Source organism: Paenisporosarcina sp. FSL H8-0542 (assembly GCF_038632915.1).
Lineage (GTDB): Bacteria > Bacillota > Bacilli > Bacillales_A > Planococcaceae > Paenisporosarcina.
Window position 1 is genome coordinate 410,515 of record NZ_CP152050.1, and the last position, 114,730, is coordinate 525,244.

Consider the following 114,730-nt stretch of genomic DNA (forward strand, 5'->3'; position numbering starts at 1 on the left):
ATATGCGGCAACAAAAGGTGGAATCGTCGCTATCACTCATGCCCTCGCGGCATCTCTTGCGGAGCATCATATAACGGTGAATGCAATATCTCCAGGCTGGATAGAGACAGGGGATTACAACGAACTTCGAGATGTTGACCACAAACAGCATCTCTCTGGGAGAGTGGGCAAGCCATCAGATATTGCCAAAGCATGTCTGTATTTAACCGATCCTCAAAACGATTTTGTCACAGGCATTAATTTGGTTGTGGACGGTGGCATGACGCGCAAAATGATTTACGAACATTAAGTTGGATGTAAGAGGAGGTTTATTATGTTTCATTGGAAAGGTGCCGCGGGTGTGTGCATCAATGAAAACAATCAAATATTGATGGTGTTGCAAGCTGCACCAGATGAAGAGCCGAAATGGACGATTCCTTCAGGCGGAATCGAAGGTAGGGAGACGTATGAGGAAGCTTGCCTACGAGAGTTCGAAGAAGAAACTGGTTTGACTGTTGAAATTGTGTCGAAACTTCAGGACAAAAACGGAGTGAATGCACAGTATGGGATTTATTATGATTTGCAATACTTTTTGGTGGAGCAAATAAGTGGGGAGTTGACCTTGCAGGACCCTGATGATTTTATTTTAGAGATAGCCTGGAAATCTGCCGATGAATTGGATTCGTTAGAAATGAGTTATCCCGAGGACGTGGCGTTCTTGAAGGGACTGCTGGTTAAGGCGACTGAAAGTTGAATTAGGAGATAATTGGTTAGTTGCCCCTATAAGGTGGAAAGTTGCCCCTATATGACCAAGAGTTGCCCCAATAACACCAAAATTTGCCCCAATAACTTCAAATGATGACATGAAAAAAGCCTACCCAACCTAGCAGGGAAGGCTTTTCACTACTTTTAATATGCTTTTGCCCAGTAAACCATCTTGTCAGCTGGTTTTTCGCAGCAAACGCATGTATCGCTTAACTTTTCTTGTTCAAATGGGATGCAACGTGACGTCGCGGAAGTATCTTCTTTAATGAACTCTTCACATGCTACATCTCCACACCACATGGCTTTGATGAAGCCTGGTTTTTCAACCAGCACACTCTTGAAATCTTCAAATGATTTCGCGACAGACGTATGTTCTTCCCTGTGAGACAAGGCTTTGTTGAACAAATTATTCTGTATGTCTTCAAGTAATCCAGTCAGTTTAGCTTCAAGCTCATCCGCAGACACCACAATTTTCTCACCAGTGTCACGTCTAACCAGCACGACTTGACCTTGCTCAATATCTTTTGGTCCAACTTCCAGGCGAATTGGAATTCCTTTCATTTCATACTCATTGAATTTCCAACCTGGTTTTTTGTCCGATGCGTCTATGCCGACTCGCACACTGCCAGATAAGCGCTCTTTTAGGTCGTACGCATAATCCAATACACCTTCTTTATGTTGTGCAATCGGCACAATCATCACTTGTGTAGGTGCAATTTTTGGAGGCATGACAAGGCCGCGATCGTCACCGTGCACCATAATCATGGCCCCGATAATACGAGTAGTGAATCCCCATGATGTTTGGTGGACATATTGTTGCTTGCCTTCTTTATCTAGATATTTGATATCGAATGCTCGGGCAAAGCCATCTCCGAAATGATGTGAAGTGCCGGATTGCAAAGCTTTTCCGTCATGCATCAATGTTTCAATCGTATACGTGGATTTCGCTCCGGAAAATTTCTCTTTTTCTGTTTTCTGCCCTTTAACGACTGGAATGGCAAGCCACTCTTCACATAACTGTGCGTATTCATCTAACATTCGGATGGTTTCAACTTGTGCATCCTCATCTGTCGCGTGCGCAGTATGTCCTTCTTGCCATAAGAACTCTAGCGTGCGTAAAAACGGGCGTGTCGTTTTCTCCCAACGGACAACGTTTGACCATTGGTTATATAGCTTAGGCAAATCACGGTAAGAATGAATGATATTGCTGAAATGCTCACAAAATAATACTTCTGAAGTTGGACGTACACATAAACGTTCAGCTAATTTCTCGTCTCCACCATGCGTCACCCATGCGACTTCAGGTGCAAATCCTTCTATATGATCTTTTTCTTTTTGTAATAAAGATTCTGGAATGAACAGTGGCATATAGACATTTTCATGGCCGGTTGCTTTAATACGTGCATCCAATGCTTCTTTTACATTGTCCCAAATTGCGTAACCATAAGGACGGATAATCATCGAACCGCGCACGCTTGAATAATCGGCCAGTTCCGCTTTCGTCACAACATCCGTAAACCACTGAGCGAAGTCTTCATCCATCGCCGTCACACTTTGCACAAACTCTTTTTTCATTGAAAACACCCCTTTATTGTTGTTTATCGTACATTTGCGCTAGCTGCATATTCCACAAGAGCCAACAAGAAAATCATTATTAAAAGTTGCCTAATAAACAAAAAAGCTCTGCAACAAACGAGGGACCATGTCTCCATGGCGGTACCACCCTCATTTGAAGCAAAGCTTCACACTCATACATGTTAACGACTGTCGCCGCGAATATCTTTCGAGATCGAACTCAAAGGTAGGTTCAAGAAGTGGTCTTTAGGAGTCTTTCACCGTACAACTCCCTCTCTAAAAAAACACACGTTTCTTTACTGGTCCTTCTCAACGTTGTTTAACTATTTCTGTGATTATATCGGGTAAAGTTTTAAAGTGTCAACAAATTTATTTTGGGCTCATGTGATATAATGAGCCAATGAAACATTATGAAAAGAGGCGCACTATGCTAACATTTGAACAAAAACAAGAAATCATTGAATCGTACCCTGAGCTGACAAAAAAAGAAGTATCATTAAAACGTTTGAACTATCATTTCGAAGACAGCCTATATGACAAAAAAACGGTCGTATATCACTTGCACCCAAACGGCAACGGCTTTGTTTTTGTTGGGGATTTAAAAAAATATGATTCAGATAGTAAAGGCATGATCAACATTCGTGAAGCGACGGAAGCTGAGTTACGCGAAATGATTACAGATTCCATTGGGATTTTATCTGAAGAAGAACATTATGAAGAAGAAGTACTCAACGTAGAGCAAGTATGGAAAAATCGCGAAGGACAGGAATTGAAGCTTGTTCAGGAAGATACATTGTGGAATATTTATCACACGCACAACCTGGAAGAAAGCTACGGTTCATTTGAAGAAGCAGAAGAGTATTTATTGAGTGAAGGATTCCGCACATCGACTAAATGATGATTATCCGAAAAATAACAAAAGGGGAAACGCCGCCGTGGGCATTATTGCTTTTGGCGGATCCTTCCCGTGCAGTTGTAGAAGAATACGTAAAGAGTGGAAATGTTTATGTTGGCGAAGAGTCAGGCAAAGCCATCGCTGTATATGTTCTGAAAGAGACGGGGAAAATTGTCGTTGAAATTATGAATGTTGCTGTCCATGAAGACTTCCAAGGAAGAGGACACGGCAAACAACTAATTTCTCACGCAATAAGTGAAGCTTCTAAACGAGGATACGCTCAAGTTGAAATCGGGACTGGCAATTCTAGTATTCTCCAATTGAAGCTATATCAGCAATGTGGATTTCGTATAATCGGCATCGATTTCGATTATTTTACACGTAATTATGATGAACCGATAGTTGAAAATGGTTTGTTGTGTCGCGATATGATTCGCCTATGTTACACATTTGAGGACTAGGATTTTATTTCCTGGTTCTTTTTGCTTTGGAAGTATTTATTTTTTATCGATATACTAGTAGAAACAATTATCGATAGGTGGTGTACGAGGTTGAATATTGAATATAAAGACAAGGTGACGAACAAGCTGTATCGGGAAGTTATCGCATTTGCCAATGGAACCGGTGGTACGCTGAAAATAGGAATGGAAGACGAAATGAGCATCATGGGATTGGAAAATCCTTTAGCAGAGGAAAATGCCTTATATGATCAGTTAAGTAAAATGGTCGAACCTTTGCCGTTGATTGATGTCAAACACGTAATTATAGATGGAAAAGTAATTTTAGAGGTAACAGTGAAAGCAACTGAACATGTGTATCGTAAACGATCTACATTGTTCGAGGAGCTTTATGTTCGGTATGGTTCGAAAAAACGCTTATTGAGAACAGCAGAAGAAGTGCAACGTTTTATACTCTTGCGCCAACTTGATGAAACTGAAAATGCGCTGACTACTATCAAGTTCCAACGTGAAGATTTTTTGGGATTTGTCGATTTTGTACAAACCTTAAATAGTGAAATGTTAAGATTTTCAAATGTGGAAGAAAACCTAGAAGATGTATTGGCATCGTACAATGCAATTCGTTGGAATAATGGTGAATTTGTTTTAACACGATTGGGTACGTGGTTGTCAGATTCTTCTCAAACCCGTGGCGTCTTGTTACAATACAGTGGAGACCGATCTACTTCTTTTTGCCAGCAAGCGAGTGATTTTTCAGGGTCGATTGTAACCCAATTCAGTCGAATTATGGCCGGGTTGAGGGAAATTCAATCATCTTATCCAGATGCATTACTTCAGGATAGTGTAGTGAATGCATTCGTTCATCGAGATTACTCGATGGAGGGTGACGTATCGATTGTTCGGTTTGCTAACCGCATTGAAGTAGCTTCACCAGGAACGCTAGTGGAGGGCTTGTCGATAGAGTCTATAAAAAAAGGATCTCGAATTGTTCGCAGAAATCCGCGTTTGCATGCAATGTTTGTCGATTTGGGTTTAACGGATGGACGTGGTAACGGAATCCGTCGTATTTTCGATACTTATCACGATGGAGACGAGAAGCCAAAAGTTTCTGTCCAAAAAGATAGTGTAATCGTTAAGCTTCCTCGTATAGAACAAATAGAAAAAGTAAACAACCGAACAAAGTTACATTTTGAGTTGACTCATGAAGAAGCAATCATGAATTACTTGCTGGAAAACAACCAAGCGAAAAATGTAGATTTTCAACAAATCTTAGGCGTTTCCCCATCTCGTGTGACACAAATCGTGCGTGACATGGTGACAAAGAATTTACTGGTAGCTGAAGGGGAACGTAAAGGGCGTATTTATACCTTGGCCATTAATAAACAGGAGGAATAAAGTTATGAAAGGCAAGAAAGCCGTCATATTAATTAGCACGACAGCGGTCGTAGCTATAGCTGCCGTCGTATTATCGATTTCCATGTTTTTCCAAAGTAATCAAACGCAAAACAAAAATGCTATTTGGATAGAAGGAACAGTAGCTAAAAAAGAAGCTGCACGTATTTTGGTCGTCAGCGGAAAAGATGAAACTGAGTTAAAAGGTTTAACTGAGGAAGAAATGGTGGAAGGTGCAAGTGATGCCATTTGGTTTTCATTATCGATTGATCAAGTGAAAAACGTGAGTGAGTTCGACAAAGTTCGAATTTCATATAGCCATGTGTCGGAATCTTATCCTGGAAAAGCAAGTGCTAATAGTGTTCGAATCCTGGATGAAGAGTCTCAACATTAAAGCATAAAAATTAAATGTTAAGCCTGATGAAAGGTGGAGCAAGAATGAAAATTGATAAGCCAAAAATACCTGAACAACTCGAACAACAATTAGACATTGCAACTTTAATTGAAGTCGAAGAAGAACGATTTATTTCCCGGGGAATGGTTTCGTCTTGGAATGTAGTGGAATTACCTGAGAGCAAAGTTAGTTTTGATCAAGTGCATTTCAAGGATGTTTCATTTGAAGGGGTATGTTTCGATCAAGTGGAATTCATTGATTGTAAGTTCGAGAGATGTGATTTATCCAATGTTGATTTTGGAGATTCGGTATTTCATCGAGTGGAATTTCATCATTCAAAACTAGTCGGTGTGCAGTGCACGGAAAGCCGCTTCGGACATACTGTGATCAATAACTGTGTAGCCAACTACACAGTATTTAGTTTTAGTAAAATGAAGCGAGTGAAGTTCCAACAAACCGCATTGAATAAAGCGGACTTTTTTAATTGTACATTTGATAAGGTTTTGTTCAATGATTGTCAATTGGACGGTGCTAATTTTACTGATACAAGTTTAGCGGATGTGGATCTCAGCACGTGTACATACGAACAAGTAACAGTAAGTGTTGATAAATTATCGGGCTGTACCGTTTCAACTGAACAAGCGCTCGGTTTTGCAAAATCTCTAGGTCTTATCGTTAAACACTAAAAGCTGTCCACTCGTAACTTGAGTGGACAGCTTTTTAAGTTTAAAAGAATAAGTTAAGAATTTGGTAAAAGATACCGGCAAGGACTGCGCAAATTGGAAGTGTAATAACCCAAGTTAATACAATTTTTCGTGCAACGCCCCATTTAACGCCTTTTACACGCTGAGCAGAACCAACACCCATAATCGCAGAAGAAATAACGTGAGTTGTTGAAACTGGCAAATGAATCGTCGTCGCTCCGAAAATAATTAATGCGGATGATAAATCAGCTGCCGCCCCGTTAACTGGACGAATCTTCATGATTTTACCACCAACAGTTTTGATGATTTTGTATCCACCGATAGATGTTCCAAGTCCCATTGCAAGTGCAGCACAAACACGTACCCACATTTGGATATCGTCTGTTGTTTGTAAATCAGCAGCGATTAAAGCCATCGTAATGATACCCATTGCTTTTTGTGCATCATTTGTACCGTGAGTAAATGATTGTAATGCCGCTGTACCGATTTGGAAAATACGGAAGCCTTTGTTCGTTTTGTAGAGAGTGTTTTTCTTGAATAATACTTTAAACAACGACATCATCAAGAATCCGACAGCAAGAGCTAAGAATGGTGAGATTAGTAGTGCTTGCAGAATTTTTATGAATCCTTCGTAATTTAATACACCTAAACCAGCAGCCGAAACAGCCGCACCCGCAATCGAACCAATCAATGCATGTGATGAGCTGGAAGGAATACCAAAATACCATGTAATTAAGTTCCAAGCAATTGCGGACAATAGTGCTGCTAGAATAATGAGTGAGCCGTTTTGAAGCGTGAACGGATCTACGATATCTTTCGAGATCGTCTTAGCAACTCCAGTGAAAGTTAATGCGCCGATAAAGTTCATGGTAGCTGCTAGTATTACTGCAACTCGTGGCGAAAGTGCCCGTGTAGAAACTGAAGTTGCAATCGCATTTGCTGTATCATGAAAACCATTTATAAAATCAAATCCCAGTGCGAAAATGACGACTAGTATTGTTAATATGAGTACTGCATCCATGTATTTTTCAGCTCCTATGCATTACGCATGATGATTGTCTCAATCGTGTTTGCCACGTTTTGAGAGTAATCTGCGATGTCTTCAAGCTGCTCGTAAATATCCTTGAACTGAATAATACGTATCGGATCTTTTTCGTTTATGAAAAGTTGTTTGATTGAAGTACGTAATACTTCATCACATTTGCGTTCATAGTCTTTGATCAAGATTGCATGCTCACGCATTTGAAGCAGTTTCTTGTTTGCCAATAACTCCATTGCTTTAACGATTTCATCAGTACTTTTCACAATGTAATGTAGGAAAGTACGCATTGAATCGTCGATGTCAATCAAAGAATACATCTCCAAATAAGCTGCGAAAGCTTCCACGCCATCTAAAATATCATCCATTTTATTAGCTAAATAAAGAATGTCCTCTCGCTCAATTGGAGTCATGAAAGATTTATTCAACTTGAGAATCAAATCATGTATTAATTTATCGCCTTCTGTTTCATAGTTTTTCAACTTGATGCTAAGCTCTTTCAAATCCGAAACACTGACAATTTTAAAATCATCCGCGTAATGAGTAGCTTCTCTTACTGTTTCTGCGATTCCGAGTAAAGCAGCGAAGAATGGGTCTTGTTTTTTTGGACTAAACATAGAAAGCCTCCTGGACTTTAAATAAGATAGGTTATATAAATAACCTCAAACATCATATCAAAATCTATACTAAATCTAAACACTTTTTACTCAAGATTGAGAATCTTTACATTCCCGTAACATAAAAATTTTAAGTGAACATTCAGCTTTGATTGTCGTAAACCTTATTATTCATTACAATTCAAGAATTATACAACTTGCATTCTGTGTAAACAATAAGTATTATTGTCTATAATAAATAAAACAAAACAAGGAAGTGTTTATATGCATTCGTTGATTGATGCAAATTTATATGAAATGAAAAATGGATTTACAGAAACTGAAGAATCATATAAGTGTCTAATGTGTCACAAATCTATTGAGAAAGGTCTGATATACCCTGTAGGTGAACAGTTTTACGAGGCTTCAAAGTATATGCAATTACATATTAGAGAAAAGCATGTATCAGTATTTTCCTATTTAATGGAACAAAATAAAGAAATTACAGGGTTATCCGATCAGCAGAAGGCCGTGCTTCACCTTCTGTTTGAAGGGAAATCAGACCGTGATATACAAGATTCTTTGAAAATCGGGAGTGCATCTACAGTTAGGAATCACCGTTTTTCTTTAAAAAAGAAAGAACGGCAAGCGAAAGTATATTTAACCTTAATGAGCTTGATGGAAGAGGGACACAAACTTAGCGCTCAAAATAAAGAAGATTCCCTATTATTTGAGGAACCATTCGAAATAACAGAAAAAGAATACGAGGAAGTATTGAAGAAGAACTGGTCGAATGGAAAGTTACGAACATTTAAATTACAGGAAAAGCATCGATTCATTGTCTTATGTGAAATCGTAAAGAAGTTTGAAATAGGAAAAATCTATACGGAAAGAGAAGTAAACGCACTTATTAAAGAAGTGTTTGATGACCATACATTTGTAAGAAGATATTTAGTGATGTATCACTTTTTGGCAAGAAAAACGGATGGATCCGCTTATTGGAGAAAAGAAAAAGAAGGGGCGGATATTGACCGGAAGAAAGAATTAAAGCAGCAAGTGAAGGAAGAGAAGACAATTGCGGGTGTGTATTGTGTAACGAACAAACAAAATGGCAAAATGTTCATTGCTGCAGCGCCTAACTTGAAAAGACAAAATGGTTTGAAGTTCGAATTGAATGGCGGTACTTTATTGAATAAGGACTTGCAGAAAGATTGGGAACAATTCGGTGAAGAGTCATTTCAGTTTGAAGTGTTAGAGTCCATTGAAACGGAAGGGAAATCTGCTGTGCAGTTAAAAGAAGAACTAGCAGATGCAAAAGAAAAATGGTGTGTTGAAAAACAGCCTTATGGTGAACGTGGATATAATTGAAAGTAGCACATGTGCGGACTCAAGATTGAGTAGCACATGTGCTTTTATTTTTGGCTAGAAGTGCGGTTGTAATCTGCTTCACACAAGTAGAGATATCTTCAATACTCGTATCAACTTCCACATCATGCAGAATTTGGTCGACAACCAGATTCACTCCATTATCGAGAAACATTTGAATGGTACTATGAAAAAAATTCTGTAGGCATATGGCAGTTCCTGTATTCATTCAATTCATCTCAGCTAATAGTATCAAAAAAATATTTGGAAAAATGAAACTTTTCTTTTTGTCCTCCGTAGTAATAGGTGCGACTAAAGAATTCATTAAATGGGAGTGATTGGATGTCCATTGAACAAATCTACATGTATGTGCTCCTCATTACGGGGGCAGTGACTGTTCTGTATGTATTTTTTGGAGATGTTGCTGAAGGGATTGGGGAAGGCATTCCTTTTTTAAACCCTACCGTTATAATGGCATTCGTCACTTTTGTTTCAGCCAGCGGGTATGTGCTTGAAGTCTCCACCAACTGGAATAGCTGGATTGTCTTGTTTGCGAGTCTCGCAGTGGGAGTGGTTCTCGATATTTTACTGTACTTTTTTATTTTACTACCCATGGCATCAGCCGAAGTGTCAATCGCCTATACGGATGAGTCGTTAGCAGGTTTAGTTGGCAAAGTCATTACGCCCATACCATCTGACGGTTATGGTGAGATTGTGATTGAAACCGTTGGCGGGCTTCTATCCAAGAGAGCAGTAGGCTATGACAATGAAGAGATTGCCTATGGCAAAGAAGTGTTAGTAATTGAGATAGAGGAAGGAACGTTTCTTGTCAGGGAATACGAACCTTTCGTTTTTAATAAAAAATAGATGGGGGAAATGAACATGGATATGAGTATGTTAGTTGTAGTGGGGATAGTGGCGTTTGTGTTGGTTGCTATTATTGGTGTGTATGTAACGAAATACAAGACTGTTGGTCCTGATGAAGCATTGATTGTAACAGGTAGTTATTTAGGGGCGAAAACGGTTCATACAGATGAATCAGGCAATCGTATAAAAATCATTCGTGGTGGCGGTACATTTGTATTTCCAGTTTTTCAGCAAGCACAGCCATTAAGTTTACTATCAAGTAAGCTGGAAGTTACGACTCCTGAAGTTTATACAGAGCAAGGTGTGCCGGTAATGGCAGACGGAACGGCCATCATTAAAATTGGTGGATCCATTTCCGAAATTGCAACGGCTGCTGAACAATTTTTAGGGAAGTCAAAAGAAGATCGTGAAAATGAAGCAAAAGAAGTACTGGAAGGTCATTTGCGCTCCATTTTGGGATCGATGACAGTGGAGGAAATCTACAAAAATCGCGACAAATTCTCGCAAGAAGTACAACGTGTCGCTTCTCAGGATTTAGCGAAAATGGGTCTAATCATTGTTTCATTTACCATCAAAGATGTACGTGACAAAAATGGCTACTTGGATTCACTTGGTAAACCACGTATTGCACAGGTCAAACGTGATGCTGATATTGCAACAGCAGAAGCAGATAAAGAAACACGAATCAAGCGTGCTGAAGCTGCAAAAGAGGCACAGCAATCCGAAATTGAACGTGCGACTGAAATTGCTTTGGCTGAAAAAGAGAATTTGCTGAAAGTCGCTGAGTATCGTCGCGAGCAAGATATCGCGAAGGCGCGTGCTGACCAAGCTTACGAACTCCAGACTGCAGTCTCGAAACAAGAAGTTATGGAACAGGAAATGCAAATCCGCATCATTGAACGTCAAAAGCAAATCGAACTTGAAGAAAAAGAAATTTTACGTCGCGAGAAACAATACGACTCTGAAGTTAAAAAGAAAGCGGACGCGGATCGTTATGCTATCGAGCAAAACGCGGCAGCTGCAAAATCCCGTGAAATGGCTGAAGCGGATGCGGAAAAATACCGTATCGAGGCAAGAGCGAAAGCGGATTCTGAAAAAGTACGACTTGATGGATTGGCGAAAGCTGACTCCGAACGTGCACAGGGTGAAACAGAAGCTGATATTATTCGCTTGAAAGGTCTTGCAGAAGCGGAAGCGAAACGAAAAATTGCGGAAGCATTCGAACATTACGGTCAAGCTGCAGTGTTGGATATGATTGTACGCATGATGCCGGAATATGCGAAACAAATTGCAAGCCCATTAGCAAATATCGACAAGATTACAGTGGTGGATACTGGCGGTGGAGAAGGTGGCGGCGCAAATAAAGTTACGTCGTATGCCACGAATTTAATGTCTACCCTTCAGGAAACATTGAAAGCTTCTTCTGGTATCGATGTGAAAGAAATGCTTGAAAACTACTCGGGCAAAGGAACATTGCGTCCAAGTTTAGACCGGATTTCCTATGAGATGCAAGACAAGAAAACGCAAGAAAAAGTGGAAGATCACGTATCAATTTAAAATCTTGAGCTCTCCGATTTTTGGGGAGCTTTTTTAGTAGAAAAAAGATATAAATGAACGTAATAATTAGATAATTTTGCCGAGTTTTAATGACAAATTAAGGTGGTAAAGGTAAAGTGAATAAAAGTATAAGTACGGTGGGGAGGTACCTATGGCATTAACAAGCGAACAAATCATTGATATAAAAGAAAAAACTTCCCTTGATCGAATTAATGTAGGACATGCAATTTCAACGTGCATAGGTAAATCTGAAGAAATAGGCTACAGTCTTTTCTCTTTGTTTCCCCGTCGTTCGTTCTGGGTGCGCTATACCACTGAAGACGTTCATTCAGCGATTGAAAAATATACAGTTGTTCAAGGAGTGCTTGAAGTCCAATATGAAGGAGACACCTTCTTTTTGCATGCAGGTGAGACCTTGGATGCATCCGAATATCCAGAGCTATTATCTTTTTATGGGGAAGAAGCTGTAGAAATCCTCGTCGAAATGACAGCGAGCATATTTGAAAGGAATTTTAGTAACACCGAAATCGTGCAACGTGACGCTGCTGCAATAGAGCATGTGGATGGTTACACTTTTCATCATTGCTCGCGAATCAAAGATTATTCCATTGAATTATGGAAGAAACTGGGTCAACCCGTTGAGCGCGTGAGATTGCTCAGATGGGGTGCTTATTTTCATGACATAGGAAAGCTAGCGATTCCCCTTGAAATTTTAAATAAAAAAGGGAAATTCACCCCTGAAGAGTGGGTAATTATGAAATCTCACACAACATTAGGTGCTAAGATGATGCGTGAACATGAAATTGAATGGTTGAGAGATTCAGCATTTATTGTTGAAGAACATCACGAACGTTACGATGGAAAAGGATATCCTTTCGGTTTAAAAGGAGATGAGATTTCATTGGAAGCGGCGATTGTTTCCGTTGTTGATTCATTCGATGCGATGACCACTGATCGTGTTTATCGTGATTCATTGACAATTGAAGAAGCAATACAGGAGATTATTCGTGGTAGGGGAACTCAGTTCCATCCAGTCGTGGTTGATGCTTTTTTAAAACTGTTGCATGAGCAGCAATTTAAATGGAGATAGAAGGTCTGGTATGACTTTCCAAGCCTTTTGCATTTGCACAACGCCTAATTGAAAGGAAGTAATTTGGTGAATTACATACAGACAATGAGAAAGATGATTGGACATGAACCACTCCTGACTGTTGGATGTGGTGTCATCATTGAAAGAGGGAATCAAATTCTACTACAACATCGAACAGATGCGGATGTGTGGTGTATTCCTGGAGGAGTAATGGAATTAGGCGAGAAAGTTGAAGAAGCAGCTCGAAGAGAGACGGAAGAAGAAACAGGCTTGAAAATTGGTGACCTGGAATTTTTCGGCATCTATTCAGGACAGGAAGGTTTTACTAGATATGCTAGCGGGGATCAGGTGTATAGCATTCAAATTATTTTTAAAGCATCCTGTTTTTCAGGAAATCTAATTCAAAAAAGCGATGAAACACGTGCCCATGCCTTTTTTGATAAACAAAATTTGCCTGCCAATTTAAATTCTCACCAATCCCGATTCATTATGGATTGGGTTCAACAAATGCCTTTACCTATCATTAAATAAGCCAAAACACATTAAACGTGTTTTGGCTTTTCTTTTTGAATACCCATTCCCGTTGAATAACAAAAACCGACCAATAACAACACGCTATCCACAATGACCTTGATGATCATTTCACCTCTTCATGTTAAGAAAAAGAGACCGTGAACCATACCGGCAAATAGTGCCATGATGAGTCCGGCAAGAATCATCTACTTTAGAAACGACTTTTCGTCGCCTTCTTCAAACACTTTCTTTCGGTTGATTGAGTAGTTGAAACTAGCTGAAATGACCCTTGCTATAATGGTGGCCAGAAAAATATACATTTGGGGTGCATCATCTCTCCATGTCCAGATAAATAAAGCAAATAACCCCATATCTAAGCCAAAGGAAGCGGTAAATTTCAGAAACACTTTATAAATCTGCAGGGAGGATCGAATAGGTTGAAAATGCGAAGATTTATTGCCGTTTAAATATACAGTATCAATTTCCACTTCATGAATCGTCAAGCCTGCCTTTTTTGATTCAGCTAGCATATCCCGAATTTTTTCTCATTCATGCAAAATGGAAGGAAACTAGATGACTTTGTCGAATTTAAACAGTAAGTCTATTCAGTAGTAGGGAGAAGTATTTCTTATGTCATTTCAGGATTCGATGATGTACAAAGTGAGAATCAATAATGAAATGATGAGTGTATTCATCAAATAGTATGTATTTCGGGAAATTTGTCTGTCGAAAAATGTAGAGCGGTCGACAAGTTTATAACTTAAAACCATGATACCGATCAGAATGATCACTGACACAAAAATAGGCATATCGTAAATTTTTTAATCGATAAATCGCACAAAAATAAGTGAAGCAGTCATAATTACTCCATAAGCAACGCGTTTTAATTCCATGGATTAACTCCTTTACTTTTTTATCAAGTATAGCAAATAGCTAAAAAGATAGATAAGAACTGCAGAGTAGGGAGTTGCATGAAAAATAACCAGTAAGGGGGAGTTAACATGATTCAATTTGTAGGACTAGACGAACAGTATTACCCGGCAATGGCTTCGCTATTGTCAAAACGACACCAAGTAGAACGAATTCGATATTCATTCCTCCCAAAACGTTTTGAGGAGGCAGCGGAAACTGAGAACCTGCTTCGTGAAATTGCCAAAAACCCTTTCGTTAATGGTATTGTGGCTCTCCGTGATCAGCAAGTAATTGGGTATATGCTGTATGAATTCAAGGAAGATGCAAAAAAAGGCCGCCACATTATTATTGATTATCCATGCTTGGCCATTTCAGAAGATGCACATCCACGTTTGATACGTCTATTGTATGCAGAGGCAGGTGCGGAATGGATTGCCGGGGGATATTTCCAACATATCATTTACGTTCCGATTGGCTACGATCGCTTAGTTTATGAATGGCTGGAGCAAGGTTTCCGTTTTGAACAAAAATATGCAATGCTCGACATAAAAAACTATGAACCGAAAGCAAAACATACAGATACTAGCGCAATTAACATACGCCGATTGGCAGAAAACGACACGGAAATGCTTAAAAGTATGTCGCGTTGGAACAGCATTCATCAAGCTTCCGCGCCATCATGGAATCCGATTACAAAAGAATCACTCCAGGATGTGAAAAGTGGCTATGCAGCTCTCGCAAAAGATGCAGAGGCAATTGTCATGATTGGTGAACAGGAAGGAATTCCAGTTGGTTTCCATGTTTACTACGAAGCGGATACTTCATCCAATATGTATACACCTAATCAAACAGTGGATCTTCCGGCGGCTTCTACCAACCCGCAGTACCGGGGACGCGGAGTAGGGAAAGCCCTTGCAGATGCGAGTCATGCTCAGTTAAAAGAAATGGGTTATGATTATGCATTGGCTGACTGGCATACGCCCAATCACTTGGCATCCTATTTCTGGCCGAAACTCGGGTACCAGCCGTTTATGATTCGCATGGTTCGAACAGTCGATAACCGGATTGCCTGGGCGCATGGCAAATAAAATACGTATTGTTGGATCAGTTGGCAGCGGAAAAACGACACTTGCAAGGAAGCTGGCTGTGCAAAAAGGAATTGAGATGCATTCATTGGATGATGTGGTATGGTCGAGATGTGCTGGAGGAGATATTCGCAATTCTGAGGAAAAACGGGATTCCCAATTAGCTGATATCATTAGCCAGCCAACCTGGATTATCGAAGGTACACACCTTGGTTGGTCAATGAAGACATTCGAGGAAGCGGACCAAATTATTTTCCTGCATCCTCGTCTTTCTGTGCGTCTGTATCGGATTTCACGGAGGTTCTACAAACAAAAAAGAGGCACTGAAAATGCTAGTTATACACCTACTTGGAGAATGTATGGTCGTATGTTCAAGTGGACGTATCACTATGAAACCATCTTTAAAAAACAAGTTCGAGGAATCATAAACAACGCCCCTGAAAAGGCAGTGGAGATTCGCGATGGAAGAGAGTTAGGAGTTTAAACAATGGAAAACAAACCGTTTGTTGCATCATGGAGTGGCGGCAAGGATTCAGCTATGGCCTATTACCGCGCAATCCAATCAGGGATGATCCCCAAGAGATTACTGACCATGTTTCAGGAAGATGAAGAAATCTCGAAGTCACATGCTCTGCCATTAAAGGTAATAAAGGCTCAGGCAGATCGCCTGAACGTGCCATTAATGATTCGTGGCGCAGGATGGGAAGACTATGAAATGAAGTTTATCGATGCCATGGACGAGTGTCGCTCAGTGAGCATTACTCACGGCGTCTTTGGTGATATCGATCTTGAAGGACATTTGGAATGGGTACAAAAAACATGTGCAAAATCAGATATCATTCCTATTCATCCATTATGGCAAGAACAGAGACGTTCGATACTGGAGGAACTTTTGGAGGTTGGATTTGAAGCGGTTATTGTCGTAATAAACACAAAGATGATGCCAAGGGACTACATTGGCCGCACATTCACGAGAGAGCTGATGGATGAATTAGAAGCACTGGGAATCGATTCGTGTGGAGAAAACGGGGAGTTCCATACGGTCGTCATTGATGGTCCGATTTTTTCATCACGTGTACCAGTTAAGTTTGGCGAAGTAAGAGAAAACGAAGGATATGTTTTCTTGAGTGTTGAATTGTAGTATTGTGCAAAGGTTAATTTATTGGTAATTTTATACATCATCTGATTTCCTTGTTATAATGTTAAGTACTAACTTTCAATGGGGGATGACCATGAAAAAATACTATGTAGCCATATTAATTTGTATATTTTTCATTTCAGGTTGTCAGCAAAATCAGGTGACTCCCAAAATCACTTATGTAAGTGGTTCTGTTCAGGAAGATTATCAACCTTCACCAGAGGATATTGTCAATAAACATGGAGACATTACAAATCTAGAGACGTTCCAAACCTTTAAGGACAATATCGATCATGGGGAAAGTGACGAAATTCGAATTATCACTTATACCGAAGAAGGTGACCCAATGATTCATGAACTACTTTACGACGGAAAGTTAATCCATTCAACAGAGGATACGACAAGGGATCATTTCGGATCGGGGAGTATTAACAGCATAAGTTGCGAATCATTAGAAGCGAAAGATAAAGCTGAAAGAACAGATTATTATTTAAGTGACTGTACAAATCAATCTAACGGACCATTAGTTCTGGTTATTTGGAAATAAAGAAAAAGGCATTGTCTTTTAAAACAATGCCTTTTTGTATATCGATTTATAGATAATCTTTCAGTTCATTCTCAAGAAATGGTTTTGCTTGCAGGAAATCTACAAATGCACGGTATTTTTTCTGTTCCTCTGTTGTCGATTTATTTCCATTGAAATAAGCTCGAATCAGAATGTTTTTTGGTGTATTTTCCATATCGATAAATTCGAGTAATTGCGCATCGTAGCCGACAAGTTTCAGCAACTCCGCCCGAATCGAATCAGTAGCTAGAGCGGCAAACCGTTCTTTCACAAGTCCATGCTGAAGCATAACTTCTAGAGCGGGGCTGTTCAGTTGAGTGTTCAGCTCATGCTGACAACATGGCACACTCAGAATCACTTTTGCCCCCCATTTTACAGCACGGGCAAGCGCCATATCCGTTGCAACATCACAAGCATGAAGTGTTACGACCATATCCACCGATGTTTCCTCATTATAGTCATTGATATCCCCAACCAGGAATTCAAGGTGATCATAGTTCAAATCATCCGCGATTTGCTGACAATCTTCAATTACTTCCTTTTTCAAATCCAGACCGGTAACACGAATGTCGAGACCTTTTTCAATTCTTAAATAGTGATACAGAGCAAAAGTTAAATAGGATTTCCCGGACCCAAAATCTAAAATTCGTACCGGTCGATCTTTCGGAAGGTAGTCCAGTGCATCGTCGATAAATTCGACAAAACGATTGATTTGTCGGAACTTATCATGCTTTTGCTTTTTGACTTTGCCATCAGGTGTCTGAACACCTAGACGTACCAGAAACGGGTAGGATGTATCTTCGTCCAGTAAATAATTTTTCTTTCGGTTATGAGAAAGGTTGACCACTTTTTTCGAAGCAATCTGTTCCGACTTCCACAATACTTTAAACTTTTTGGAAAGCTGAATATGCACTTTTTCTTCCTGAAAATCAGCTTGCACTTGTCTGTATTGCTGGAGTAAGGCATGCAACTTTTCATTTGCTGCATCAAGTTCTAGGTTTTCATGCTTTAGTACACGTTCATACTGGTATTCAAACTGAATATGATAAATGCCCTTTAATTCAAGTGGCTTTAGCTTCACTCGTTTTACTTCTTCGGATTTGGCACGGGGTTGGCTAATCGTCGCAGCAATCAGCTGTTTTTGATGAATCAAATCACTTAATTGATCGAGCATTTGTTGATATTCCATACAGACCGCCTTCTCTTCATGTTTATTAACGATAGTTTATCACATTCGTCAGGATTACTTTTCTTCCAGTCGGGAAAAGGGGGAGATAATTGAGTGAACTCTTCATTGTGATGATGAATGGCCGAAATTCCAAATCGAATGGACAAAAACCAAAAATCCGCAAAAAGGAAAGCCTCTCCCAATCCACTTGAAGTGAACAGGAGGGGCTTCATCAATCTTTCCATAATTGCTTAATGCTACTCTTATTATTATCAATGATAAGAGTATATACATCTGGATTACGAAGTGATTTCCACTCCTCAAAACCAATGGAATCATCAAAGTGTTTCAAAATGAGACTCATTAAATTACCGTGTGTAACGAGTACGGTATTGTTTTGTGCCTCTTCAATGACTTCAATAGCGCGAGCGGTCGCCTCTCGACTGGATTCGCCACCCACCAGCTTCAAATCGAGGTCAAGAAATGTCTTCTCTAAAAGCTCGAGCCAATTAGGTAAATCAGACGTGCTTAACGTGCGTTCTGCCAAGCGAGCATCAATAGTAAGCGGTAGATCTTTTGCTTTGGCTGTCGGTTCAATTGAATGTTGAGCCCTTATAAATGGACTTGAAATGATATTTTCAATCGAAATTCCACTAAAAAATGCAGCCAACTTTTGAGCTTGTTCAAATCCTGTATCAGATAATTGGGCTTCCGCAGCTTGTCCGGTTGCAGAACAATGTCGAACGAGGTATAGCGTCTTCATTTCGTGAACACCCCTTTTAATCATTTGTAAAATTATACAATAAAACCCCGAAGCAAAGAGCTTCGAGGTTAATGATTAACTTAATTTTTTCATCAAATTTGCCATTTCGATAGCGGCTGTTGCAGATTCCCAACCTTTATTTCCGGCTTTCGTTCCAGCGCGTTCAATTGCCTGTTCGATTGTATCTGTCGTTAGAACACCGAAGATGACAGGAATATTGTGTTGATATCCAGCGTTGGCAACTCCTTTAGCTGCTTCGTTGCAAACAAAATCGAAGTGTGGGGTAGAGCCACGTATCACAGTACCAAGCGTGATGACGGCATCGTATTTTTTTGAAGCAGCCATTTGTTTTGCGACCAGTGGAATTTCAAAAGCACCGGGAACCCAGGCAATCGTCACATTTGCTTCATCCACACCATGACGCTTCAGTGCGTCTTCAGCGCCCCCCAATAGTTTACTCGTAATAAATTCATTGAAACGTCCAACGACGATGCCAATTTTTAAATCGGACCCAACTAAATATCCTTCTAAATGTGTTGTCATATATAAGCTCCTCTATAAACTCAGAAAATGCCCGAGTTTTGATTTTTTGGTTTTCATATAGCCTTCATTGTCTGTATGAGATGGGATCTCGATTGCCACACGCTCGGTTACTTCCAAGCCGTATCCATCTATTCCCGAAATTTTTCTAGGATTGTTTGTCATGAGCTTCATTTTACGAACGCCAAGGTCACGTAAAATTTGGGCACCAATTCCATACTCTCTTAAATCATCTGCAAAACCAAGTTTTTGATTGGCTTCGACAGTATCCAATCCTTCGTCCTGCAGTGCATATGCTTTTAATTTGTTGATTAATCCGATGCCACGGCCTTCTTGTCTCATATATAACAATATGCCGGAGCCTGCTGCTTCAATTTGTTTGAGTGAGGCATGGAGCTGTGAACCGCAATCACATTTGCGAGAAGCGAAGACATCCCCTGTCAAACATTCAGAGTGTACACGGGTCAAAATAGGTGTATCCTCAGAGACCGGGCCTTTTACAAGGGCAATATGCTCTTTACCTGTCAAAGTTTCGGTATACCCAAACACCTGGAAATCACCGTACTCAGTTGGCAAAATAGTTTCTACTTCACGGGTAATCAGCTTTTCATGCTTTTGTTTGTAAGCAATCAACTCAGCGATCGTTAAAATGCCGATATTTAATCGTTTTCCTATGATAACTAAGTCATCGAGTCTGGCCATTGTGCCATCTTCATTCATAATTTCACAAATCACACCCGCAGGCGCTGACCCTGCAAGCAAGGCTAAATCAACTGCTGCTTCTGTATGTCCGGCACGCTTAAGGACGCCACCTTTTTTCGCAATCAAGGGAAAGACGTGACCTGGTCGTTTAAAATCGGTTGCAGTCGATTGATTGTTTATCATTTGCAGAATGGTGTGAGAGCGTTCGAATGCGCTGATACCTGTCGTCGTGTCGATATGATCGACACTGATTGTAAAAGCCGTACTATAAGGGTCTGTATTATGATCCGTCATTAACCCGATATCCAGTTGACGTGCAATTTCTTCCGCCACTGGTACGCAAATAAGACCTTTGCCTTCAGAAGCCATTAAATTTATGATTTGAGGGGTTGCAAATTCCGCAAGCGCAACAAAGTCTCCTTCATTTTCACGATCTTCGTCATCAACGACAATGATGGCTTGTCCTTTGGATAATGCTTCAACTGCTTCTTCTACTGTATAAAACATAAGAAACCTCCTTTAAAATCCTTTATCCTGTAGCCATTCTTTTGATATGCCAGTTTTAGATGTAAGTATACGTTCGGTATATTTTGCGAGCATGTCACATTCAATATTCACTTTTTCACCAATGCCTTTTTCACCAATCAATGAATCATATTGCGTTGTTGGAATTAAGGAAATGGTGATTGAAGTTCGTTCTACATCAAAAATAGTAAGTGAAGTGCCGTCTATTGCTACAGAGCCTTTTCGCATCATGTATTTCATGAGGCTGGAATCCAATTCAATCTTCTTTGTAATGGCATTGGATTCTTTTTTTATCGAGCGAATGACACCGATGCCATCCACGTGCCCACTGACAAAATGACCACCAAACCGTCCAACTGCTGACATGGCACGTTCCAGATTGACGCGACCGTTTGACGATAAGTTAGCTAAAGTGGTCGAGTTAAAGGTTTCTGGAATAACATCCACAACAAACGTATCATGTGTAAAAGATGAAACCGTCAAACAAACACCATTTACGGCGATACTATCTCCTCTTTTCACATCTTCTAGTACCACTTTTGCACGAATGGACAATTCGAGCGCATGTGATTTACGTTTGATGGAAGTGACAATGCCAATTTCTTCAATGATTCCTGTGAACAAGTAATCAACCTCCTACTGAAAAGAGAATTGATGCGAACATCAAAGCCTTATTTGTTATCCATTATTCAATTAGTGGTACCAATTATATACGCCTGTAGAGACATATTTTGTATAGCTTTTAGTAATAAGGATTAGAATTTTTTCCACCAAGGGGCAGGTAGGTGGTGGGGAAAGGGATATGATGATGAATCCAATTGACGAAATTCAAAAGCGCTTTTAAACGATCACGCGTCAAAAGAAAGTTCTCGCGTAATTTCGGGGGTCGAAGCTCGTTTTTAGCAGCAGTTGATTTGAATGTGTCAGATGGATAATTTGTATCGGAATGAAAATATACTCGTGTATGTTGCTTCGCTTCTTGTGTGAATTTTCCTGCACATACTTCAAATTGGGTTGCTTTAAGAAGCTTATCCATAATGATAAGTGCTTTTGGAATTCTAGCCGCATGGAAGTTGGAATCAGTACCTTCTGATCGAGTGCTCTTCAAGCACGGAATTGATAAGCTGGACTGCATGCGAAGTTTAAACGAATTCAAATGTTGTTTAATGATACAAGCTCCTCCTTTCGAGTTTCAAAATCGAAAAGAAGCGACGCGCGAGCATGACAAATAAACCTCTCTATACTCTTCTCCCATCCAGACTATACTGTCGGTGTTGGATTCGCACCAACTCCACCGCTACTTTTTCAAGCACCGGGTCACGGACTTACAAATCTACATTTGTTCACCGCCGGTAAGGAATTTCACCTTGCCCCGAAGAATATAAAGCGACTACTTATCTTTTTTATAGTAGCACAATATACTGGTTTTGATAAAATCATCAAGCACTTTACGCAGGTGGATAAAGATGGATTTTGCATTTACAATTCGTCTGAATTTTGTGATAACATAATAACCAAGACATCACAAAGGGGGAAGCAACAACATGTTGAAACATCAAACGGTGGGGGAAGTAGTTCGAGAAATGGCGAAACGATATCCCGCTACAGAAGCGTACGTATATCCAGAAAAGCAATTACGCAAAACATATAAAGAATTTGATGAAGAGACAGACCGCTTGGCAAAGGCTTTCATGGGGATGGGCATTGCTAAAGGAGAACATATCGCCATTTGGTCAGATAACAAGAGAGAGTGGTTATTGAGCCAATACGCTACTGGCAAAATGGGAGCCGTTCTTGTGACAGTCAATACCAATTATCAGGAAAAGGAACTCGAATATTTATTGAATCAATCCGATTCCACCACACTTATTTTAGGTGAAGAATTTAAAGGAACTTCTTACATAGAGATTATCAATGCAGTTTGTCCAGAATTGAAGTCATCTATTAAAGGGGATATTCACTGTGCGAGGCTGCCTCATTTCAAACGAGTCATCGTCATGAGTGAAAATGAATATGCCGGAATTTATTCTTGGAGTGAGTTCGAAGCGCATGCAGCAAACATCACTGATATGGAACTGGACGAACGTCTGGAATCGTTGGACACAGAAGATGTGATCAATATTCAATATACTTCAGGGACTACCGGGTTTCCAAAAGGTGTCATGCTGACACATATGAACATTGTGAATAATGGCCAAATTATTGGGGATTATATGAAGTTAACACCAGAGGACCGCTTATGTATTCCAGTGCCATTCTTTCATTGTTTCGGCTGTGTTTTGGGAACGCTTGCGGCTGTCACACATGGGACTACGATGGTACTGGTAGAGCAATTTGACGCAAAACGTGTACTGCAGGCTGTACAGGATGAAAAGTGTACAGGTCTTCACGGTGTTCCGACGATGTTTATTGCTGAGTTGAATCATCCAGAATATAAACAATTTGATACATCCTCATTGCGAACAGGCATTATGGCGGGTTCACCTTGTCCGATTGAAGTAATGAAAAAAGTAATTGATGATATGGGGGCAAGCGAAATAACCATTTGTTATGGACTTACTGAATGTTCGCCTGTCATTTCACAAACGAAAGCGGATGATGCGATTGAAAAACGTGTAAAAACAGTTGGAAAACCTCATCCTCACGTGGAAGTGAAAATTATAGATCCTGTAACCAATGAAGAATTGCCTGCAGGAGTGCCTGGTGAATTATGTGCTCGGGGATATCTTGTAATGAAAGGTTATTACAAAAATGAAGAAGCGACACGTGAAGCAATAGACGAAGAAGGTTGGCTGCACACAGGGGATATTGCCATTTTAGACGATGAAGGCTATCTAGAAATTACAGGTCGGATCAAAGATATGGTGATTCGTGGTGGGGAAAATATTTACCCTCGTGAAATTGAGGAGTTTTTATATCAACATCAAAGTGTTCAGGACGTACAAGTGGTGGGAGTGCCAGATCCGAAATACGGTGAAGAATTAATGGCTTGGATTATTGCTAAAGATGGGGAAACGATTGATGCCGAAGAAATACGTTCGTATTGCAAAGGGAAAATTTCGCATCATAAAATTCCGCGTTATATTGAGTTTACGGAATCGTATCCAATGACCGCTTCTGGCAAAATTCAAAAGTATCTCTTGCGTGAAATGTCGAAAGAGAAAAGTATTAGCGTGTAATATGACATATTTCCTGGGAAATACAAAAAATGCTGTAAAACGTTGGTAATTCTATGTTTAGTGACAATTCTTACTAAAAAAATATTCTCGTTCTTCTGCAAGTTGCGTGTTATGATGAATTTTGAAATACTCATAACAATCTCAAAGGAGGAAAAAGTATGTCTGATTATGTATATCAATTAATTGCGATAATTATCTATATGGCTGCAATGCTTTATATCGGTTATTATTCATACCGAAAAACAGCTAACTTAACGGATTACATGTTAGGTGGACGTTCTTTAGGTCCCGCGGTTACAGCGTTAAGTGCTGGAGCAGCAGACATGTCAGGTTGGTTATTGATGGGTTTACCAGGAGCAATCTATGCAACAGGTTTAGTAGAAGCTTGGATAGCTGTTGGTTTAACAGTAGGAGCTTATTTAAACTGGTTACTAGTTGCACCACGTTTACGTGTTTATTCACAAGTTTCGAATGATTCCATTACAATTCCAAGTTTCTTGGAAAACCGCTTGAAAGATACTTCACGTTTATTGCGTGTCGTTTCTGGTATTATCATTTTGATATTCTTTACGTTCTATGTATCATCAGGAATGGTAGCGGGTGGCGTCTTCTTTGACGAGTCATTCGGTTTAGACTATCATACAGGTCTTTTGATTGTATCGGCAGTAGTTATAGCCTATACACTGTTTGGTGGATTCCTTGCAGTAAGTTACACAGACGTTGTACAGGGACTAATTATGTTCTTGGCGTTGATTTTGGTACCTACTATCGGATTATTTATGGTGGGCGGCTTCGACGGCGCAGCAGAAAGCATTCGTTCTGTTGATCCATCACGTTTGAGCTTGCTTGAAGGAGCAACAGGCTTAGGTGTAATTTCTGCTATTGCTTGGGGTCTTGGCTACTTTGGCCAGCCACATATCATTGTTCGCTTTATGGCAATCAGTTCTGTAAAAGAAACAAAACAAGCACGTCGTATCGGGATTGGTTGGATGGCATTAAGTTTGGCTGGAGCCATTGCAACAGGTTTAATTGGAATCGCTTACTATCAGCAAAATGCTGGTGAAACATTGGGTGACCCTGAGGCAGTCTTTATTGCATTAGGACAAGTTATTTTCCATCCATTTATCGCAGGTATTATGTTGGCAGCTGTACTTGCTGCAGTTATGAGCACGATTTCTTCTCAATTAATCGTTACTTCTTCAGCCTTGATTGAAGATTTGTACAAAGCTGTTATTAACAAAGATGGTTCAGATAAGCATTTTGTGTTGCTAGGACGTCTTGCAGTACTGTTTGTATCAGTTGTTGCTATTTTTATTGCATGGGAACAAAACACGACCATCCTAGATTTAGTTGCGTATGCTTGGGCTGGTTTTGGTGCTGCTTTCGGGCCTGTTATTTTGCTATCACTATTCTGGAGAAAGCTTACTACTTGGGGCGCTTTAGCAGGTATGGTCGTTGGAGCAACTACAGTGGTTATTTGGGGGAATAATGAAACCCTTAAAGGCTTAATTTATGAAATTGTTCCAGGATTTATCCTATGTTTAATCGTAGCTGTTATTGTAAGTTTGATCACGTACCGTAAGAATGAAGAAATTGAACGTGAGTTTGATGAAACACTTGTACTATTGAAACAAGATAAATAAATCTCAATCCCACAACATATGTTGTGGGATTTTTTTGACCCTTTAAACCTTTTGAGGTAATGAAGTTATTATATTTCTTGTCTATAATATGAAATAGTATAGAAAGGAGCTCAGAAAATGATTGAACTGGACCATGTCGTATTTTTTAGCAAGCAAAGCCCAAAAGAGCATGTTCGAAATAACAAAGGAACTTCTATCGGGGGACGACACAAAAGTTGGGGAACAGTAAATGCCTTAACCTATACAAGAAATGGTTACATAGAATATTTGTCAGTGGAACAGATGGACATTGCCAAACAGGCGAATCACCCTCTTACAAAACTACTACTGCACGATTTAGAGAATGGTGAAGGATGGGGAACGATTTGTTTCCGTACTGAAAATATAGAAGCACTCAATAGAAGGTTGAAAAATGAAGGATGGACTACATCTGGCGTATTGAATGCTGAACGTGAGACATCTACAGGGTTTATACGGAAATGGAGAATGCTTTTTATTGAACAGACCGTTTCGGATGAATTGCCCCTTCCATTTTTTATCGAGTGGAATGAATCTTTTGAAGAGCGTATGCAAAGTTTGAGGGAAGATGGGACGCTGAAAGATTACAATGAACAGTTGCAAATTTCACGATGTGAATTCTTGGTAAAACATCCCCAAAACCAAGTGAAAAAGTGGGGAAGCCTTCTGGGGATTGAAACGTCAAATGACACAATAACTTTAGTTAACACCGATTTAGTTTTCCTGAAAAGCACTCAGGAGAAAGAGCGTCTCTCGCATGTAGAAATTAATTAATATTTCTTCCGAAACACATGCTTTCAGTGCATGTGTTTTTTTCTGCAATCTCAATCTCTCGTACTCTTCGAAATCCGAATGAAATAGATTGACATTCTATTCTAATATTGTTTTAATTTTAATTGTATTCTGAAAATTAAAACAAAGAAAAGGGGTGTTTCAATTGGTAGTAGCATCAAAGCGAAATTCAACGAAAATTAAGCGCAAATCATTACCCGATTTTGAAAAAATTGAAGAGTCTCCCGGTTTTCGTAATCTCTTAAAAAAGAAAAAAGCATTTCTGATTCCTAGTACACTATTATTTTTAGGCCTTTATATTTTATTTCCTATTATTATTTCGTATTCTGATGTTTTAAATGCCTCATTTATTGGTGATATTTCATGGAGTTGGATATATGCTCTTGGATTATTCATCATGACGTGGACTCTTGTAACCGTTTACATGAAAAAATCGGCTGAATTTGACCGAATGGCTAATGAAACACTAAAAGAATTTAATTACGAGGAGGAGGATAACCAATGAATCCGATCGTAGTTATCTTATTTTTAATTATCGTGGGGATGACGTTGGTGGTTACATACTTCGCAGCCAAGAAAACAAATACAACAAGTGAATTTTATACAGCTGGTGGAGGTTTGTCAGGTTGGCAGAACGGTCTTGCGATTGCAGGAGATTACCTATCCGCAGCATCCTTTTTAGGAATAGCCGGGGCAATCGCATTATACGGTTTTGACGGCTTCCTGTTCTCCATCGGTTACTTGGTGGCTTATTTAGTGGTTCTGTTTATCGTTGCGGAACCGTTGCGTAATCTTGGAAAGTATACGCTTGCCGATATGATCAATTCGAGATTTAACGCGAAGAAAGTTCGTGCTGGTGCGGCAATCAGCTCCATTACCATTGTTATTTTCTATATGATTGCCCAACTGGTGGGTGCAGGGGCACTGATTCAATTGCTTTTTGATATACCGTATTGGATTGCTGTTCTACTAGTAGGAATCATGATGACGGTTTACGTATTATTTGGAGGTATGACTGCGACCAGTTGGGTACAGATTATTAAGGCTGTTCTCCTCATGGCAGGTACTATCATAATTTCGTTCCTTGTATTGAAGGAATTCAATTTCAATATTTTTGAAATGTTTACATCAATGAAAACCGCAACTCCTCATGGAGCAGATTATTTGAATCCGGGAGTTAAATACAAAATGCCACTGGATACACTATCCCTGATGATTGCGCTTGTATTTGGAACAGCGGGATTGCCTCATATCCTAATGCGCTTCTTTACAGTGCGTGACGCAAAAACGGCGCGCAGTTCGGTTATGTGGGGCAACTTGGATTGTCGGTATTTTCTATGTCATGACCATCTTCTTAGGATTTGGTGCAGCTGCGTTTGTTGGACAAGATCTCATCGTGTCAACCAATCCTGCAGGAAATATGGCTGCTCCTCTTTTAGCTCAAGAATTAGGTGGAGATTTCCTGATGTCCTTTGTCTCGGCAGTTGCATTTGCGACGATTTTAGCAGTGGTTGCAGGGCTTGTATTATCAGGTGCCTCCGCATTTGCACATGATATTTATGGGCAAATCATTAAAAAAGGTAAAGCTACAGACAGACAACAGATGATGGCTGCTCGGTTCGCTTCATTGGGTGTGGCTGTATTCTCCATCATTTTGGCATTGTTCGCTCAAAGCTTGAATGTGGCGTTTCTTGTGTCGCTCGCCTTTTGTATTGCTGCCAGTGCCAACTTACCAGTTATCGTCTATACGATTTTCTGGAAAAAATTCAATACAGCAGGTGCAATTTCCGCCATGGCAACAGGACTAATATCTGCTTTAGTACTTGTTTCCATTAGTCCAAGTGTAATGAACCCGGTTGAAGGTGTAGCCATCATTACAGGAAACCCGATTTTCCCATTGACGAACCCGGCACTTGTATCAGTACCACTTGGATTTATTGGTGGATGGATCGGAACGCTTCTGACGAAAGAGTCGGACGTGAAGAAATTTGCAGAAGTTACAGTGAAAGCAAACACAGGTGGCTTCCGACAATTGTAAGAAGTTGTATCTATTTAAACGAGTATGATACGATATAAGTACTTTAAGGAACGGAGGTTTTCCAAATGATTGACTACAAATTCCGATGGAACACTTTGCGATGAAACTAAATAATGCAAAGAACTGCTACTGTGCAGGTTAATCGGGATAGGTCTATCCATTTTGAAAACCAATATACTTTTCAGAAAAAGAGAGCGACTCGTATGCTCTCTTTTTCTGTCTACTATTACTGGCAAAAAAAGGATTATTTCGATTTTCTCTCGGTAGGATATTGAGGAGGAATTCACAAATGGAAGAATTAATGGAACGTGCTATTGTCGTTGGCGTCAATTTAAACAAAGATGAACATTTTGAATATGGCTTAGAAGAATTACACAACTTAGCAGAAGCATTAAATGTAGAAGTTGTTGGAGAAGTGACGCAAAACTTGGATCGGGTAAATCCGGCGCACTATGTTGGAAAAGGAAAAATCGATGAAATCAAAGCCTTCTTTGAAGAAGCGGATGCTAATCTTGTCATTTTCAATGACGAGTTATCACCATCACAAATCCGTAACTTGGAATCCGCATTGGAATGTAAAGTTATTGACCGCACCATGTTGATTTTGGATATTTTTGCTCGACGGGCTAAATCTAAAGAAGCACAAATGCAGGTAGAGTTAGCGCAGCTTCAATATATGCTTCCACGTTTAGTTGGATTGCGGGCATCACTCGGTCGTCAAGGTGGCGGCACTGGTGGGGGCTTTAAAAACCGTGGGGCCGGGGAAACAAAACTTGAACTCGACCGCCGAAAAATCGAAGACCAGATTGCGAAACTTCGTCGCGACTTAGATCATGTAAAAGACCAACGCGAAACGCAAAGAAAACAACGTAAGAAAAATGAAGTCCCTGTAGTATCAATTGTGGGCTATACGAATGCCGGGAAATCCACGATCATGAATCGCCTACTTGCAAAAACAGGGCAAATCGATGACAAACAAGTTTTTGAAAAAGATATGTTATTTGCAACACTTGAAACGTCAGTCCGTCAAATCCGTTTACCTGATCAAAAAGAGTTTTTACTTACTGATACAGTAGGATTTGTCAGCAAGTTGCCAACACATTTAGTAAAAGCATTCCGTTCTACTTTGGAAGAAGCGCGAGAAGCTGATTTGCTCCTTCACGTAGTCGATGTGTCCAATGATGAGTATCGATACATGATGGACGTTACAAATGAAACGTTGCAAGCGGTTGGAGTTGAAAATGTTCAGACGCTTGAGGTATACAACAAGTCCGACTTAGCAGGTGTGAATTATCCACATGTGAGTGGAAATAACATCTGGATTTCTGCCAAAGAAAATGCAGGACTGGATGAATTGATTGAACTGATTCGCACGCATATTTTTGCGGACTACAAGATGTGCCGAATGCTCATACCATATGACCGCGGAGACGTGGTGTCCTATTTAAACGAACAAGCCTCTGTTCAAGGGTCTGAGTATGAAGAAGAGGGTACGTTATTGAAAGTTGAACTAAAACAAGCAGATTATGAACGGTACCATGATTTTGTGCTGGATAAGTAAAAAAACGCATTCCCGATTTCCCGGGAATGCGTTTTTGCTTTTCTATTTATTGATATTGGATATTGTGTAATCTTGCAAATAGACCATCTGCTTCTACTAATTCCGTATACGAACCTTCTTCGGCAATACCTTCTTTCGTTACGACTATTACACGATCTGCATCACGTATAGTTGCAAAGCGATGAGCAATAATAAGCGTTGTGCGATTTTCAGCCAGTTCACTTAAAGCTGCCTGGATAATTTTTTCCGTCTCCGTATCAAGTGCCGATGTTGCTTCATCTAATATGAGAATCGGTGGGTTTTTCAGGAACATACGAGCGATGGCTAAACGTTGTTTTTGTCCACCTGATAGTTTCAAGCCTCGTTCCCCGATTTGGGTCTCGTAACCATCTGGCAACTCGGAAATGAATTCTTGTAAATGAGCTTTCTTTGCTGCCTCCATTATTTCTTCCTCTGAGGCATCTTTTTTTCCATAGGCAATGTTTTCTCGGACCGTCCCAGTAAACAGAAACACATCCTGTTGTACGATTCCAATTTGTGAGCGCAATGATTGCTTACTCATATCACGAATATCAAGTCCATCGATTGTGATGGAACCTTCCGTGACCTCGTAAAAACGGGGGATCAATGAACAAATCGTCGTTTTACCTGCCCCAGAAGGACCGACAAATGCCACGGTTTCTCCAGCTTTAACTGTTAGGTTGATATCTGAAAGTACTTGTTGATGTTGATCGTAGTTGAAATGGACATGATTAAACGAAATATTGCCCTGCAAATGATTCACATGTTTTGCATTTGGACGATCATTAATTTCCGGTTCCTGTTCGATTAAATCCAGGAAACGTCTGAATCCGGCCATTCCTTTTGGATAAAGCTCAAGCAATGCACTGATTTTATCCACAGGTTTAATTAGTACATTTATAAAGAGGACAAAGCTGACAAGTTCTCCATATGATAATTTTCCATTGACTGTGAACCATGCACCTACGACCAATACGATCAAAGTCATTAGACGCGTCATCATGTAAATGCTGGAATGCGTTCCAGCCATTACTTTGTAAGCGACAAGTTTAGCTAGTCTAAATTGCCCATTATCATGTTTGAATCTGTTAATTTCAAATTCTTCATTTGTGAAAGATTGAACCACCCTAACACCTGAAACACTGTCTTCAACACGACCATTTACATCGGCAATTTTGATGTACATGTTCTTCCATGCTTGATTCATTTTGATATTGCTGAATGTAACCAAAACAATCAAGAATGGAATCATAATAATAGCGATGATTGCAAGCTCAGGATTGATGTTGTACATAATGAGAAATGCACCGATAAACGTCATGATGGCGATAAAGAAATCTTCAGGTCCATGATGGGCCAGTTCGCCAATATCGAATAAATCATTTGTGATACGACTCATTACATGTCCCGTTTTGGTATTATCGAAAAAGCGAAAGGATTGGCGTTGTACATGGGTAAACAGTTGTTCACGCATGTCCGTTTCAATATTGATTCCAAGCTTGTGGCCTAAATAACTGACGATAAAATTCAGTAAGGTACTGAGTAAATAAACGGCCAGCAGGAGGACGCTTACGGTTACAATCGTACCCCATTCCCCTGTAGGCAATAATTGGTCAATGAACCACTGGACTGCCAGTGGAAATGCAAGCTCTAATATAGCCACGATTATGGCACTGGTGAAGTCGATAATAAATAGTCGTTTATGGGGGCGATAATAAGAAAAGAATTTCCTAATCATATAAGTTCTCCTTGGTATTTTTAATACTGGCAATTATAACGGAAAATGGTCCTAAACACGATAAAAAACTTCAGAACTCGAAGGAAATCAAAGTATTTCAAGTTCCGAATGTTTTTTGACAATTTAAAGAGGGGACGTTAAAATGTATAAGTTGTCTTTTACTGATAAATCAATCGGACCTTTATTATCAGTATATTTTGCACATTCATTTACAAAAACGTATGTGTAATTATTAAAAAGAAAGTAGGGAAAAGAATGGCGACAAAACAAGAAATCGTCCAGTCGGTTCCTCAAAAAGGATTCTTTGGACATCCAAAAGGCTTATTAAGCTTATTCTTTACAGAGTTTTGGGAGCGTTTCTCCTACTACGGAATGCGCGCAATCCTGCTCTACTATATGTACTATGAACTAAACCAAGGTGGACTTGGTTTGGACAGATCGACAGCGAACTCGATTATGGCGGTATATGGATCACTCGTATACATGTCGGGGATTATCGGGGGCTGGATTGCTGACCGTCTATTCGGTACAACCAAAACCGTATTCTACGGTGGGGTAGCCATCATGTTAGGACATGCAGTCTTGGCATTACCAGGCGGAATCACGACACTATTCATTTCAATGGGCTTAATCATTATTGGTACAGGTTTATTGAAACCTAATATCTCTAGCATCGTGGGAGATTTGTATTCGGAAAACGACGTTCGTCGTGACTCTGGATTCAGTATCTTCTACATGGGTATCAACATGGGTGCATTCATTGCGCCATTAATTGTAGGTACTATCGGATTGGAATATAACTTCCATTTAGGATTTGGACTTGCATCAATTGGTATGTTCCTTGGATTAGTTGTATTCGTTGCTACGAAAAAGAAATTTCTTGGACTTGCAGGATCTCATGTTCCGAATCCAATGACTAAAGGTGAGCGTAAAACTGTATTCACGCGTATTTCGATTGCATTAGTTGCCATCTTGATTATTGGTTATATATTGATTGAAAACGGTATCATGACAATCGATGTCTTTACGATGATCGTTTCCATCTTGGGTATCGTCATTCCTACGATTTTCTTTATCGTAATGTATCGTAGTTCAAAAACGAACGCAGATGAAAAATCTCGTGTTCTTGCGTACATTCCATTATTCATCTCGGCGATGGTATTCTGGGCAATTCAAGAGCAAGGGTCAATCATCCTAGCTCAATATGCAGATGAGCGAACTAACTTAGTGCTTGGGTCATGGGAAATTAACCCAGCTTGGTTCCAATCGTTAAATCCATTATTCGTTATTGGGTTTGCACCGTTATTTGCATGGTTATGGGTTCGTCTTGGTGTTAAACAACCGTCAACACCTAAGAAATTTGCCCTTGGTTTATTCTTTGCGAGTATGTCATTCTTAGTGATGATTATCCCTGCTTACATGAATGGAACTGAAACTTTGGTTAGTCCATGGTGGCTAGTATTAAGTTTCTTCTTAGTAGTACTTGGGGAATTACTTCTTTCTCCAGTCGGAATATCAGCAACTACGAAGCTTGCGCCAGCAGCATTCGCTGCACAAACAATGAGCTTATGGTTCTTAACGAGTGCTGCCGCTCAAGCAATCAATGCGCAAGTCGTGAAATTCTACAATCCTGAAACTGAAATCGTCTATTTCGGTGTCATCGGGGCTGTTGCATTGATAATCGGTTTAGTGTTATATATTTCTTCACCAATGATCGAGAAGTTTATGCGTGGCGTACGTTAATGCACATTTTAAAGCCTACCGATATATATCGGTAGGCTTTTTTTGTATGGATTGATGAGTGGTGGAAGTTTAACAAGGTACTTATTTATCGTACTTTTGCGCTTGCCGCATGTTCCGCATAAGCCAACAAGTATGAAAACCACATATTTGTTGACTCACACTTCGAAAGTGCCGCTCCTGCGGTTACTCGTCGCAAAGAATATGGTCAAACTACCTTTGACCATATTCTTTCTTGCGGCTTGCTATTCGCAGTACTTTTTCGTTTTTGTGAAAAATCTTCAATATCAAGCAGAGACTAATTGTAGATGATAAGGGAGCCGATTCCCTCTAATTCGCATTAAAAGTTAACAAATCCATTATCTAATAATTACTTTCAATATCACGTTTAAGAATACAGTCAGCCATTTTAGAACTCCTCTTTTTTCATTCTGTTTTTGCATGCGATATTGTCGGTCTTTTTTCAAAATCGGGTATTCTTTTTCCAAATCCTTCATTGAGATCACTCCTTAAAATACATATTCAACAAAAGGAAAAAATTCCCTTCAACTCAAAAAAGATTTCCAATTGAAACCTTTTCGCGATACACTCGTATTATAAGTAGAAAGAAAATTGAGGTAAAGGTGGCGACAACATGAAAAAGTGGATGACACTTATGGCTACTAGTGCATTAGCGCTAAGTTTAGTTGCATGTAACACATCAGCAACTCCAACTTCCAAAACGTCAGAAGAAAACACAAGTGATTTAACACTTAAACAAGTATTTGAAAAGTCATTAGCACAATCAGAATCTATTGAAAGCCTTAGTGCAGATCTTGATATGGTCCAAAAAGTTGAAGTTCCAGCTCAAGATGTAGCAATGGATTCAACTTCAAAAATGACAATGGATTTGATTGTCGATCCTTTGAGCATGCATCAAAAGGGCACTACGTCGACGACGATTCCAGGTGAAGAGTCATCAGGACAGCCACAAGAAATGGAAATGGAAAGTTTTATGACTGCAGATGGATTCTTTACACACGATAACATGTCACAGCAATGGATGAAGTTGCCGAAAGATGTGTACGAACAAATGATTTCCATTTCACAAAAGCAAGCTGATCCATCTCAACAGCTGAAGGATTTAGAGGCGTTCATGGATGACTTCACATTCAATCAAGATGATAAAGAATACGTTTTGAAATTGTCTGCGGCTGGGGAAAAGTTTAATGAATTGATCCAAAAACAGTTAGCAGAAACCATGCCGGAGCTGGGTGCGGATGAACAGGAAATGCTGAAAGAATTAAATATCAAAAAAGTTGACTACGAAATCCATATCGATAAAGAAACATTTAATACAACAGCATTAAATGTAGTGATGGACATGACAATGGCGGTAGATGGGGAAGAAATGACCTTGTATCAAGATATGAAATCCACTTTTAGTAATTACAATGGTGTTAAAAAGATAGTGGTGCCTCAAGAAGTACTAGATACCGCACAAGAAATGTAAAAAACAGCCTTTCCGAGATATGATTCTCGGAAAGGCTGTTTTATTAATATTGATTTTAAAATATAGATTTTCTACAAAGTTAAGGGGTCTTAATAAGTAAATCCAGCAGGTGTGTTTTTGACTACAACAACCACTTTGTGTTCATCTAATTTTTCTTCTAGTTGTTCTGCTTCCGGTTGACTAAAACCGAGTTCTTCGAATTGCGCACGAAGTTCGTCACCTTTTTTGCGGAAAACATTTGCAAGGGATGTACCTAACCCTTGTTCTGCAACGCCGACAGTATTCGCATCTGCCATATCAGCTACTTGATTTGTACGATGATTTTCATGAGTAAGTACGTAGATATCGTCCTCATGTACGCCTTTAGCTTTAATCTCCTGAATACCACGAATCGCTTCATCATCTGTTAAATACTCTTTATAGGTTACACTCATTTTAAAATCTCCTTTCAAATCGTTTATTCTGACACAATAGTACTTTACCACTCTCAACAAAGATTAAACGAAATAGGCTTAATTTCAATCGAAAGACTTAGACCAACAACCTATTAATGGGAAAAGAGTTGTAGGAATATGATAGAATAACTTTTAATAAGGAGCGTGAATGTTGTGAAAAAATGGTTTTATCCTTTGGCGTTTGTGACCTTTATTGGCTTCATCACGCTGTTTTTCAGTTTTACTCACGATGAAATGGTTGAATTTGATGAAGCAATAGGAGAAGCACTGATCGGAAACGAATATATTCGATTCTTTCATTACTTTGGGGAGCCAATCTGGATTGTCTCAGCAGCCGTTCTTTTGATTGTCTACCTCGCATTTAAAAGCCGAAACTATCGCGGAATGTTGTTTGTTCTATTTGCCGTTGGTGGAGGAAATATTATAAATCTCGCAATAAAAGAATGGGTGCAACGGGCTCGTCCTGATATTCCGCATCAATTAACGAGTTTCAGTTTTCCATCCAATCATGCCATGGTGGGCTTACTGTACATTTTTACATATGCATATTTTTTAACTGAAAATCGAGCATCCACTAAATGGCGTATCGGAATCTGGCTTAGTGCAGTTACCTTTACTTTACTTGTTGGTTTATCACGCATTGCGGGTAACAACCATTATGGTACGGATGTGATTGCGGGTTGGATGTGTGGCTATTCCCTCTTCATTCTCGTAGTCATTTGGTATGAGTGGCGAAATCGTCACATGTCAAAAAGAGTGGTCCAGCCAGAATAAATAGAGTCTTGCGCCAAAAAAATGGCGGAGGACTTTTTTTGAAAGTGGTGAATTGACATGTTTTCCATCCCAGATGAATTGGTGGAATTAGGCAAGAAGCGTATAGAAGGATACGCCGTACAAGGATTTGTCCGTAGTCAAGGGAGTACCTCACCCAAGCTACTATTGATTGGTGAGGCGCCAGGCGAGAATGAGATAGAAACGGGGATTCCATTTATCGGGCGTGCGGGCAATGAGCTCATGCAATCGCTGAACAGTATCGGTTTAGAACGAGAAAATGTCTATATGACCAGCCCTGTTAGAAGCCGACCTTACAAATGGGGCACAAAAAAAGAACGCGATGGCACAATCGTAAAAAGAACGTATAACCGTGCACCCAAGCCTGCTGAAATACTGGCACATGCACCATTGTTGGATTATGAAATTCATCATTTACAGCCAAAATTAATTGTTACACTTGGAACAATCGGCTTGCAACGACTGTTGGGGAAGAATGCGAGGGTCACCGAACTACATGGTCGAAAATTAACACAACCCATTCAGTATTTAAAAAATTTAGAGGATGAACAGTATAGTTTAACATCAAAAACTTATGTGATTGTCCCCACTTTTCATCCCGCTTCGGTGTTTTACAGACCATCTTTAAGAGAACAAGTGGCAGAGGACTGGCTAAAAATTGGTCAATATTTGAAGGAGTTAACATAATGATTCAGGAAAAAGCAATAAAACATGCACAGTATGTAAATTCACAAGTGTCATACTTAGGGGAAGGAGCATGGCATCAAGCATGGCAACTAACCTCCCCGCAACATAAATCGATGGTTCTTCGGATTCCAAAGAAAATTGCATATAAAAAAGAAGTTGCCTACGATGCAAATGCGTTACTAGCAGAGTATGGAGGGACGGAACAATACTATAGTTGGGTGAATCAGGTAGTACCTGGAGCAGCTCCAGAGAAGTTTGTTTATCATGTTTCGGAAGATTTGACGTATACGATAGAATCTTTTGCTGGAAGTCATGTGGATTTACATGACTTAAATAGAGAAGATGCCCAAAAATTAGGATCCGAATTCGGAAAATTATATCGTAAACTGGAGCAAGTAAACCATGGTCTCGAAGGGTTTGGTTTTTTTGATTGGAATGAAGAAAGTGGTCTGCACGGTCATTTTTTAGGCGATTTCCATGAATTCGTTACAGCTGAAAGCAAGGAAATAATAGACGACTACATGGATTTATTAACAAAGAGACCAATCTTTAATAAACCTGAAATTAAAGAGGCAATTCTACGAATATGTGAAAATCGTTTAATAGAGATTGGTTCACCCGTACTAACAAATCAAGATGCATCACCAGAAAACTGGTTAGTGGATAATGGACAATTTCGGATCATTGACCCCTTACCTTTCTTATATATAGGTGAAGTAATGGCAGCAAACTTTATGAACCTATATGAAACATTATTTGTGGAACTTGCGCATACAGAACGGTATGGTAAACACCGTTTTCATGAATGTAGGGAAACATTACAATCGATAGCAAATGGTTTTGAACTGGGCTATTGTGGACAGAACGCTGATTTAATCCGCAAATTGAGAAGTGAACAGATGATTCAAGTCCTGAATTGCGCCGTCAGCCATAATCAAATGTTTATTGAAGGTTTGAACGAAGAACAAATTATCCGTTACGGCACAAAAGAAGATGTTGAAAATCGGCTGACTGTATTTGTCGAAAAACTAATTGAATTACAAGACCAGGTATAAATTTTTATCATGGTTAACCTAATTTTTTATAATGAAGTTACGTATAGGAAACATATCTCATACAATTAACCCAGATATGAGGAGCGAAATGACAAAAGTCATTTCGCTCTTTTTTGTATGACGTAAATGCCAAAAGGTCAGACTGAGACCGATAGAACATTCAAAGAGGTAGATAAGCGCTAAAATTTTTTAGATTTTCAGAGTTGTAGAATTGCGTTTATAGAACTATACTGATGTGTAAAGATAGATGATGACAAGTGTAAAGACAAGGAGACCTCACATGAAGACAATAACAGAAAAAGAGAATAAACCGATTTCCCGCAATAAATTATTGGGAATTGCCGGTCTTGGGTGGATGTTCGATGCGATGGACGTAGGAATTTTATCTTTCGTTATAGTAGCACTCGCGAATGAATGGGCTCTAACTCCTGAACAAATGGGATGGATAGGAAGTGTTAACTCCATCGGAATGGCAGTGGGGGCCTTTGTGTTTGGGATATTCGCTGATCGGGTTGGACGGAAGAATATTTTTATCATGACACTTGTTCTATTTTCAGTGGCGAGTGGATTGTCTGCATTTTCTGCTTCCCTGGCAATCTTTTTGATATTCAGATTTTTTGTGGGAATGGGTTTAGGTGGGGAACTGCCTGTTGCATCTACATTAGTATCTGAAAGCGTGGAAGCAAAAGAACGTGGTCGAGTCGTGGTATTGTTGGAGAGTTTCTGGGCAGCTGGATGGCTGATTGCAGCAGTTATTTCTTATTTCGTTATTCCAGTCCATGGCTGGAGAGTTGCCTTAATCATTACTGCTTTGCCAGCAATATATGCAATTTATCTACGATTGAACTTACCGGACTCTCCGCAATTTACGGCAAAACGAGTTCGGGAGAGCACATATGCTCAAAATATTAAAGCGGTATGGTCTAAAACTTATGCAAGGCCAACGTTGATGTTGTGGATCTTATGGTTTACTGTTGTGTTTTCATATTACGGAATGTTCCTGTGGTTGCCGAGTGTCATGGTAATGAAAGGCTTTACGTTGATTAAAAGTTTCGAGTACGTGCTGATCATGACTATTGCACAATTACCAGGATATTTTACTGCAGCATGGTTAATTGAAAAAGCAGGTCGTAAATTCGTGTTAGTCACTTACTTACTAGGCACAGCTACCAGCGCATTTATATTTGGGAATGCGGATACTACGATGTTATTGATTGTATCTGGCGCGTTCTTGTCGTTCTTTAATTTAGGTGCATGGGGTGCTTTATACGCGTATACACCTGAACAATATCCTACTGTTATTCGAGCAACTGGTACCGGTATGGCGGCTGCTGTAGGACGAATTGGCGGGATTTTAGGACCATTATTGGTAGGGACGCTTATTACAAGAGGCTACGATATCGGTTGGGTGTTCGGCATTTTCTGTATTGCAATCGTTATTGGTGTGTTGGCAGTTGTTTTACTGGGGAAAGAAACGAAACAGCTGGAACTTGAATAATACAGACGGGAGATTCTCTTTAAAAGGGAATCTCCTTTTTTATTGTTTTCTTTGAAATTGGATAGAAACCTTTCATTCTCCGTAAACGTATAACAAGTTAAAGGGGGATTTGGAAATGAGTGTAAGAGAATTCGATATAAATATCAGTCCCGTTGAGGCAATGAACAAAATTCATAATGGGGTGATCGGAGGAAGTATTTCGGGAAAATTAGTAGATTACTATGAACGCGTTTCTGGAGATCATCAAGTTGTGGTATTTGTTCTGGAAAAATTCTTCATGCGAACGAGTAATCGCTCTTCCATGACGGTAACCATTGATAATTTCGGTGACGCAACGAAAGTGCATGCCGTGGCATCCGGAAGTTCTGAAAGTCCGTTTTTTAGATTTGATTGGGGAGCGGGCGACAGTTTTGCGAATAGTGTGGAAAATGCGCTGGCACAACATATTATAAGTTGATAGAATAAAGCTACTAAATATGTGTGGTAAAGGAGAGTCGGCTATGTTCAAAAGAATTGACACCGTTTTTTTACCTGTGCAAGACACAAAACGCTCAATCGAATGGTTTGAAGAGAAGTGTGGATTTAAATTGCGATGGCATGATGAGGAAAATGGTTATGCAGCAATGGACGTCGGAAATGGAGAAACAGCTTTTACGCTCGTGAGAAATCCACAAATGGGTTCGAGTAAACCTGAAGAACATGAATGGTTCAATCTCTATACAACGGATATCCATGCTACCCATCATTTCATGTTAGACGCAGGAGTCGATGCAACACTTGTACAAACTGGAGGAAACGTAGAATTCTATCTTTAAAGATATTGATGGCAATACGATTGGAGTCTGTTCATTTGAAGAAGACGCAGCTTAAGCATAGAAAAATCTTGATTGTGGGATCGGGAGGAGCTGGGAAATCCACGTTATCTCGCCAATTGGGTGAAAGGCTGGGTTTGCCTGTCGTGCATTTGGATGCGATGTTTTGGCAACCAGGATGGAAACCTTCACCACGTCCTGAATTTATGGAAAGAGTAAAGAAGGAATTAGCGAAACCCGAGTGGATCATTGATGGAAATTATGACTCCACCATCGAATTACGTGCGCAGTATGCAGACCTTATTATCTATCTTGATTTCTCGAATGTCGTATGTCTCTATCGCGCATGTAAACGTGCGTGGATATATCGAGGGACAACACGACCGGATATGGGGAAAGATTGTCCGGAAAAAATAGATTGGGAGTTTGCCCGGTGGATTTGGCGTTACCCAAAAGATGCACGTCCAGAGATGCTCGCTGTTCTAGCCAAAGTCCAGACAGACGTCATAACACTGAAAACACCAAATGAAGTGGAACAATGGCTACAACAAATAGAGGACATAAAAAAGAGTGAATCATCCAGTTAAGGATGATTCACTTTTTATTATGATGTTTTTAACGTCGAGTAAACGATAAGGCGAACTTCGTAATAAGATGCAACGTATAGGAGACTCCGCTAATAAGAACCCACATATTATCTTGAAAGAAGTAGAGAAAAATTCCAGGGATGAGAATGAAAATACTTAATAGTAGTAGAGCTGTTGATCTATAAAAATCCACGAGATGCTGGATGGCTGTTATTTCATCCGTAAACGCCACTTTCCATGAAGGTATATCCACCACTTGGAAAAGGTTTAAATCTTCCTCAATTTGGACATTGTATATTTAAGAGAGTTCATAATCTGCGGTGGTAGTATCGTATGCATACACAACATTCAGACTGTCAACTTTCCATCTCAATAAGGTAGGGATTCCTTTTAACGTTAAATTTGTGTGTATAAGTAATCCTCCTGTATTCCGAATGAATAATTCATAATATTCGTTATATGAATATTGGCATATTTATTCAAAACTGCTAATTTAACATACTATCAAAAATTTCGACAGTCTAATTAAAAGAAGGAGAGTGAAGGCATGGCGAAGAGAGTGAAGAAGTTTTCTAGACGTGATTTCCTGAAAACTTCAGGGGTGGCAACTGGTGCACTTATTGGAGGGGGAATTCTTGGTGGTTTGATTGGCTACAATTCAAAAAATGCAACGACTACGCCAACTGAAACCAAGCATGGAGGTCACACGGAAACGGGAACGTCGGATAAAGGTCTAATGTTTTTTACAAGCGAGCGAGAGTTTCAAGTACTGGCCAACGCAACTGAACGGATTTTTCCGAAAGACGATTTAGGTCCTGGTGCTATTGAGCTTGGGGTACCGTATTTTATCGACAGTCAATTAGCAGGGCAGTATGGCAGTAACTCTAAGGAATACATGCAAGGACCATTTGCTATTGGTGCGCCTACCCAGGGATATCAAAGTCGTCTGACGCGTGCTGAAATCTTTAGACAAGGTATTGCAAAAATGGAAGCCGAGTCGTCGAGCAGATTCGATAAAGGATTTTCGGATCTAGAAGGTGCACAAATGGATGAAATATTGACAGCAATTCAAAAGGACGAAATAAAAATGGAAGGAACAACATCTGCATTTTTCTTCCGTCTGCTTCGGACTGCAACACTGGAAGGTGCTTATTCAGACCCTATGTATCGTGGGAATAATAATATGGACGGTTGGAGAATGAAAGAGTTTCCTGGCCACCAAATGGCTTATATCAATGTAATCGACAAAGCGGAATTCCAAAAAATCGAACCACAATCTTTAAGTGGGAAGCACTAGGACAGGGGGGAATTAAATGGTAACAACTTTACCGAAAGTAGACGTCGTGACTGTAGGAGTTGGATGGTTAGGGGGAATCATAGCAGCCGAATGTGCAAAGGCAGGCTTGAAAGTAGTAGGCTTGGAGCGCGGAAAAGAACGAAGTACTGAAGATTATATGAAAGTGCATGACGAATATAGATATGCAATAAGGTACGAACTCATACAGAATCTATCAAAAGAAACGATAACCATTCGGAATAACCGTGGGATGCAAGCACTTCCGATGCGACAATTAGGTTCATTTCTTTTAGGGGAGGGACTTGGAGGCGCGGGTACACACTGGAATGGACATACATGGCGTTTTCTTCCTTACGACTTCCAAATAAAGACACTAACAGAAAAAAAATATGGTCCCAAAAAGTTGTCTTCAGACTATTTACTTCAAGATTGGGGTATTACATATGATGAGTTGGAACCCTACTTTTACAAGTTTGAAGAAACCGCCGGAATCTCAGGTGAAGAAAAAAATCCATTTGCAGGCAAACGGTCAAACCCATTTCCAACGCCACCGATGAAGAAGACACCAATATTGCAAAAATTTGAAACGGCAACGTCCAAACTTGGCTATACACCATTTATGCTACCGTCAGCAAATTTGTCAGAAGCTTATACAAATCAGGATGGACAAACGATCAATGCCTGTCAATACTGTGGTTTTTGTGAACGTTTTGGTTGTGAATATGGGGCAAAGTCATCTCCTGAAGTTACGGTCGTTCCAACGGCAAAAAAAACGGGGAATTTTGAAGCACGCTTTGAAGCCAATGTAGTGGAAGTCATCAAGAGCGGAAATAAAGTTACTGGCGTCAGGTATTTGAACACGTTGTCGGGTGAAGAGTTTATTCAGCCAGCTGAAGTGGTTGTTCTAACAAGTTATGTCATGAATAATGCAAAATTATTAATGATATCGAAAATTGGTGAGCAATATAATCCGGATACCGGGCGTGGAACATTAGGTAAAAACTATTGCTATCAAATTTTACCGGGCGCAACGGGTTACTTTGAAGAACAAATGAACACGTTTATGGGGGCAGGTGCACTGGGGATAAGCATTGATGATTTGAATGGCGACAATTTCGATCATAGTGATTTGGATTTCATTCATGGTGGGAGCCTCTCTCTCCTTCAATCAGGTGCAAGACCGATTGAAACAAATCCGATTCAGAAAGATGTACCTACGTGGGGCGCGGAATTCAAGAAAGCGTCCATATATAACTATACCCGTACTCTTTCCATTGGGGCACAAGGAGCATCCATGCCACATAAAGAGAACTACCTATCATTGGATAGTAAATATAAAGATGCATACGGTGTACCTCTTCTTCAAATGACATATAATTTTACCGATCAGGACCGTGCGCTTCATAAATATATTACGGAAAAGTCTGCTGTTATCATGAAAGAAATGGGTGCAAAAACAGTCGAAAGCCGAACACCGATCACGGATTACGATATTGTCGCCTATCAAACGACGCACAATACGGGTGGGACAATTATGGGTAGCAGTCCCGAAAATAGTGTAGTGAATAATTATTTGCAGCATTGGGATGCGGAAAATCTTTTCGTTGTAGGTGCGGGTAACTTCCCACACAACGGAGGATACAATCCTACAGGTACGGTGGCAGCATTTGCGTATCGTGCTTCGGAAGGCATTATCAAATACAGTAAATCGGGTGGATCACTCGTATAAAAAAGGAGGAATACAAATGGGTGGATTAGGAGCAATAGGAGTACCAGGATTAATCATTATTCTTGTCATTGTACTCATCGTATTCGGACCGAAAAAATTACCAGAAATCGGATCGGCAGTAGGGAAGACATTCTCGGAATTTAAAAAGTCGACAAGAGGTCTAATGGATGACGACGAGCCAGTGAAAAAAGATGAAAAGAAATCTGAAATCGTATAGAAGGTGTAGATATGGACCCATACGAACACCACGACAAGAAAATACTAAGTCCATTGGACAAGAAATTGGTTGAAGAAGTAGGCGCAACAACTGAAATGGTTGATGAAGATGCGATTGAAAGCGATGAAGGCACCCTTGTGGATCATCTAACGGATTTACGGAAACAAATCATTAAAAGTGTGTCCGTGTTTCTATTTTTCTTCATTGTTGTATTATCAACCATCAACCTATGGTTTCCATTAGTGACTAGAGGCAATGAACTGATTGTGCTTGGGCCACTTGAAGTGGTGAAATTCTATATGTCGATTTCCAGTGCACTGTCTCTCGGTTTTTCACTACCCTTTATCTTTCATTTTATCGGGCAATTCGTTAAACCGGGATTGAATCATACAGAGAGTCGATTTATTGGTATTTACTCTCCACTCATGCTCGTCCTGTTTGTGGTTGGTATTTCATTTGGATATTTTGTTGTGAATCCCTTGAGTTATCAATTCTTGATTAATATTGGCGAAGTAAATTTTGAAGTGATGGTTTCAGCAAGTGAATATATTCACTTTTTATTAATGACGACAGTCCCACTTGGCCTGCTTTTTGAACTGCCTATCATCGCAATGTTTTTGTCAGCCATAGGAGTTTTGACATCAGTAAATATGAGAAAGGTTCGAAAATGGTCTTATGTGATACTGGCGATTATTTCGACAACAGTGACACCACCAGACTTTATTAGTGATTTCATGGTGCTGATTCCGATGATATTGTTGTATGAAATCAGTATTGTGTTAGTCGCAAAACTTGAACGCAAACAAATTACAACCAAAGAATTATCCATCTCCCAAGACTAGGGGGATGGATTTTTTTGTTTATCGTACATTTGCGCTAGCGGCATATTTTGCATTAACCAGCAAGTATGAAATCCATATACTTGTGGGTCTCACGCTTGGGCCCACATGAAGTGGCATTTTTAACCTTCGTTCCTTTGCTTGCCAGGCGCAAATGCACTCTTTCATTTGTTCCTATAGCTTCTTTTGAAAATTAATAGTTTAGTAATCAGCGCCACTCCAGCGGAATAGCGGGCTGGCGAGACACGATTCCCGAATTTTATTAATCGACTGGCATTTAGTTCACAAACATTGTTAAATTTTCTAAAAAGAGTGACATTTATAGAGAATTTGTGTAATATCTACTATTAAAAACGAAGGGAGATAGAATCGGTTGAAATTCAATGTGTTTATTCAACCTCAGGAATTTGAGGATAAAGCTAAACCGTTTCTAATGCAAAATGAAGATTTATACAGTTTGTTTTACGGTGTGCTACAGGGAATCAAAGCCGGTCGTTATGAAAATCCATTCATGGCTACGGTCGAAGAGGATGATCAAGTCGTGGCTCTCTTTCAAATGACGCCCCCTCATCCACTGAATATTATTGTGATTGATGAAACAAAAATGGCTGATATTTTGTCATTTGCGGCGCAAGAGATTTCTAATAGAAAAATTCCAGTTCCGTCGGCTGTCGGAGTGAAGCGTGTCGTAAATGCTTTTTCTGAAAAATGGCAGGAGCTGACGAAAAGTAAAGCCCGATTAGTGATGGATCAAGGCTTGTACCGTCTGGATAAAGTCGAACAATCACTCGAAAAAAGTTCGGGATCTTGGCGCTATGCGAGAAAAGACGAAGCACCATTACTGGCAACTTGGTATAAAGTGTTCGAACAGGATACGGGACTTAAAAGCTCCCCACCTGAAGTGATTAATGAGCGCGTCATACAGTTTCTTGAGGATCAGGAAGTATTCTTATGGGAAGACAACGGGAAAGTCGTATCAATGATGAAAAAAGCACGTCCTTCAGATCGAGGGGTTACCGTATCATTTGTTTTTACTCCTCAAGAGGAAAGAAAAAAAGGCTATGCGCGGACGATGGTTGCTGCTGGAAGTGAAGAGTTGCTCAAAACATATGACTTCTGTGTACTATATACAGATATGTTGAACCCGACGTCCAACAAAATTTATCAGGAAATCGGTTACCGGAAAATTGCGGATTCCATTCACTTAGAATTTTTACCGGAAAAAGGGCAATGAAATGGAAGCGAGTGAATTGAAAGCATGGTGTGCCGCACAAAAAGGGGCACAGTTTGATTATCAGAAGGACTGGGATGCAGAGCGTTATTTAGTTGGCGGGAAAATGTTTGCCATGTTCGGTCACGATAAATCGGGTACGCCGATCCTTTCATTGAAATGTGAACCACAACGTGCAGATATGCTTCGTGAAGAATTCGAAGACATCCAGCCAGGCTACTACATGAACAAAACCCATTGGAATTCTCTAGCTTTAAATGGTACTTTGCCGGATGCACTTTTCAAGGAATGCATTACACATTCATATGAATTGGTGTTTAAAGGATTGACGAAAAAAGTGCAAAACGAGGTGAGTAGTCAATGAACTGTATTTTTTGCCGCATCATAAAAGGTGAGCTGCCAGCGAGAGTGGTAAAGGAAACAGAGGGAGCCATTGCATTTTTGGATATTGACCCCATTCAGAAAGGCCATGTGTTGGTTTTGCCAAAACGTCATGTGCCGGATTTAACAGACATGACAATAGAAGAAAATACGGTGGTTATGTCTCTTTGTCAAAATGTCATGAAATCCATAAGGGAATGTTATCCTGCAGAGAGTGTAACGATTATGCAAAACAATGGAGCGTGTATGGAAGTTCCGCATGTTCATTTTCATATCATACCGAGGTTTTCAGAAGATGGCTTCAAAGTGGTGGAACCTGTTATTGAAATAAGTGATGGTGAAATGGACGAAATTGCGCGTCAATTGAAAAGTAATATGGTATAATTTTGTTACTAAGTATGAAGGGACGATGGGTGACTGATGGATATCTAATCTGATTTCTATGCAAATGAACATTTTTGCAAAACGGAAATTGGATTCGTCTGCCCATTTATCCCATCATCGTAACTCTTTTTGTACATAAAGAGCTTTTTTGTGATGACTATAAATGATCAGTGAATCCTTCCGTACAAAAACGGAGGATTTTTTTATTTCTCCGAAATTGGAGGGATCATGATGACCTTACTAGGAAAATTACAGAACGTATCGATTCAATTTGGAAGTAAAACAATCTTGAAAGATGTGACGATGGACATCAGACAAGGGGGATGCATTGGAATTGTCGGCGCAAATGGCGAAGGAAAATCAACTTTGCTGTCAGTCCTTGCGAACGAAAAGGAACCAAGTGAAGGGTTTATTCAGTGGTTCGGTGGCATACCGTCGATGCATTATTTTAAACAGCAAGTATCTGAACCACAAGAATTTTCCCCTGCTCAAAAGAGGGAATTGCATAAATGGCAAGTTCCAAAAGGTCGCTCATATGAATTAATGAGCGGTGGTGAACAAATGAAACAGAGGCTAGTGCAAGCTTTTTCAAATCAAGTTCAGATACTGATTTTAGATGAACCGACAAATCATTTGGATCAGCAGAGCTTACATGAATTAATAGCACAAGTTAAGCGTTTCAAGGGGACTGTTATGGTCGTTTCACACGACAGGCATTTCCTGGATGAAGTGGCTGATGGGATTTGGGAAGTGGAACATCAAGGTGTCAAAGCATATGAAGGGAATTATTCGGTTTATTGCACTCTAAAAGATGAGAGACGAAAAGCACAAACTCATCTATTTGAGGTGCAACAGAAAAAAATTGCCCAGATTGATGAACAGATTTCTTCTCTTCAAAATTGGTCTGCAAAAGCTCATTCACAATCGACCAAGCAAGAAGGATATAAAGAACATTATCGGGTAAAAGCAAAAAGGATGGATACTCAAATCCGTTCGAAACGTAAGAGGCTTGAAGGAGAAAAAGCAAAAGCCGAGCTCAATCGTCCAACAGAAGAGAAAGCAGTGTCATTTTCGATTGAAGCAAACCGTAAGCAAGGAAACCGAGTGATTGAATCCAAGTCCGTCACTAAAACTTTCGGAAGTCACACACTTTGGAAAGATGCTTCATTCACCATTAAGCAAGGTGAAAGAGTTGCACTCGTGGGACCGAATGGATGTGGAAAGTCCACATGGTTGAAAATGCTGATGGAAGAAGAACCGTATGAGGGTGAACTGTGGAGAACAAAAGCAATGCGTATAGGCTATTTGCAGCAGTCCATAGATGATTTACCGGAAGAGAAAACTCCGGAAGAGTGGTTTGTCCCTCATGATTTTGACTCCCGGGGAATGATTCAAACTTTGATGATCAATCTGGGATTCGGGGAAGAACACTGGCGATTGCCGATCAAGTCGATGAGTATGGGAGAGAAATTGAAATTAAAATTAATGGCATTCATGCTCGAACAAAAAGATGTATTGCTATTGGACGAACCGACCAATCACTTGGATTTACCTTCGCGTGAACAACTGGAGCAAACTTTGTCTACGTATCCAGGGACCATTATCGTTGTGACGCATGATCGATACTTTCTTGAGAAAATCGCCACAAAACTCCTGGTCTTTGAAGACAGATGCATGAAAAAAATCGACATGACTTTTAAAGAATGGCAAAATCGCCAAGTTGAAACGGCACAACAGCAACAACTGTTGAAGCTCGAAACAGAAAGACAGGCAATCCTTGGCGAAATCAGTTTTATATCCAAACATGATTCAAAATATGAGGCACTTGACCAACGTTTCAATGAATTAACTGCTCAAATAAATGCTTTAAAGTAGTAAGCTGCATCCACTCGGTTACACAAATCGAGTGGATGTGTTTTTTTATGAATAAGTCGAAGAAAATATGCATATTTCATATGATTAACGGGTAATAGGAAAAAGATATACATACTGAAGCTTAAAAGGGGCAGAGGCTGTGATTCGATTTAATAAAGTAACGAAAAGGTTTGCGGATGGGACGGAAGCATTAAAAGATGTTTCATTGACCATACCGACAGGCATGTTAACGGTGATTATCGGTCCCAGTGGATGCGGTAAAACCACATTGATGAAGATGATTAACCGACTGGAAGTACCTACCTCAGGCGATATATTAATTGATGACCAATCTATTAAAAATCAAGATGAAGTGGGACTTAGAAGATCTATAGGCTACGTCATTCAGCGTATCGGCTTATTTCCCCACATGACTATCGCTAAAAACGCTGCATTGGTACCTACATTAAAAGGGTGGACTGCAGAAAAGACACAAGCCCGTGTCAACGAACTGATGGACATTGTTGGACTCGATCCGGAAACGTATTTGAACCGATTTCCACTTGAATTGAGTGGAGGTCAGCAACAACGTGTAGGCGTAGTACGTGCACTGGCTGGGGACCCGAACATTGTCTTAATGGACGAACCATTCAGCGCTCTCGATCCAATCAGTCGTGAACAACTTCAAGATGAATTGCGAAATCTTCAACAAGAAATTCAGAAAACCATCGTTTTTGTCACGCATGATATGGATGAAGCGTTGAAAATAGCTGACCATATTATTGTATTGCGAGATGGAAAAGTGGAACAAGTGGGATCTTCAGAAGTGCTTATCCATCAACCTGCCAATGAATTTGTACGGAATTTTATCGGTGAAGAACGCATTAATCGTAAACGGTCATTTGGCAAATGGAAGATTGGGGAGTTGTCACCGTTTTACACTCAATCCAATATGAGAGAACAAATTGTTTCCATTAACTCTTCAGATGACGTGGAACAAGCAATTGCCTTATTGGAAAAGCCCCATACAGATGTATTGGCGGTTTATACGAATGAAGAATTTGTTGGCTACCTTGACCAATCTTCGTTGTTAAAGGCAGTAATAGCAAAGGAAGAAGGTGCTTCTTCTTATGACTGATTTTTTGGATACACTCCAAAGTCGCTCTGATCTTATTCAACAAGCGTTCCTCGAACACATCTATTTATCTTTCGTGGCACTGGCAATAGGCATTGCGATTGCCTTGCCGCTTGGAATGATGATTGCACGCTATCGAAAATACGCAGAACCTGTAATAGGCATAACTGCAATATTTCAAACGATACCGAGTTTAGCATTATTCGGTTTCTTGGTACCTCTCATCGGAATAGGGTCAAAAACAGCACTCATTGCACTTGTTATTTATGCTTTGCTACCAATCCTCCGCAACACCTATACAGGGTTGACCAGTGTTGACTCATCGATTATTGAAGCGGGACGCGGAATGGGAATGACGCGGACACAGATATTAAAACAAATTGAGTTTCCGCTTGCTTTGCCATTTATAATGGCAGGTATTCGAACAGCTACCGTCCTGACAGTTGGGATTGCAACACTCGCCACGTTTGTGGGTGCTGGTGGTTTAGGGGATGTCATCTATCGAGGGTTGCAATCGTATAATAACTCGCTCGTTCTTGCCGGTGCACTTCCGGTAGCATTACTGGCTATCAGTTTCGATTTATTATTGAAATGGGTTGAAAAGAAAGCAACACCAAAAGGGATGAAAACACATTAGGAGGAAATGACATGAAGAAAAGGTTAGCGGGTATAGCACTTTTAACATCGTTAGCGTTAGTTGGCTGTGGCTCATCAAACGATGCTGGTGGCGACGCAAGTGAACCGATTGTAATCAGCGGGAAACAATTTACCGAGCAGTTTATTTTACCCCAAATACTCGGCCAGTACGTGGAATCCAAAACAGATTACAAAGTGGAGTATAAAGAAGGGTTAGGCGAAGTGGCGATATTGACACCTGCGCTTGAAAAAGGTGATATCGATGTCTATGTAGAGTATACGGGAACAGGGTTGCAATCGGTTTTGGAGGAAAAGTTGGAACAAGATGAAAGCTCCGAAAGTATTCTGGAACGTGTTCGGAAGGGATATGAAGAAAAATTCGGTGTCACATGGTTGGAACCATTGGGCTTTGAAAATACGTACACTTTAGCTTACAGCAAAGATAAACCTTATAATGCTGAGACCTATTCTGACTTGGTTGAAGCGTCGAAGTCAGAAGACATCGTGTTCGGTGCACCCCATGCTTTTTATGAGCGACCTGGGGATGGTTATGATGCCTTGCTGAAAGTGTATCCATTCGAATTCTCTGGTGAGGAAAGTCTGGATCCAAACGTAATGTACGAAGCGGTTAAACAAGGAGATGTTGATGTCATTACGGCCTTTACGACAGATGGCCGAATTGAACGATTCGATTTAGCCATCACAACAGACGATAAAGGTTTCTTCCCTAAATATGATGCAGCCCCACTTGTTCGTGAGGAAACACTCAAAACGTACCCTGAACTTGAAGATGTGTTAAACGAATTAGCAGGAAAGATTTCTTTGGAAGATATGCAAAAGATGAATGCGCGTGTCGATATTGATGGTGAAAAAGCAGAGGATGTAGCACATGACTTCTTGATTGATAAAGGTCTGATCAAGAAATAACTAATAGATGTAAAACAAAAAGCGCAACTCCGCAAGAGCTGTGCTTTTTGATCTTTACATAGTGCTTGGAATAGTTTCTTGTTTTTGTTGAACGAAAGGCCATAATACTTCGGCCCAAACTTTATATCCGCGATCGTTCGGATGAATGCCATCCTTTAACGTAGATGGAAGGGTTATGTTTTTTGAAGACATATGGTCGAGCATAGCGCCATGTGTATCAAAATAACGCCATCCCTGCTTTTTGATATAGGTAGCCGTTTCATCAACATAATCGGTAAACTTCAGTCCAAACTGATTAAGTGTTGGTCCAAATTTATTTTCGGTGCATGGATTTGGCGAAAGAAAAACGATGCGAGTTTCCGGTAATGCTTCAGCGTACAATTTGTATAGAGAATCCAATGATTTAAACGTATCATCCAAAGATACATTTTTATTGTGGTTATTAATTACAGATGTCTCAATAAATAAAACATCCGGTTGCTCTTTCAATATGGGGGCAGTCACATGATCTTCGAGTAACCTTACCGAAGTATAGCCAGAGTAACCATGATTTGAGATGATGAGGTCTTTCAGAGAATGGTTCGTATTTCGAAGATTTGCTTCGATACGTCCACGCCATGTTTTCGATTGATGGGAAGATCCAGATCCGCGTGTGACACTACTGCCAGTAACGGCCATTTTTGCTTGTCCTGAAATCATAGAACGGAAAACCAGATAATCGGCCAATGATTGGTTCGGATTGTATTTTGGATCGTACGTTTTAATGAGTGTTGGATTTGCGCTTACTTGATCTTGCTTTGTATCCGTTCTTGTATAAAAGAAGAGGAGTGACCCCGCTGTAATCCAAATTAACCACTTCCAGTTGTTCATGCGGTCAACTCCTTATTAGCTTTTATAAATAATGTAATATTCAGTTAACTATTCTTCAATAGGAAAATGGATGTATGTAAGGACGATTTATACTGATTTAGACGGTATTGGGTACTTTATGGCATTTTTCTTCATTTTTTCACGAGCCGCTAACATTAAATCTTCACCGATTACATCGGAGAACTGAAGCAAGTAAATGAACACGTCAGCCATTTCATCCACGATGGCTTGTTTGTCGTGAGCAATCGCTTCTTCGCCTGAACGCCATTGAAAGCATTCTAAAAGTTCACTTGCTTCCAATGAAATAGAAATGGCCAGGCTACGTGCATCATGATTGCCTCCCCATCCACGATCGTCTCTAAATTGATTGATTTCATTTATTATCTCTTTCATTCTTATCATCCCCGTTTCAATAATATTTAATGTATTCGTTTATTATAATAAGGCAATTTTAAGCATACTGTTGATATTCCGCAAAACAGCTACTTTCCCTTAGGAAAGACGTTGGTCGACCTGTATTCAGCCAATGTCTTTGCTCTTGCGATTACTCGTCGCAGCGATGCTCCATATTACTAAATAGTAAGTGATGCTATATTACTTACTGTAGTGGAAAGCGTCCGCATGTTTCTGTTTCTGCATCGCTACGCTAGCTTCGAAACATGGTAGATCGTTGCATCGCTACGCTAGCTTCGAAACATGAAAGTGCGTTGGAACAGAAATCAACAATATAGTTTAACAGCAGCCAGCACAAATGTACGATAAAAAAGAGGATAGCTTAACATAGTTAGTCTATTACAATAGAAAGGGGAATGTACATGAATTTCCAACCTATATCAGCCGACTTTTTTCAGCAATCAACTATAAATCTTGCGAAAAATCTAATCGGACAATACATCGTCCATCAACATCCATCGGGTTTGGTCGTGGCCAAAATAATAGAAACGGAAGCATATATGGGACCTGAAGATCGTGCGGCTCACAGCTTCGGAAATCGTAGAACGAAAAGAACGGAAGTCATGTTTGGTGAAGCTGGCCTTGTTTATACCTATCAAATGCACACACATACATTGATGAATATCGTGAGCGGACCTGTCGGTAAACCCCAGGCGGTGTTATTACGCGCCGGTGAACCTATTGAAGGTCTCGACTTAATGCAACAATTTAGGGGGACAACCCCGATGAAAAATTGGACAAATGGGCCAGGTAAGCTTGCAAAAGCACTGGGAGTGGGCATGAGTTACTATGGCCACCATTGGGCAGAAGAACCTCTTTTCATTGCACCTGGGCCGGGTAGTGAAGAAGTGGAAGTGGGTCCGCGTGTTGGCATTCAGAATTCTGGTGAAGCAGTTCACTATCCATATCGTTTTTCAGAAAAAGGACATCCAATGGTTTCAAAATACCGATAAGATGTTTAACGGTATATTTCAGTGGAATAATTAGTAGGAACAAACTTTAAGGAGTGAGTTGGAAATGGCGAAAATTGCAACTTTAATCACGAAAATGTTTGAAGACATTGAGTATATGGATCCCGCGAGAGCTTTTAACGAAGCAGGTCATGAGGTATTTACAATTGAAAAAAAAGCAGGGAAAGAAGTGAAAGGCAAACAAGGGGAAGCGATGGTGATGATCGATCACGGCATCGATGATGTTAAACCAGAAGACTTTGATGCACTCTTTATCCCGGGTGGATTTTCACCTGATCTATTACGGGAGGATGAACGGTTTGTAGTATTTTCAAAAGCGTTCATGGATGCAAAAAAACCAGTATTTGCAATCTGCCACGGACCACAGTTACTGATTACAGCAAAAACTTTGGAAGGTCGAGATGCCACGGGCTATAAATCGATTGCTCAAGATTTGTTGTACACGGGAGCAAAATATGTGGATAAAGAAGTTGTGGTTTGCCAAAATCAACTGGTCACAAGCCGACAACCAGATGATATTCCTGCCTTTAACCGAGAGTCCTTGAAATTACTAGAACAAATATAATCGGAAAATGTCTCGCATTAGCGAGCCATTTTTTTATATTATACTAGTAAGGAAGTAAATCTCTTGTTAAAGAGCTTAACATCTACTGGGGTGAACAGGTTTCATCTGAAAAAAAATTACTAGTTCATTCCAATTAGGATACGGTATTTAGAAACGACATGTTCATGAGGTGAAAGGTATGAAGGAAAGTAATGAGTCACACAGGGCAAGAATAAATGAAGTGTTTGACTATTTGCATGCACATCCCGAAGTAAGTTGGAAAGAAGTTGGAACAACTGCTTACTTGAAAAAATTAATCGAACAAGAAGGGTTTACCGTTCAAACATTCGATGAATGCACTGGTCTTGTAGTTGAAGTAGGAGAAGGGGAAGCGTGTATAGGGATTCGAGCAGATATGGATGCCCTTTGGCAAGAGGTGAATAGCGTATTCAAAGCAAATCACTCATGCGGTCATGACGCACATATGACAATGGGTGTTGGAACCTTGCTTGCGATGAAAGAAATAGGATTTCCCGAAGGTATTCGTCTAAAGTGGATTTTTCAGCCGGCTGAGGAAAAAGGGCAAGGTGCATTGAAACTATTAAGTCTTGGCGTTTTGGATAATGTTGATTATTTATATGGAGTTCATCTTCGGCCCATTCAGGAAATACCAAACGGGACTGCATCAGCTGCCATCTGTCATGGTGCTGCAGGTCTAATAAGAGGCACTATTCAGGGGGAGGATGCCCATGCGGCAAGACCTCATCTTGGAAAAAATGCCATTGAAGTCGGTGCTGCTATTATTCAGGGCTTGCAAGCAATAAGAATGGATCCACTTATCCCATGTTCCGTAAAAATGACCAAACTACAAGCCGGAAGTGAGACAGGTAATATCATTCCGGGAAAAGCATCCTTTACACTTGATTTGCGGGCTCAAACAAATGATGCCATGCGTACACTTCGAACAAAGGTATGTGAAGTGATTCAAAGTGTGGAATCAATATATCATGTAAAAATCCAATATATTGTCCATGAAGGGTTGGTAGCGGCAATCGTGAATGAAGACGCCTATCAGTTGATGGCAGAGGCAATCAGCGAAGTAATCGGTGCCGATAATTTACAACCTCGAATTGAAACTCCTGGTGGTGAAGACTTTCATTTTTATTCCTTATATAAACCAAATATAAAAGCTACGATGTTAGGTCTCGGTTGTGATTTGTCCCCAGGACTCCATCACCCAAACATGACATTCAATCACAACTGCTTACATACCGGAATCGCAATACTCACCCAAACCATTTTGAATACAATTAAATCGATTTCTGCAAAATAAGATTGCCTTGGCAATCTTATTTTTTTTGTATGGATCTAATCAACGTCTGTATTTATAATTCAGTGTTGCATACATAAGTGAATGCTTATATAATCGTATTATTATTCATGGATTAGGAGATGCTTATGGACTATATAGCACTAGAACAGTATTTAAAAGGCATTGGTGACCAAAATCGGTTAAGAATCTTAACGTATCTCATGCATGAGTCATTATGTGTCTGTGAGTTAACGGAACTTCTTGATATGACGCAACCGGCAATTAGTCAGCATATGCGAAAACTAAAGACTGCAGATATTGTGAGCGAAGAAAAGCGTGGTCGTTGGACAATTTGGTCATTAAACGTTCGTCATCCACAATATCCGGTATTAATACATTTGCTCAGTTTACTACCTGCGCCTGCACGTACGGTAGAAGATTTAATTATAGAAGGCAAAAAAGTCATGTGTGAGGAATAAGTGGAGGAACTAAAATGGATTTATGGTTAGCAAGTATAGTTTTTATCGTGACATTAATTTTTGTCATCTGGCAACCGAAAGGGTTATCGATTGGTTGGTCGGCGATGGCTGGAGCGGCAATCGCACTTCTTGTAGGTGTAGTTAATTTTCAGGACGTCATTGATGTAACAGGATTCGTCTGGAATGCAACACTGACGTTTATAGCGTTGATTATCATTTCATTGATTTTGGATGAAATCGGTTTCTTCGAATGGTCGGCACTTCATATGGCCAGCTTTGCAAATGGAAGTGGCATTCGCATGTTTTTGCTCGTGACTCTACTTGGGGCTACAGTCTCCGCTTTATTTGCGAATGATGGTGCAGCTTTAATCTTGACGCCGATAGTGTTAGCGATGGTACGTGCTCTTGATTTCAAAGAGAAAATGATTTTACCATTCATCATGGCTTCTGGATTTATTGCGGATACCACTTCCTTGCCATTTGTCATCAGTAACTTGGTGAACATTGTTTCAGCTGATTTCTTTGGCATTGGCTTTATCGAATATGCGTCACGGATGTTAGTACCAAACTTATTCAGTGTAGCGGCAAGTATGCTCGTCCTGTATTTGTTCTTTGGTAAATCAATTCCCAAACACTTTGACGAAAAAATGTTAAAAGAACCAAAGAAAGCATTGAAAGATATCCGGATGTTCCATATTTCGTGGTACGTACTGAGTGTATTACTAGTTGGATATTTCTTGAGTGAATCATTGAATATTCCCGTTTCCTTTATTGCCGCTGCAGTAGCATTGATTTTCTTATGCATTGCTCGCAAAAGCAAAGCCGTTCACACACGGAATGTCATCAAAGGGGCTCCTTGGGCTATCGTGTTCTTCTCGATTGGTATGTATGTTGTTGTATATGGTCTTCGCAATGTAGGATTAACATCAGTGTTGACTGATTTAATCGAATGGACAACCAGTCATGGCCTATATACAGCAACGATTGGTATGGGTTTCATAGCGGCAATTCTATCAGCAATCATGAACAATATGCCGACGGTCATGATTGATGCAATTGCCATTGCCGATACGAATACATCCGGCGTGATGAGGGAAGCGCTGATGTATGCAAATGTCATCGGGTCTGATTTAGGGCCGAAAATGACGCCAATCGGTTCTCTGGCAACGTTGTTATGGTTGCATGTCTTAAATCAAAAAGGCGTAAAAATCTCTTGGAGCTATTATTTTAAAGTAGGGGTATTATTAACCGTTCCTACACTATTCATAACTTTAACAGGACTGTATATATGGTTGACGATAATTCACTAAAAAGGATGAGACTGATGGAAAAGAAAATTTTTTACTTTTTATGTACAGGCAATTCATGTCGTTCACAGATGGCAGAAGCTTTTGGTCATATGTACTTAGGTGACAAGTTTGAAGTTTATTCTGCTGGTATCGAAGCTCACGGTCTTAATCCGAATGCGATTAAAGCAATGGATGAAATCGGGATCGATGTTCGCAACCAAACATCAGATGTTATCGACCCAAAACTTTTGAACAAAGCAGATTTTGTGGTTACTCTATGTGGTGACGCTAATGACAAATGTCCCATGACGCCACCTCATGTGACTCGTTGGCACTGGGGCTTTGATGATCCTGCCCGAGCTAAAGGAACTGAAGATGAGAAATGGGCGGTATTCCAACGCGTGCGTGACGAAATTGGAGCACGTATCAAACAATTCTCTAACACAGGAAAATAAGCCAAAAGAGACATCGTGGGATCCTCCACGATGTCTCTTTTAAAAATTTTTACCCATATAAAACTCGTTTACGTAACTTCCATCAATGAGTAATGAGTTAGGACGGTTGCCTTCAATGCTATAACCCATTTTTTTATATAGTCCCATGGCACGTTCGTTTTTCTCCACGACTGTCAGTTCCAAGCGGGTTATCCCAACTTCATGTGCCCAAGTCTCTGCTTTTTTCATTAATGATGTCCCCACATTTTGACCATAATACGCTTGTCGTACACCGATTACTAGCGAAGCGCGATGATGCGCCCGGGGTGCCGGACCAGCAATCAATGCAACGAAACCAGCGAATTCGCCATTAAGAATGCCAACAAACATCCCGGAGTTTGCGGATTTTTTCCACTCACCGATACGTTTGCGAATGGACTGGACGGTCATTTTCCGTTCATCTTTTCCAAATAACATAAAATCCGATTCTGCATCAATATCTTGATACAGACGAATGATTGCACGTGCATCGTCCAAGTCTACGGGACGTATAATCATAATATTTTCGGGTTTATTTGAAGAAGAAGGATCGTAATCGAATGCTTCGGTTATTTTAACAAAAGTTACGGCTCTACCTAAGTCAATGCGTTTTACTGTATAATCTGAGTCAATCCACGCCAAGAAATGAGATGCAGGAGGTTTCGTCTTTTTCCACCAGCTACTATTTAAATAAGCTGCGTTTGGCAATTGTTGACCGACAATATTTTCGATTGCTGTATATGTAAGGGTGACTTCATTTTGATTAGCTTCTTCAAAAAAAGTTGCTAGTGGAATATACTTCTTCTCCAGTTTCTTTACCATTATTGACCTCTTTTCTGTATCAAAAGAAATGCGTTTAGATTAGTATAATAATATCACTTTTACCTAATGTAATCACTACTAAATTCATACTATATTCATACTATATCACTAAAAAAAGAAATTATCGCCTATAAAATGTAAAAAAATATTGAAATTTATAATATTCCTTTTTTGCAACAGTATCTAAAGTCCTAAGGAGTGAATGATATAAATGATTAGAAAATTGATTGAAGCCGATCGTCAAATAACGATGGATTTCGTAGGGCAAAAACCTGCAGAGAATGTTTTTATTATTGGGGATATTGAAGGGCATGGATTCCATTCAAACATCCAGACGCTTTGGGGTGACTTTAATGAAAAAGGGGATCTAAGAGGCGTTTTATTAAAATACGATCAAAACTTTATTGTGTATGCACCAGCTGCTTTCGATGCAGAAGGATTTGCCAATATTATTAATAAAGATTTATCCTTCAGCTATTTATCGGGAATTGAAGAAATGGTGAATCAATTAGCGCCTTACATAAAAACTCAACCTAAAAAACCTCGCGTTCTCTATTATGCAAAATGTGAGACTGTAGAACACCTGCCTGCAATTCCTGCTGACATCAACTTGGAAAAAGCTCAAGCGGATGATGCCCGTGCAATCATCGCGCAAATGAAAGCAATTCCAGAGTTTTCAGAAGGCAATTACAGCGTTGAGAATAAACGAGAATCACTGGAAAAAGGTCTGGCCCGTGCATACTTAATCAAAAATAATGGAGTCATTGTAAGTTCAGCTTCAAGTACAGCTGAAAATAGTCAGTCTGCCATGATAGTAGGGGTAGGGACATTGCCTCTCTATCAGAAGAAAGGGCTCGCAACTTACTGTATGTCCAAGCTTTGTAGAGAGCTGCTAGAAGAAAATAAAATGTTGTGTCTGTTTTATGACAACCCTGCTGCAGGTGCAATCTATAAGCGAATTGGCTTCGTTGATATCGGAAAATGGTGCATGTGGACATATTAAAATACACGAATCTGTTGAATGGGAGAAGTGTACGATGGTTTAATAGAGGAAAGAGATTGCTAGAGGAGTTTGAATGCAGTGCTTCACTATAAAACATACATCGTTTCTTCTGATGCACCGTGGGTGTCATTTGTTCACGGCGCAGGAGGAAGTTCTTCCATATGGTATAAACAAATACGGGATTTCAGAAAAGAACACAACGTCTTATTAATTGATCTTAGGGGTCATGGTAAATCAGATCGCGGCCGTTGGAAAAAAGGCGATTCTTTTGCTCACATTGCCGAAGAAGTGAAAGATGTTCTTGATGAATTGAATATTGAACAAACACACGTGATTGGCATGTCACTTGGGACAATCGTTGCCCAAACGATGGCTGAACGTTTCCCTGAGAGAATCTCATCGCTGATTTTGGGAGGGGCCGTTATCCGCCTGGATATCCGAACTAAGCTTTTACTTTGGACCGGGCGTGTGACGAAGCGCTTCATCCCATATATGCTGTTGTATAAATTGTTCGCCTGGATTATCATGCCAAAGAAAAGACATGAAGAATCCCGTCTCGTTTTCGTTAACCAAGCAAAAAAGATGTGTCAAAAAGAGTTTATCAAATGGTTTTCGTTAACCAAGCTGATCAATCCCTATTTAACAAGGCTTCAAATGAAAACGAATGCCATTCCGACTCTATTTTTAATGGGGGAAGAAGATTACTTGTTTATGCCGCCGGTTGAAGAATTGGTGAGACGTAATGAGGAATTTAAACTAATTAAGATTAAAGATTCTGGTCATGTTTGCAATATAGATCAACCGGAAAGATTCAATGAATTGTCGATTGATTTCATTTCTGCTATACAAAAAAACAAAGCTATCACCGCAGTTGGGTGATAGCTTTGTTTTTTTGTTAAACGGTATATGAGCGCACATTTGCTCTTGCCGCACTTTCCGCATGAGCCAACAAGTATGAAAACCACATTCTTGTGGGGCGTCCGCGGAAAGGGCACAGATTCCTTCTTTTATTAACATCAACAGTAAAAGTTAAACATAGCCTTTTGTTTTATGCGTGAGCTGGTTCCAGAGTAACTGCCGGCCCGAAAAATTCGAAGTGTACATTTTCTTCAGAGAAGCCTAACTCATAAAGGCTATTCACGACTGCTTTCATGAATGGTACTGGACCGCAAACGTAAATATCACTTTTTGCAAGTACATTTTCCGCTAAGAACTCTTTTGTGATGAGTTGATTATTATCGGAATACTGTGTGACATAAGTCGTATCTTCCATAACGGATAGTAATGTATGAACTTCCTTTTCAAATGCATGTAATGACATATTTCTCGCTCCATGTAGGAAAGAAACAGGACGACTTGGTGAGTTTTGTGAAATTGTCTGCAACATACTCATCATTGGCGTAATGCCTACTCCACCACTGATTAAAGTGACAGGTTGTGAGCTATCGACGTTTAAATAGAAATCTCCCGCCGGTGCACTTACTTCAATTTGATCTCCGATTTCAACAGTGTTGTGCAGGTAACAAGATACTTTACCATTTGGATCCATTTCACTTTCTTTTTTCACGGAAATACGGAATGTTTCATTCCCTGGTGCTTGTGACAGACTGTATTGACGATTAAACATATATGTTTCACCCGGAATGGATAAACGCACCGTAATGTATTGACCAGGTTGGTACGTAGTGACAGCTGAACCGTCAGCCGGTTTTAAATAGAAGGAAGTAATAATATCGCTTTCTTTTATTTTATCTACGATGACAAAATCTTTGAACTCATTCCAACCATTGGATTGTGTAGCCGCTTCTACATACATTTCATTTTCGACTTGAATGAATACATCTGCAATAACGCCGTAAGCTTCTCCCCAAGCATTAATGATGTCGTCAGTCGCTGCATCACCCAACACTTCTTTAATTGCACCTAATAGATGTGCTCCTACAATCGGATAGTGTTCCGCTTTTACACCTAGTGAACGGTGTTTATGTGCAATTTGTTTGACTGCCGGAAGAAGGACAGCTAAATTGTCGATATGTTGTGCCGCTGCATAAACAGTATTGGCAAGAGCCGTTTGTTGGCGTCCTTGTTTTTGATTGGCATGATTAAATATGTTCAGCAACTCTGGATGTGCAGAGAATAAATTTTTGTAAAAAACAGTGGTAATATTCTGGCCGTGCTCAGCTAGAACTGGGACAGTTGATTTTACGATAGCGATTGTTTGAGAAGATAACATGTTTGTTTCCTACCCTTCATCATTTGATACTTTCACCATACGCCTGCCTGTTTCTTAAAGCAATATATAAAATACATCTTTAATATTTCAGACACATTTCTTTCACGGAAAAGACATAATAGCTATAATGATGTAGGAAGAAAGAGCGGTGAAATAATGCGAATGACAATGTATACCGATTTTTCCCTCCGCGTCTTGATGTATGTGGGGGCGAAAGGAAAATCGGAACTATCGACCATACAGGAAATTTCAACTGCCTATGGAATATCAAAAAATCATTTAATGAAAGTCACATATGAGTTAGGAAAACACGGCTATATAGAAACAATCCGGGGGCGGGGAGGCGGAATACGTCTGGCTCTCCATCCTGAATCCATAAATATTGGAAAAGTCGTAAGAAAAACAGAAGACGATTTTTATTTAGTAGAATGTTTCAACTGTGCAACAAACCAATGTATCATCACCCCCGTTTGCAAATTGAGAAGAGTATTGCGTGAAGCAATGGTGGCGTACCTAGCTGTTTTGGATGGCTACACCTTGCAAGATTTACTAGTCAATAAAGAAGAGATTGGAGCCATTTTGTTTACGAAATAGGTATGATAAAATAAAAAACGTGAAGTTTGAATTATTGGAGGATACACATGGAAAAGGTATATGTACTAGGACATAAAAACCCAGATACAGATTCAATTTGCTCGGCGATCGTTTACGCTCATTTGAAGCGTGAATTAGGCATGGACGCAGTAGCGGTCCGTCTTGGCGATGTACAAAATGAAACTGCATTTGCTTTGGACAAATTTGGTTTTGAAGCACCGCTTTTAATTGAGAAAGCATCACCAGATGTAAAACAAGTCATTTTAGTCGATCATAACGAAAAACAACAAAGTGTAGATGATATTGATGACGTTCAAGTAATCGAAGTTATTGATCATCACCGTATTGCGAACTTTGAAACAGCAGACCCATTGTTTTTCCGTGCAGAGCCGGTAGGATGTACAGCTACGATTTTAAATAAACTGTTTAAAGAAAATGGTGTGGAAATTCCACCAAACATTGCGGGCATGATGCTATCGGCAATCATTTCAGATTCATTGCTATTTAAATCACCAACCTGTACCGTTCAAGATATTGCGGCAGCAAAAGAACTTGAAGTACTTGCAGGCGTAAATTCAGAAGAGTACGGTTTGGCGATGTTGAAGGCTGGAGCAGATTTAAGCGACAAGACACTTGAAGATTTACTTACACTCGATGCAAAAGAATTCGGGATGGGTAAATACAAAGTAGAAATCGCACAAGTAAATGCAGTTGATGTCAATGATGTAATGAGCCGCCAAGCAGAATTGGAAGATTTAATTTACCGTAAAATTGCTGAAAAAGAACTTAACTTGTTCTTCTTCGTTGTCACAGATATTTTAAACAACGATTCAGTTGCCTTGGCTTTAGGCGCCCAAGCTGAAAAAGCAGAAAAAGCTTTCGGCGTTCCCTTCATCAATAACGTTGCTTTATTAAAAGGTGTTGTATCACGTAAAAAACAAGTTGTTCCTGTATTAACAGAAGCATTAAGTGAATAAGAAAAGTATAAAAGCCGATTCCTTAAGGGAATCGGCTTTTAAATTGCGAGAAAGATAAATGGTTGCTCAGTATGACTCTTGGGCAAGAACGTCAGAAAACTATCCTTGTGTTGACTCTGTAGTCATACTAAAGTTCCAGAAGATGACGTAAATATCGATTCGGTTCTTTCAGGAAATCTGCTGTCAAACGAACATGCTCCACTTCATTAAAAGTTGTGGGTGTCAGTTCATTTTCGTTAATTTCGAGTATTGTGGCCCCTGGATACGCCATGACAATTGGAGAATGTGTGGAAATAAGGAACTGGGCACCATCTTTCACCATGTCATGTAATAAGGCAAGGAATGTAAGTTGTTTATTTGGCGATAAAGGTGCTTCAGGCTCATCCAAAATATAAAAGCCATTAGGTTTGAATCTTGCTTGGAACAAATCAAGAAAACTTTCTCCGTGCGACCTTTTATCCAGACCCTGACCATATAAGTGGCGAAGCTCAGAATATGTACGTGCGTAGGGCAATACTTCAAGGCTATGAGGATTCCGTTTTTTAATTTCTTGGATGGCAATTCGCGCTTCTTCCCGCATATTGGCGAGCTCTCTTGTATACGTAATGAAATCGGATGCCCTGAAGAAAAAACCATTGCGGGTTCTTACGGACCAAATCAATTTGAGCTCATCAGCCAGTTCATAAGCGTGTGAAAACGACTTATCTTGCTCCATATATTCACCGCTAATCAAGATGCTATCACTTGCTGCAGCAATACCCTCAAGCAACGTTGTTTTCCCGGAGCCGTTATCACCTGCAAGTATGGTAACGGGATGGGTGAACTTGAGTGATTCAAATTCCTCGATAAGAGGAAGATTGAATGGGTATTGATCTTGTACCGTACGACGTTTTCGAACAATTTCCCGTAAAATCATGGTCAAAAACACTCCTTTAAGAAACACTTTAGCACATTAACAAAAAGAACCGCACCATAAGTTCGGGCGAGCAGAAAAATTGCAGTGCCTATCCAAACGCACTACAATAACCATGAGGTGAATGGAATGAAAATTGAAGTATGGTCGGACTATGTATGTCCATTCTGTTATATAGGAAAGCGTCGGATGGAAGAAGCAATCGCTACTACCGGGTTGGCTCACAATATCGATGTTCAATTCAAAGCGTATGAACTGGATCCAAATTCGCCAGCGATTTCGGACAAGTCGACATATGAAATGCTTGCCGAGAAGTATCAGACGACTCCTGAAGCGGCGAAACGAATGACAGCTTCGGTTAGTCAACAAGCACAAACGGTAGGCTTGACATATGATTTTGATCGTATTAATGAAGCCAATACGTTCGATGCTCATCGGTTGGCGAAATGGGCGGAGGCACAAGGCAAACCGGCTGAAGTAAGCGAACGTTTGCTTAAAGCATACTTCATTGAAGCACAAGAAATCGGCCGACATGAAGTACTGTTAAATTTAGCAGAGGAGATCGGCTTAGATCGTAAGCAAGCTGCTGAAATATTATCCTCGAATGCATACGAGGCTGAAGTGAATCAAGATATCCAGGAAGGTATGTCCCTTGGTGTGCAAGGCGTGCCGTTTTTCGTCATCAACCGAAAATATGCAATTTCCGGAGCTCAACCTACTGAAGCATTTGCCGAAGCGTTAAGAAAAGTAGCAGAAGAAGAAGGTATTTCTACCAAGCTTCAACAATTGGGACAAGACAATGTGGGCATATGCAAAGATGACAATTGTGAATTCTGAAAAATGGAGAGCAGAGTTTTTGACTTCTCTAATGCTCTCCTTTAAAATTGCATTATATCTCGAATTGAAGATAAATAATTTTAAGATATATAACTTTCTAATAAAAAGGAGATCTTCCATATGAATGTTTTAGTAGTAAAAGCAAATAACCGTCCTTCTACAGAAGGCGTTTCAAGTAAAATGCACGATGTATTTTTAAATGAAGTGACTAATGCAAAAGAATTGAACATCAACACATTTGATGTATTTAAGGAAGATATGCCTTATTTCGGTCAGGATTTCTTTGATGCGATGGCAAAATCAGCTCAAGCTGAACCGTTGAACGATCTTGAACAACGTATTTTGACTGCAGCAAATAAAGCAATGGATGCTTTCTTGGAGGCGGATGTTGTGGTATTCGCATTCCCACTATGGAATAAAACGATTCCAGCTCCTTTACAAACGTTCATTGATTACATTTACCGTGCGGGTGTAACATTCAGCTATAATGAAAATGGACCAGTTGGTTTAGTACCGGATAAAAAAGTTATTATTTTAAATGCACGTGGTGGTGTTTACTCGACACCAGAAATGGCACCATCTGAAATGAGCGTCAACTATGTGCGTATGATCATGAATTTCTTCGGTATTACTAATATTGAAGAAGTCATTATTGAAGGGCACAATCAATATCCAGACCGTGCAGAACAAATTATTGCAGATGGAATGTCTGAAGTGAAAGCTGTGGCATCACGTTTGGCGAAAGTAACAGTTTAAGATGCAAAAAGGATTGGGCACATTGTGTCCAATCCTTTTCTTTTTACTCTTCTTTTTTCTTTCGCTCAAACCCTTTAAACCGCGATCCTTGAAAAGTGAGCATCCCCAAGTCTTCTTCGGCTAGTAACCCAAACTGGGAGCCATCGACGCCCAGTTCCATTCGATCTCCACTTTGTACTTGGAACGTCACGTAATACCACGTGCTTGCAGACGAATCTCCATGACCGCCGGAAGTTTCAGTGCGTTTCGTTACGACTTCAGCCGGTACGGTCAATACCGGTGATTGATTGTTTTTCGACCATTGAGATATTCCTTTGATTATGACAAAAATAAAAGTCCCGATTACTAAAGTGAAAATGAGAATGAAAAACGTAAAGAAAATGCCTGTTCCGAGTCCAGAAAACATAAATAAATCCATAATTTACAAACCCCCTGTAGTAAATGATACGAATTACGAGTAAAATAGTTTCAATATTAAAAAGAAGGTGACAACAATGATTTGCTATCCAAATGCTCTTCAACCAAGACAGACTATAGGATTCACTGCTCCTTCCTCCGGTGTAGAAGAAGAACTTCACCACTTGATTCATCAGAGCCAGAAACAGTTTGAAAATCGAGGATTTAACATAGAAATTGGGGAAACGGTGTGGACACAGCATAAAGCCGCTTCAGCCACGAAAGAAAAGCGAGCAAAAGAACTGAATGCGATGCTTCAAAACAAAGATATCCACGCAATTATCCCTCCATGGGGAGGGGAAATCCTACAGGAGATTTTGCCGCTTATTGAGTGGGAGCAAGCACAATCAAAATGGATTCTTGGCTATTCGGATACAAGTACTCTGTTGTTCGCATTGACATTGAAAACGGGTATTGCAACCGCACACGGAACGAACTTCGTCGACGTGAGAAGTGACGAATGGGATCCAACTACGAGTAGATTTTTGGATGTCCTATCTGCTGAAGAAGGAGCAATCATCCATCAAGCTTCTTCTCTCAACTATCAATCTGAATGGTCTCATGATAGACAACCAAAACCGTACGTTTTTAATCTTGATACTGAGACGAAGTGGGAAACAGTTTACAATCGGCCGGTAGAAATGAAAGGCCGCCTTCTCGGTGGTTGCATGGATACCATTCGCCATTTAATCGGTACACCTTACGGAGACGTGAAAACGTTCCAGCAAACATACTTGGCAAATGAACCAATCGTGTGGTTCCTTGAGAACTGTGATATGTCCGCAACAGATTTCCACCGTACGCTAATGCAAATGCAGCAAACGGGTTGGTTTGATTATGCATCCGGAATCGTTTTTGGACGCACACCAGCAGGTCAGGAGGTTGGGGGATTCACCACGCTTGATGCAATGGAAAGGTTGGCAGAATCGACAAACTTACCTATTATCTATAATGCTGATATCGGTCATGTGCCGCCGCAGATGACTTTCGTCAATGGAGCGTATGCAGTGATTAAAGCTTCAGACGGTAAAGGTGAAGTGACCATGACATTGAAAAAATAACAAAAAGCTGTTCTTCCCTGAAATAGAGAAGAACAGCTTTTCTTATGATAATCCTTGGCAAAGTATGAAACTCCACCGGCAATAGCTTGCAGAATAAAGACAACAAATAACAAGGTAATTAAACGCCAATCGAAAATAGCTGTAGTAAGAGAGTCGACTAAGTTTTTTGTAACTAAGGGAATGACTAATCCGGTTATCGTTTCAGCCAAGGCCAAAATAACCGCGAAAATAGTTATGCCTATAGGCCATTTGAGTGAACGAATCAATTGGAAAAATTGTGTGGATGATGAACTTTCAATCTTCAAAGTGTATGTCGTCCCTTCGTATCATTAAAATTAGTTAGTAATACCCAATTTTAATACTAATCTATCAGAGAAACATTGACTATCTTCCGACATTAATCGACAATAATATAGGAAATGAATATTGCATACATTTGGCATTTATATACAACATTTGGAAAATGAATGGATTGGGATAGATATGGGAGGTGACAATGTGTCAAATAGACAAGTACAAGCTTATTTTTTGTTGGTTATCATTTTATTGACAGTTGTTACCTTAACTATTTTTAATTATAAATCTTCAAAAGAATTTGTCCAAGAAACTGTAAAAAAAGAAAATCGTTTATTACTTGATAACTTTACAGATGAAACAAATAAGTTCTCAAATGAACGTGTAGCCGAGCTTGAGTTGATAGCTGATTACATAACGTTACTTAAAACAGAAGAAGACATCGTTCAGTTTCTGAAGAATCAGCGTGAAAAAATGCCGTTTTTTTCTTCACTAGGTTTCATAACTCCTGAAGGGGAAGTGTTGGCGGGAGATGGTTCTCGTTTTAAAGTGAATCAACAAGAATCTTTTGATCGTGCTTTGCAGGGGGAGCTGGTCTTTAGTGAATTATTTCCTTACTATCAAGATTCCACACAGTTGGTAAGTGCAGTCCGAATTCCTGTATTCCAAGACGGCAATATCATTGGCGTACTCTCTGGAGTATTCAATATGGGCAATCTAGTTGGTGCGATCGCATCAGATTCAAACTTACCGGGGACATTATATTTATTTAGAGAGAATCAAGTGATTTTCTCTAATTCCAATCATGATTTTGAAACAGCTGTACCTAATGGATCTCAAGTCCTGTCCCAAATCAACGCAATGGGTCAAGGGACCATCATAATAGATGAGAATAAAGCACATTATGTTATGTATCAGCATACTAGTGGCGGTTGGACATTTGTAGTTGACTCCTATAAAGAGAAGACTGTTCAGCAAATTTCCTCCATTTTTTGGCGTAATACGATGATTGTAGTATTAGCAATTATCTTTCTTTGTAGCATTCTCTATTATTTGAAACGTAATGAACAACGTGAAGAAAACATGTTGAAACGTGATTTATTAACGAATTTGCCAAATCGGGTAGTGTTAGAAGAACGTTTAAAAAAAGGATTGAACCCACAGAATTTTAAAAGGTTCACCTTGTACTTTATCAATTTAGATCGATTTAAAGATATAAATGAACGAAATGGCTATCAGTTGGGTGATAGAGTGCTATTTGAGACAAGTCGAAAAATCCAGGCATTTGCCGGCAAGAATGAGTTGTACAGAGTTGGCGGAGACGAATTTGTTCTGCTTGTACCCGCTCATTCGGAAGAAGAATTACGAACCAGGGGACTTGAACTAGTAAAATTAATGGAAGTGCCCATCGAATTATCTTCAACGGAAAGTATGTGGGTAACATTCAGTGTCGGGATTCGTAAGTCTCAATTAGGTGACTGGCCAGATCTAATGATGCAAGATTCAACATTTGCAGTACAAGAAGCAAAAAAACAAGGCGGAAACCGTTTTGTCTTCTTCTCTCAGGAACTTGCCAATCAAAATGAGCGTGTTCGTTTGATTGCTAACAATGTGGTTCATGCGTTAGCCAACAATGAATTTTTCATGGTCTATCAGCCGGTTTATGATTTATCTACGAAAAACATAACGAGCTATGAAGCTTTGTTGAGGTGGAAGTCTCCAACTATTGGACAAGTGTCCCCTGTGGAATTCATTCCTTTATTGGAAGAAAGCGAGTTGATTATTCCTGTTGGAAAATGGATTTTGCGCCAAGTGACGGCACAACTGAATCGTTGGGAAGCGGAAGGACACGAGGATTTTCAAGTGGCTGTCAATATCTCCGTCAGGCAAATGATGCATCCCGATTTTTTACATGATGTAAAATCCATTATTCACGAAGCTAATATATCTGCAAAGCGATTAATTTTTGAAATTACGGAAACCGTGGCAGTACAAAATAGTGAACTAGCCAATCAAATTTTGACCGAGTTAAACAATTTAGGTGTCAAAACAGCACTGGATGATTTTGGAACCGGCTATTCTTCTTTATCAATATTAAAAATCTTACCTATCCAACAACTAAAAGTAGACCGATCCTTTATCGTGAAAATGGAACTAGAAGAAGACAAATCACTGGTGATTTTACAAGGGATTTTGGACATTGCTCGAAATCTTGGGATGACCACTGTTATGGAGGGTGTAGAAACACTCGAACAGCTCGATTTATTGAAAAATATGGGTGCTCAAAAAATCCAAGGTTTTCTAATCAGCCAAGCCGTAGTGGCGGAGCTTGCAATTGAACTGCGAAAACAAACATGGCTGCATTAAAAAAGGAACTTCTCTCGAATGAAGAGAAGTTCCTTTTGTATTCTTTTGAATTAGAATTTTTCTACGTTATCTCATGTCTAGTTCCAAGCGCAAACTCGCACAAAGAAGGCTTTCAAATCAACCTTCCAGAGCCGGCGTCGAGTTAGAGTGGTGCCTTTCATCTTCAATTAAGCAGGATTTGCTTCAAGTTCTACAGTGATTTTAATGTCTTTTCCTACTAATACACCGCCAGTTTCAAGCGCTTGGTTCCATGTCAAACCAAAATCTTCACGGTTGATTTTCGTTTCAGCTGTGAATCCAACTACTTCTTGGCCCCATGGGTTTGTGCCTTTACCTTCGTATTCAGCTTCAAAGACAACCGGTTTCGTGATGTCTTTAATCGTTAAATCTCCAGCAATTTTATATTCGTCGTCATTTTTAGAGATGTTGTTAGCCACAAATTTGATTTCCGGAAACTCTTCAGCATTGAAAAAATCACCTGAACGAAGGTGGTTATCACGATCTTCGTTACCTGTATTAATACTTGCCACGTTGATGTTGAAGGCAATATTTGCATTAGTTAAATCTGCTTCATTCGCTACTACAGTTGCACCGAAATCACCGAAATTTCCACGTACTTTTGATACCATCATATGTTTTACAGAAAATCCAATACTTGAGTGAGCTGCATCGACATTCCAATTTTTCATTTTTTATTCCTCCATGTTGTTTTTTTATTCTCTATAAACTACTATATGCAGTTAATATCTCGATGTCAATAGTTCTTAATTAAGATATCTCGAATTAAAGATAATTATTTATTTTTAATAAACGACAATATTTATCTCTCTAAAAGTAAGTTGTTAAAAGTAACCTGCTATTAAAAGGTAATTAAATTACTGTATGGTTTACGTGGGTTTTTATTTACGTTATAATGACTAACTATAGAGGTGATTTCAATGAAAGAAACTACATTATGCCCACGTTTATCAAAAGCGATGGAACTTATCGGGAAAAGATGGACTGGCTTGATTTTATATCAATTATTAGAAGGTCCTCAGCGATTCAACGAAATTGAATCAGCTTTGCCGGTTAGCGGACGTCTTCTTTCCGAACGCTTGAAAGAACTTGAAAAAGAAGGATTAGTTAAAAGACATGTTTTTGCCGAAGTACCTGTGAAAGTTGAATATTCTTTGACAGATAAAGGAAAAGGGCTGAAAGATGCAATTGCCAACATCGAACAGTGGTCAAAAGTATGGTTATCTTAAAATTACTTGTCAAATAGATCGCCAATACGCATACTATGTAATGGAAAGAGTTAAGGGAAAGGATTTGGCTTTTCATGACTAAACAGCGTTGGTTTGACGATTTAACAGAAAAAATTTCACACGAATGTGTAAAAATAGATGAACCACTTTACTTGCACACGATGACAAAAATGGGTGGCCGGGCCGATTTATTTGTATCTCCGACTACCGAAGAAGAAGCAATTTTTGTTGTGTCATATTCCCATCAACAACAGATACCCATGCTTTTGCTAGGGAATGGATCCAATATGGTGGTCCGAGATGGTGGAGTACGTGGAATTGTCTTGAATTTGTCTAAGTTAAATGAAATAAAAATTGATGGTACGCGTGTATATGCTCAAAGCGGTGCTGATATCATTGATGTATCTAAAGCTGCAGCAAAAGAAACCTTATCAGGTCTCGAATTTGCGTGTGGTATCCCAGGTTCAGTCGGTGGTGCAATGGCCATGAATGCGGGCGCATACGGTGGAGAGATAAAAGATGTTATTTTCCAGTGTACTGTATTGACTCATGAAGGGGAAAAGCTGGTCTTATCGAAAGATGAGCTTGAGTTGGATTATCGCATGAGTGTGATTACGAAAAAAGGCTATTATGTATTATCTGCAGAATTTGACTTAGTTAGTGGAGATCAACTGACCATTGATGCGAAAATAGCGGATTTGACACATTTACGTGAATCTAAACAACCTTTGGAATATCCTTCAGCAGGAAGTGTGTTTAAACGTCCTCCAGGTTATTTCGCTGGGAAACTTATTCAGGATTGCGAGTTGCAAGGCAAAGGATTTGGTGGAGCTGAAGTGTCGACGAAACATGCAGGCTTTATTGTAAATAAAAACAATGCCACTGCTACTGACTATATCCAAACAATTGAAATGGTCAAAGAGAAAGTAAAAGAACAATTCGGTATTGAATTAGATCTTGAAGTGAAAATTGTAGGCGAAAATGAATAAATGAAGAAGCCTCTAATTCCATTGGGATTAGAGGCTTCTTTCATTCCGTTAAACTAAAGAAACAATCTGTAGAAGAATTATTGGAATAATACAAGTGGAATGGACTGTGACAGGTCATGTCCACTTGTTTTTTATTTGGAAGGACTTTTTTTGTATCAGTCGAAATAATATAGTAAGAAAGTATCAGGGGGAGAAAGAAGTGAAGGGGAAGAGAAAAATAGGAAAGTGGATTGCTTGGATTGTCGGCAGCATAGCACTGATTCTTTTAGCCGTAGTCATTTTTTTGAATGCCTACATCAGTAAATCCAAACCGCAAATTGAAGGGAACATGGCAGTGGATGTACTGGACGAGGAAGTAACGGTTACCCGTGATGAACAAGGGGTACCTCATATCAGCGCGAAAAGTGATGCGGATTTATATCGGGCTCAAGGATTCGTGCAAGCACAGGATCGCATGTTTCAAATGGATTTAGCGCGACGGCAAGCTAGCGGTCGTTTATCCGAAGTGGTGGGTGCAGCAGCGGTAACAACAGACCAGTTCTTCCGTACGTTCAGTTTGAGAGAAGCTGCAAAAGATTCTTGGGCTGGATATGACGAAGACGCAAAGCAAGTGCTCTCTTGGTATGCAGAGGGCGTGAATGCGTACATGGAACAGGCGAGCGAGCAAGGCAAACTGTCATTTGAGTTTAAATTACTGGAATATGAGCCTGAGCATTGGACAGAAGTAGATTCTTTAACAATCGGAAAATTCATGGCGTATGATCTTGGCGGGAATTGGTCGAGTTTAGCTGTTCGCCATTGGGCACTGGGGAACTATCCTGAAGATAAAGCTCGTGAGTTATTCATTACATATCCAGAAGATAAACCAGCGATTATTGCAGCAAATTTAGAGAACCAAGTAACAGTTGCAGGTCAATTTGACCCTACTGTTATTCCTAACGAATTCAATGGTAGCAATAACTGGGTGGTTTCCGGAGATAAAACAAAGTCGGGCCATCCATTGCTTGCGGACGATCCGCATTTAGGATTAAGCACGCCGTCCATTTGGTATCAAATGCATCTACAGTCACCAGAGCAAAATGTAAGCGGTGTCATCTTTGCAGGAATACCAGGTATTATTTTGGGTCATAACGACGAAATCGCTTGGGGTGTAACGAACGTTGGCCCTGACGTTCAAGATCTTTATATCGAAACACCAAATCCTGAGAACCCAACACAATTCAAATATGAAGGAAAATGGGAACAGGCTGAAGTTCGTAACGAACCGATTAAAGTGAAAGATGGTGAAACGGTTGACTTCGAAGTTGTCGTTACCCGCCATGGCCCAATTGTTTCAAATGTCATGTTTGATGTAGAAGAACCAACGGCGCAGTTCTCCATGCAATGGACAGCACTGGAGCCCACGCGGGAACTACAAGCCGTGCTGAATATGAACAAGGCTTCTAATTGGGATGAGTTCGAAACGGCATTGGAGGATTTTCATGCTCCCGCACAAAACTTTGTTTTTGCAGGAAAAGATGGAACCATTGCGTACAAAGCGAATGGTCGTATTCCGATTAGAAAATCGGGGGATGCCCAGTTGCCAGTACCAGGTGATTCCGAGGAATACGGCTGGCAAGGGTACGTTCCGTATGATGAACTACCGACTGTTGTGAATCCTGCTGAAGGGTATATCGCAACTGCAAATAATCAAGTGGTAGACAATTCGTATCCTTATCACATTACCGACTTTTGGGCTCAATCCTACCGCTATGAACGGATTGCGGAAGTATTGGAAGAAGGCGATGATTTCACGAAGGAAGATATGATGGCTCTTCAAATGGATCAACATAATCTACAGGCACGAGAGTTCTTAAAAGAGATGGTTACATCCGTTGAAAAAATGGATAAAGAAAATAAATATGATGATATAACGGATATGTTAAAAAAATGGGATCAAGTGGACTCAGTTGATGCTGCTGCACCTCTCGTTTTCCATAAATGGATCAAACAGTTGCCTGCCACTCTATTCAAGGATCAAATGCCAAAAGATATTTACGATTTATTGGCAGGGAAAGGCAATATTACGGATGCCATGATGCGTGAAAGTTTCCAAAATCAAGAAGGGGCATGGGTGAAGGAGCATGGAGGGGTGGATAAGTGGATGATGGATTCATTTGAAACTGCCGTCACTTCTATTACGGAGGAGTTTGGCAAAAACTCGGATGACTGGAAGTGGGGAGATTACCACCAACTCACATTTGACCATCCATTAGCAGGTGCGTCACCAATTTTTGCTTATTTCTTAAATCCATCACATGTGCCGATTGGTGGTTCCAATATTACGGTTCAAGCTGCAGGGTTTGCTGCAGATGGCTCGGTTGATCACGGGGCTTCTTGGCGTTTTGTAGCAGATATGAAGGACCTATCAAGTGCCCATCACATCGTAGGGCCTGGTCAAAGCGGTCATATGAAATCAAAATGGTTCCATAATCAAGTGAATGACTGGGCTGAAGGAGACTATCATGAAACGATGGTAAATGGTGACATACAAGATTCCCATACGTTAACATTAAAACCATAAGAGGGTATGTTAGGGCGTGTTAATCGTATGAAGGAATTTTTATTAGTGGGCATCGGTGGAATGCTTGGTGCATTATTGCGCTATAGCGTGATGTTGACTACGCCAGATACGCTTGTTTTATGGATAGTAAATCCAATCGGTAGTTTCGTTTTGGGATGGTTGGCAGGACGTGCTGCCATTACCGGAAAACCCGCTTCCGTTTTATGGACAACGGGAGTTCTCGGTTCATTTACTACCTTTTCAACTTTTTCTGCGGAATGGCTAGATCTAATGCAAAATCATTTTGTGTTGGCAATGGCTTATGGTCTTGGCATGACATTGACTTGTTTTGTTACAGCCGCGTTAGGCTATAAGTTTGGATGTGCATGTAAATGACACTTTTCTCAATAGTACTTGGTGGTTGTTTTGGCGCTATGTTGAGATATGCCATTTCCCTAAAAATCCAAGGTATGAAAGGAATTCTGTTGATTAACTGCGCAGGTTCCTTCTTGATGGGCTTATCCCTGTATATAGCCGTGGAAACGAGCTGGTTGCTCATATTTTGGACGGTTGGTTTTTTAGGTGCATTCACAACTTTTTCGACTTTTGCCGTTCAATTCATTGAAAGCTGGTCGAAAGGACAGCAACGAAAAGCAGTAGGTTATGCATTTTTCACCCTCGTCGGTGGTTTTTTGTCCGTCTCCCTCGGATGGTGGATTGGAACTGTTATATAGCGAATTGAGAATAGATTGTCTCAAACCGTGAATAGAGGGAAATATGAAAGTAGTAAAGGGTCTTCCGTGAGAACGGAAGTCCCTTTTTATTAGAAATCCCCTTTTTCAATGACTCTGCCTAAACGACCCGTTGTAGTTTCAGCGAAGCGAATAGACTGATAAACAGATTCTTCCGTAGCTTCAATCACCGCTTGGAATAGTTCATTCATAAGAGGATGATCATCCCTTAATAACGTTTGTGTTTCAAACGGATGATTTGATTCATGTGAAATGATATTGGCATTAGAGAATGCGATAACAATGTCACCACTGCCGTTATGTATGTGTGTACCCGTTCGGCCGAGTCCGATTGCTGCACGTTTCGCCATTCGCTTCAATTGACGTGCGTCTAGAGGAGCGTCTGTTGCAACGATGATAATGACGGACCCATCTGGTTTGTCCAAATTGTCTTGTGCCCAATTTGCCATTCGACACTCATGAGCACGACCGAAATTCGTTAATGTAAGAACTCCTACAGTAAAAGCGTATTCTTCATGTTTAGCAATTCGCGATGAACTGCCGATGCCTCCTTTCACCCCGTAACAAATCATCCCGGTACCAGCACCAACTGCACCTTGTTCAAAACTTCCAGGTGTAGCGTTATCCAGAGCTTCAATCGCATGTTCGGGGCGAACCGCCATAAGGCGCATCGAATTTAAATGACTATCGTTGCATTCTCCCACTACCAAATTAAGCGAACTCGTTGAATCTCCGATTGCTGGATTTTGTTCCAACATGAAGGAGAGTGTGCCCTCTAATACTGCTCCGACACTGAATGTATTTGTCAGCATTATGGGCGATTCCATTAATCCCAGTTCTTCAAGTTGAATGAGACCGACCGTCTTGCCGAAGCCATTCAGGACAAAACTTGCAGCAGGTACTTTATGTAGGAATGGATTTTGCTCATGTGGCAATATCGCAGTGACCCCTGTACAAATCGAATCTTTTTCATCCAAATATTGTTTCAACGTGACATGTCCCACTTTTACACCGGGAACATCTGTAAGTAAATTTAATGGACCTTTTTCCACTGGATCATCTCCTGAACGAACATAAAGACTGACCAATGAATTGGTCAGTCTGAGTTCGAGTTTATTAGTAAGTACTGAATTCATTTGCTTCAAGGTGTTTATTTGATTAGTAGGACAGGTGAATGTACACGTTTTGCCACTTTATGACTTACACTACCAAGCACCATTTCCTGTAGGGTGTTTAGCCCCCGGCTGCCGATTACCACGATATCGTAATTTTCCTGGTTCGCATGCTCCACAATGACAGGACCGGCTTCACCATGCAGCAATTTAATTTCAGTTGAAATCCCTTTGGACGTAAATAATTCTTTTATAGGCATAATCTTGTTTTTGCGATCTATATGCAACTCTTCACTACTCATGCTATGAATGACATCAGTCCTTGTTTTATCGTAATCCAAAACATATAACAAGGTAACATGCGCATCCGGACTTGAGCTCGCCAGGAAAACAGCGTGAGTTGCTGCTCTCTTCGAATGTACAGAACCATCTACGGCCACCAAAATTTGTTTATACATCCTCAACCCCCCTTAGTGAAGTGATTCTTCTCTGAACCTTATATACATGATATATATTCTCTAGAGTGAAAGCTAAATCCTTTATTTGCGCAGATACATTTTTATTATTTGGAGTAAGCGAAGCAATCTTTAAGTACTTCCTAAGAATCAAAACGACGGTGAAAGAAATTTGTGCGACCTGGAATGCCATTCTGTCTACCTGGAACCCAAAAGTGTCAACCTGGACCCCGATACTGTCTACCTGGAACCCCAAACTGTCAACCTGGACCTCGATTCCAAATCATAACGCTTTAGAAATGGCTGATGACCTGGAAAAACTTCCATATACCATTCAATTAAGCCGAAAAGCATTGCGTATTATTAAAGAAAACATTATGTTTGCATTAGGGTTAAAAATAGTGGCGTTACTGCTGATCATTCCAGGGTGGCTGACTCTTTGGATTGTGATCTTTGCAGATATGGGGCAACGTTACTCGTTGTATTGAATTCAATGAGATGACTGCGCATTCAAAAGTAACGCCGTTCGGGGGAAGAGCATGCGATTAACAGAATGGACAATGGAAGAGCAAGAACAACTGATACATTTTATGACCACAAATACCTGGCCATTTCACGGAAATTCAAATCCTGCGAGAGAAATTATTGAAAAGACTATTGAAGAGGGCGGGTACGAATCAGACGAAGTCAAAACGTTTTGGGTCGAAAATGATGAGCAGCAAAAAGTTGGTATTGTAAAAGTGTTCGATTTGCAAGATGAAATACCCGTATTTGATTTGCGGATTGCTGATAGTTATCGGGGTCATGGATACGGTCCCGCTGCTTTAATCAAAGTGGCGGAATATGTATTCAATTTGCCTGAAAAGAAAATTCGTGTGGAAGGGCATACTCGACAAGATAACTTTGCCATGCGCAAAACGTTTGAACGTGCAGGGTTTGTAAAAGAAGGGCATCTTCGAAAAGCTTGGTTTTCACCAAAAGAAAATTCCTATTATGATGCTATTACGTATGGAATAACTAGGGAAGACTTTATTGAAGGTACGACTACCCCGGTCTTGTGGGATGATCAGCAAGTACCTGAGAAATCGGAAGCGAAAGTACATGTCGCAATGCGTAATTTCCCGGATTCATTTGAATCGGAGAGACTCTTTATCCGTGCGCCAAAAGTTGAAGATGCACCATTGGTGTGGGAAAGTGTCAAAGTATCCCACAAAGCCCTCCAACCATGGATGCCGTGGGCACAAAGTAGTCAAAAAATCGAAGACACAACTGAAAATACAAGACAGGCTGTTGCCGATTTTGTCACAAGGAAAGATTTGCGACTTCATTTGTTTTTAAAAGAAACAGGTGAGTTTATTGGGGCAAGCGGCTTTCATCGTATAAATTGGGACATACCTAAGGTTGAAATTGGGTACTGGTTGGACAGTCGATTTGAAGGGAAAGGCTATATGACGGAAGCGGCTGAGCGCTTGACTGAATTTGCTTTCGAAGAGTTGGGAGCCAGAAGAGTGGAAATTCGGTGCGATACAGATAATGTGAGAAGTCGGGCTGTCGCTGAACGATTAAAATTTACGTTAGAAGGAATTCTGAAGCAAGAGTCGCTATCTGCGGATGGTAAATATATACGTGATACTTGTATCTATGCCAAAATCAAATAACATGAAAAGGGATGTCCGTAATATACGGACATCCCTTTTGTTACAGTTTTCGTTTACCCGTTACTAACTGTACGACTAAAATGATACCTGCAATTAATAAAATCAAGTGAATCAGACCGCCGCCAATTTTAAATACAAGTCCTAATAACCAAATAACTAATAATACGACGATGATCATCCATAAAATTCTACCCATTCAAGCTCATCCTCTCTGCATTTAGGCCGCTTTAATATTAGTAAAGTACCCCTGATATTTTCGCCATAAACCACTCAAACTAAAATTAAGTTGTTTTTTGTACGTTTCGGCATATATAGCTAGCACAACCTACATAATTAGGAGATGCAACTTTGTAATTAACTCTTTTGGGGAAGTATCTGCTGTTAATGATCATTCAGCGTCTGTGTAGATTTTAGCATCCTGTTGCACTTTGCTTTATTCATTGAGAACGATAAGCGACTATAGTACACTTATATAAGCTATGGAAAGAGAGGAACAGAGTGATGCCGACACCTAGTATGGAAGACCATATTGAACAAATCTATATGCTGATTGAGCAAAAAGGATATGCGCGTGTATCGGATATCGCTGAATCCCTTTCAGTTCTTCCTTCTTCTGTAACGAAAATGGTTCAAAAACTCGACAAAGATGGATACTTGATATATGAACGCTACCGAGGTCTGATGTTAACACCGAAAGGGTTGAAATTAGGAAAGCGGTTGGTTAAGCGTCATGATTTGTTGGAACAATTTTTGCGTTTAATTGGCGTACAGGAAGACAAAATATATGAAGATGTTGAGGGAATAGAACATCACTTAAGCTGGAATTCGATCGATCGTATTGCAGACTTGATTCAAGCGATGGAAGAAAACCCTGACTTTCTTCAAAAACTTGAAGAACTTAAAGAACAGCAACAATCAGAATAGGAAAAAGCGAAAGGAGTGTCCGCTATGAGCGAAATGATATCTGGAGAAATTGTTGACTTACAGATAAAGTCACAGGAATCTTCTAAATGGATATTATCCAATGGTGAAATTGAAGTACCAATCAATGGATCTGAAGCACCTGAAGGAGTTCAGGAAGGCGATACAATTAAAGTATTTTTATTTAAAGACCGTCGTGGCAATTTAAGTGCAACTTCCACATTGCCACATATCACAAAAGGTACTTACGGATGGGCAAGAGTCATTAAGATGGACGAGCGTGAAGGTGCAGTCGTCGATATCGGCAGTTCACGTGAAGTGATTGTGAAACCATCTGACTTGCCATTATTAAAAGAGCTATGGCCAAAAACTGGTGATCATTTATACATGACATTGAGAACCGATTTTAAAGGAGACTTATTCGGTCGACTGGCAACCGAAGATCGCGTAGCTGAAACATTCGTGGAAGCGCCGACATCTGTAATGAATGAAAATTTGAAGGCTAGAGCATACCGCTTATTGCCAATCGGTTCGTTTTTTATCAGCGTTCCTCAAGGGTACAGAGTGTTTGTTCACCACACGGAACAAATGGCTGAACCACGTATAGGTGAAGAAGTTGAAATTCGAGTGATTGGTGTGAAAGAGGATGGGTCATTGAATGGCTCGATGCTGCCACGAAAACAGGAGCGATTGATGGATGATGCAGAAACACTGTATCGTTACTTGCAGGATGTTGGCGGTAAAATGCCATTTACTGATAAATCAACTCCAGATGAAATTTACGACATGTTCAATTTGAGCAAAGCTTCTTTTAAACGTGCACTAGGAAAGTTAATGAAAGAAAAGAAAATTGAACAAAAAGATGGTTGGACTTTGGTCAAATCTGACATTTAAGTTTAAAATACACTTTTAATGGGCACAAAAAGAATGGGGAGAAAAATCTCGCCGAAACTTTTTGTGCCTATTCGTCGTATTATCAAAAGGGAAGCATATTCATAGACAGAATGGCTTGACCCATCACAATAAGAATTGTTCGTTCTGAGAGGAGAAATATCAATGAAAAAGAATATTGTCCGCTTTGCTTCATTTCTATTAGCTGCCTCGTTGCTAATGCCTTCTGGTGCTTTGGCAAGCACAGGTTCCTCATCTTCTGGAAATGTGATTAATGAAAAATTTGGCATGCCAATCGTCGTGTATGGAGCTGATTTAACAGAAGCTGAAAAACAAAGTGTCAAAGACAGTCTGAATGTAACGAGTGAAAGCGAAGTCGAGGAAATCTCAGTTAATGGCGATGATTTAGTTAAGTATATTAAAGATGGAGATTCATCAGCCCGTATGTTTTCATCCGCAAAAATTACACGCGAGGATGCAGGCAAAGGCTTAGTGATTAAAATCGTGACAGAAGAGAATATCACGCAAGTAACCGCTGAAATGTACGAAAATGCAATGTTAACTGCCGGAATCGAAGATGCAACGGTTGAAGTGGCAGCACCAAAGAAAGTAACGGGTCATTCCGCTTTAGTGGGGATTTACAAAGCATATGAAGTCAGTGGAGAAACATTGGACAAAGAGCGTACGGATGTAGCGAATGAAGAACTTTCCGTGGCAACCATTTTAGCTGATAAATCGGGTATTGATGAAGCAAAAGTAAGTGAACTGTTAACGGAGATTAAAAAAGATATCGCAGAACAAAATCCTGCAACTAAAGAAGAAGTTGAAAAGATTGTTCAAGATCAATTGGCGAAACTCCAAATTGAGTTAAGTCCAGAAGACCGTCAATTATTGGTCGATTTAATGGATCGTATTCGACAACTGGACATCGATTTCAGTAAATGGTCTGATCAATTGAATGACTTAAGCAAAACAATTGAAGATAAAATCGGCAACATTGTTGATAATGAGGGCTTTTGGCAAAGTGTTAAAAACTTCTTCAATAGTTTAATCGATTCCATTCGGTCATTATTTAATTAAGTGAAAAACCTCCCAAGTGGAGGTTTTTTTCATGTAGTGAAATGTATAAATCTTGTACATTCAGCTACTTTCTTTCAAGGCACAATTGGTCTAGCTCCAGTGCCAGAAAGGCGAAATATACGTTTTCTTCCTTCCATCGCCGGTGTTAAACTAGAGCGAAACTTTTCACTTTTCTACATTGAAACAGAACAATTGCGCATCCTTTAATTGCGTGATAAACTAAAAGAAAAAATATCTCGAATTCGAGATATTTTTATATAGGAGGAATTATTATGGAATTGGCCGGTATTCATCATGTATCAGCAATTACAGCGAACGCTGAAAAAAACTTTGATTTCTTTACTCGTATAATGGGTATGCGACTCGTGAAAAAAAGTGTGAATCAAGATAACACATCGTCATATCATCTGTTTTATGCGGATGCAGTAGGTACACCTGGGACGGATATGACCTATTTTGATATTCCGCACGCAGCAAAAACAGTACCTGGTGTTTCAAGCATCAGTAACACGGCTTTTCGCATAAAAAGTGAAGATGCCCTGGCATTTTGGAAAGAACGCTTTACGGAACACAATGTTTATTTCGAAGAAGTGATTGAACGTTTCGGAAGAAAAACGATGTATTTTGAAGACTTTGAAGGATCACGTCTCATGTTGGTAGTTGATGATGGAAAAGGAGTACCTTATGGAATCCCTTGGACAAAATCAGCGGTTCCTGAAGAATTTGCAGTTGTTGGATTAGGGCAAGTCACTTTGACTGTTCGCAAAGCGGAACAAACACAATTTGTCTTGACTGAAGTATTAGGTTTTACAAAAGTAGGCACGTATCCATCACCTATTCAAGGAATGCCTGAGATTACGGTTTTCTCCACTGGGGAAGGTGGGCCTGCGTCAGAAGTGCATATTGAAGAACGTGCAGATTTGCCAATGGAGCGACCAGGTCGTGGGAGTGTTCATCATGTGGCATTCCGGGTAAAAACGTTTGAAGACTATGATAAATGGGAAGAGTTACTCCGTTCAAAAGGATTTATGACTTCTGGCAAAGTTGATCGCTACTACTTTAAATCAATTTATTTCCGTGAACCAAATGGAATATTGTATGAACTGGCAACTGATGAGCCAGGGTTTGCCACTGATGAGTCAATGGATACATTAGGTGAAACCCTTGCATTACCACCGTTTTTGGAATCACGTCGTGAACAAATTGAAGCCTCACTTCGCCCGCTTTCATTGAAAGAGTAAATTATGCTAAACTGAAAAAAAGGAGTGGTGGTAATGGAGTTCCAGTTTAAAGAATTAGGTCATGATGCATACGCATTTGTGCATGAAAAAGATGGTCAGGCCTTAGGGGAAATTACATGGACGTTGCTTGGGGATGTAATGGTGATGGATCATACATTTGTTTCTCCTGCACTTCGAGGGCAAGGGGTAGCTAAACAATTACTCGATCGTTCAGCAGAATATGCTCGGGAAAACGTATATAAAATGGAAGCCGTTTGTTCATATGTCGTGTCTGCTTTCAATCAATCTGATGAATATGAAGATCTTAAAGCATAAAAAAGGCAATCCGCTAATTCATTTAGTGGGTTGCCTTTTATATCGACTTCGTCATATTGTTTATCCCTCACATTTGAGTAAAAATAAATAAAAATCCAGTTAATACGGAAGACCCTACCATTGTGTACATGAAATCTGATTGACTGAAAATTAATTTCTTTTCCATCTTGCATCAACTCCTTCCATTATGGTATTACTGATTGTGTACCCGTGCATTCCACTTTTAAAACAGGTTTATTCATAATTTCTTAAGGGAATAAAGAATAATGAAACCATATTACCTGTGGTTCGTACATAATATAGTAAATAAAATTTAAGAGGTGAATGCTTTGAGCAGAGCGGGAGAAGTAACATTAGGTGTAATTGGTACTATATTAAACGTCATTTTATTAATTTTTGCGACACTTACAGTTGTGGGGGCATCCAATGCAAACCCCGATGAATTGAAACAAATGTTAGAAAAAGAAGTAATGTTATCCGATCCGTCCATGACAGCTGAAGACATTGCTGTATTTAATGATGTTGTTGATGTCGGTCTGAATGTAGTCAGCGTGGTAGGATGGGTAATTGTTGTAACTTTACTTATCAGCGTCATTTTAAGTATATTGGGCGTAGTGAAAGTGTCCAAAAACAAGAGTCCGAAAGCTGCAGGAATCTTATTCATCTTTGCAGGGTTATTGTCAGGTATTTTGTTATTAGCGCCAATTTTGTTCTACATTGCAGCAATTATGTGTTTCGTGCGTAAAACACCAGTAGAAGATTCTTACTACAACAATGAAGTGCAACATCAAAATTAACCACAACAACCATTATAAAAAAGTGGAAAGCGCTAATCTAGTCTACATCTAGCGCTATCCATATACGGCTTTTACATGTAGTTTTAAGTTAATAGCTTAACTAGATAAGAAAACGCCTGTTAACATTTAACTGTTAACAGGCGTTTTTAAATTATAAACATATTTAGCTGTCGATAAAGGGTGTCCTTCAAAAAACTCATCGAACTCTTCGACACATGTAAAATTACTACGTTCATAGAATGTACGACCTTTTTGATTTTCGCTTTCAACGTAAACAAATAATTGTTGAGCATCTTGAATGTGTTGAAGTCCTTCATTTAATAACTGCTTCCCATATCCTAAATGCTGATGCGAAGGCAATAAATAAATGGCTGTCAGTTCGGCATCTCCATCTTCATCTACGCGCGTGAAATTGGCAAACCCAATAATTTCGTCATCATGAATAGCGACATACACAGATGTTTTTTCTAAACGTTTCATCATCATGGCATTTGAATAAGCCCGTTCAATAAATAAATCTTGAATTTCAGCTGGAATAATACCTTCATAAGTATCATGCCAACTAATCTTAGCGATTTGCTGTACCGCAGCAATATCGTCTTGTTTCATCGCTCGTATCAAATCGTCTCACCTCAAAATTCTTTCAACTATCATACCAAAGATTTCACTTGTATGCCATAGCTGTGAAATAATATCCTCAAGGGGAGTGGAAAATATGTGGACAATCAAATCATTTCAAGAGTTATCAACATACGAACTTTATACATACTTACAATTGCGAGTGGATGTCTTTGTAGTAGAACAATCATGTCCCTATCCCGAGATAGATGGATGCGATATGGATTCATACCATCTCGCTTATATTGAAAATGGTGAATTGCTTTCATATGCACGCATTTTACCTGCCGGGATAAAATATAACCGTATTTCAATTGGAAGAGTGATTGTGAACAAAAAAGCACGGGGGAGAGGGCTGGCAAAGCAATTAATGGAACAGGCAATATCTTTTAGCAGTGAAAAATGGCCAAACGGTGATATTCAATTGCAAGCTCAAACGCAGCTGAAACATTTTTATGGAACTTTTGGCTTTGAGGAAATTTCGGAAGAGTATAACGAAGATGGAATTCCACATGTCGATATGCTATTGCACAAGTTTTGATAAGTTCATCATTTTGCCATCATTATGAAGTGTTGAACATGAAAATAAGGGGTATCTAATAGTTATAAAAAGAAATTAGATTTTTTGGAGGATTGGTGACAATGGGAAAAGGAAATAATCGTTCATTACTGTTAGCCGGACTGGCAGCAGGAGCATATGCTTACTTTAGTAAACCTGAAAATCGTGAAAAAGCACTAGTAGCTTTCAATAATACGAAAACAAAATTCAATGCCTATATGGAATCACAAAAAGTGAATAAAACAGAATTGACGAAGGCAGGTCATTCAGAACCTCATGATATTGACGACAATAAAATGGTAGGCGAAAGTGCCATGACAAGTGTTCATTATTACAACGAGTCAGTCCAGGATAAAAACAAACAATCGGATTCAAATGATACAGATCCAATTGAAAAGAAATTGGATACGGAAAATGAATAAAAAAGAAGGCTACGCTACGAGCGAGCGTACCCTTCTTTTTTTTTGAAAGTGATTAAGGTCAAAAGTATCACCGTTAAACATACTAAAGAACTATTCGCGTGATTACATTTAGAATCCGAGGGATCTTCGGAAATAACTAGCATATCGCTGACTGACAGGAATTCTGGTTCCATCAGTCATCTCAAGTAAAAAAGTCGAATGGGAATCAGGTTGAATTTCTTTAATGAATGCGATATTGACTATGTATGAACGGTGACATCTGATAAAGGTTTCCGAAGAAAGAAACAATTCCAATTCACTTAAATTAAAACGGTGATAACCTTCCTTACTTTCGGTTTTCACAAACGTTTTTCTTAGCTGGGTTTCCAGGAAAAGGACATGTTCATGTTTAACAGGATACCAATTTTCATCCGTTTTTATCGTCATATATTGACTTAAAAATGGAGAAGGTTGATGGGGAAGTATTGCAGTTACTGCACCTTTGGTTTTACCCTCTTCGATAATGGGGATACTCATTCCATAATAAGATACACCAAAAAGATCAGGATCTATAAACTCGTTCACTTTTTGACCATATAAAAGAGCTTTATGTGTTGCCGTTCCTTCTTTTATCGGATCACCAGGAAGTATTTTTAAATCAATTCTTTTACTCGGTTGATAATACACATACTCGTTGGTATTTGATATCGCAATGGATGCTTGCTCAGGAAAAAATTCCTGTATGACTTTCATGATTTCATTTATTGATTTTGTGTCCAATTAATGCACCTCATTTTTAAACGAAATTCTCTTTTTCACACTATTTTACCATATAAAACACTTAGGGTCAGAGGAGGTATTTTCCTTGAAAAAAGCATTGTTCCTTCATCAGGTAAAGAATTAGCAGAAACCTATTAATATTTGTATTATATCTGCAAAAATCCTAATATATTAAATGTCTCTTGTTTCATTTGATGGAGCATGTCGTACAGATGTGATAAAATACCTAATATTACAGAAAATTTACAAAAAATAAAAAAGTAATAAAACTATATTCATAGATGACAATTAATTATATAGTTAACTAATATGGTGAAATACGGGTGGTGAGTTTTTATGCAGTTAAATCAATCAACAGGCAGTGAAACAATAGCTAAAAAATATATGAGTGAAATTGAAATATCCTCTCAGTTTGAAGGAATAGATGATTTCTTTGAATTGGAAGCTAAGCTTTTGTATGAAATTCACCATTTGGAAACGGAACAAGCAAAGAAAACCTTGCATCTAATTATCGATCTAATATCTCTGAGAGCAGGTAAGCAGACGATTCGTGGAGTTAAAAATTACTTCAATGTGCTGTCATCCATTATGGCGAGGAAATTATATGAAAACCAAGTGCCTTCAAAAAAGGCTTTTGCTTTTAATGCAGCCTGTATCGAAATGATTGATTTTCATATGAGTGACGCGGCATTCCTTCAATTTGCAGATGATTTAATCGATTTTTTTGTGTCCGTAATTTCAGAAAGAAAACAACCTACCTTCAGTCATCAAACCGTAAATAAAGTAATTTTGTTTATTAACGAGGAAGTAGAATCCGAATTGACAGTAGAAGATATTGCAAAGCATTTCCAAGTCAGCACGAGCCACCTATCACGAATTTTCCGGGAACATGTTGGGATTACGCTGGTAGAATATTTAAATGTCAGACGTGTGGAAGAATCACAATACTATTTGCGCCATACAAACAAAAGTATTTCAGCGATTTCAAGACAATATCATTTCTGCAATCAGAGCTATTTCACCCGAATATTTAAGAAATATACAGAGGTTACTCCTAAACAATTTCGTGACCAAAAAGAACATGAATATTTTAGGTTTACATTACCAACAACAGTTTAAAGAGTCGTCCATACGACTCTTTTTTCTCTGGATTTGAAATTTGGTAGTCATATAAGGTATACTTTTCTATAGTTTAAAAGATGAAGGTGAACCTAGTGAAGAAAAAAATCGGATTACTGTCAATGCTTGTGATGGCTGCCGTAGTTTTAAGTGGTTGTTCGGGTGTTGAAAATAAGGAAGGGTTTTTCTATGACTTTTTAGTATACCCTTTTGAATATTCGCTTAACTTTTTTGGTGATTTGTTTAACGGAAGTTTCGGCTTAGCTATTATTGCGATTACTGTATTGATTCGACTTATATTAATGCCTTTAATGTTGCGTAACTATAAAAATCAACAAGGCATGAAAGTCAAAATGGATGCAATGAAGCCAGAAATGGATGAAATCCAAAAGAAAATTAAAGCATCGAAAGACAAAGAAGAGCAAATGAAGTTACAGCAAGAGATGATGGGACTTTACCGTAAACATAATGTAAATCCATTAAATATGGGTTGCTTGCCTATGTTGATACAAATGCCAATCATTATGGGACTTTATTTTGCGATTTTGCATTCTCCAGAAGTAAAGGATCATCAATTCTTATGGTATAGTTTGGGATCACCTGATATTATCATGACGTTGATTGCAGGTGCTGTTTACTTCTTACAAGCAAAAGTGTCATTATGGACCGTTCCTGAACAACAAAAGCAGCAAATGAAGATGTTTGTGTATATCTCACCAATCATGATTATGTTCGTGTCATTTACATCGATGGCAGCTCTACCACTTTACTGGACAGTTGGTGGTTTACTGTTAATATTCCAAACCTATTTAGGACGCAAGTTTTACTCGAATCATCCTGAAAAAGCATTAGAAGAATAACATGAAAAAGTCGGTGGCACATTGCCCCGACTTTTTTTCTAGGAGAGAGCATGATGAAGACTAATTGGTTAATCGGTTTACTCATGACCGTTTTAAGTATATTGGCCATTGTATTTATTATTAAAGGGAACATTAACATGGCTGTTTTGTTCATGACCGCGATATTCGCCATAACGAATGGTTATCGTGCGATGAAGTTAAAAGAAAGTGGATTTGGCAAAGAGGCTAAGTGGATGAAATCGGTAGCCATATTGTTTGTAATTGCGTTTTTCGTAACACTTTTAATGATGTTTCTTTAAAAGTGTATAAACTATAAATTTTAAGCCATCATGCTAATGAGAGACTATATTCATGCATGGAGGTTTTTAGATGAAAAAATGGATGATAGTATGTGTTGCCATACTCATATCAGGATGCATTCCCCAAAATGATTCAATTCCAGTAAGTGGTGTGATTGAACATTCTCTTGCAACCACTATTGTAGATGCCACTGGTAAAGGAATAGGTTCAGCAGAGTTAACCGAAACAGAATCGGGGGTTAGAATTCATCTAATGCTGAAAGGACTAACACCAGGAGTCAAAGCAGTTCATTTCCATGAAGTAGGAAAGTGTGAATATCCGAAGTTTACAACTTCAGGAAGTCATGTGAATCCTGCAAAAAAACAACATGGTTTTGAGAATCCCAAAGGGTTTCATGCCGGAGACCTTCCTAATTTGACCGTGAACGAAAATGGCGAAGTAGATTTAGAAATTACTTCTCCGCATGTGACACTAGAAAAAGGAAAATCAAATTCATTACTTGATGATGATGGAAGTGCATTAGTGATTCATGAAAAAGCAGATGATTATGTGACGGATCCTTCAGGGAACTCGGGAGATCGAATTGCTTGTGGAGTACTCAAATAAAAAACGTTCGTAACCTTTAACGGTTGCGAACGTTTTTCTGTTTATTGTCTCTGTTTTTGTCTCGGGTTCTATCTTCTTTACGGTTTTCTAAGAGTTCATCTAATTGATGCATTAATAGTAGCACGTCGAACTTTGAGATTCGTGACATATAGACACACTCCTGTCTCGATTTTGTTACTATATGATTCGTATTGCAAGATAGTTTTCTGTCCGTCTAATGAAAAAAGTTGTTAATATGAGAACTTTTTTCTTGTAAGCAGTACGATTACGATGGATGGAATGGAACATAACGTCATGCCCAAGAAAGCGGCCCCTGGATGAATTTCATATAAATATCCGCCTGCCAACGTCAATATAGCAGTACTTAAACTAAAGGCAAATGCGGCATACATTCCTTGAGCCGCAGGGATGTCACTGGGAGATAGACTCCTTGAAATATACTGGATAAAGGCATAATGCGCCACACCAAAAGAAGCAGCGTGAAGCAACTGAGAGATGTTAAATACCCAAACGTTGGGGAAAAGATAGATCAAGACCCAACGAATAGTGGATCCGATGCCAGCAATCAAAAACATGGTAGACACTTTGGTGTTGGCGAAGAGTTTGTCTGCTCTAGTGAAAAATAAAATTTCCAAAAGAACCGCAACATTTAAAACTAACCCAATATATAAACTGTTCACGCCAAGATCTTGTAAGTAGATATAACCAAAGTTGTAATAGGAAGCATGGGCTCCTTGGAGTAATATAGCAAGAATCAACACGGTTACAAAAGGTTTGGAAGAAAGTAAACGTTTGAAATTGGATTTTCTGTTTTCTCCATCAATAGACTTGTGTTTCACGGTAAGAGAAACAGGAGCTGGACGCGTATGCGAAACCCACATAAAAGCAAGTCCAGCCAACATAACCCATAGAATAGCCTGTTCCGACCATATAGCCACAACCGCTCCGATGAGTAAGAGACCTACCGTATAGCCAATTGAACCAAAGGAACGACTTTTTCCGTAATGTATTTGTTCATTTTGAATTAAAACTGATGCGCTACTTTCCATCGCAGGAAGCAAATTTGGATAAACGAAATTAAAAGCAATAGTGATAAGTAGTAATGACACGAATGTGTTGGCGGGAATATACAATGCCATGACCAACAATGACAAAAATGCCGTCCACATCATCACTACACGAAGAGAGAAGATTTTCGTAGCTGCAGGAAATAACACAAATGTAGATATGGCACGCGCCAGCATTCCTGCCCCCATAATAAGACTTGCATGAGAAACGGAAAGCCCTTTTTCAGTTGTTAACCAGCCTGTCCAAAAGGGGAGGAATACGCCCCATGTAAAGAAGAAGGCGAAGAAATTAGTAGATAACCATTTTTGCGAATTTATCATAAATGAAACCTCTTATCTATTTCAATAGTCTAATGTATTATAGCGAAAAAATATTGATGGGTGTCATCTATAAACAATTTAATGGTAAAATAAATATAAGTAAAATGAAAGAAGGCTTCTCATGCAATCTCCAAAATACCGATTTAATAAAAAAGATAAAAAGAATTGGCCAATTGTCCTCGCTGTTATTCTAGGTTCCCTTGTATTACTTGCACCTGTGGTTTGGATGGGATTACACAACTGGAGTCTGGATGAAAGTATAACTGCTATGAATTTTCAAAAAACAGATGAACCTGAACCATCACATAGTACGGACAAACCGGTGGATGAAGTAAATGAAGATCCAAATCAAACTCAAAAGCCGGAACAGCCTAAAGAAACTGTCCCTCCAAAGAAACCGGAAAAGACTGAAACACCAGTCGAGCCGAAAGAAAGTCCATCACCACCAGTTGAAAAACCAGCAAGCGATGAATATATACCAAATCAAAAATATCCATCAACCCCGACACTCGTAGAAGGGTTTGTTATTGCAAATAAACACTATCCATTACCGACAGACTACAATAAAGGCGAAGATTCAAAGGCCCGTGAAGCTTTCGATCAAATGGCAGCTGCCGCTAAACTTGATGGCTTTGAACTGGTAGCATTCAGTACGTTCCGTTCTTTTGAGCGACAGGAGACATTATATAATCAATATGTTTCGAAAGACGGTCAACAAGCTGCAGATCAGTATAGTGCACGCCCTGGATACTCTGAGCATCAGACAGGTTTGGCTTTTGATATCGGAGAGAGAAACTTTGAACAGCACTGGGCTTCTGCTTCATTTGGAAAAACACCAGCAGGTCAATGGATTGCAAGTAATGCCCATAAGTATGGGTTTATCATGCGATATCCACTTGGGAAAGAAGAAGTAACGGGCTATATGCACGAGTCATGGCATTTCCGTTATGTAGGAGTAGAGCCTGCTACGGATATGTTTACGAACAAACAGACTCTGGAAGAATATTTAGATCTATAAAAAGAAGAGGATTCGTTCCTCTTCTTTTTATTTTGTATCGATATGTTAATGTAGTTTTCCTTAATCGGGAGGCTGTATTAAGTGTCTAACCTCACGCTCGTCCGGGAACCACTTTGCGTACCGATGTATAAGATGGGGTAAAAGGAGTCCATACATGACGGTTAGTGAAAATACCCAATATGTCTATACGGTTCAACCCAGTGATACCCTGTACAGCATTGCCAGGCGTTTTGGCAGTACAGTCGCTGCTATTGAACAAGCAAACTCCCTATATCCGCCCTTCACCGATCCTGGCTTGATCTTTCCCGGTCAATTACTCATAATTCCGGGGGGAAGATTTGGTTTTCAAAATGAAGTGTATTACGTAGTCTCCCCAAGTGACACTTTGTTTTCCATAGCACAACGGTTTTCTGTGTCTACAGACCTTTTATTTGGCATTAACTCACAGATAGCGAATCCCAATTTTATTTTTTCAAACCAAGTCATTCGTGTCCCGGCATTCATATATGAAGTATCTAGTGGAGACTCATTATCGCGAATTTCCAGTCAAACAGGAGTGTCTCTGGAAAAAATAATTAGAGCGAATGAACGTCGGGCAGGATTTTCCCCTGAAGTGCTGTATCTTGGCTATCGCTTACTTATGCCGTTACCTGCTTCCCGCAACATACTGGTCCTACATCCATTGCCAGGGGATGTACTTCAATCAGGTGGCTTAATTCAAGGAATGGCAAGGGCTTTTGAAGCAAATGTACTTTATAGCATCTTGGACACACAAGGAAATGTGGTATCCAAGGAGAAAAGCATAACGGCACGTGCAGCCGGACCTGAATATGCTGAATTCTCCACCAATGCTCACTTCGAGCTTAAACCCTCCACGCCTACAGGTGAATTAAGAGTCTATACACGAAGTGCCAATGATGGAAGCATTCAAGATTTGGTAAGAGTAAAGGTTCGGTTTGAAGAATAATAAATAGTCTATGTTAAACTATCCTGTTGTTTATCGTACATTTGCGCTTGCCGGTTCGTCCGCGGAAAGGGAGCCGACTCCCTCTCTATTTTTATATCTATATTAGCTAACCATATAGTTTAAAAGAGCATGAATCAAAAAAGACACTCAAATTTCTGAGTGTCTTTTTCTTGGTTATATATTATCGATTGTCAATTGTTTCTGGATACATGTCGTGATTCATCATGCGATGCGCAGCCATCTCTTCATATTTTGTACCAGGTTTTCCATAGTTCGTATAAGGGTCAATACTGATGCCGCCGCGCGGAGTGAATTTACCCCAAACTTCGATGTAGCGTGGGTCCATCAGTTCAACCAAGTCGTTCAAGATGATATTCATGCAATCTTCATGGAAGTCTCCATGATTTCTAAAGCTGAACAAATATAATTTTAGTGACTTACTTTCGACCATTTTAATATCAGGAATATAACTGATATAAATCGTAGCGAAATCGGGCTGGCTCGTGATTGGACATAAAGAAGTGAACTCCGGGCAATTGAACTTCACGAAATAGTCTCTATATGGATGTTTGTTATCGAATGATTCCAACACACCGGGATTATATGAAAAATCATATTGTACATTTTGATTCCCTAATAAACTGATTCCTTCTAAATCTTCTTTTTGACGGCCACTCATCTTATTTCCTCCTAGTTAGACACCGCGTTTATTTCCCCAAACTAATGCGTGTAATTGGGGCAATACTTTAGCATCGTTCATAATAGTAGATTTCATGGCACGGTCAATCAGCCATTCAAATCGGGTCAATAGAGTCGAAACCAATGCTTGGTCATCGACGGTTAGTACATCTTCATTTCCGACCTGCAAGTAGAAAGGAACGGCCGGATAACGCATGTGTACCATTTCAGCAAAATCAAAGTCTTCTTCATTGAAAACGACAACCTTCAGACTGATATGGGAGTCTTTTAAATTCCTCATGAAAGTATCAAGTTTGTTAAAATCAGTCACCATTAGCGAGCTCGGTGGTTTTGGGGAAATCGTGATATCATCGATTTCTGTTAGCCAGTCTTGCCAAAATGATCCTTGTGTTTCAATGGCCACTTTCCATCCTTGCTCGTGACATTGGTTGATGAATTCACCCAACCCTTTATGAAGAGCAGGATTGCCCCCTGAAATCGTTATATGTGAAAAAGCGTCTCCGCCGATTTCTTTGAGTGAAGAAATGATTTCCTCTGGTTTCATTGCAGTACTTTTACCGGTTCCATCCCAAGTGAATTTGGAGTCGCACCATGAACATGAATAATCACATCCGCCCGTACGGACAAACATCGTCTTTTGTCCAATGACCATTCCTTCACCTTGTATGGTGGGTCCGAATATTTCCATCACAGGTATTTTCATAGCAGATCCTCCGCTTTTGGACGATACACAACATAGCTGGTAGGGGTTTCACGAACCACGACTTGAATACATTTTGGTTGGTTGGACAAAGTTATCAATTTCTGTTGGATGGTCGTCCAAATCACTTGAGCTACTTGTTCGGTCGTAGGGTTATTCTGTTTGAATTCTGGATGATCATTCAGCACTGTATGATCATATTTTTTGTGAATGAGATGTTTAATCACTTTGAAATCAATAAGAAAACCCATTTCATCCAGTTCGTCTCCAGCAATCGTAATGTTGATGAAGTACGTATGGCCGTGCATATATTGGCAGTTGCCCGCGTCGGCATGTGGAATGAAATGCGCCGCAGACAAATGCATATCTTTGTTTAATTCAAATCGGTAAGTATGAGGTGTTTGTGGGTAAAATTGCTGAATCACTGGGCTGCACTCCCTTGTTTTTCTTCAAGGTAAGTTGTTAACCCATTTTTGCGCAATAAGCATGACGGACACTCGCCACAGCCATCCCCGCGAACTCCTTCATAACAAGTGAGTGTTTTGGTGCGGACAAAATCCAACGCGCCTAATTCATCAGCGAGTTTCCATGTTTCCGCTTTATTCAACCACATTAATGGTGTTTGGAATTCAAGTGAAGTATCCATAGCCAGGTTAATGGAAACATTAAGTGCTTTTACAAATACATCACGACAATCCGGGTATCCACTGAAATCAGTTTCACAAACGCCTGTAATGATATGGCGTGCCCCAATTGACTGAGCATAAACGGCCGCAAATGATAGGAATAAATGATTTCTTCCTGGGACGAATGTTGATGGCAATTCACCATCGACTGCATCGGTTACTGCAATGTCATCTCTGGTAAGTGCATTGGCAGATAACTGGTTGATTAGTGTCATATCCAACACTTTAAATGGCACGTTTAATTCCTTGGCAATTTCTTCTGCACATGTAATTTCTTCGATATGTCTTTGACCGTAGTCAAACGTAACTGTATACACTTCTTCGTACTGTGTTAAAGCCCACAGTAGACAAGTGGTACTATCCTGGCCACCACTAAAGACGACCACTGCTTTTCCTTGTTTCATTGCTCATTTCTCCTTTTGAAGAATGAGTATTCGACATCTCTATTTAGGTGATTCAGTTTTCGAACATCACATATAAACATGAAAATGGCAGTCACCGAGCGAATCGGCGGATGCATGAACTGAATTGGGGCTGATTAAGCACAAAAAACTGTAATGCTAAGCAACAGTTTTCACCTTAGTTTTTTATAGAGGGAGTTTGCGAACCTCTTCCTATTTTGTTACATCGTACATAATAGCACAGAACGGATAGAGTGCATATAAAATAGGGGCTTTTAATCGTGTTGAGTCCGTTGCACCAAATAAAAAGGCATGAAGATTAAATTATCTTCATGCCGGTTTTAAAGTAGTCATTATTAAAGAATAGGAGATAGAAGTCTGGAGAAAGACTCCTTCAATTTAATTATTCTTGTCCGGGATTCATAAAGTTCCCATGTTAACTCCCTGGATAACAACATATCCTGCTCAAATAACTCAGCCAATTGATGGGAAGTTTCCCGATCATAAATGAAGGCATTCACTTCGAAGTTTAATTTGAAACTGCGTACATCAATATTTGCTGTCCCAACAGTAGAGGCTTCATCGTCGACTACAATCATTTTCGTATGCAGGAAACCATTGTCGTAAATATATACTTTTGCCCCTGCTTTTATTAGATTGCCGACGTACGAGTAAGTCGCCCAGTAAACAAACATATGGTCAGGTTTATTTGGAATCATAATCCGTACATCAATACCGGATAGACAAGCAATGCGAAGTGTATCCATAAAACTCGCATCGGGAATGAAATAAGGTGATTGAATATAAATATATTTCTTAGCCATTGTAATTAACTTCAAATAACCATTTTTGATTTGTTCCCACTCTGAATCAGGTCCACTTGAAACAATTTGCAAGCCGACTGATCCTTTCAAAGGAATAGCAGGGAAATAACGATCGGAGTATTCGATATCCTGTTCCTTCGATGCCGCCTGGTTCCAGTCCAAAATAAATCTTGTTTGCAAAGGGTGAAGGGCACTGCCTTCAATGCGTAAATGTGTATCGCGCCAATAGCCGAATTTGCGATCTAATCCTAAATACTCGTCTCCAACGTTAAATCCACCAATATAGCCGACGCGTCCATCAATTACAACGATTTTGCGATGATTACGGTAATTCAATCGAGGATTAACGAGCGGCATGATCGAAGGGAAAAATGCTTCCACTTCGCCACCTAAATCCATAAGTTCCTTGAAATGTTTTTTACGAACTCCCCGTGAGCCCATATCATCAAAAAGTAAACGGACCTTCACGCCTTGCTTTGCTTTTTTAATGAGTACATCATAGATACGACGACCGAGACCATCTAAACGGAAAATATAATATTGAATATGAATGTGGTCTTTCGCATGTTCTAGGTCTTCTAATAAAGCGGAAAACTTTTCATTTCCATCATTGTAAATCGTCAATGCATTATCCTGTGTCAGTACAGCATGATTGTTACGCAAGTGCATGTAAATCATATCTTGGTAGTCTTGGGAATCGTCAAGACGATACTCAAAAGTTCCATCTTCGATGGCATCAATTTGATAATCTATCAAGTTATCAATCCCGATTTTACTGCGACCTTCCCATCGGAATAAATGCCTTTTGCGTAATTGTCTACCCAACATCAAATAAAGAATGAATCCTAGGATAGGAATAAAAAATAAGACCATCAACCATGCCCATGTTGAAGAGGCATCTCGCCGCTCAAGGAAGATTAACACAATGGCTAGAAAAATATTAAGTATGATAATGGCGGAAAAGCCGATGCCGAGTAAATTGGCAGCCATATAGTCCCTCCTAAATAATCTGATTTGGTCATATTTAAGTATAGCTTAAAGTAACATAAGAAAGAAGGGGGTGAAAAATCGAACAGTTAAATGAATGTTTCTCGACTCCTTAAGATTTTGGCACACGTGGTGACTTTATTATGAGCAGGGGGGATTATTTTGGATTATTTATTTATCATTATCAATGCCGCCATATTGCTACTCTTAATTGGACTTCTTATATATATGGGACGGAAGCATATTTCATTTTCAAAAAGGGTGTTCACAGGACTTGGCTTAGGGATTGCATATGGTCTAGTTTTACACTATGCATATGGGACAGATTCTGAAATACTGAGTGAATCAGTCCAATGGTTCAATCTAGTTGGAAATGGTTACATCAAATTGCTTCAAATGATTGTTATGCCATTAGTGTTCATTTCCATCCTTTCTGCCTTTACCAAGATTACAATCGGGAAAAATTTCGGCAAAAAGACGGGCCTTATTTTAAGCTTATTGATTGGTACTACAGCAGTTGCTGCTGCAGTCGGAATCCTTTCAGCGGTTGTATTCGATTTGGATGCTTCACAAATTGTGAGCGGAGACGCTGAAACGGAGCGCGGCGCTTACATTGAAATGCGTACGGCAGAAGTGGCTGATCGAACATTGCCAGAACAGATTGTTGATTTGTTACCAGGAAACCCATTCCTTGATTTCACTGGTGCACGACCGACCTCCACTATTGCAGTTGTCATTTTTGCTGCATTTTTAGGCTTCGCTTATTTAGGAATAGCTAGAAAAGAAGAAGAACATGCGGCAGTACTAAAAAGCACCGTGGATGCAGTGTATGCATGGATCATGCGTGTTGTGAAAATCATCTTACGTTTGACGCCATATGGAATTTTGGCCATTATGGCACGCACCGTTGCCACGTCTGATTTTGATGCCATTTATGATTTAGGAAAGTTTGTCATTGCATCATACGTCGCATTGATTATTATGTTTGCTATTCACTTATTGATCGTTTCACTTTCTGGATTAAACCCATTCACTTATGTGAAAAAAGCAGCTGAACCATTATTGTTTGCTTTCACTTCACGATCAAGTGCAGGTACTTTACCACTGACAATCAATGCTCAAACTACTCGTTTAGGTGTACCAGAAGGTATTGCTAATTTTGCAGGTTCATTCGGGTTATCCATTGGCCAAAATGGTTGTGCAGGTATTTATCCTGCGATGCTTGCGGTCATGATTGCGCCAACAGTAGGACAAAATCCATTAGAGCCGATGTTCCTGTTAACGTTGATTGCTGTTGTAGCCATTAGTTCGTTCGGCGTGGCTGGGGTTGGCGGAGGCGCAACTTTTGCTGCTATTCTCGTATTGTCCGCAATGGATTTACCTGTTGCATTAGCTGGGTTACTAATTTCAGTCGAGCCTTTAATTGATATGGGACGTACAGCGCTAAATGTAAGTGGCGCTATGGTGTCAGGTGTTACGACTTCTAAAATAACAGGCGAACTGGATACTGATATGTACAATGAAGCAATCGATAACCAAACGGTGTAAGGATATAACGTTTTATTGAATGACGGGGGTACTCCATTAGTGTATAACACTTTTGGGGTACGCCCGTTTTTTACTTGTTTCAAAATTGTAATTTTGCATGAAGCTTAGATAAAACACTCCTGACGTCCGTCTCCTGCTACGTCTGCAGACGGATTAATTACATACGCCTCCTTGCTATCCTTAAGTACATAACATTACGGGTAAGTGAGCGGGAGGAATTCATATGTTTGCTATCGTCAAACCACAAGGGTTTTTTGGTTGCAGAAGAGACATGAACTTAGAAACGACCGTATCGTCTGAAAAAACGGGCAGGGTGGAAGTTGCCCCGGTACCGATGAACGAGGAAGAAAAGGATTCAAACAACCATAAGAATTTGTGAATTAGGACCGTGCACAGCCCACCTTTTTATGAGCATGGGGGTTTAAAGAAAACTGTATAAAATTTCTTTAAAATGACAGAACTTCCAGTCCCCTGAAACGTCCAATTTAATAAAGTGGAAGGTGCATGCAATGTATTGGTGTAAAATCGCTCGAACAGAGAAAGAGTTTGAGGCAATAGCTAAACTAAATTATGAAACATTCGTAGAGGAGATACCTCAGCATGAACACCATCCTAGTGGCAAACGTACAGACGAATTCCATGCTGAGAATACATATTTAATCGTACTGAAAAACCAAGAACTAGTGGGAATGATTGCCCTTCGTGATGAACGCCCGTTTTCCCTGGACCGCAAAATGGGACTGGTAGAACATGGACTTCCTGAAGAAGCGTTGGACGGCAAATTATGTGAAATACGATTGCTTTCGGTCCGCAAAGATCATCGGAACGGTCGTGTATTTTTCATGCTGGCACGTGCATTGGCTGACCATGCCTATGAAAAAGGCTATGGGGCAGCTGTCATTTCAGGAACCGTCCGGGAATTAAAACTTTACGACCAACTCGGTTTCAAAGCGTTTGGAAAACCTGTTGGGAGTGGGGAAGCCGTTTTTGTCCCCATGTATTTGACTAAACAGCATTATGAACAATCGGTTGCTGCTCGCTTTCAAAACAAGCGCTATACTTTCTACCCGGGTCCGAATGAATTAAGTGTGGAAATGAAAAAAGTTTTTCAGCGCTCACCGATCTCCCATCGGTCATATCAATTTGAAGTGTCTCTGAAACGGGTACGGACCATGCTCTTGGAAATGACAGAGGCATCGCATGTTCATTTGCTGGCAGGAAGCGGGACACTTGCCAATGAAGCCATGATCGCCCAAATTACACAGCTCGAATCCAAAGGGGTAATTTTGGTTAATGGTGCATTTGGGGAACGTTTGAAACAACAGGCTCAAAGATGGGGTCTGGCGTACGACACTATAGAAATGAAGTGGGGAGAGCCATTCGATTATTCAGAAGTGGAACATCATTTGAAGTCTGGTATGTACGGATGGATTTTACTGACACATGGGGAAACCTCCACAGGGATGCTAAATGATGTGGCTCAGATTAAGAAACTTTGTAATGAACTTGGAATCAAGGTGTGTATGGATTGCGTCAGTTCGTTCGGTGCAGTTCGCTTTCAGCTTAAAAATATCTACTTGGCAACGGGTGTAAGTGGGAAAGCAATTGGTTCGATGTCTGGAATGGCAATGGTTTTTTCAAATCACATAATCGAAGAATCACACACCATTCCAACATATTTGGATCTGGGGTGTTATTCGAATGGTCAAATCCCATTCACTTATTCTTCTCAAATGCTTGCAAGCCTTGAGATTGCGTTGGGTGCATACAAGCAAAATGAACGGTATGACTTGTTAAATACCCGCTATCAAACGCTTTTAATGGCGGAAACAAACAAAGAGCTTGAATTTTTGACTGGGCAAGGCTATCCAATGATTGTGACCCTCAAAGTTCCGTCGAAAACGGAGTACCTTGTCAAGGATGCGAGACTTTCTGGATTTGATCTTCATGCTCAAAGTGAATATTTGAAGCAAAGAAAGTGGGCCCAACTGTCACTCATTCAGCCAGATTTTGAAGAAGCATTCGAGAAATTCCTATTGTGGCTTCATCATTACAAAGCATATGAAAAGCAGTGAACTCAGAAGGAGTCACTGCTTTTTAACAAGTCGTTATACGTATGGAGAATAAACGTTTTATATGGTGTTTCGGGTAACGGTAGAATCAAGTCATGACCAATCTTGGCTTCATTCACCGCTTTTTCTTTATCACCAAGTTTGGCGTAGCATTTCGCACGATAGGCATGAACCTCATAACTCATTGATAAATCAAGTGGGTGATGGGTATAGTCGGGCACTTTATATTGGTTTAGTAGCGTCAGCGCTTTATTGATTTGACCCAGACCGAATAATGATTTTCCTTTTTCGAGCAGGTAGTGGTTGGTATCCTCTGTATTCTTATACAGTTCTTTTCCGAGTTCTAGAAAACGTTCGATATGGGTCAGCGCTTTATCGTACTCATGTGCATAGGAATTGTAATAATGTGCTTCCAGTAATTCTGCCATGGCTGTGGAATAAAGATTTTCTGCGAATTCCCCGTATTGTCTGACCTTGCGGAGATAGTATTCACGGTCCGCATCGTTTCCGTTGATAATGGCCTGGGCTCCAGCCAATCGATATAAATCGTCGATACGGTAAAAAATTCGTTCTTCTTTTGAGTAAATTAAGGCTTCATTCATTTTCAACTGGGATTCTTCATATTTGCCAACTGCGGAATATAAAATGGATTCAATGTACATGTAGTCAAGGGTGGTCACGGCATCCAGTTTGATGGCGGGTGAATCAAAACGGGCATGCTCTTCCAAAATAATCGACAAGGCTTCTTTGTAAGCGTGTTGGTTGAACTTGATTAACCCTTTAAACATCGCTAGCGATGCCCACTGATTGTATAGATGCAATTGCTCGTAAAGTTTCATTGCCTGATTATAGTAAGTTTCCCAATCATCAAGTTTTAAATAGTAGCCGCATTTACTGTAAATCTCGAGTAAACGTGCTGATTCGTAACTGATTGACAATTTGTCGACAACCGGCTGCACGAGTTCAATTATTTGTTGGTGTTCGTCCTTTAAATCCGAGAATTCCACTTTATATAATTTTTCCACTTTGGCCAACAAACTTCTTTTTTCCGTTTGACTGACGTCTTCCATCAATTCGGACGATTCAATCCCAAGTCTTTTTGCAATATAAGATAAGCTCTCCATAGAAGGTTGGGCTTTGCCGTTTTCAATTAAACTCAACATTCCTTTTGTTAGCTGATCTCCAGCTAATGCTTCCAATGTGAGTTTCTGTTGCTTGCGTAATTTTCTGATACGTAATCCAAGTGAATCCATTACAATCGCTCCATTTCTAATCAGTTTAATTATATTAAACTTTTGGTTGCAAGGGAAGTTTTTTCATGTTATTATTTGTTTAATTAAATTAAACTTTTGAAAAGGGGAATGAGTCATGGAAGAATCACTGAAGTTAAAAAAAGCGACCTATCACTTGTGGACGTTCACTATTAGTAAATTAATTTCGACGTTCGGTGTCAGTGTCTTTTCGTTTGGAATCAGCTTTTATATTTTATCGGTAACAGGTTCTGCAACGAGCTTCGCTATAGTGCTGATCTGCAGCATACTGCCAAGAGTTCTTGTTGCGCCGTTTGCAGGGTATGCAGCGGATAAATATCCTAAAAAAATGATCATTATAATTGCACAGATATGCAGTGTGTTGGCGGTAGGCGGGTTATTGGTTGTTAGTCTAACTTTTGGACTTTCACTGATTGCCATTTATATTACGCAAATCATTTTATCAATAACCTCGTTGTTTTCTGGGGTTACATTCAGTTCTTCCATTGCAAATTTGGTGGATGATGCACGAATTCAAAAAGCGATGTCTTTCAATCAAATGTCAATGTCAATCGCATCAATAGGAGGACCTGCGGTAGGAGGTCTATTGTTCGGTCTGGTATCCATGAAAATGTTCCTCATCATTCACATGGTCAGTTACATCATTGCTGTCATTCTTGAATCCACTATGGATTTCAATTTGTACTCGAAGAAAGCGGCGGAATTTATAGAAGAGAAAAAAGAAACGATGCTTGAAAACATGAAAGCTGGCATCACTTACTTGAAACAGCACAGGGTACTTTCGGTAATCGTATGGGTAGCTTTAGTAATCAACTTCTTTTTCGGTGCGTTTACGGTTGGTTATTCTTACATCCTCGTAGAAGAACTGAAGGTTCAATCAGCCCATTTCGGTATAACGGAAGGAGCAATGTCTATCGGAATGCTGTTGGCTTCCATTTATTTATCCGCACGCAAGGATATTAAGTTTCCGCTTATTGTCTCGAAAAGAGGGATTATTATAATGGGGCTTCTGATGGCCACTGCCACGCTGCCCTTACTTGTGACTCTTTCTTATATGGGGATTGTCAGTTTCTATTTCGTTCTCATGTTCTCCTTCGGTGTGGCCATGATTTTTGTTAATACACCGATTGGCGTCATGATGCAAAAACAAATAGCGGAGGAGTACAGAGGTAGGGTTTTCGGACTCCTTGAAACGATGTCTATGTCATTGATGCCACTTGCGATGGTATTGTTCGGTTTCTTGTTCGATATCGTACCTGCACAATATGTATTGCTAGCTTCAAGTTCCATTATGTTGGCAGCCGTCATTTACATGCTTCGACCATCCGTTATGAAACAAGCACATCCGGATTTGGAAGAAGAAATGGTTTCTGAACCAATTAAAGCCGTATCAACCCATTAAAAAAATCCAGCCCCTCAAATCATGAGGAGGCTGGATTTTCGTTTTTCAATGACTTACTGGAGTTGAGGAACAAGATAATTAAGACAATAGAAATCAGCGCAAGAACAGCTGATAAAACATATACGTTATCTGGCTGTACGGTAAAAATCCATGTGAACAGAAGGGGACCGATAATACGACCCATATTGTCCATCGAATACGTCATACCTGCCGCTGTTCCATACCTGCCACCAGACTCTTTTGTCGTCAATGAAACCAATACTGTTCGTGCAAGTGCATTTCCGGCTGTAAAGACGCTGAGTGCAAAGCCGGCCCACAGAAGGCTGCCTGTAAATAGTAATAATATCAGTCCAATGGCTGTTACTACCTGTGCCGCCATAATCCATTTCGTTTCCTGACCATTTTTCACACGTCGAACGACACCGCCTTGAATAGCGGCATCTACTAAACCACTTGCCATAAATAAATAGCCGAGTTGCAGAGGAGTAATCGATATTTTATCAATTTGGAACAACTGGAATGTAGCTTCCAGGCCTGCAAGCAGAAACGTCACCATAAATGAGAACAAGAAGAGATAGCGAATTCGATACTGCCAGAGTTTGTTGGCACCTTTTGGCACAATGGCTCTTTTTCTTGCTTCCCCTCTAGATTCCGGTTCTTTTAAAATAAGACCCGCATACACCATCAAGGCTAGTATCAATAAAGCCGAAACAATGAAGGGAAGTTGCAGTGTAAGGCCACCGAGGACACCGCCAATAGCAGGTCCGAAAATGAAACCGAGTCCTATTGACATCCCAAGCAAGCCCATATATTTGTTGCGTTCTTCTTCAGTCGTCATATCCGCTACAAACCCGGTAACGGCTGTATATAATGCTCCGGAAAAAATACCTCCGACGATTCGTGAGACATATAACATCGGTAGCTGCTCAATAAAGAGAGCGAAAATCAAAAAACTCATACTGAAACCTAATAGGCCAATCAGAATTAATTTTTTTCTTCCTGTTCGATCCGATAATGAACCCCACAGTGGAGCTGTAAAGAAGGAAGCTAATGCATAAATCGTCAATAATCCGCCAACGTGAACTTCACTGTAACCCTGCTCCAAAACTACCTCAGGCAGAATTGGAATGATGATTCCAAAACCTAAATACACAAAAAATTGTACAGACATCAATAACAAAATGGCTTTCTTCATTTCAAAAGAACCCGCTTTCTAAACTCAATCCATATAATTCATTTTACTCGCAAATCAACCTTCAAACAACAAAGGAATAAAAGAAAAGTGGAAAGCGCATATCTAGCCTAAGGGCGCGTGGAACTAGACATATAAAAACTTGAAAGAAAGATAATACATATAATAATTTATGCTTTTTATAAGTAGAAAAAAACCCGCAGATAGTAATCTGCGGGAGAGAATTAAAGTTTTGCACGTTGAAGACGCAGTGCATTTAATACAACCGAAACCGAACTAAATGCCATGGCAGCTCCAGCAACCCAAGGTGCAAGTAAGCCGGCAGCCGCAATCGGGATGCCGATAGAATTGTAGGCTAATGCCCAGAATAAATTTTGTTTAATATTTCGTACTGTCAAACGACTCATGAGTAATGTGTCAGGTACACGCAGTAAATCTCCGTGCATCAATGTTACGTCTGCCGCTTCCATCGCAACGGCCGTTCCAGTGCCCATGGCAATTCCGATATCAGCAACGGCTAAAGCTGGAGCGTCATTGATGCCGTCACCGACCATGGCAACCTTGCGACCTTCATCTTTCAGAGATGTGATGACTTCTGCTTTTTTCGTAGGGAAGACACCTGCAACGACATGCTCGATGCCAACTTGTCTCGCAATCGCCTGCGCGGTTGTTTCCTGATCGCCAGTTAACATCACCACGTGAATGCCCATTTGCTGTAACTTTTGAATAGCTGCCTTTGAAGTTTCTTTTACTTGATCAGCGATTGCGATCGTGGCGACATGAACATCATCAACGGCCATGAACATGACCGTTTTCCCGTCCTGTTCGAGTGAAGAAGCTTGATCCAATGCCGAGTCTAACTCGATCGTGTGGTCAGACAAAAGTTTACGTGTGCCAATGACAATTGCTTTGGAATTAATAGTACTCTTAATGCCGTGCCCTGGAATCGCTTCAAATGCAGAACTCTTATACTGGATTTCATTGATTTCCTTACCAAAAGAAGTAATCGCATGTGCTACTGGATGCTCAGAATTACTTTCGGCAGCCGCAGCCAACAGAATGAGTGTTTGTCGATCCTGCTGATTTGCAACAATAAACTCTGTTACAGCAGGTTTACCTTTTGTGATGGTTCCAGTTTTATCGAACACAACCGTATCTATAGATTTTGTGTTTTCCATTGCTTCAGCTGTCTTGAATAATATCCCAAGCTCAGCCGAGCGACCTGATCCCGCCATAATTGAAGTAGGAGTTGCAAGCCCAAGCGCACATGGACAAGCAATGACCAGTACAGCAATCGTACTTTCCAATGCCGAGGCAAAGTTACCGATGTCCACAAAAAGGTACCAAACTAGGAAGGTCAGAAGAGCAAGTCCTACAACAACCGGCACAAATATACCCGAGATTCGGTCTGCCAATCTTTGTATCGGAGCTTTGGATCCTTGTGCTTCTTCAACCACACGGATAATGGAAGACAGAACGGTTTCTTTACCGATCTTCGCAGCTTTTATTCGCAGTGCTCCATTCGCATTGATTGTTGCAGCGAAGACTTCATCATTTTGTGCTTTTTCAACAGGCAAACTTTCTCCGGTCAGCATGGATTCATCCACCGCAGATGAACCGGATAGGACAACGCCGTCAACCGGAATGGATGCACCTGGCTTAATAAGCAAGATATCGCCTTTTTGCACAGATTCTATAGGGATTTCACGCGTCAGGCCATTTTCCTCAATTATGGCTAATGACGGTTGAAGATTCATTAATTTTTTTATAGCATCTGAAGAATGCCCTTTCGCACGCGCTTCGAAGACTTTCCCTAGTAAAATAAGGGTAATCAACACTGCACTTGTTTCGAAATACAGTCCGAGCATATGTGTTTCCCCGTGTTGCAAGCTATCCAATACGAGATAAATACTGTAAAAATAAGCTGCCGATGTACCGAGAGCAACTAAAACATCCATATTGGCACTCTTATTGCGAAGTGCAAAATACGCCCCTTTATAAAACATCCAGCCAATCCAAAATTGAACCGGTGTCGCTAATGCCCATTGAACAAATGGATTCATTAAAAGCTCTGGAACATATAACGCTGAAGTAAATGAAAAATGTCCTAACATTGTCCATAAAAGGGGAAGTGATAGAATGGCAGAAATCCAGAACAAACGGGTTTTCTTTTGAATGTCCGCTTTTTTATAATCAATGGCTTCGGCTTTTGCATCATTTTTGAAAGTTGCATCGTACCCTAAATCTTGGATTTTCTTCACAATGTCATGTGGGTTTGTCTGATTCGGATTAAATGAAATCTTTCCTGTTTCAAGCGCTAAATTTATGGCTGCTTCATTTACACCAGGCAAATTATTCAATCCTTTTTCAATACGGGTTGAACAAGCTGCACATGTCATTCCTTGAATTCTCAGGTCAACTTGCTCACTGATTACGTCATAGCCAAGTCCGCGAACTTGGTCTTCTAACTGATTCGGTTGAATGGTTTTCGCATCGTATGTAATATGTGCTTTTTCAGTTGCAAAGTTAACGGTAGCGGAAGATACACCTTCCATTTTCTGAAGCCCTTTTTCAATGCGATTTGCACAAGCTGCACAAGTCATACCGGTTATCGATAATTCTTGTTGAGTTTCAATCATAATTTTACCTCCTTATACATACCTTTACGGGGTATATAAAATGTTGAAAAAAAACTGCGAATTTCGCAGTCTTATTTTAATACTTATTTAGCCACCGAGTATCCTTGCTCTTCTATCGTATCCGTAATTTTTTCAACTTCAACTACGTCTTTGTTAAATTCAACACCCACTGTGCCGTTTTCCAGATGTACCTGCACGTTATCAACACCAGAAATTTTTGTAACACTGCTTTCAATTGCTTTAACACAATGTCCACAAGACATACCTTCCACTTTTAATGTAACGTGATCTACCATTGGAATTCCTCCTCGTTATTTTCGCATTAGTTTTTGAACCGTTGTTAGTAATTCATCCAGCACATCATCTTCGCCTGCAGCTAATCGTTCTTTCACACAGCCTTTTAAATGACCAGCAAGAAGAACTTTTGCAACACTGTTTAAGGCAGATTGAGTTGCTGATAATTGGGTAATAATATCATCGCAATAGACATCTTTATCAACCATGCCTTTAATCCCGCGTATTTGTCCTTCAATTCGGTTTAGCCGGGTGGTTAAATCTTTTTTTACGGAATCTGGATGATGGCTTTTTCTACAAGTCGTTGATTCTAGAGGTTCCTCAAGTGGTGAAGCATCAGTATTAGTGGTCATGATTTTATCACCTCCAGATTTTCTTAAGTATAAAGTACCGTCGGGGGGTATGTAAAGAAAAGAGAATCAAAAATCCCCAAACTTGAAAAATAAGTTTGGGGGGGTGGTTTAAAGATGTCTCGGTTCTGAAATTTCATGGAGAGCTTGAGAAGCTTCATGTGCTGTCTCACTTGGTACAGATAAATCTGCAAGAGCTACGAAGCCAACAAGTTGTTCATTCTTGATGACAGGAAGTCGGCGGATACGGTGTTGCGCCATGATTTCAGCCGCTTCCTGAGAAGTAGATTCAGGACCTACAGAAATGACTTCATCCGACATGACATCTTTTACAAGACGCTTGCCATTTTTTGCAACAGACCTTGTAACGATATCTCGGTCAGTAATCATCCCGATTACACGTGAACCTTCAACTACTGGCATACATCCGATGTCCAAAGCACGCATGCTTTGGGCAATTTCCGATATTAAATCGGTAGGTGTACATGTCACGATATCTCGTGACATGATGTCTTTAATTTTCACAAGAATCCCTCCTTATAATAATGGTTAGTATGATTTACAAAGGACTAAAATATGTAACAAAATTGAAAGATTTAAAATAGGCTAAACGTGGTATAATAAGTGTATAAAATAGAAAGTCAAATTTATAAAACGATTTTCTTGAACCTGAACCTTTTAGTAAATGAATACGTTCCTAAACTAGAGGAAGGATAGAGGTGGATTGGATGACGAAAGAAGTTGATTTGCGAAAAATCGTTTCGAACTTGTCAAAGTTGGGTGTCACCGTAACGCTTACCAAATCTCGTCTCGAAATGTTAAAAGCACTCGCTGCACCAACTCAGACTCCACATACTCAAGGCTGAATCCACAACTTAGATCATACATTCGAGACACCTACCAAAAAGTAGGTGTTTTTTTATACGAACTTTTGATAATTTTTAAAATGATTCTTATAAAAATTAGTGGGAACCGGCTCCCTTTCCGCAGACAAACCAGCTAGCCTCCTCGTCAAATTCGAGAAAGTTGCTCCAAAATTTAAAAGTTGCCCCAATCACAAAATTCACCCCAACAAAAAAGGATTACGCGATAATTGCGTAATCCTTTTTTATTATTCATCGTCAGAAGAACCAAACATATACGTGCGGTGATGGAATTTCATGCTGAACACCAATCCTAAAGCCAGCATATTCCCCATTAACGAACTACCCCCATAACTGATAAAAGGAAGCGGGATACCCGTTATCGGTAATAGCTGAATGGTCATCCCGATGTTTTGGAATACGTGGAATGTAATCATGGCAATAATGCCGGCACATACATACGTACTAAATGGATCTTTCAGCGTTAATGTAATTTTGGTCAAGTGGTAAATCAGCAAGAAAAACAGACTCACGACAATACTTGCGCCAATAAATCCATACTCTTCACCGATTACCGTGAATATAAAATCTGTATGATTTTCAGGAACGTATACTTCACGTCCTTGATAGCCTTTACCGGTAATTCCACCAGAGCCGATTGCGGTCATCGCATTAATCAAGTTATAGCCTTCCGATGTTGAATAGGAATACGGATCAAGCCATGAATAAATACGACCGAACTGATAAGCCTTAAAGCCGAATTTTTCCGAAAGAAAATCCTGCATGAAAACAGCCATCCAGAGTAAGGAACCTCCGATTAAAGCGGTTCCCGCAAAAATCGGAACAATCAACTTCCATGTGACACCACCCACAATAATCATTGCTGCGGTGATGGCCAAAAATACAAGTGAAGTACCAAGGTCTGGCTGTTGCATGATGAACAGTAAAGGTATAAGTGCCGTCGCCATGATTTTCCCCAATAGAATTAGGTCTGTTTTCATTGTTTTTGACACGAAATTTTCATGATGATTACTAATCATGCGTGCCATTGCTAAAATAAAGAACGTTTTCATGAATTCCGACGGTTGAATGCTCCCGATACCCGGTAAGTGGAACCAACTTTTTGCTCCACCACGTTTTTCAGCGATTTGACCTTCGCCGCCCGGTGCCAAAACAAGGGCAATTAAAATGAGAATCCCAATAGCATAAAGAACCCACGACATCTTTTTATATTGTTCGGGTTCGAATAACATAGTGAATCCTATAATCACTGCACCCACGATGTACCATAAAACTTGTCTAGGGATGAAATTAATCGGGTATTGACCTGATGATTGTGCAGACGAAATTGCGAACAAACTTACAATGAATAGCAGTAATAATATAAAAGCCAACGTCCAGTCGAAACGATCAGCAAATCCTTTGTTATTTTCCATAGTTGTCACCTGAATTTCTAATTTAAAGTTATAACTTATCAATTATACCGTAAAAGATAAGCAAATGCTTGTGCAGTATGTACTGACGAAGAACATCTTAAAATGTTTCATTCTTCTCAAAGTGAGATTATAATGAAAGGAGGAATGGAGTGATGATAATGGTGAAAAAGGCACGTGATACAGAAGATTACCTTCACCATATTTATATACATATGAACGAGGCTGATCAATTTGTGATCTTCAGCGGTCTTACAATGCAACAATTTGTCCTAAATGCAGGACCATTGCAACATCTATTGTTACTTAAGCATGAATACGAAGATAGTTCGTTTAACATGCATACCCAGCTGGAATTTGTACCAGATGAAGAGGTCTTGTCATTTACCAAAGAATTTATGGATAAACCAACTGATTTGAGATGGATTGATTTTGCGGATGAACGCAGACTCAATATGTTAACGCCTCAGGAACAAGCAGAACTATTATATATCGGGCATAAAAAAGAACCGATTCGATCACCATTTTATTATCAACTCCAAAATCGTTACGTCTATTTATCCAATGAAGAAGAGAGTATGACGAAAATTTATTTTCGTGAATTGAATGATTCAATTCATTTGGTCGTTAATATACTAAATCAAGTGGTCCGTGACAAAGAGAGGGGTGCTCCTTTTTGGCGCAGGAAACAAAAAGAAGGGTACCCTGAACTGACGGTGGACCAATTTATTACACATAAACCTTTGATGAAGGAAGGCGTACTGCTTTCGTTATTCAAACTCGAAAAATCAAAAGCAAGCTATGATTTAGAAATCCGTTCTTTGCCAGAATCGGTATTCCCCGATGAAATATGGGACGAATTAACTGCAGTCATGAAACAAAATCCGGACGAAACCATCCGATTCTAACTACAATCCCTTGCAAAGATGAGTGCAAGGGATTGTTTTTTGATTAGTGTACGTGGGTAAACATGGTTCATGTTAAAATAACTGTATCCAATATTGTGGAGGTATTAAAATGAAAAAAAGAATAGGTTTATTATACGGTGGGAAATCCGCCGAACATGAAGTATCTTTATCGACAGCTCGTGCAGTGACACAAGCTTTAAATTTCAATGAATATGATGTGTTTCCAATATACATTACACATGAAGGCGAATGGCGTAAAGGTGCCCAATTATTGGCGCCGGTAGAAACAATTGAACAATTGCAATTTGATAATACATTCAATCAAGAATTGCCTAATAATATTTCAAGCTTCTTACCGTCTCAACAGGAGACAGACGAAAACGCGCTGGACGTGATTTTCCCTCTTTTACATGGACCAAATGGCGAAGATGGAACGGTACAGGGATTGCTTGAAGTATTGAATCTTCCTTACATCGGTAATGGTGTTCTAGCATCTTCTGCCGGAATGGATAAAGTCATCATGAAACAGCTCTTCGCGATTGCTGGTCTGAAACAAGTACCATTCGTTCATTTCATCCGTAAAGAATGGCAAAAAAACCAAGAGAATTTGATTGGGAAAATGGAGAAAGAACTAGCTTGGCCAGTTTTCGTTAAACCGGCAAACCTCGGTTCAAGTGTGGGAATCAGCAAAGCCTCAACTCGTGAAGAGTTAATCGCAGCTGTGGATATGGCATTGAAGTACGATCGCAAAATTATCGTCGAACAGGGCATTAAAGCACGTGAAATTGAAATGGGTGTACTAGGTAACGATTCGCCGAAATGTTCTGTGCCAGGTGAAATCAAACCGTTGAAAGATTTTTATGATTACCAAGCAAAATACAAAGACGGCAACACGGCGATGATAATTCCTGCGGACGTCACTGAAGAAGTGGAAGCTACTTTGCAAGACAACGCAATCAAGGCTTTTAAAGTATTGGATTGCTCAGGACTAGTGAGAGCTGACTTCTTTGTAACGGATGCAAATGAAGTGCTAATTAATGAAGTGAATACATTACCTGGCTTTACGCCATTCAGTATGTTCCCATTGTTATGGCAGCACACAGGCGTGAATTACGCGGAATTAATCGATCAGCTGATTGAGCTTGCGATCGAAAGACATGCCGAAAAACAACAACTACACTATACAATGGATTGAGTGTGAATAATTTTGAAAAAATCATTACAAACAGTTGCTGGGTGGTTAAACATAAATGACGAAGTAAAACCGAATGTCACGGTAAGTGGCGTATCGATCAATACTAAAACCATTCAACCTGGAGATTTATTCATTCCGTTCAAAGGTGAAAAAGTGAATGGTCATCAATATGTGACTCAAGCTTTTGAAAAAGGAGCATCAGCAGCTCTTTGGCAGAAGGATGAACCAAATCCTCCACAAAATCTCCCTTTGCTTTTTGTGGAAGACAGTGAAATAGCGTTGCAGCAAATGGCACGCGCATATCGGAAAGATCATCCGGCAACGTTCATTGGCATTACGGGATCAAATGGGAAAACATCCACTAAAGATTTGGTGGCGGGTGTACTATCTCCTTATTTCCGTGTCCAAAAAACGGCAGGAAACTTCAACAATAACTTGGGATTACCGATTACGATCTTATCGTTGGATGAAGACACAGAGTTTGCCATCCTTGAAATGGGTATGAGTGGCTATGGAGAAATTGAGTTCCTTTCAAACTTGGCAAAACCGCATCACGTTGCGATAACCAACATCGGCGAAGCCCATATGCAAGACTTAGGTTCGCGTGAAGGAATTGCCAAAGCGAAGTTTGAAATCATTGCCGGCTTACAAGGTAATGGGTGTCTATTTTATGATGGAGACGAACCGCTTTTGAAGCCATTCATTCAAAAGTTCAATGATGAAAATGGATCTTCTACTATTAAAACCATTTCATTCGGGACAAATACGTCAAATGACATTTCAGCTCAATCGATTCTAGCGACGGAGAATGGCAGTGAGTTTGATGTGACTGGACTTATTGAATCACATTTTATGATTCCGGTTTTAGGAAAGCATCAAGTCAAAAATGCATTGGTTGCGATATTGATTGCCAAAGAGGCTGGCTTATCAAACGAACAAATTCTGGATTCCTTGAAAAATGTTTCACTTACAGACATGCGGATGCAAGTCATTCCTGCCAAGAACGGTTCATTGTTTATCAACGATGCGTATAATGCAGCACCGACTTCAATGAGTGCCGCCATTACCTTTATTCGTGAAACAACAATTCGTCCTGAAAAGTGGCTGGTTCTTGGGGATATGCTGGAACTAGGTTCTGAAGAACAGGCCTATCATGAAGACTTAGCCAATCAGATTAAATCGGAAGATTTTGCTGGTGTCTGCTTATATGGTCCACGCATGAAATGGTTATATGACAAGTTGCAGAAATCGTTCGATGAAAGACATCTAATTTGGTCGGAAAAGGATTATGAACCGATTCGCACTATGTTGGAAAGCCATACATCAGCAGATTCCATCACTTTAATAAAAGGATCTCGTGGAATGGCACTAGAACATGTGATTAATTAATACTTTACTCAAAGGAAACTCTGTTAATGGAGTTTCCTTTTTGTATGTTCAATATGGTTGGCATGTAGCGTTTGAAAAATGGCGAACTGGGTATCACAACTGTATCGAACAAGTCAAAGTTGCGATTCTAAAAGGGGACTGAAAAAATGAAAACCGGTCTATTATGCATTCATGGATTTACAGGAGGTCCGTATGAAATTGAGCCTTTTGTGCAAAATATTGAAGAGAAAACGGATTGGATTGTCAAAGTCCCTACGTTGCCTGGACATGGACCTACATTATCATTAACAGAGTTGACGGCGGAAAATTGGATGATGGAAGCTGAACAGGCCTTGAGACTATTGCAAAAGCAAGTGGACAGAGTGTTCGTTGTCGGTTTTTCAATGGGTGGACTGATTGCCCTTTATTTATCTTTGCGCTACAAGATTGACCGTCTCGTTCTTCTCAGTGCATCTGCTAAATACATTAATGGCGTTCAAATATTGGAAGATGTTAAAGATATCGTAGCTGATGTCGTGCAAGGGAATCTTTCAACCAATGCGTTTTACCATTTATACGAATACAAATTAACTCATACGCCAATTCGAGCCGCGATTGAGTTTATGCGAGTCGTAAAAATGGTCGAGCCTTATTATGAGTCAGTCACAGTACCGGTATGTATTGTGCAAGGCAAAAAAGATGGGATTGTCCCATTCACTTCTGCACAATATTTGTACGATCGATTGGGATCAGAAGAGAAAAGCATGGTTACTTCAGAATGCGGCAAGCATCTCATATGCTATAGCGAGGATTGCGATGAATGGTTCGATGAAGTGTTAAGTTTTTTGGAAAAGAATGAGAAAACTAATTATTACGACTGTGGTTGATTAATTGCATATTGTCTTTATCCGTGTTAAAGTGATTAGAGCAATGGATACATTTTGTGTAAAGACTCTTCGGGTTTTGATGAAGAGCTCTTTTTTTTGAACATAACGGTTTGTTCAATTTTTTAGGGTAGGATGTTTAGTTTCAAACATCAAAAATGTGAGCTATCACAATAGCCTCGTTCTCAATAAGAACTTTACAAAGGCTACCAACAGGTCACAAGAGACAGCGTGATGCATACGCTTTGAACATGCTCCCCACTGATCGAACCGCTCGGCAAAAGACCGGGCTTTCCTTTAAATATAAGTCCCCTCTGATAACTCTACAGAGAATTTTAAGTAACGGAAACGTTCCTCGTATAGGCTCGA

General features: G+C 39.8%; 124 protein-coding genes, 2 pseudogenes, 2 riboswitches and 1 other annotated feature (1 of these 129 cut by a window edge). Of the genes and pseudogenes, 86 read left to right on the forward strand and 40 right to left on the reverse strand.

Annotated elements, in window-relative coordinates; translation table 11 throughout:
• On the forward strand, positions 1-289 hold the 3' end of the coding sequence (locus MHH33_RS02175) for a glucose 1-dehydrogenase (protein WP_016429622.1). 446 nt of this gene lie to the left of the window's left edge; the window shows 289 of its 735 coding nt (coding positions 447-735); its start codon lies beyond the left edge, outside the window; its stop codon occupies positions 287-289.
• 24 nt (positions 290-313) lie between these two features.
• On the forward strand, positions 314-733 hold the full coding sequence (locus tag MHH33_RS02180; RefSeq protein WP_342542812.1) for an NUDIX hydrolase: 420 nt from the start codon (positions 314-316) through the stop codon (positions 731-733).
• A gap of 155 nt (positions 734-888) precedes the next feature.
• Here MHH33_RS02180 and proS read toward each other — a convergent pair whose 3' ends face one another.
• On the reverse strand, positions 889-2,319 hold the full coding sequence (proS, locus tag MHH33_RS02185; protein ID WP_342542813.1) for a proline--tRNA ligase: 1,431 nt from the start codon (positions 2,317-2,319) through the stop codon (positions 889-891).
• A gap of 117 nt (positions 2,320-2,436) precedes the next feature.
• Positions 2,437-2,641: a binding site (T-box leader), on the reverse strand.
• Positions 2,642-2,746: 105 nt separating this feature from the next.
• Between proS and MHH33_RS02190 the strand changes: the two genes are divergently transcribed.
• The 5 genes from MHH33_RS02190 (at position 2,747) to MHH33_RS02210 (ending at position 6,144) form a co-directional block, all read left to right on the forward strand.
• Positions 2,747-3,217 carry a hypothetical protein gene (locus MHH33_RS02190; RefSeq protein WP_342542814.1) on the forward strand — a complete coding sequence of 157 codons (471 nt, stop codon included), beginning with the start codon at positions 2,747-2,749 and terminating at the stop codon, positions 3,215-3,217.
• Positions 3,214-3,675 carry a GNAT family N-acetyltransferase gene (locus MHH33_RS02195; RefSeq protein ID WP_016429627.1) on the forward strand — a complete coding sequence of 154 codons (462 nt, stop codon included), beginning with the start codon at positions 3,214-3,216 and terminating at the stop codon, positions 3,673-3,675. Before MHH33_RS02190 ends, MHH33_RS02195 begins: the two co-directional genes overlap by 4 nt.
• A 90-nt stretch (positions 3,676-3,765) precedes the next feature.
• Positions 3,766-5,067 carry an RNA-binding domain-containing protein gene (locus tag MHH33_RS02200; RefSeq protein WP_342542815.1) on the forward strand — a complete coding sequence of 434 codons (1,302 nt, stop codon included), beginning with the start codon at positions 3,766-3,768 and terminating at the stop codon, positions 5,065-5,067.
• A gap of 4 nt (positions 5,068-5,071) precedes the next feature.
• Entirely contained in the window at positions 5,072-5,458 is a 387-nt protein-coding gene (locus tag MHH33_RS02205; protein WP_342542816.1) for a YobA family protein, read from the forward strand.
• A 44-nt stretch (positions 5,459-5,502) separates the two neighbouring features.
• Positions 5,503-6,144 carry a pentapeptide repeat-containing protein gene (locus tag MHH33_RS02210; protein WP_342542817.1) on the forward strand — a complete coding sequence of 214 codons (642 nt, stop codon included), beginning with the start codon at positions 5,503-5,505 and terminating at the stop codon, positions 6,142-6,144.
• A gap of 40 nt (positions 6,145-6,184) precedes the next feature.
• Here the strand turns inward: MHH33_RS02210 and MHH33_RS02215 are convergent, their stop codons facing one another.
• Both MHH33_RS02215 and MHH33_RS02220 read right to left on the reverse strand, forming a co-directional pair.
• The gene (locus MHH33_RS02215) at positions 6,185-7,183 is read right to left on the reverse strand and encodes an inorganic phosphate transporter (protein ID WP_016429631.1); all 999 of its coding nucleotides are present in this window, start codon (positions 7,181-7,183) and stop codon (positions 6,185-6,187) included.
• Between the two features lie 14 nt (positions 7,184-7,197).
• A complete protein-coding gene (locus MHH33_RS02220) occupies positions 7,198-7,818 on the reverse strand; it encodes a DUF47 domain-containing protein (protein WP_016429632.1) in 621 nt (206 codons plus the stop codon).
• A 264-nt stretch (positions 7,819-8,082) separates the two neighbouring features.
• Here MHH33_RS02220 and MHH33_RS02225 point away from each other — a divergent pair, with 264 nt between their 5' ends.
• The gene (locus tag MHH33_RS02225) at positions 8,083-9,165 is read left to right on the forward strand and encodes a DUF2087 domain-containing protein (protein WP_342542818.1); all 1,083 of its coding nucleotides are present in this window, start codon (positions 8,083-8,085) and stop codon (positions 9,163-9,165) included.
• Between the two features lie 19 nt (positions 9,166-9,184).
• On the opposite strand, the gene MHH33_RS02230 is transcribed toward MHH33_RS02225, so the two are convergent.
• Positions 9,185-9,337 (reverse strand): hypothetical protein, encoded by a 153-nt coding sequence (locus MHH33_RS02230; protein ID WP_342542819.1) that lies wholly within the window; start codon positions 9,335-9,337, stop codon positions 9,185-9,187.
• Between the two features lie 167 nt (positions 9,338-9,504).
• Between MHH33_RS02230 and MHH33_RS02235 the strand changes: the two genes are divergently transcribed.
• The 4 genes from MHH33_RS02235 (at position 9,505) to MHH33_RS02250 (ending at position 13,207) form a co-directional block, all read left to right on the forward strand.
• Positions 9,505-10,029, forward strand: coding sequence for a hypothetical protein (locus MHH33_RS02235; RefSeq protein WP_016429634.1), 525 nt, complete (start codon positions 9,505-9,507; stop codon positions 10,027-10,029).
• Between the two features lie 15 nt (positions 10,030-10,044).
• Positions 10,045-11,586 carry a flotillin family protein gene (locus MHH33_RS02240; protein ID WP_342542820.1) on the forward strand — a complete coding sequence of 514 codons (1,542 nt, stop codon included), beginning with the start codon at positions 10,045-10,047 and terminating at the stop codon, positions 11,584-11,586.
• A gap of 151 nt (positions 11,587-11,737) precedes the next feature.
• Positions 11,738-12,676, forward strand: coding sequence for an HD-GYP domain-containing protein (locus MHH33_RS02245; protein WP_342542821.1), 939 nt, complete (start codon positions 11,738-11,740; stop codon positions 12,674-12,676).
• Between the two features lie 84 nt (positions 12,677-12,760).
• Entirely contained in the window at positions 12,761-13,207 is a 447-nt protein-coding gene (locus tag MHH33_RS02250) for an NUDIX domain-containing protein (protein ID WP_342542822.1), read from the forward strand.
• Positions 13,208-13,395: 188 nt separating this feature from the next.
• On the opposite strand, the gene MHH33_RS02255 is transcribed toward MHH33_RS02250, so the two are convergent.
• Positions 13,396-13,719 (reverse strand): hypothetical protein, encoded by a 324-nt coding sequence (locus tag MHH33_RS02255; protein ID WP_342542823.1) that lies wholly within the window; start codon positions 13,717-13,719, stop codon positions 13,396-13,398.
• A gap of 471 nt (positions 13,720-14,190) precedes the next feature.
• Between MHH33_RS02255 and MHH33_RS02260 the strand changes: the two genes are divergently transcribed.
• From MHH33_RS02260 to MHH33_RS02275, 4 genes are all read left to right on the forward strand, one after another.
• Positions 14,191-15,189 (forward strand): GNAT family N-acetyltransferase, encoded by a 999-nt coding sequence (locus MHH33_RS02260; RefSeq protein WP_342542824.1) that lies wholly within the window; start codon positions 14,191-14,193, stop codon positions 15,187-15,189.
• Positions 15,179-15,670, forward strand: a complete 492-nt coding sequence (locus tag MHH33_RS02265) for a hypothetical protein (protein WP_016429641.1) — start codon at positions 15,179-15,181, stop codon at positions 15,668-15,670. Before MHH33_RS02260 ends, MHH33_RS02265 begins: the two co-directional genes overlap by 11 nt.
• A gap of 3 nt (positions 15,671-15,673) precedes the next feature.
• On the forward strand, positions 15,674-16,327 hold the full coding sequence (locus tag MHH33_RS02270; protein WP_016429642.1) for a diphthine--ammonia ligase: 654 nt from the start codon (positions 15,674-15,676) through the stop codon (positions 16,325-16,327).
• A gap of 91 nt (positions 16,328-16,418) precedes the next feature.
• On the forward strand, positions 16,419-16,871 hold the full coding sequence (locus MHH33_RS02275; protein WP_342542825.1) for a DUF4362 domain-containing protein: 453 nt from the start codon (positions 16,419-16,421) through the stop codon (positions 16,869-16,871).
• A gap of 46 nt (positions 16,872-16,917) precedes the next feature.
• Here the strand turns inward: MHH33_RS02275 and MHH33_RS02280 are convergent, their stop codons facing one another.
• From MHH33_RS02280 to MHH33_RS02305, 6 genes are all read right to left on the reverse strand, one after another.
• Positions 16,918-18,078 carry an SAM-dependent methyltransferase gene (locus MHH33_RS02280; RefSeq protein WP_342542826.1) on the reverse strand — a complete coding sequence of 387 codons (1,161 nt, stop codon included), beginning with the start codon at positions 18,076-18,078 and terminating at the stop codon, positions 16,918-16,920.
• A 211-nt stretch (positions 18,079-18,289) separates the two neighbouring features.
• A complete protein-coding gene (locus MHH33_RS02285) occupies positions 18,290-18,820 on the reverse strand; it encodes a histidine phosphatase family protein (RefSeq protein ID WP_342542827.1) in 531 nt (176 codons plus the stop codon).
• 75 nt (positions 18,821-18,895) lie between these two features.
• On the reverse strand, positions 18,896-19,363 hold the full coding sequence (gene ribE, locus MHH33_RS02290) for a 6,7-dimethyl-8-ribityllumazine synthase (protein ID WP_342542828.1): 468 nt from the start codon (positions 19,361-19,363) through the stop codon (positions 18,896-18,898).
• A gap of 12 nt (positions 19,364-19,375) precedes the next feature.
• Positions 19,376-20,569 carry a bifunctional 3,4-dihydroxy-2-butanone-4-phosphate synthase/GTP cyclohydrolase II gene (locus MHH33_RS02295; protein ID WP_342542829.1) on the reverse strand — a complete coding sequence of 398 codons (1,194 nt, stop codon included), beginning with the start codon at positions 20,567-20,569 and terminating at the stop codon, positions 19,376-19,378.
• Between the two features lie 12 nt (positions 20,570-20,581).
• Positions 20,582-21,211, reverse strand: coding sequence for a riboflavin synthase (ribE, locus tag MHH33_RS02300; protein ID WP_342542830.1), 630 nt, complete (start codon positions 21,209-21,211; stop codon positions 20,582-20,584).
• Between the two features lie 118 nt (positions 21,212-21,329).
• Entirely contained in the window at positions 21,330-21,743 is a 414-nt protein-coding gene (locus MHH33_RS02305; protein ID WP_342542831.1) for a hypothetical protein, read from the reverse strand.
• Between the two features lie 83 nt (positions 21,744-21,826).
• Positions 21,827-21,971: riboswitch (FMN riboswitch) on the reverse strand.
• Between the two features lie 160 nt (positions 21,972-22,131).
• Between MHH33_RS02305 and MHH33_RS02310 the strand changes: the two genes are divergently transcribed.
• From MHH33_RS02310 to hflX, 6 genes and pseudogenes are all read left to right on the forward strand, one after another.
• Positions 22,132-23,766: an AMP-binding protein gene (locus MHH33_RS02310; RefSeq protein WP_342542832.1), complete on the forward strand. Its 1,635-nt coding sequence runs from the start codon at positions 22,132-22,134 to the stop codon at positions 23,764-23,766.
• A gap of 158 nt (positions 23,767-23,924) precedes the next feature.
• Positions 23,925-25,409 carry a sodium/proline symporter PutP gene (gene putP, locus MHH33_RS02315; RefSeq protein ID WP_342542833.1) on the forward strand — a complete coding sequence of 495 codons (1,485 nt, stop codon included), beginning with the start codon at positions 23,925-23,927 and terminating at the stop codon, positions 25,407-25,409.
• A 117-nt stretch (positions 25,410-25,526) separates the two neighbouring features.
• Positions 25,527-26,201 carry a VOC family protein gene (locus MHH33_RS02320; protein WP_342542834.1) on the forward strand — a complete coding sequence of 225 codons (675 nt, stop codon included), beginning with the start codon at positions 25,527-25,529 and terminating at the stop codon, positions 26,199-26,201.
• Between the two features lie 154 nt (positions 26,202-26,355).
• Positions 26,356-26,724 carry a DUF485 domain-containing protein gene (locus tag MHH33_RS02325; protein ID WP_342542835.1) on the forward strand — a complete coding sequence of 123 codons (369 nt, stop codon included), beginning with the start codon at positions 26,356-26,358 and terminating at the stop codon, positions 26,722-26,724.
• Positions 26,721-28,257, forward strand: a pseudogene (locus tag MHH33_RS02330) (sodium/solute symporter). Before MHH33_RS02325 ends, MHH33_RS02330 begins: the two are co-directional and overlap by 4 nt.
• 289 nt (positions 28,258-28,546) lie before the next feature.
• Entirely contained in the window at positions 28,547-29,818 is a 1,272-nt protein-coding gene (gene hflX, locus MHH33_RS02335) for a GTPase HflX (RefSeq protein ID WP_342542836.1), read from the forward strand.
• A 46-nt stretch (positions 29,819-29,864) separates the two neighbouring features.
• Here the strand turns inward: hflX and MHH33_RS02340 are convergent, their stop codons facing one another.
• On the reverse strand, positions 29,865-31,577 hold the full coding sequence (locus MHH33_RS02340; protein ID WP_342542837.1) for an ABC transporter ATP-binding protein: 1,713 nt from the start codon (positions 31,575-31,577) through the stop codon (positions 29,865-29,867).
• 255 nt (positions 31,578-31,832) lie between these two features.
• On the opposite strand from MHH33_RS02340, the gene MHH33_RS02345 reads away from it, so the two are divergent.
• Positions 31,833-33,320 carry a peptide MFS transporter gene (locus MHH33_RS02345; protein ID WP_016429659.1) on the forward strand — a complete coding sequence of 496 codons (1,488 nt, stop codon included), beginning with the start codon at positions 31,833-31,835 and terminating at the stop codon, positions 33,318-33,320.
• Positions 33,321-33,676: 356 nt separating this feature from the next.
• Here MHH33_RS02345 and MHH33_RS02350 read toward each other — a convergent pair whose 3' ends face one another.
• On the reverse strand, positions 33,677-33,814 hold the full coding sequence (locus MHH33_RS02350; RefSeq protein ID WP_016429660.1) for a hypothetical protein: 138 nt from the start codon (positions 33,812-33,814) through the stop codon (positions 33,677-33,679).
• Positions 33,815-33,951: 137 nt separating this feature from the next.
• Between MHH33_RS02350 and MHH33_RS02355 the strand changes: the two genes are divergently transcribed.
• Positions 33,952-34,809 (forward strand): DUF6612 family protein, encoded by an 858-nt coding sequence (locus MHH33_RS02355; protein WP_342542838.1) that lies wholly within the window; start codon positions 33,952-33,954, stop codon positions 34,807-34,809.
• Between the two features lie 89 nt (positions 34,810-34,898).
• Here MHH33_RS02355 and MHH33_RS02360 read toward each other — a convergent pair whose 3' ends face one another.
• Entirely contained in the window at positions 34,899-35,243 is a 345-nt protein-coding gene (locus MHH33_RS02360) for a general stress protein (protein WP_016429662.1), read from the reverse strand.
• Positions 35,244-35,417: 174 nt separating this feature from the next.
• Here MHH33_RS02360 and MHH33_RS02365 point away from each other — a divergent pair, with 174 nt between their 5' ends.
• The 18 genes from MHH33_RS02365 to MHH33_RS02450 all read left to right on the forward strand — a co-directional run bounded on the left by MHH33_RS02365 (position 35,418) and on the right by MHH33_RS02450 (position 51,325).
• A complete protein-coding gene (locus MHH33_RS02365; protein ID WP_342542839.1) occupies positions 35,418-36,038 on the forward strand; it encodes a phosphatase PAP2 family protein in 621 nt (206 codons plus the stop codon).
• Positions 36,039-36,095: 57 nt separating this feature from the next.
• Positions 36,096-36,743, forward strand: a complete 648-nt coding sequence (locus MHH33_RS02370; RefSeq protein WP_342542840.1) for a uracil-DNA glycosylase — start codon at positions 36,096-36,098, stop codon at positions 36,741-36,743.
• A complete protein-coding gene (locus MHH33_RS02375) occupies positions 36,743-37,798 on the forward strand; it encodes a hypothetical protein (RefSeq protein ID WP_342542841.1) in 1,056 nt (351 codons plus the stop codon). Before MHH33_RS02370 ends, MHH33_RS02375 begins: the two co-directional genes overlap by 1 nt.
• Positions 37,799-38,078: 280 nt before the next feature.
• Positions 38,079-39,296: an MFS transporter gene (locus tag MHH33_RS02380; protein ID WP_342542842.1), complete on the forward strand. Its 1,218-nt coding sequence runs from the start codon at positions 38,079-38,081 to the stop codon at positions 39,294-39,296.
• Between the two features lie 115 nt (positions 39,297-39,411).
• Complete coding sequence (locus MHH33_RS02385; RefSeq protein WP_016429666.1) at positions 39,412-39,753, forward strand: DUF6054 family protein; 342 nt, start codon at positions 39,412-39,414, stop codon at positions 39,751-39,753.
• 43 nt (positions 39,754-39,796) lie between these two features.
• A complete protein-coding gene (locus MHH33_RS02390; RefSeq protein WP_342542843.1) occupies positions 39,797-40,111 on the forward strand; it encodes a VOC family protein in 315 nt (104 codons plus the stop codon).
• Positions 40,112-40,146: 35 nt separating this feature from the next.
• Entirely contained in the window at positions 40,147-40,695 is a 549-nt protein-coding gene (locus MHH33_RS02395) for a DNA topology modulation protein (protein WP_342542844.1), read from the forward strand.
• A gap of 547 nt (positions 40,696-41,242) precedes the next feature.
• On the forward strand, positions 41,243-41,992 hold the full coding sequence (locus MHH33_RS02400) for a gluconate 2-dehydrogenase subunit 3 family protein (protein WP_342542845.1): 750 nt from the start codon (positions 41,243-41,245) through the stop codon (positions 41,990-41,992).
• Positions 41,993-42,008: 16 nt separating this feature from the next.
• A complete protein-coding gene (locus MHH33_RS02405; RefSeq protein WP_016429670.1) occupies positions 42,009-43,721 on the forward strand; it encodes a GMC family oxidoreductase in 1,713 nt (570 codons plus the stop codon).
• Positions 43,722-43,737: 16 nt separating this feature from the next.
• Positions 43,738-43,938 carry a twin-arginine translocase TatA/TatE family subunit gene (gene tatA, locus MHH33_RS02410; RefSeq protein WP_016429671.1) on the forward strand — a complete coding sequence of 67 codons (201 nt, stop codon included), beginning with the start codon at positions 43,738-43,740 and terminating at the stop codon, positions 43,936-43,938.
• A gap of 11 nt (positions 43,939-43,949) precedes the next feature.
• Positions 43,950-44,780, forward strand: coding sequence for a twin-arginine translocase subunit TatC (gene tatC, locus MHH33_RS02415; RefSeq protein WP_342542846.1), 831 nt, complete (start codon positions 43,950-43,952; stop codon positions 44,778-44,780).
• A gap of 370 nt (positions 44,781-45,150) precedes the next feature.
• Positions 45,151-46,011, forward strand: a complete 861-nt coding sequence (locus MHH33_RS02420; protein WP_342542847.1) for a GNAT family N-acetyltransferase — start codon at positions 45,151-45,153, stop codon at positions 46,009-46,011.
• A gap of 1 nt (position 46,012) precedes the next feature.
• Positions 46,013-46,372 (forward strand): MmcQ/YjbR family DNA-binding protein, encoded by a 360-nt coding sequence (locus MHH33_RS02425; RefSeq protein ID WP_342542848.1) that lies wholly within the window; start codon positions 46,013-46,015, stop codon positions 46,370-46,372.
• The gene (locus MHH33_RS02430) at positions 46,369-46,773 is read left to right on the forward strand and encodes an HIT family protein (protein ID WP_342542849.1); all 405 of its coding nucleotides are present in this window, start codon (positions 46,369-46,371) and stop codon (positions 46,771-46,773) included. Before MHH33_RS02425 ends, MHH33_RS02430 begins: the two co-directional genes overlap by 4 nt.
• 228 nt (positions 46,774-47,001) lie before the next feature.
• Positions 47,002-48,648, forward strand: coding sequence for an ABC-F type ribosomal protection protein (abc-f, locus tag MHH33_RS02435; RefSeq protein ID WP_342542850.1), 1,647 nt, complete (start codon positions 47,002-47,004; stop codon positions 48,646-48,648).
• Between the two features lie 139 nt (positions 48,649-48,787).
• On the forward strand, positions 48,788-49,765 hold the full coding sequence (locus tag MHH33_RS02440) for an ABC transporter ATP-binding protein (RefSeq protein ID WP_342542851.1): 978 nt from the start codon (positions 48,788-48,790) through the stop codon (positions 49,763-49,765).
• Positions 49,758-50,399, forward strand: a complete 642-nt coding sequence (locus MHH33_RS02445) for an ABC transporter permease (RefSeq protein WP_342542852.1) — start codon at positions 49,758-49,760, stop codon at positions 50,397-50,399. Before MHH33_RS02440 ends, MHH33_RS02445 begins: the two co-directional genes overlap by 8 nt.
• A gap of 11 nt (positions 50,400-50,410) precedes the next feature.
• Positions 50,411-51,325: a glycine betaine ABC transporter substrate-binding protein gene (locus MHH33_RS02450; protein ID WP_342542853.1), complete on the forward strand. Its 915-nt coding sequence runs from the start codon at positions 50,411-50,413 to the stop codon at positions 51,323-51,325.
• 54 nt (positions 51,326-51,379) lie between these two features.
• On the opposite strand, the gene MHH33_RS02455 is transcribed toward MHH33_RS02450, so the two are convergent.
• The gene (locus tag MHH33_RS02455) at positions 51,380-52,195 is read right to left on the reverse strand and encodes an SGNH/GDSL hydrolase family protein (protein ID WP_342542854.1); all 816 of its coding nucleotides are present in this window, start codon (positions 52,193-52,195) and stop codon (positions 51,380-51,382) included.
• Positions 52,196-52,282: 87 nt separating this feature from the next.
• The gene (locus MHH33_RS02460) at positions 52,283-52,588 is read right to left on the reverse strand and encodes a nucleotide pyrophosphohydrolase (RefSeq protein ID WP_016429680.1); all 306 of its coding nucleotides are present in this window, start codon (positions 52,586-52,588) and stop codon (positions 52,283-52,285) included.
• Between the two features lie 422 nt (positions 52,589-53,010).
• Here MHH33_RS02460 and MHH33_RS02465 point away from each other — a divergent pair, with 422 nt between their 5' ends.
• The 6 genes from MHH33_RS02465 (at position 53,011) to arsC (ending at position 57,698) form a co-directional block, all read left to right on the forward strand.
• Positions 53,011-53,601 carry a DNA-3-methyladenine glycosylase gene (locus MHH33_RS02465; protein WP_342542855.1) on the forward strand — a complete coding sequence of 197 codons (591 nt, stop codon included), beginning with the start codon at positions 53,011-53,013 and terminating at the stop codon, positions 53,599-53,601.
• A gap of 64 nt (positions 53,602-53,665) precedes the next feature.
• Complete coding sequence (locus MHH33_RS02470) at positions 53,666-54,184, forward strand: type 1 glutamine amidotransferase domain-containing protein (protein WP_342542856.1); 519 nt, start codon at positions 53,666-53,668, stop codon at positions 54,182-54,184.
• Between the two features lie 178 nt (positions 54,185-54,362).
• Complete coding sequence (locus tag MHH33_RS02475; protein WP_342542857.1) at positions 54,363-55,496, forward strand: M20 peptidase aminoacylase family protein; 1,134 nt, start codon at positions 54,363-54,365, stop codon at positions 55,494-55,496.
• A gap of 125 nt (positions 55,497-55,621) precedes the next feature.
• On the forward strand, positions 55,622-55,954 hold the full coding sequence (locus MHH33_RS02480) for a metalloregulator ArsR/SmtB family transcription factor (protein WP_016429684.1): 333 nt from the start codon (positions 55,622-55,624) through the stop codon (positions 55,952-55,954).
• Between the two features lie 14 nt (positions 55,955-55,968).
• Complete coding sequence (locus tag MHH33_RS02485; RefSeq protein WP_016429685.1) at positions 55,969-57,264, forward strand: arsenic transporter; 1,296 nt, start codon at positions 55,969-55,971, stop codon at positions 57,262-57,264.
• A 14-nt stretch (positions 57,265-57,278) separates the two neighbouring features.
• Positions 57,279-57,698: an arsenate reductase (thioredoxin) gene (arsC, locus tag MHH33_RS02490; RefSeq protein ID WP_016429686.1), complete on the forward strand. Its 420-nt coding sequence runs from the start codon at positions 57,279-57,281 to the stop codon at positions 57,696-57,698.
• A gap of 39 nt (positions 57,699-57,737) precedes the next feature.
• Here the strand turns inward: arsC and MHH33_RS02495 are convergent, their stop codons facing one another.
• Positions 57,738-58,538: a GNAT family N-acetyltransferase gene (locus tag MHH33_RS02495; protein ID WP_016429687.1), complete on the reverse strand. Its 801-nt coding sequence runs from the start codon at positions 58,536-58,538 to the stop codon at positions 57,738-57,740.
• Between the two features lie 211 nt (positions 58,539-58,749).
• Between MHH33_RS02495 and MHH33_RS02500 the strand changes: the two genes are divergently transcribed.
• Both MHH33_RS02500 and MHH33_RS02505 read left to right on the forward strand, forming a co-directional pair.
• Entirely contained in the window at positions 58,750-59,541 is a 792-nt protein-coding gene (locus tag MHH33_RS02500; protein ID WP_016429688.1) for a GNAT family N-acetyltransferase, read from the forward strand.
• A 78-nt stretch (positions 59,542-59,619) separates the two neighbouring features.
• Entirely contained in the window at positions 59,620-60,420 is an 801-nt protein-coding gene (locus MHH33_RS02505; RefSeq protein ID WP_016429689.1) for an alpha/beta hydrolase, read from the forward strand.
• A 169-nt stretch (positions 60,421-60,589) separates the two neighbouring features.
• Here MHH33_RS02505 and hmpA read toward each other — a convergent pair whose 3' ends face one another.
• Positions 60,590-61,774 (reverse strand): NO-inducible flavohemoprotein, encoded by a 1,185-nt coding sequence (hmpA, locus tag MHH33_RS02510; RefSeq protein ID WP_342542858.1) that lies wholly within the window; start codon positions 61,772-61,774, stop codon positions 60,590-60,592.
• A gap of 156 nt (positions 61,775-61,930) precedes the next feature.
• Between hmpA and MHH33_RS02515 the strand changes: the two genes are divergently transcribed.
• Together MHH33_RS02515 and MHH33_RS02520 are read left to right on the forward strand one after the other, a co-directional pair.
• On the forward strand, positions 61,931-62,368 hold the full coding sequence (locus MHH33_RS02515; protein ID WP_016429691.1) for an Rrf2 family transcriptional regulator: 438 nt from the start codon (positions 61,931-61,933) through the stop codon (positions 62,366-62,368).
• 47 nt (positions 62,369-62,415) lie between these two features.
• On the forward strand, positions 62,416-63,345 hold the full coding sequence (locus tag MHH33_RS02520) for a manganese-dependent inorganic pyrophosphatase (RefSeq protein WP_342542859.1): 930 nt from the start codon (positions 62,416-62,418) through the stop codon (positions 63,343-63,345).
• A gap of 127 nt (positions 63,346-63,472) precedes the next feature.
• Here the strand turns inward: MHH33_RS02520 and MHH33_RS02525 are convergent, their stop codons facing one another.
• A complete protein-coding gene (locus MHH33_RS02525; protein ID WP_342542860.1) occupies positions 63,473-64,261 on the reverse strand; it encodes an AAA family ATPase in 789 nt (262 codons plus the stop codon).
• Positions 64,262-64,387: 126 nt separating this feature from the next.
• On the opposite strand from MHH33_RS02525, the gene MHH33_RS02530 reads away from it, so the two are divergent.
• Both MHH33_RS02530 and MHH33_RS02535 read left to right on the forward strand, forming a co-directional pair.
• Positions 64,388-65,095: a DsbA family oxidoreductase gene (locus MHH33_RS02530; protein WP_342542861.1), complete on the forward strand. Its 708-nt coding sequence runs from the start codon at positions 64,388-64,390 to the stop codon at positions 65,093-65,095.
• 120 nt (positions 65,096-65,215) lie between these two features.
• Complete coding sequence (locus MHH33_RS02535) at positions 65,216-65,851, forward strand: FMN-dependent NADH-azoreductase (protein WP_342542862.1); 636 nt, start codon at positions 65,216-65,218, stop codon at positions 65,849-65,851.
• Between the two features lie 43 nt (positions 65,852-65,894).
• Here MHH33_RS02535 and MHH33_RS02540 read toward each other — a convergent pair whose 3' ends face one another.
• Positions 65,895-66,269, reverse strand: coding sequence for a DUF2500 domain-containing protein (locus MHH33_RS02540; RefSeq protein ID WP_342542863.1), 375 nt, complete (start codon positions 66,267-66,269; stop codon positions 65,895-65,897).
• Positions 66,270-66,345: 76 nt separating this feature from the next.
• On the opposite strand from MHH33_RS02540, the gene MHH33_RS02545 reads away from it, so the two are divergent.
• A complete protein-coding gene (locus MHH33_RS02545; protein WP_342542864.1) occupies positions 66,346-67,368 on the forward strand; it encodes a S66 peptidase family protein in 1,023 nt (340 codons plus the stop codon).
• A gap of 498 nt (positions 67,369-67,866) precedes the next feature.
• Positions 67,867-70,029 carry an EAL domain-containing protein gene (locus tag MHH33_RS02550; protein WP_342542865.1) on the forward strand — a complete coding sequence of 721 codons (2,163 nt, stop codon included), beginning with the start codon at positions 67,867-67,869 and terminating at the stop codon, positions 70,027-70,029.
• A 167-nt stretch (positions 70,030-70,196) separates the two neighbouring features.
• Here MHH33_RS02550 and MHH33_RS02555 read toward each other — a convergent pair whose 3' ends face one another.
• Complete coding sequence (locus tag MHH33_RS02555; protein ID WP_342542866.1) at positions 70,197-70,718, reverse strand: YceI family protein; 522 nt, start codon at positions 70,716-70,718, stop codon at positions 70,197-70,199.
• Positions 70,719-70,967: 249 nt separating this feature from the next.
• Here MHH33_RS02555 and MHH33_RS02560 point away from each other — a divergent pair, with 249 nt between their 5' ends.
• From MHH33_RS02560 to MHH33_RS02580, 5 genes are all read left to right on the forward strand, one after another.
• Complete coding sequence (locus tag MHH33_RS02560) at positions 70,968-71,276, forward strand: helix-turn-helix domain-containing protein (RefSeq protein ID WP_016429701.1); 309 nt, start codon at positions 70,968-70,970, stop codon at positions 71,274-71,276.
• Between the two features lie 74 nt (positions 71,277-71,350).
• Complete coding sequence (murB, locus tag MHH33_RS02565) at positions 71,351-72,265, forward strand: UDP-N-acetylmuramate dehydrogenase (protein WP_016429702.1); 915 nt, start codon at positions 71,351-71,353, stop codon at positions 72,263-72,265.
• Between the two features lie 199 nt (positions 72,266-72,464).
• Complete coding sequence (locus MHH33_RS02570; protein WP_342542867.1) at positions 72,465-74,828, forward strand: penicillin acylase family protein; 2,364 nt, start codon at positions 72,465-72,467, stop codon at positions 74,826-74,828.
• 27 nt (positions 74,829-74,855) lie between these two features.
• Complete coding sequence (locus tag MHH33_RS02575) at positions 74,856-75,203, forward strand: CrcB family protein (RefSeq protein WP_342542868.1); 348 nt, start codon at positions 74,856-74,858, stop codon at positions 75,201-75,203.
• Positions 75,200-75,541, forward strand: coding sequence for a CrcB family protein (locus tag MHH33_RS02580; protein WP_342542869.1), 342 nt, complete (start codon positions 75,200-75,202; stop codon positions 75,539-75,541). The genes MHH33_RS02575 and MHH33_RS02580 overlap by 4 nt, the downstream gene beginning before the upstream one ends.
• Before the next feature lie 89 nt (positions 75,542-75,630).
• Here MHH33_RS02580 and MHH33_RS02585 read toward each other — a convergent pair whose 3' ends face one another.
• Together MHH33_RS02585 and MHH33_RS02590 are read right to left on the reverse strand one after the other, a co-directional pair.
• The gene (locus MHH33_RS02585; protein ID WP_342542870.1) at positions 75,631-76,611 is read right to left on the reverse strand and encodes a P1 family peptidase; all 981 of its coding nucleotides are present in this window, start codon (positions 76,609-76,611) and stop codon (positions 75,631-75,633) included.
• Between the two features lie 98 nt (positions 76,612-76,709).
• Entirely contained in the window at positions 76,710-77,129 is a 420-nt protein-coding gene (locus MHH33_RS02590; protein WP_016429707.1) for a universal stress protein, read from the reverse strand.
• Between the two features lie 296 nt (positions 77,130-77,425).
• On the opposite strand from MHH33_RS02590, the pseudogene MHH33_RS02595 reads away from it, so the two are divergent.
• Positions 77,426-77,628: pseudogene (locus tag MHH33_RS02595) on the forward strand (hypothetical protein); the annotation flags it as partial.
• Positions 77,629-77,665: 37 nt separating this feature from the next.
• Positions 77,666-78,784: a GNAT family N-acetyltransferase gene (locus MHH33_RS02600; RefSeq protein ID WP_342542871.1), complete on the forward strand. Its 1,119-nt coding sequence runs from the start codon at positions 77,666-77,668 to the stop codon at positions 78,782-78,784.
• A 40-nt stretch (positions 78,785-78,824) separates the two neighbouring features.
• On the opposite strand, the gene MHH33_RS02605 is transcribed toward MHH33_RS02600, so the two are convergent.
• Entirely contained in the window at positions 78,825-78,980 is a 156-nt protein-coding gene (locus tag MHH33_RS02605; RefSeq protein ID WP_342542872.1) for a lmo0937 family membrane protein, read from the reverse strand.
• Positions 78,981-79,285: 305 nt separating this feature from the next.
• Here MHH33_RS02605 and mntR point away from each other — a divergent pair, with 305 nt between their 5' ends.
• From mntR to MHH33_RS02635, 6 genes are all read left to right on the forward strand, one after another.
• Positions 79,286-79,708, forward strand: a complete 423-nt coding sequence (gene mntR, locus MHH33_RS02610; RefSeq protein ID WP_016429711.1) for a transcriptional regulator MntR — start codon at positions 79,286-79,288, stop codon at positions 79,706-79,708.
• 24 nt (positions 79,709-79,732) lie between these two features.
• Positions 79,733-80,599: a S1-like domain-containing RNA-binding protein gene (locus MHH33_RS02615; protein ID WP_342542873.1), complete on the forward strand. Its 867-nt coding sequence runs from the start codon at positions 79,733-79,735 to the stop codon at positions 80,597-80,599.
• 162 nt (positions 80,600-80,761) lie between these two features.
• Positions 80,762-81,676 carry a DUF1002 domain-containing protein gene (locus tag MHH33_RS02620; RefSeq protein WP_342542874.1) on the forward strand — a complete coding sequence of 305 codons (915 nt, stop codon included), beginning with the start codon at positions 80,762-80,764 and terminating at the stop codon, positions 81,674-81,676.
• A gap of 272 nt (positions 81,677-81,948) precedes the next feature.
• Positions 81,949-82,917 carry a ring-cleaving dioxygenase gene (locus tag MHH33_RS02625; protein ID WP_342542875.1) on the forward strand — a complete coding sequence of 323 codons (969 nt, stop codon included), beginning with the start codon at positions 81,949-81,951 and terminating at the stop codon, positions 82,915-82,917.
• Between the two features lie 33 nt (positions 82,918-82,950).
• Positions 82,951-83,232 carry a GNAT family N-acetyltransferase gene (locus tag MHH33_RS02630; RefSeq protein ID WP_342542876.1) on the forward strand — a complete coding sequence of 94 codons (282 nt, stop codon included), beginning with the start codon at positions 82,951-82,953 and terminating at the stop codon, positions 83,230-83,232.
• Between the two features lie 329 nt (positions 83,233-83,561).
• A complete protein-coding gene (locus tag MHH33_RS02635) occupies positions 83,562-84,029 on the forward strand; it encodes a DUF4064 domain-containing protein (protein ID WP_342542877.1) in 468 nt (155 codons plus the stop codon).
• 126 nt (positions 84,030-84,155) lie between these two features.
• Here MHH33_RS02635 and MHH33_RS02640 read toward each other — a convergent pair whose 3' ends face one another.
• The gene (locus tag MHH33_RS02640) at positions 84,156-84,638 is read right to left on the reverse strand and encodes a GNAT family N-acetyltransferase (protein ID WP_342542878.1); all 483 of its coding nucleotides are present in this window, start codon (positions 84,636-84,638) and stop codon (positions 84,156-84,158) included.
• A 106-nt stretch (positions 84,639-84,744) separates the two neighbouring features.
• On the opposite strand from MHH33_RS02640, the gene MHH33_RS02645 reads away from it, so the two are divergent.
• Positions 84,745-85,188: a GNAT family N-acetyltransferase gene (locus MHH33_RS02645; protein ID WP_342542879.1), complete on the forward strand. Its 444-nt coding sequence runs from the start codon at positions 84,745-84,747 to the stop codon at positions 85,186-85,188.
• Positions 85,189-85,289: 101 nt separating this feature from the next.
• Positions 85,290-85,628 (forward strand): hypothetical protein, encoded by a 339-nt coding sequence (locus MHH33_RS02650; protein WP_342542880.1) that lies wholly within the window; start codon positions 85,290-85,292, stop codon positions 85,626-85,628.
• A 108-nt stretch (positions 85,629-85,736) separates the two neighbouring features.
• On the opposite strand, the gene MHH33_RS02655 is transcribed toward MHH33_RS02650, so the two are convergent.
• Complete coding sequence (locus MHH33_RS02655; protein WP_016429721.1) at positions 85,737-86,387, reverse strand: LytTR family DNA-binding domain-containing protein; 651 nt, start codon at positions 86,385-86,387, stop codon at positions 85,737-85,739.
• 336 nt (positions 86,388-86,723) lie between these two features.
• Here MHH33_RS02655 and MHH33_RS02660 point away from each other — a divergent pair, with 336 nt between their 5' ends.
• From MHH33_RS02660 to MHH33_RS02675, 4 genes are all read left to right on the forward strand, one after another.
• Entirely contained in the window at positions 86,724-87,506 is a 783-nt protein-coding gene (locus MHH33_RS02660) for a helix-turn-helix transcriptional regulator (protein WP_016429722.1), read from the forward strand.
• 95 nt (positions 87,507-87,601) lie between these two features.
• Positions 87,602-88,366, forward strand: a complete 765-nt coding sequence (yidC, locus tag MHH33_RS02665) for a membrane protein insertase YidC (protein ID WP_036660322.1) — start codon at positions 87,602-87,604, stop codon at positions 88,364-88,366.
• 50 nt (positions 88,367-88,416) lie between these two features.
• Complete coding sequence (locus MHH33_RS02670) at positions 88,417-88,665, forward strand: hypothetical protein (protein WP_342542881.1); 249 nt, start codon at positions 88,417-88,419, stop codon at positions 88,663-88,665.
• A 70-nt stretch (positions 88,666-88,735) separates the two neighbouring features.
• A complete protein-coding gene (locus tag MHH33_RS02675) occupies positions 88,736-89,272 on the forward strand; it encodes a superoxide dismutase family protein (protein WP_342542882.1) in 537 nt (178 codons plus the stop codon).
• 16 nt (positions 89,273-89,288) lie between these two features.
• Here the strand turns inward: MHH33_RS02675 and MHH33_RS02680 are convergent, their stop codons facing one another.
• Entirely contained in the window at positions 89,289-89,420 is a 132-nt protein-coding gene (locus MHH33_RS02680; RefSeq protein ID WP_016429726.1) for a hypothetical protein, read from the reverse strand.
• 82 nt (positions 89,421-89,502) lie between these two features.
• Positions 89,503-90,660 carry a 3-phenylpropionate MFS transporter gene (locus tag MHH33_RS02685; protein ID WP_342542883.1) on the reverse strand — a complete coding sequence of 386 codons (1,158 nt, stop codon included), beginning with the start codon at positions 90,658-90,660 and terminating at the stop codon, positions 89,503-89,505.
• 121 nt (positions 90,661-90,781) lie between these two features.
• Between MHH33_RS02685 and MHH33_RS02690 the strand changes: the two genes are divergently transcribed.
• Both MHH33_RS02690 and MHH33_RS02695 read left to right on the forward strand, forming a co-directional pair.
• The gene (locus MHH33_RS02690) at positions 90,782-91,678 is read left to right on the forward strand and encodes a D-alanyl-D-alanine carboxypeptidase family protein (RefSeq protein WP_342542884.1); all 897 of its coding nucleotides are present in this window, start codon (positions 90,782-90,784) and stop codon (positions 91,676-91,678) included.
• Positions 91,679-91,832: 154 nt separating this feature from the next.
• Entirely contained in the window at positions 91,833-92,645 is an 813-nt protein-coding gene (locus MHH33_RS02695) for a LysM peptidoglycan-binding domain-containing protein (RefSeq protein ID WP_342542885.1), read from the forward strand.
• A 181-nt stretch (positions 92,646-92,826) separates the two neighbouring features.
• On the opposite strand, the gene queF is transcribed toward MHH33_RS02695, so the two are convergent.
• The 5 genes from queF to cls all read right to left on the reverse strand — a co-directional run bounded on the left by queF (position 92,827) and on the right by cls (position 96,945).
• Entirely contained in the window at positions 92,827-93,324 is a 498-nt protein-coding gene (gene queF, locus MHH33_RS02700; RefSeq protein ID WP_016429730.1) for a preQ(1) synthase, read from the reverse strand.
• Between the two features lie 15 nt (positions 93,325-93,339).
• On the reverse strand, positions 93,340-94,047 hold the full coding sequence (gene queE, locus MHH33_RS02705) for a 7-carboxy-7-deazaguanine synthase QueE (protein ID WP_016429731.1): 708 nt from the start codon (positions 94,045-94,047) through the stop codon (positions 93,340-93,342).
• Positions 94,044-94,469, reverse strand: a complete 426-nt coding sequence (gene queD / locus MHH33_RS02710; protein WP_342542886.1) for a 6-carboxytetrahydropterin synthase QueD — start codon at positions 94,467-94,469, stop codon at positions 94,044-94,046. The genes queE and queD overlap by 4 nt, the downstream gene beginning before the upstream one ends.
• Positions 94,466-95,134 carry a 7-cyano-7-deazaguanine synthase QueC gene (queC, locus tag MHH33_RS02715; RefSeq protein WP_342542887.1) on the reverse strand — a complete coding sequence of 223 codons (669 nt, stop codon included), beginning with the start codon at positions 95,132-95,134 and terminating at the stop codon, positions 94,466-94,468. The genes queD and queC overlap by 4 nt, the downstream gene beginning before the upstream one ends.
• Before the next feature lie 169 nt (positions 95,135-95,303).
• Positions 95,304-95,347, reverse strand: a riboswitch (PreQ1 riboswitch).
• A gap of 140 nt (positions 95,348-95,487) precedes the next feature.
• Positions 95,488-96,945, reverse strand: a complete 1,458-nt coding sequence (cls, locus tag MHH33_RS02720) for a cardiolipin synthase (protein WP_016429734.1) — start codon at positions 96,943-96,945, stop codon at positions 95,488-95,490.
• A gap of 225 nt (positions 96,946-97,170) precedes the next feature.
• Between cls and MHH33_RS02725 the strand changes: the two genes are divergently transcribed.
• From MHH33_RS02725 to MHH33_RS02735, 3 genes are all read left to right on the forward strand, one after another.
• Complete coding sequence (locus tag MHH33_RS02725) at positions 97,171-98,490, forward strand: L-cystine transporter (protein ID WP_342543718.1); 1,320 nt, start codon at positions 97,171-97,173, stop codon at positions 98,488-98,490.
• 223 nt (positions 98,491-98,713) lie between these two features.
• Positions 98,714-98,869, forward strand: coding sequence for a hypothetical protein (locus MHH33_RS02730; protein WP_342542888.1), 156 nt, complete (start codon positions 98,714-98,716; stop codon positions 98,867-98,869).
• Between the two features lie 130 nt (positions 98,870-98,999).
• Positions 99,000-100,565, forward strand: a complete 1,566-nt coding sequence (locus tag MHH33_RS02735; RefSeq protein ID WP_342542889.1) for a GNAT family N-acetyltransferase — start codon at positions 99,000-99,002, stop codon at positions 100,563-100,565.
• Between the two features lie 2 nt (positions 100,566-100,567).
• On the opposite strand, the gene MHH33_RS02740 is transcribed toward MHH33_RS02735, so the two are convergent.
• Positions 100,568-101,815, reverse strand: a complete 1,248-nt coding sequence (locus tag MHH33_RS02740; RefSeq protein ID WP_342542890.1) for a helix-turn-helix transcriptional regulator — start codon at positions 101,813-101,815, stop codon at positions 100,568-100,570.
• A 115-nt stretch (positions 101,816-101,930) separates the two neighbouring features.
• Between MHH33_RS02740 and MHH33_RS02745 the strand changes: the two genes are divergently transcribed.
• A complete protein-coding gene (locus MHH33_RS02745) occupies positions 101,931-103,235 on the forward strand; it encodes an MFS transporter (protein ID WP_342542891.1) in 1,305 nt (434 codons plus the stop codon).
• A gap of 19 nt (positions 103,236-103,254) precedes the next feature.
• Here MHH33_RS02745 and MHH33_RS02750 read toward each other — a convergent pair whose 3' ends face one another.
• From MHH33_RS02750 to MHH33_RS02770, 5 genes are all read right to left on the reverse strand, one after another.
• Positions 103,255-104,430: an MFS transporter gene (locus MHH33_RS02750; RefSeq protein ID WP_342542892.1), complete on the reverse strand. Its 1,176-nt coding sequence runs from the start codon at positions 104,428-104,430 to the stop codon at positions 103,255-103,257.
• Positions 104,431-104,651: 221 nt separating this feature from the next.
• A complete protein-coding gene (locus tag MHH33_RS02755) occupies positions 104,652-107,066 on the reverse strand; it encodes a heavy metal translocating P-type ATPase (RefSeq protein ID WP_016429741.1) in 2,415 nt (804 codons plus the stop codon).
• 83 nt (positions 107,067-107,149) lie between these two features.
• Positions 107,150-107,362 (reverse strand): copper chaperone CopZ, encoded by a 213-nt coding sequence (gene copZ / locus MHH33_RS02760; RefSeq protein WP_016429742.1) that lies wholly within the window; start codon positions 107,360-107,362, stop codon positions 107,150-107,152.
• Between the two features lie 15 nt (positions 107,363-107,377).
• Positions 107,378-107,713, reverse strand: coding sequence for a metal-sensitive transcriptional regulator (locus tag MHH33_RS02765; RefSeq protein WP_016429743.1), 336 nt, complete (start codon positions 107,711-107,713; stop codon positions 107,378-107,380).
• Between the two features lie 108 nt (positions 107,714-107,821).
• Positions 107,822-108,235, reverse strand: a complete 414-nt coding sequence (locus MHH33_RS02770) for a CBS domain-containing protein (RefSeq protein ID WP_342542893.1) — start codon at positions 108,233-108,235, stop codon at positions 107,822-107,824.
• 203 nt (positions 108,236-108,438) lie between these two features.
• Here MHH33_RS02770 and MHH33_RS02775 point away from each other — a divergent pair, with 203 nt between their 5' ends.
• On the forward strand, positions 108,439-108,576 hold the full coding sequence (locus tag MHH33_RS02775; protein WP_016429745.1) for an Lmo0850 family protein: 138 nt from the start codon (positions 108,439-108,441) through the stop codon (positions 108,574-108,576).
• A gap of 245 nt (positions 108,577-108,821) precedes the next feature.
• On the opposite strand, the gene MHH33_RS02780 is transcribed toward MHH33_RS02775, so the two are convergent.
• Entirely contained in the window at positions 108,822-110,009 is a 1,188-nt protein-coding gene (locus MHH33_RS02780; protein ID WP_016429746.1) for an FtsW/RodA/SpoVE family cell cycle protein, read from the reverse strand.
• 152 nt (positions 110,010-110,161) lie between these two features.
• Between MHH33_RS02780 and MHH33_RS02785 the strand changes: the two genes are divergently transcribed.
• From MHH33_RS02785 to MHH33_RS02800, 4 genes are all read left to right on the forward strand, one after another.
• Complete coding sequence (locus tag MHH33_RS02785) at positions 110,162-110,914, forward strand: hypothetical protein (RefSeq protein ID WP_016429747.1); 753 nt, start codon at positions 110,162-110,164, stop codon at positions 110,912-110,914.
• Positions 110,915-111,023: 109 nt separating this feature from the next.
• Positions 111,024-112,109, forward strand: a complete 1,086-nt coding sequence (locus MHH33_RS02790; RefSeq protein ID WP_016429748.1) for a D-alanine--D-alanine ligase — start codon at positions 111,024-111,026, stop codon at positions 112,107-112,109.
• Positions 112,110-112,121: 12 nt separating this feature from the next.
• Positions 112,122-113,498, forward strand: coding sequence for a UDP-N-acetylmuramoyl-tripeptide--D-alanyl-D-alanine ligase (gene murF, locus MHH33_RS02795; RefSeq protein WP_016429749.1), 1,377 nt, complete (start codon positions 112,122-112,124; stop codon positions 113,496-113,498).
• 146 nt (positions 113,499-113,644) lie between these two features.
• Positions 113,645-114,364 (forward strand): alpha/beta fold hydrolase, encoded by a 720-nt coding sequence (locus tag MHH33_RS02800; RefSeq protein ID WP_342542894.1) that lies wholly within the window; start codon positions 113,645-113,647, stop codon positions 114,362-114,364.
• Positions 114,365-114,730 lie beyond the last annotated feature (366 nt).

What these genes read in the sequence shown, in the direction of transcription:
- MHH33_RS02220 (WP_016429632.1), bottom strand. Translation starts at nt 7,818, where the DNA reads ATGTTTAGTCCAAAAAAACAAGACCCATTCTTCGCTGCTTTACTCGGA.
- MHH33_RS02280 (WP_342542826.1), bottom strand. Translation starts at nt 18,078, where the DNA reads ATGGAATATCAACAAATGCTCGATCAATTAAGTGATTTGATTCATCAA.
- MHH33_RS02430 (WP_342542849.1), top strand. Translation starts at nt 46,369, where the DNA reads ATGAACTGTATTTTTTGCCGCATCATAAAAGGTGAGCTGCCAGCGAGA.
- MHH33_RS02475 (WP_342542857.1), top strand. Translation starts at nt 54,363, where the DNA reads ATGAAGGAAAGTAATGAGTCACACAGGGCAAGAATAAATGAAGTGTTT.
- proS (WP_342542813.1), bottom strand. Translation starts at nt 2,319, where the DNA reads ATGAAAAAAGAGTTTGTGCAAAGTGTGACGGCGATGGATGAAGACTTC.
- MHH33_RS02225 (WP_342542818.1), top strand. Translation starts at nt 8,083, where the DNA reads ATGCATTCGTTGATTGATGCAAATTTATATGAAATGAAAAATGGATTT.
- MHH33_RS02485 (WP_016429685.1), top strand. Translation starts at nt 55,969, where the DNA reads ATGGATTTATGGTTAGCAAGTATAGTTTTTATCGTGACATTAATTTTT.
- MHH33_RS02560 (WP_016429701.1), top strand. Translation starts at nt 70,968, where the DNA reads ATGAAAGAAACTACATTATGCCCACGTTTATCAAAAGCGATGGAACTT.
- MHH33_RS02240 (WP_342542820.1), top strand. Translation starts at nt 10,045, where the DNA reads ATGGATATGAGTATGTTAGTTGTAGTGGGGATAGTGGCGTTTGTGTTG.
- MHH33_RS02345 (WP_016429659.1), top strand. Translation starts at nt 31,833, where the DNA reads ATGGCGACAAAACAAGAAATCGTCCAGTCGGTTCCTCAAAAAGGATTC.
- MHH33_RS02555 (WP_342542866.1), bottom strand. Translation starts at nt 70,718, where the DNA reads ATGAAAAATTGGAATGTCGATGCAGCTCACTCAAGTATTGGATTTTCT.
- MHH33_RS02780 (WP_016429746.1), bottom strand. Translation starts at nt 110,009, where the DNA reads ATGGAAAATAACAAAGGATTTGCTGATCGTTTCGACTGGACGTTGGCT.
- MHH33_RS02390 (WP_342542843.1), top strand. Translation starts at nt 39,797, where the DNA reads ATGTTCAAAAGAATTGACACCGTTTTTTTACCTGTGCAAGACACAAAA.
- MHH33_RS02630 (WP_342542876.1), top strand. Translation starts at nt 82,951, where the DNA reads ATGGAGTTCCAGTTTAAAGAATTAGGTCATGATGCATACGCATTTGTG.
- mntR (WP_016429711.1), top strand. Translation starts at nt 79,286, where the DNA reads ATGCCGACACCTAGTATGGAAGACCATATTGAACAAATCTATATGCTG.
- MHH33_RS02215 (WP_016429631.1), bottom strand. Translation starts at nt 7,183, where the DNA reads ATGGATGCAGTACTCATATTAACAATACTAGTCGTCATTTTCGCACTG.
- MHH33_RS02785 (WP_016429747.1), top strand. Translation starts at nt 110,162, where the DNA reads ATGATAATGGTGAAAAAGGCACGTGATACAGAAGATTACCTTCACCAT.
- ribE (WP_342542828.1), bottom strand. Translation starts at nt 19,363, where the DNA reads ATGACAACACATTTAGAAGGATATTTAGTTGGGTCCGATTTAAAAATT.
- MHH33_RS02340 (WP_342542837.1), bottom strand. Translation starts at nt 31,577, where the DNA reads ATGATTAGGAAATTCTTTTCTTATTATCGCCCCCATAAACGACTATTT.
- MHH33_RS02675 (WP_342542882.1), top strand. Translation starts at nt 88,736, where the DNA reads ATGAAAAAATGGATGATAGTATGTGTTGCCATACTCATATCAGGATGC.
- MHH33_RS02470 (WP_342542856.1), top strand. Translation starts at nt 53,666, where the DNA reads ATGGCGAAAATTGCAACTTTAATCACGAAAATGTTTGAAGACATTGAG.
- MHH33_RS02640 (WP_342542878.1), bottom strand. Translation starts at nt 84,638, where the DNA reads ATGAAACAAGACGATATTGCTGCGGTACAGCAAATCGCTAAGATTAGT.
- copZ (WP_016429742.1), bottom strand. Translation starts at nt 107,362, where the DNA reads ATGGTAGATCACGTTACATTAAAAGTGGAAGGTATGTCTTGTGGACAT.
- MHH33_RS02295 (WP_342542829.1), bottom strand. Translation starts at nt 20,569, where the DNA reads ATGTTTTATACAGTAGAAGAAGCAGTTGAAGCATTATCCAAAGGACAA.
- MHH33_RS02495 (WP_016429687.1), bottom strand. Translation starts at nt 58,538, where the DNA reads ATGGTAAAGAAACTGGAGAAGAAGTATATTCCACTAGCAACTTTTTTT.
- MHH33_RS02730 (WP_342542888.1), top strand. Translation starts at nt 98,714, where the DNA reads ATGTTTGCTATCGTCAAACCACAAGGGTTTTTTGGTTGCAGAAGAGAC.
- MHH33_RS02460 (WP_016429680.1), bottom strand. Translation starts at nt 52,588, where the DNA reads ATGAAAGAGATAATAAATGAAATCAATCAATTTAGAGACGATCGTGGA.
- MHH33_RS02540 (WP_342542863.1), bottom strand. Translation starts at nt 66,269, where the DNA reads ATGGATTTATTTATGTTTTCTGGACTCGGAACAGGCATTTTCTTTACG.
- MHH33_RS02245 (WP_342542821.1), top strand. Translation starts at nt 11,738, where the DNA reads ATGGCATTAACAAGCGAACAAATCATTGATATAAAAGAAAAAACTTCC.
- MHH33_RS02310 (WP_342542832.1), top strand. Translation starts at nt 22,132, where the DNA reads ATGTTGAAACATCAAACGGTGGGGGAAGTAGTTCGAGAAATGGCGAAA.
- MHH33_RS02405 (WP_016429670.1), top strand. Translation starts at nt 42,009, where the DNA reads ATGGTAACAACTTTACCGAAAGTAGACGTCGTGACTGTAGGAGTTGGA.
- murB (WP_016429702.1), top strand. Translation starts at nt 71,351, where the DNA reads ATGACTAAACAGCGTTGGTTTGACGATTTAACAGAAAAAATTTCACAC.
- arsC (WP_016429686.1), top strand. Translation starts at nt 57,279, where the DNA reads ATGGAAAAGAAAATTTTTTACTTTTTATGTACAGGCAATTCATGTCGT.
- MHH33_RS02450 (WP_342542853.1), top strand. Translation starts at nt 50,411, where the DNA reads ATGAAGAAAAGGTTAGCGGGTATAGCACTTTTAACATCGTTAGCGTTA.
- tatA (WP_016429671.1), top strand. Translation starts at nt 43,738, where the DNA reads ATGGGTGGATTAGGAGCAATAGGAGTACCAGGATTAATCATTATTCTT.
- hmpA (WP_342542858.1), bottom strand. Translation starts at nt 61,774, where the DNA reads ATGTTATCTTCTCAAACAATCGCTATCGTAAAATCAACTGTCCCAGTT.
- MHH33_RS02465 (WP_342542855.1), top strand. Translation starts at nt 53,011, where the DNA reads ATGAATTTCCAACCTATATCAGCCGACTTTTTTCAGCAATCAACTATA.
- MHH33_RS02195 (WP_016429627.1), top strand. Translation starts at nt 3,214, where the DNA reads ATGATGATTATCCGAAAAATAACAAAAGGGGAAACGCCGCCGTGGGCA.
- MHH33_RS02575 (WP_342542868.1), top strand. Translation starts at nt 74,856, where the DNA reads ATGAAGGAATTTTTATTAGTGGGCATCGGTGGAATGCTTGGTGCATTA.
- MHH33_RS02530 (WP_342542861.1), top strand. Translation starts at nt 64,388, where the DNA reads ATGAAAATTGAAGTATGGTCGGACTATGTATGTCCATTCTGTTATATA.
- MHH33_RS02275 (WP_342542825.1), top strand. Translation starts at nt 16,419, where the DNA reads ATGAAAAAATACTATGTAGCCATATTAATTTGTATATTTTTCATTTCA.
- MHH33_RS02645 (WP_342542879.1), top strand. Translation starts at nt 84,745, where the DNA reads ATGTGGACAATCAAATCATTTCAAGAGTTATCAACATACGAACTTTAT.
- MHH33_RS02525 (WP_342542860.1), bottom strand. Translation starts at nt 64,261, where the DNA reads ATGATTTTACGGGAAATTGTTCGAAAACGTCGTACGGTACAAGATCAA.
- MHH33_RS02765 (WP_016429743.1), bottom strand. Translation starts at nt 107,713, where the DNA reads ATGACCACTAATACTGATGCTTCACCACTTGAGGAACCTCTAGAATCA.
- abc-f (WP_342542850.1), top strand. Translation starts at nt 47,002, where the DNA reads ATGATGACCTTACTAGGAAAATTACAGAACGTATCGATTCAATTTGGA.
- MHH33_RS02270 (WP_016429642.1), top strand. Translation starts at nt 15,674, where the DNA reads ATGGAAAACAAACCGTTTGTTGCATCATGGAGTGGCGGCAAGGATTCA.
- MHH33_RS02670 (WP_342542881.1), top strand. Translation starts at nt 88,417, where the DNA reads ATGATGAAGACTAATTGGTTAATCGGTTTACTCATGACCGTTTTAAGT.
- MHH33_RS02285 (WP_342542827.1), bottom strand. Translation starts at nt 18,820, where the DNA reads ATGAAGACGCTATACCTCGTTCGACATTGTTCTGCAACCGGACAAGCT.
- MHH33_RS02385 (WP_016429666.1), top strand. Translation starts at nt 39,412, where the DNA reads ATGAGTGTAAGAGAATTCGATATAAATATCAGTCCCGTTGAGGCAATG.
- hflX (WP_342542836.1), top strand. Translation starts at nt 28,547, where the DNA reads ATGGAAGAATTAATGGAACGTGCTATTGTCGTTGGCGTCAATTTAAAC.
- MHH33_RS02750 (WP_342542892.1), bottom strand. Translation starts at nt 104,430, where the DNA reads ATGAAGAAAGCCATTTTGTTATTGATGTCTGTACAATTTTTTGTGTAT.
- MHH33_RS02250 (WP_342542822.1), top strand. Translation starts at nt 12,761, where the DNA reads ATGAGAAAGATGATTGGACATGAACCACTCCTGACTGTTGGATGTGGT.
- MHH33_RS02650 (WP_342542880.1), top strand. Translation starts at nt 85,290, where the DNA reads ATGGGAAAAGGAAATAATCGTTCATTACTGTTAGCCGGACTGGCAGCA.
- queF (WP_016429730.1), bottom strand. Translation starts at nt 93,324, where the DNA reads ATGAGTGGCCGTCAAAAAGAAGATTTAGAAGGAATCAGTTTATTAGGG.
- MHH33_RS02680 (WP_016429726.1), bottom strand. Translation starts at nt 89,420, where the DNA reads ATGTCACGAATCTCAAAGTTCGACGTGCTACTATTAATGCATCAATTA.
- MHH33_RS02375 (WP_342542841.1), top strand. Translation starts at nt 36,743, where the DNA reads ATGATTCAGGAAAAAGCAATAAAACATGCACAGTATGTAAATTCACAA.
- MHH33_RS02800 (WP_342542894.1), top strand. Translation starts at nt 113,645, where the DNA reads ATGAAAACCGGTCTATTATGCATTCATGGATTTACAGGAGGTCCGTAT.
- MHH33_RS02660 (WP_016429722.1), top strand. Translation starts at nt 86,724, where the DNA reads ATGCAGTTAAATCAATCAACAGGCAGTGAAACAATAGCTAAAAAATAT.
- MHH33_RS02455 (WP_342542854.1), bottom strand. Translation starts at nt 52,195, where the DNA reads ATGAACAACTGGAAGTGGTTAATTTGGATTACAGCGGGGTCACTCCTC.
- queE (WP_016429731.1), bottom strand. Translation starts at nt 94,047, where the DNA reads ATGAAAATACCTGTGATGGAAATATTCGGACCCACCATACAAGGTGAA.
- MHH33_RS02205 (WP_342542816.1), top strand. Translation starts at nt 5,072, where the DNA reads ATGAAAGGCAAGAAAGCCGTCATATTAATTAGCACGACAGCGGTCGTA.
- MHH33_RS02350 (WP_016429660.1), bottom strand. Translation starts at nt 33,814, where the DNA reads ATGAAGGATTTGGAAAAAGAATACCCGATTTTGAAAAAAGACCGACAA.
- MHH33_RS02740 (WP_342542890.1), bottom strand. Translation starts at nt 101,815, where the DNA reads ATGGATTCACTTGGATTACGTATCAGAAAATTACGCAAGCAACAGAAA.
- MHH33_RS02695 (WP_342542885.1), top strand. Translation starts at nt 91,833, where the DNA reads ATGACGGTTAGTGAAAATACCCAATATGTCTATACGGTTCAACCCAGT.
- MHH33_RS02425 (WP_342542848.1), top strand. Translation starts at nt 46,013, where the DNA reads ATGGAAGCGAGTGAATTGAAAGCATGGTGTGCCGCACAAAAAGGGGCA.
- MHH33_RS02615 (WP_342542873.1), top strand. Translation starts at nt 79,733, where the DNA reads ATGAGCGAAATGATATCTGGAGAAATTGTTGACTTACAGATAAAGTCA.
- MHH33_RS02355 (WP_342542838.1), top strand. Translation starts at nt 33,952, where the DNA reads ATGAAAAAGTGGATGACACTTATGGCTACTAGTGCATTAGCGCTAAGT.
- MHH33_RS02445 (WP_342542852.1), top strand. Translation starts at nt 49,758, where the DNA reads ATGACTGATTTTTTGGATACACTCCAAAGTCGCTCTGATCTTATTCAA.
- MHH33_RS02600 (WP_342542871.1), top strand. Translation starts at nt 77,666, where the DNA reads ATGCGATTAACAGAATGGACAATGGAAGAGCAAGAACAACTGATACAT.
- MHH33_RS02755 (WP_016429741.1), bottom strand. Translation starts at nt 107,066, where the DNA reads ATGATTGAAACTCAACAAGAATTATCGATAACCGGTATGACTTGTGCA.
- MHH33_RS02515 (WP_016429691.1), top strand. Translation starts at nt 61,931, where the DNA reads ATGCGAATGACAATGTATACCGATTTTTCCCTCCGCGTCTTGATGTAT.
- MHH33_RS02745 (WP_342542891.1), top strand. Translation starts at nt 101,931, where the DNA reads ATGGAAGAATCACTGAAGTTAAAAAAAGCGACCTATCACTTGTGGACG.
- MHH33_RS02625 (WP_342542875.1), top strand. Translation starts at nt 81,949, where the DNA reads ATGGAATTGGCCGGTATTCATCATGTATCAGCAATTACAGCGAACGCT.
- MHH33_RS02265 (WP_016429641.1), top strand. Translation starts at nt 15,179, where the DNA reads ATGGCAAATAAAATACGTATTGTTGGATCAGTTGGCAGCGGAAAAACG.
- tatC (WP_342542846.1), top strand. Translation starts at nt 43,950, where the DNA reads ATGGACCCATACGAACACCACGACAAGAAAATACTAAGTCCATTGGAC.
- MHH33_RS02370 (WP_342542840.1), top strand. Translation starts at nt 36,096, where the DNA reads ATGTTTTCCATCCCAGATGAATTGGTGGAATTAGGCAAGAAGCGTATA.
- MHH33_RS02500 (WP_016429688.1), top strand. Translation starts at nt 58,750, where the DNA reads ATGATTAGAAAATTGATTGAAGCCGATCGTCAAATAACGATGGATTTC.
- MHH33_RS02520 (WP_342542859.1), top strand. Translation starts at nt 62,416, where the DNA reads ATGGAAAAGGTATATGTACTAGGACATAAAAACCCAGATACAGATTCA.
- MHH33_RS02685 (WP_342542883.1), bottom strand. Translation starts at nt 90,660, where the DNA reads ATGATAAATTCGCAAAAATGGTTATCTACTAATTTCTTCGCCTTCTTC.
- MHH33_RS02735 (WP_342542889.1), top strand. Translation starts at nt 99,000, where the DNA reads ATGTATTGGTGTAAAATCGCTCGAACAGAGAAAGAGTTTGAGGCAATA.
- MHH33_RS02580 (WP_342542869.1), top strand. Translation starts at nt 75,200, where the DNA reads ATGACACTTTTCTCAATAGTACTTGGTGGTTGTTTTGGCGCTATGTTG.
- MHH33_RS02235 (WP_016429634.1), top strand. Translation starts at nt 9,505, where the DNA reads ATGTCCATTGAACAAATCTACATGTATGTGCTCCTCATTACGGGGGCA.
- MHH33_RS02620 (WP_342542874.1), top strand. Translation starts at nt 80,762, where the DNA reads ATGAAAAAGAATATTGTCCGCTTTGCTTCATTTCTATTAGCTGCCTCG.
- MHH33_RS02775 (WP_016429745.1), top strand. Translation starts at nt 108,439, where the DNA reads ATGACGAAAGAAGTTGATTTGCGAAAAATCGTTTCGAACTTGTCAAAG.
- MHH33_RS02260 (WP_342542824.1), top strand. Translation starts at nt 14,191, where the DNA reads ATGATTCAATTTGTAGGACTAGACGAACAGTATTACCCGGCAATGGCT.
- cls (WP_016429734.1), bottom strand. Translation starts at nt 96,945, where the DNA reads ATGGCTGCCAATTTACTCGGCATCGGCTTTTCCGCCATTATCATACTT.
- MHH33_RS02230 (WP_342542819.1), bottom strand. Translation starts at nt 9,337, where the DNA reads ATGTTTCTCGATAATGGAGTGAATCTGGTTGTCGACCAAATTCTGCAT.
- MHH33_RS02190 (WP_342542814.1), top strand. Translation starts at nt 2,747, where the DNA reads ATGCTAACATTTGAACAAAAACAAGAAATCATTGAATCGTACCCTGAG.
- MHH33_RS02360 (WP_016429662.1), bottom strand. Translation starts at nt 35,243, where the DNA reads ATGAGTGTAACCTATAAAGAGTATTTAACAGATGATGAAGCGATTCGT.
- MHH33_RS02605 (WP_342542872.1), bottom strand. Translation starts at nt 78,980, where the DNA reads ATGGGTAGAATTTTATGGATGATCATCGTCGTATTATTAGTTATTTGG.
- MHH33_RS02480 (WP_016429684.1), top strand. Translation starts at nt 55,622, where the DNA reads ATGGACTATATAGCACTAGAACAGTATTTAAAAGGCATTGGTGACCAA.
- MHH33_RS02790 (WP_016429748.1), top strand. Translation starts at nt 111,024, where the DNA reads ATGAAAAAAAGAATAGGTTTATTATACGGTGGGAAATCCGCCGAACAT.
- MHH33_RS02535 (WP_342542862.1), top strand. Translation starts at nt 65,216, where the DNA reads ATGAATGTTTTAGTAGTAAAAGCAAATAACCGTCCTTCTACAGAAGGC.
- MHH33_RS02400 (WP_342542845.1), top strand. Translation starts at nt 41,243, where the DNA reads ATGGCGAAGAGAGTGAAGAAGTTTTCTAGACGTGATTTCCTGAAAACT.
- putP (WP_342542833.1), top strand. Translation starts at nt 23,925, where the DNA reads ATGTCTGATTATGTATATCAATTAATTGCGATAATTATCTATATGGCT.
- MHH33_RS02210 (WP_342542817.1), top strand. Translation starts at nt 5,503, where the DNA reads ATGAAAATTGATAAGCCAAAAATACCTGAACAACTCGAACAACAATTA.
- MHH33_RS02725 (WP_342543718.1), top strand. Translation starts at nt 97,171, where the DNA reads ATGGGACGGAAGCATATTTCATTTTCAAAAAGGGTGTTCACAGGACTT.
- MHH33_RS02545 (WP_342542864.1), top strand. Translation starts at nt 66,346, where the DNA reads ATGATTTGCTATCCAAATGCTCTTCAACCAAGACAGACTATAGGATTC.
- MHH33_RS02690 (WP_342542884.1), top strand. Translation starts at nt 90,782, where the DNA reads ATGCAATCTCCAAAATACCGATTTAATAAAAAAGATAAAAAGAATTGG.
- MHH33_RS02180 (WP_342542812.1), top strand. Translation starts at nt 314, where the DNA reads ATGTTTCATTGGAAAGGTGCCGCGGGTGTGTGCATCAATGAAAACAAT.
- MHH33_RS02255 (WP_342542823.1), bottom strand. Translation starts at nt 13,719, where the DNA reads ATGCTAGCTGAATCAAAAAAGGCAGGCTTGACGATTCATGAAGTGGAA.
- queC (WP_342542887.1), bottom strand. Translation starts at nt 95,134, where the DNA reads ATGAAACAAGGAAAAGCAGTGGTCGTCTTTAGTGGTGGCCAGGATAGT.
- MHH33_RS02380 (WP_342542842.1), top strand. Translation starts at nt 38,079, where the DNA reads ATGAAGACAATAACAGAAAAAGAGAATAAACCGATTTCCCGCAATAAA.
- MHH33_RS02320 (WP_342542834.1), top strand. Translation starts at nt 25,527, where the DNA reads ATGATTGAACTGGACCATGTCGTATTTTTTAGCAAGCAAAGCCCAAAA.
- MHH33_RS02590 (WP_016429707.1), bottom strand. Translation starts at nt 77,129, where the DNA reads ATGTATAAACAAATTTTGGTGGCCGTAGATGGTTCTGTACATTCGAAG.